Raw genomic sequence first — 111174 nt, 5'->3', positions numbered from 1 at the left:
GCCGACGACGTCACTTGGACCATGCCGGGAACCGGCACCATCTCGGGCCACATCCGAGGCAAGGATGCGGTCGTGGGCAGAGCCCGGCACATCGCGGGGCAGGGACTGCACACCGAGTTGTTGCACGTTCTCGTCGGCGCACACGGTGTCGCCCTCTCACTCCGCAACACGGCAACTGCCCCCGACGGACGCAGGCTCGACGAACACCTCGCGACCGTGCTGACCACCCAACACGGCCGCATCACGGCCATCGACAGCTACCTGTCGGACGTCGACGGCATGAGCGCCTTCTTCACCGCGCCCTGAGCTCCTCCACGCCGTCGGCCGGTGATGCCGGCTGGCCGGAAAGGCGGAACAGGATGCACGGGACTACGGCCCGAACCACATAATTCCCCGCCAGGAGCCAGCTTCCCCGACCGCATGTTCGAACGCTGCCGATGCCTCCTGCAACCGGTGATCCGCATGGTTCGCTCCGGCCGGCTCAGCTGATAAAGCTGGCTCGCGCCCCGTCTCGGCCTCAGAATTCTCCGCGTGGCAGACACGGGACCTACCGAAGATCGGCCCACGTCATCACTCTCATGACCGCCGGACACCGCGTCGCCCTGGCCGGAGGAGGAGACGGCCTGCGCGCCCTGGCCGAGGCAGCATGCGACCTGAAGGAAGGACGACCTACCCGCCACCCGGAACTCGTCCTCTTCCTCGGTTGGGGAGATCTGAAGGACTACGCCGCCAACGACCCCGCCGGACGCGACCTGCACCCCCTGGTCAACCTCGTCGACAACCACGGCACCGACGCGATCCTCGCCGCCGTCACCCGCCTCGTACCCGAAGAGAACGCACAGGTCACCATCTCCACCGCCCACAAAGCCAAAGGACCTGAATGGCCTCGCGTACTGATCGCCGACGACTTCCCCCGCCCCAAAGAACACGAACCGGAAGACAACACCAGCCCCGCGCCACCACCCGAACCAATCGACGACGCAGAAGCCCGCCTGGCCTACGTAGCAGTCACACGCACCGGCCAGCGCTTGGACCTCGGAGGCTTGTCCTGGACTCACGACAGCCCCGGCAGCGTCGGGTTCCGGCCCTGGTCGATGACGTCCTGGGCGGCGGGTGTGGTGCCGGTGCCATACGCGGCTGAAACGATGCCGATGCGACGGAAGGTGCCGCGCAGTCGCCGCACCTCCTGGACCGCTGCAATGGATAGTCCTCACGGTTGAGGGCGGCATTCGTCCAGGCTGAACCAGCAGACACTATCGCTTGGGGCTGATCATGATGCGGTGGCCAATGCTGTCGGTGTAGCAGCGAATAAGCAGGACAAAGCAGCTCACGGCCAGCCGATCTGATCAGGCACGACCGGCTGACCGAGCACCAGCTGCGTGCCGTCAGCGACCGGAGGGGGCGCGGCGCGCGTATCGAGCAGCACGTGCAGGCGTCCGTGCCCGCCGGGCTCGAACAGGGCCTGTCTGCGCTTTCCCTGGTCGAGAATACGGTCGGGTCGATCGTGTGCAACCGGCCAGGGGTACGCGATTGCCATGATGGTGGGAGGCTGGGGCGGGATGCGTTCGGGGCTTGTGGGGTTGGTCTGTGGTGGCGGGGGATAGATCTGCTCAAGCCGCGAAGTCCGCAGGTCACGCAGCCCTGTGCGTTCGGTTCACCCGAATGGTCGGCATGCCTCCTCTACAGCATCACCTCGGCGGGAGGGCCACGCAACGCGGGAGCAACGCGGCTTCACCGTGAACGGGCGCGCAGTCGCACCGCTTCCAGGAGGAATGCGAAGCCTGCGCACCCCGGGCAGTCTGGAAGTGGGGCGCGTGGCATGTCCTCAAGTCGCACGGTCGGCAGTGGCGACGTCACCGCTGACGCCCGGCACGTCGGGAAGAGGCCCCATGAACGAACATCCGCTGATCGAAGACCACGGACTCATCGGTGACCTGCACACGGCCGCGCTGGTGTCCACCGGGGGAACGATCGACTGGTTCTGCAGCCCGCGATTCGACTCGCCGAGCATCTTCGCAGCACTGCTCGACGGTGACAGCGGCGGTCACTGGACGATCACTCCCCAAGCGCCGACGTATGCGACCAGGCAGCTCTACTACCCGGACACCTGTGTGCTGCTCACCAGATTCATGACCGAGCAAGGCGTCGGCTCGGTCGTGGATTTCATGCCGCCCGCCTCGCCACGCAGTCCGACGAACAAGCACCGGCTGGTCCGCATGCTGCGCTGCACGCGTGGCGAGATCTCGTTCGACATCGAGATCGCCCCGCGGTTCGACTACGCGCGGCAACCGCATGAGGTCACGTCGTCCATGGGCGGCTGGCATTTCGCCGGCCGGGGCACGGACTTGACCATCCATGTGGTGGACACACTCGACGACGAGCGCCTGGACGACCGGAGAATCCGCGCAGGCAACGCGCTCATGTCCATCAGGCTGCGAGCCGGTATGACCCGCGGCCTCGTGCTGGAGACGTTCGCCGACGGTCCGCCCCGCATCGTTCCGCCGGAGGAATGCGAGCGCCTTCTGGAGGACACCATCGCGTTCTGGCACAACTGGCTGGCGCATTCGCGCTACACCGGACGGTGGCGGGAGACGATCAACCGCTCTGCCATGACGCTTAAACTGATGACGTACGCCCCGTCCGGGGCCATGGTCGCGGCTCCCACCACCAGTCTGCCGGAACAGGTCGGAGGCGAGCGCAACTGGGACTATCGCTACGCCTGGGTGCGTGATGCCTCCCTGTCCCTGCACGCGCTGCTCGGACTGGGATTCACCGACGAAGCCATGGCGTTCACCGAGTGGCTGGGCGACCGCGTTCAGGAAGTCGCCGGTTCGGGCGAGCACCCTCTGAAGGTCATGTACCGCGTCGACGGCTCCGCCGACCTGGCGGAGCAGACCCTCGGGCACTGGGCAGGCTACCGGTCCTCAGCTCCGGTCCGGGTCGGCAACGGTGCCGCTGACCAGTTGCAGCTCGACATCTACGGATCGGCGCTGGAGTGCCTCCATTTCGCCGACGTGCGCGGTCTGCCGACTACTTGCCGCATCTGGGAGGCGCTGATCAGCACGGTGGACTGGGTGTGCGAGAACTGGGACCGTCCCGAAGCCGGTATCTGGGAAACGCGGGGCGGCGACAAGGACTTCACCTACGGGCGGCTGATGAGCTGGATCGCGTTGGACCGGGCCGTCCGCATGGCCGCCCGAAGCGGCCGCCCCGGTGAGGTGCAGCGCTGGACCAGGCAACGCGACGCCATCTACTGGCAGATCATGCAGAGAGGTTGGAGTCCGGCGCGTGCCGCGTTCACCCAGGACCTCGGCAGCGAGGTCCTGGACTCCGCGCTGCTCCGGATGCCTGCGGTGGGGTTCATCCCCCCGCAGGACCCGCGGTGGCTCTCGACCCTGGACGCGATCAAGAAGGATCTCGTGTCCGACGGCCTCGTGTACCGGTACGACCCCGCTGCCTCTCCGGACGGGCTGCGCGGGTCCGAAGGCACCTTCTCGGCGTGCACGTTCTGGTACGTGGAGGCCCTCGCCCGCGCCGGCCATCTGCGCGAAGGGCGATTCGTCTTCGAGAAGATGCTCACCTACGCCAATCATCTCGGTCTGTACTCCGAAGAGATCGGGCTGACCGGTGAGCAACTGGGCAATTTCCCCCAGGCGTTGACCCACCTCGCTCTCGTCTCCGCCGCGCTGAGCCTGGACGCCCATCTCGACGCCGCCGTGCCAGGTTTCCCTCCCACCTCGCCGGTTCCGGTTCCCTATCTCTACGCGCAACCGATGACGGCGGAGGCCGGAGGTTCGCCGGTCACGCCGGCCAGCCCGTATCCGCCGGACCACATCGTCCGCAGGTGAGCGCACCAGCCACCAGCCTGTCCATGACGGCGTAGGCATGACGGGTATCGGTTCTCGTCTCACGCTGCCGCGTGACGGCAGGGGCGGTGGCGGGAGGCGATGGTGGCGGTCAGGGCCTCGACGGCGTCGACGGTCGCGGTGCTCAGGGCGACGGCGCGGCCGGTCGCGGCGCTTCCGGTGCCGTCGGACGTCTCGGCCAGCAGGCCGGAGCGGGCGGTGAAGGAGTCGTACACCGACCGCAACGCCCCCGGGGCCACAGTCTCGGCTCCGGCGGCGGCGCGGGCCAGGGCGGTGAGGTGTTCGTGCAGCGGGTCGGCCAGTTCGGTCAGCTCCGGCACGGTCTCCTGCGGGGTACGGGGCAAGTGTTCGCCCAGCAGGGTGGCACAACCGGCGACCGTGGAGACCTGAGTCGTGATCTGCTCCAGCTGCGTGTTCGACCAGGGCCCGCGGTGCTCGGCGGGCTCGGCGTGCGACTGCTGCACCGCGGTCTCCATGTGCTCCCGGACCTGCCGTGACCGCGCCCGCAGCGCGTCGACGGCTGCCAGGTCGGCCGCCCCGACGTCGGCGTAGCCGGTCAGCAGTTCGGGCAGCAGCCGGTCCTGCACGCGCAGCCACTCCGCGAGCAGGCCCGGCAGCCGCCGGGTGGACCAGGTCGGCCAGACCAGGAAGATGAGCATCGCGAGCGCGGCGCCGACCACCGTGTCGGCGGCGCGCGCCCACGCCGTGGGCCCGGGCAGCCCGCCGACGTGGTGGATCAGGAAGACGATCCAGGTGGTCAGCCACAGGTTGAGCATCAGCTGCCCGGTCCGCAAGGTCGAGAACGACGCCGCGGCGAGCACCACCGACGCGACCGCAAGGCCGGTGGGCGACCAGTGCGGCAGGGAGAGCATCCAGGCGAAGAGACCGCCCAGCACGGCCCCGGCCGCCCGTCCCCAGCCGCGGGCCATGGTGTGCCCGTACCCGGGGAAGAGCACCAGCATGGTGGTCAGGGCCACCCAGAAGCCGTGCGCGGAGATGCCCAGCCCGCCCCAGCCGCCGATCGACCGGCCGATGACCTCGGCGAGCACCACGCCCACGGCGAGCCGCACCGCGTGGCGGAAGATCGGCGACTGGAGATGCAACTGGGCCCGGATGCGCCGGGCGGTGCGTGCCACGGAGGGGGTGCCCGCGTACAGGCCCGGCACCTCGGTGTGGGGTTCCAGCACATCGCCGACGCGGCCCTCCGTCGAGCGCCCGGCCAGCTGCTCGGCCACGCGCAGCCGTGCAGCCAGGTCGCGCGGGCCGCGCACGGGCGAGGCCTGTGCCGCCGACTCCAGCACGGCCCAGACCTCATCGGGCGTGCGGTGCTCGCGGCCGGTGGCCACCGTACGGGAGATGTTCCCCAGCACCTGAGCGGCGCCGACCAGGGCCTTCTGGTCCACGGCCGCTGCCGCCGTGGATGCCGTGACCCGTACGGTATGCAGCGCGCGGCGGATGCGCTCAGCCTCTCCGAGCAGTCCGAACATGGCGGCCGCGGCCGGCCGGCTGAACTGCGGCAGCAGGTCCAGGGCGCGCCGGGCCGCCGTGAACGGAGCGGACGCGCTCACGGTGCCGGACCCGGCCGCGACCGAGGCCTCGGCGAGTGACTGGTACACGGCGGTAAGCGCACGCCGCTGGGAGGCGAACCGCGGACCGTACGGCGGGAGCAACTGCACCACCGCGACGAGTCCGGTCCCGGCCGCGATCCACCCGGCCATCACCAGGCCGCCGTGTACGTCGCGAGTGAGATCAGCCGTGATCATCAGCCCGATGACCGCGAGGCAGCCCCGGATGCCGGGCGCGACGCCCACCGTCCGCCACAGCCCGACGGCGAACGCCGCGACCGCGAGCAGCAGCAGGAACAACCAGGTGGTGCCGTGCACCAGGGCCCCCAGCACCGCCATGGCGCTGAAGGCCGCAGCCATCCCGACGGCGTTCACCACCGGGTGCCGCAGCGGGCTCAGCAGCGTACCGATGCCGCAGATGAACGCACCGACGCTGGCCATGGCCCCGGCCAGCGGCTCGTCCAGCAGCAGCCCGAGGACCGTGGCGAGCAGCACCCCCAGCACGGCCCGCACGATCGCCGACGGGGCCGCGAACGCACGCTCAATGCGCAGTCCGTCCCGGCCGATCGTGATCAGCGTCGCCCACCAGCGCATGTCCGGGCCTCCTCAACGGCACGGCCCCGCACCAACGCTCTCATCCTCTGCCGGTCCCCGCTTCACTGCCACTCGCTGCACCCGGACGGCGCCGCTCAGGCGGTGGGAGAGGCCACGACGCCGATGAGGCCGGCGACGAGGCGGGCGAGAACGGCGGGGGCTGGGGAGCGCATGCTGCTGATGCGATGAACACGCTGGACTTCGCAGACGGAGCGGATCTCGCGCGCCACCGAGCGAGTGCTCACCGGGTCGGTCACCCCAGCAGCTCAAGGCCCGAGGGCTGTCGGCCGGCGCCGGAACGCCCCATGTGCAGCAACGTCGGCCATGGGTGCGCGACCGTCGGTCGAGACGAGCGGGGGGACAGCGGGGAGACGAGGAGGCGCGGGCATGTCGGGACTGCTGGAGACGGACCGGTCCGGGCCGCGGCGGCTGCGGGAGCTGCTGCGCGGGCCGCGGCCGGTGGTCGCGCCGAGGGCGTACGACGCGATGAGCGCGCTCCTCGTCGAGCAGGCGGGCTTCCCGGCCGTGTACATGACCGGCTTCGGGGCCACGGCCTCCCTGGTGGGCCGCCCCGACATCGGACTGCTCACCATGAGCGAGATGACCGACGCCGCCCGCCGCATCGTCTCCGCCGTCGGCATCCCGGTAATCGCCGACGCCGACAACGGCTACGGCAACGCGGTCAACGTCATCCGCAACCGTCCACGAGTACGAGGCCGCCGGCGTCGCCGCGATCCACCTGGAGGACCAGCCCGCCCCCAAGCGCTGCGGGCACATGGAGGGCAAGGACGTCATCCCGGCGGGCACCATGGCCGGCAAGATCGAAGCCGCCGTACAGGCCCGTGACGACCCCGACTTCGTGATCGTCCCTCGCACCGACGCCCGGCGGTGGAGGGCTACGACGCCGCGCTCCGGCGAGCCCGCCGCTACCGCGAGGCAGGCGCCGACATGCTCTTCCTGGAGGGCCTACGGAGCGGCATCGAGATCGAGGCGGCCGCGGCGGCCTTCCCGGACATCCCGCTGCTGTTCAACTGGGCCGAGGGCGGCAGGACCCCGCCCACCGGCCTACCGGTGAAGGCGGTGGTGGCGGTGTCGGTGGTGTGGTCGCCGGACCCGACGGCGCTGACGTACTGCACGGCGGCGCTGGCCCAGCTGTGCTGGACGAGGTACGGACTGCTGCCGGCGAGGTGGAGGCTGATCATCATGTCCCCGGCGGGAGGCAAACACGAACCCGCCACACAGGAGAAGCCAAAGTGGCTCGATCCCATCGGCTGGAGACCCGATTGAGCCGCCCGGAGAGGGCGTTACTGACTTCGGCTCGTCAGGGTGAACTTCCTTCAAGTCCCTGATGTGCCGGATCGGGGCCTGTATCCCGGGGTGTGTGAGGTGTGGGGATGGGGGTCGGGCTGAGGCTTCCCCAGGCAACGACAACCGCGGCAGGCGGTGACCGGTGCTTGCATGCTGGGAACGGGAGTTCGCCGGTGACCTGGGAAGGGGGCGTTCGTGAGGATCGGGTCCGTGAAGCGGCCTGAACGTGTTGCTGTCATCGGAGTGGGCATCCTCGGAGCCAGCGTGGGCTGGAACCTGTCCCGACAGGGCGCCGAGGTGGTCTTCATCGACGCAGGCCAGCCGGGCGAAGGCGTCACCAACTGGTCCTTCTCGTGGGTCAATGCCAGCAACAAGACCGCGTGCAAGTCCTACTTCGACCTGAACGTCGCGGGCATGGCTGCCCATCGTGAGCTTGCCAGGGCTATCGGGCCAGACTCATGGTGGTATCCCGGCGGCCACCTGCGCTGGGCCGACGATCCCGCAGCGCAGATGAAGCTTCTGGAAACAGCCGGAGTGCTGGCAAGCTGGGACTACAGGGTCGAGGTGTGCACGGGGGCTGAGGTGCGCCGCCTCGAACCTGCTCTCACGATGCCCGGTGAGGTTCCAGTCGTGTTCTACCCCGACGAAGCCTGGGTGCACGGACGTCATCTCGTCGGCCGCCTGGTCGGCCAGGCTGTTGCATCTGGCGCCGAGCTCCGGTCCGGCACCGCGGTCTGTGAGGTTGGCACCGGTGCCGACGGGAGCATCCGGACAGTTACTCTGTCCGATGGGAGCTGTCTCGACGTCGACATCGTCGTGAATGCAGCGGGCCCCAGCGCCTCCCACGTCGCCGGGCTCATCGCACGGCACTTGCCGATGCGCAGGGAACCCGGTGTCGTCACCCGGATCGACTGTGCTCAGGTCCCGGTTCGCCGGGCCATGCACGCGCCTCACATCGAGATCCGTCCTGACGGGGACGCTTCGGTGGTTCTCCACAGCCGCGAGATCGACGCACTCATCGACACAGGCGAAGACCCAGCGGAACTCGCACGGCTGCTCCACGAATCGGCGCGGCACGTCGTTCCCGAGCTCGGCAACTCCCGCATCGCACAGACACGGGTAGCCCACCGGCCTATCCCGGCCGACGGATTCCCCTCGGTGGGAGCGGTGCCGTCTGTGCCGGGATACTACGAGGCCGTTTCCCACAGCGGCATCACACTCGGACCGGTAATCGGCCGGCTGCTTGCTTCGGAGATCCTCAGCGGGACGAGAGATGAGGTGCTGGCGGATTTCCGCCCAGAGCGGTTTCCCTCGTGACGGCTCGGGCAAGGGCCACCCGCATCGCTGCCCAGGCGGGGGGCGTCTCCGTGTGCCCGGAACAGGCTGGTGGGCCGCGCCGCCGCGTCAGGCGAGCCGGAAAGACCGGATGGTCCTCCACCTCTGCCGCTGCACGAGTTACTGACTTCGGCTCGTCAAGGCGATGTCGGACCGTCAAGGGTCAGGCCGGTGCCCGCTATGAAACCGTTGAGGGTGTCGGGCCGGTACTGGAGGCGTTTGAGTCGGTTGCGGACGAGCGTTTTCAGGCGGTCGAGGGCGACGACGGCGAGGTTGGCCAGGCTGTGTTTGATGTGCGCCCACACGCCGTCGACGGGATTGAGGTCGGGCAAGTACGCGGGCAGCAGGAACACCGTCAGCCATTCACGTTCGGCGATCAACTCACGCATGGCGTGGGAGACGTGCGTGCCCAGCCGGTCCCACACCAGCACGATCGGCGCCTTGACGAGCTGATGGACGCCGTCGACCAGCGCGACGAAGTCCCGCTCGCCCATGCTGCGGCGCTTGCCCTTTCCGGCTGGGTGGGTACGCAGACGGTGACACAGCCGGGTCCGGGAACCGGGCCGTATCGCGATCAGCCCAGCCACCGACAGGCGCCCCGAGCGTCGCCCGCTTCACGACCCGTGTGCGACCGTGCCGGCCCCAGGTGTGTCCTTTGGGCGGCCATCGGGTGAAGCCCGCCTCGTCCTCGAAGCAGATGTACCCTCCGCAGGCCGCCCGGGCTCTTTTACCTCCTCCCACGTCGCCTACTTCCGCGCGTTGACGGCCTGTTCATCGCGTTCGGCGACCCGACGAGCGGGCACCTGCGGGCTGAAGCCGAGCCGGTGCATCAGCCTCGTGGCACCCGAGACGCTGTAGCAGACGTGGAACTTCCTGCCGATCAGCGAGGCCACCCTCGACGCCGTCCACACCTGATCCTCCACCCAGCCGTGCGCGGCCGGGCCCTGCTCGAGATACTCAGCCAGCTTCTCCCAGCAGTGCGGGGACAGACAGCATCGCGATCCACTCGGGCCACGGGAGGCCAGCGCCATAGCACCGCCGTCCCGCCACAACTGGTGCCACTGGTAGGCCGACTTCCGGCTCACCCGCAGACGCCGTGCGATGTTCTGCTCGAACAGCTCAGCCGCCTGCATCCGCACCGTCTCCCGGTGCCGTCGTCCCGCAGCAGACAGCCCGCCCCCATCCCCATACCTCACTCACCACGGGATACCGCCCCCGCTCCGGGCCCATCAGGGACTTCAAGGAAGTTCACCCTGACGAGCCGAAGTCAGTAACGCCCTCTGACAACACTCCTATCCGCGCGGCATCTGAATCACCTGAGATGTCTTTCCTCCGAGCTGTGACCCGTGGATGTACTGGTCGGCCCAGGCGCTGATAATGCGGGCGGCGCGCTGCGCTTGTCCTCGTGCGGTCAGGAGATGGTCTGCTCCTTCAAGCGCGACGAAGCTTCGCGGGTGTCGTGCCTCGCGGAAGATCTCCCCGGCGTTGGCGATGTCGACGGTGTTGTCGGTAGGCGAATGCAGGACGAGTAGCGGCAGGTGCAACTTGCGTATCCGGTCGCGCAGGTGAGCATGGTGGACGTCGTCGACGAAGGCACGCTTGAGGACCAGGGTCCTCCCCCCGATGACCCACTCGTGCGACCCCTGACTGAGAACGCGATCCATGACCGCGTCGTACTGTCCCTCGACGTGGCTGGGGTCGACAGGCGCCCCGATCGTGGCGACCGCGCGGACGCCGGTTGCCTCGGCCGCTGCGGCGATGGCGGCGGCGCCTCCCCACGAGTGCCCCACCAGCAGGTCTGCTGGAGTCCCTCGCTCCGCCATCAGAGTTGCTGCACGGACGGTGTCCTGGACCTTGATGGTGAAGGAACCGTCCCCCCAGTCGCCGTCGGAGTCTCCGATCCCGAGGTTGTCGTAGCGCAGCATTCCGATCCCCTCGCGTGCCAACTGCTTGCTGACGCGCGAGGCGGCCGGCGAGTCCTTACCGAGGGTGAATCCGTGGACGAAGATTCCCCAGCCTCGGATCTCGCCGTCTGGCAGGTCGATTGCTCCGGCCAGTCCGGGGCCGACGACGCTCTTGAATCTCACTTCTTCAGACATGTTGTCATCACCTCGGCATGGACTGTTCGTGGGGTAAGGGAGGTGAAGGCGACACCGGCTGGTGCCAGGCGCGTGCTCCGAGCAGGAAAGCAGTGAGCGCGGTGCTTGTCACCGTCGGCGCGTCAGATGGCCGACTTCTGGACGGAGGCCGGCTCGCTGGCGAGCAGTGCAGTGATCTCATCGGCGAGGTGCGGCCCGAGCTCGCCCCAGCCGTCCTTGTAGCCGTAGACGCCGGCCAGGGTGCGGGCGTCGTAGTCGCCGTTCATGATCTCGATGTCTGTGGCTGTGATGAGTGCCGGGTGGGCGACGCCGACGGCCGCCGAGACCTTCATCAGCTCCTTGCGCAGGGTGCGCAGGTAGACAGCGGCCCGGGTGGCCTTCGAGGTCGGGTCGAGGCCACGGGCCAGCCACGGGTTCTGGGTGGCGACGCCGGTGGGGCACCTGTCGGTGTGGCACTTCTGCGCCTGGACGCAGCCGATCGACAGCATCGCCTCACGGGCCACGTTGATCATGTCGACACCCAGAGCGAAGGCGACCGCGGCGTTCTCGGGCAGCCCGAGCTTGCCGGAGCCGATGAAGGTCAGCTCGTCGGTCAGCCCCAGCTCGGCGAAGGTGCCGTAGACCCGGGAGAAGCCCATCCGGAACGGCAGCGACACCGAGTCGGTGAAGATCAGCGGCGCCGCCCCGGTGCCGCCCTCGCCGCCGTCGATGGTCACGAAGTCGACCCCACGGTCACCACGCGCCATCAGCGTGGCCAGCTCCTGCCAGAAGTCCATTTCTCCCACCGCGCTCTTGACCCCGACCGGCAGACCGGTCTCTGCGGCGAGCAACTCGACGAAGTCGAGCATCGAGTCGACGTCGCTGAACGCTGTGTGCCGCGACGGGGAGGCGCAGTCCTTGCCAGCTGGGATGCCGCGGATCTCGGCGATCTCCGGGGTCACCTTCGCGCCTGGCAGCATTCCGCCCAGCCCGGGCTTGGCGCCCTGGGAGAGCTTGATCTCTATCGCTTTGACCGGGGCGTCGGCGACCACATCCTTGAGCTTGTCGAGGTTGAAGCTGCCGTCCTCGTTGCGGCAGCCGAAGTACGAGGTACCGATCTGAAGGACGAGGTCGCCGCCGTTGCGGTGGTACGGCGCAAGGCCGCCCTCGCCCGTGTTCTGCATCGCGCCCGCCAACGCCGCCCCTTTGTTGAGCGCCGTGATCGCCGCGCCGGAGAGCGATCCGAAGCTCATCGCCGAGATGTTCACCACGCTCGCCGGTCGGAACGCCTTGGCGCGCCCGCGCGGCCCGCCCAACACCTTGGCCGAGGGCAGTGGGGCCTGCGGGTCCTGCGCGTCGGGCAGCGTGTCGGCGAACGTGCGGTGCTTCACATACGCGTGCCCCTGCACGTGCTCGACGTCGATGTCGGTTCCGAACCCGAAGTAGTTGTTCTCCTCCTTTGCCGACGCATAGATCCAGGTGCGCTGGTCACGACTGAACGGGCGTTCCTCCTCGTTGGAGGTCACGATGTACTGCCGCAGCTCCGGCCCGATCGTCTCCAACAGGTACCGGGCGTGCCCGATCACCGGGAAGTTCCGGAGCAGTGCGTGCTTTTTCTGGATGAGGTCGCGGGCGGCCACCAGCGCCAATACTGTTGCGGTGGCCGCGCCGATGCTCCGGGCGCGCATGAACGTTCCTCTCCTCGATGCTCGACTCCATCGCCATGCAGTGGACGTCGTCGTGTCGTGTTGGGCGTTGAGCGGCGGGCATGGCCAAGCAGGCGTCAGCGTTCTTCGAAGAATGCGAAATGATATTGGAAGCCGTATCTATGGGCTTGGCGGGCTCCGCCAAGGGCGCCGCCTCGCGTTCCACGCCGAGACCCGCGACGGCACCATCCTCCGCCAACTCATCGCCCACCCAGCATGGTTGGCCGCCAGAGCCCGCCTCCTGACGTTCCATCTGCCCGAACACTGGCCTTGGCAGGACGTCTTCGAGAGGCTGTGGACGGCCGTCGGCTGCCGTCTGAGCACCTGACGAGCCGGACCGTCCCGCCCGCCCACGATCAGGACTTCGGAGAACCCGCTACCGGTACGGCCGCCCGGCGATCGCCCATGCCCACCAGCAGAGAAACAGCTGAATCCGGCTCGGAACTCACAGAGCTGCACTCACCGAATACTGCTCCGCGGATCCAGGATCAGAGCTCTCTACATTCAAAGGAATGACCAGTCAGAGGCGACGCACCGGCGAGCGGTGAACCGTCAGGAGAGGCCGGCCTTGAGGGCAGCCGCGATCTGCACGACTCGCTCCGCCTGGTGGCGGGCTGCGTTGCGGGTCTGGTCACCGATCGGGTTGTTGCCCTGGGCGTCGACATGGGAGGTGCCGTAGGGGTTTCCGTCGACGAACTTGACCGGGTCGGTGTAGCCCGGCGAGACGATCAGGCCGCCGAAGTGGTGGATCGAGTTGTAGAGGGCCAGCAGGGTCGACTCCTGTCCGCCGTGCGTGGTGGCGGTGGTGACGAAGCCGCTGTAGACCTTGTTTGCGAGCTTGCCCTGGGCCCACAGGCCGCCGAGGGTGTCGATGAACTGCTTGAGCTGGGAGGAGATGTTGCCGAAGCGCGTGGGGGTGCCGAAGATGACCGCGTCGGCCCACTCGACGTCGGCCGCCGTAGCCTCGGCGATTCCAGCGCTGGCGGCGGCATGGGCGGCCCAGGCCTCGTTGGCATTGATGGCGGCTGCGGGGGCCAGCTCGGCCGCCTTCAGCAGGCGCACCTCGGCGCCGGCCTTCGCACCGGCTTCGGTGATTTCCTTGGCGATCTCGGCAGAGAAGCCGGTCGAGGAGTAGTAGATGACGGCGAGCTTTACGGGGGAAGCCACGACGGTTGTCTCCGTTCCTTCGGGGGTGTTGGTCTTGTTGCGGCGGAAAAAGCCCATAGTGATCAGCGCTTTACCTTGACCTGCGCTGTCCGGCGCAGTGTGGGTTCGAGCGTGGGAGGACCCCAGCCCGATAGATGAACCATAAACTAGATTGTTGAACGGTCAACCTAATCTGCCGCTCCTGTGACGACCGCAACAACCCTGGAGGGTTCCAACACAGCTCCGGATGTGTGCTGACCTGGGCGTTCGCTTCGTGACGCGAGCGTCTTCAGGCGGTGTCTTTGTACTCATGGATGAGGCCGCCGAGGATGTCGCGGCGCACGATACGCTGGGCTGGGAATGGGATCATGTCCGGGTCGTCGGCGGGAGCGCGAATTTGCAGGGCCCGGTGGGGCCGCCCGCGGTCGTAGTGCTAGGCATACTCGGCGAGGACGCGCCGCAGGTGCTGCTCGTTGTAGATCAGTAGCCGGTGGGTGCACTCGGCTCGAGCGGTGCGTATGAACCTTTCGGCGTGGGCGTTCATCTTTGGCGCCTGGGGCGCGCTCTTGGGGATCCTCGATACCGTCGGTGGTGAAGACCGCGTCGAACGCTTCGGTGCAGCGGCTGTCGCGGTCGCGTAGCAGGTGGCGGAAGCGTGAGGCCCGGTCGCCGAGGTCGACGAGAAGATTCCTGGCGAGTTGTGTGGCCAAGGCTGCGGTGGGGTGGGCGGTGACGCCGAGGATGTGCGCGGTGCGGGTGCCCATCTCCATGGCGAAGAACACGTACAGCCGCTTCAGGGTCACGGTGTCGACATGGAAGAAGTCTGCGGCGCGCGGGAACTCGCGCCATGTGGGCGCTTCGTTGGGGCTCCGGCGGGGTGCCGGGCCGAGGCCGGCGCTGCGCAGGACGGGGCGCATGGTGGATGCGCCGATACGGTGGCCGAGGCGGCGTAGCTCACCTTGAATGCGGGTGTAGCCCAGGTGGGGTTCTCCGCGGGCCAGGCGAAGGATGAGGGCGGTGAGCTCGTGGGAGAGCGGCCCGCAGTAGGTGTGGCCAGGGCGATGTCAGGCGAGCCGTTTGCCGAAGAAGACCATCACGGGGCCGGTGAACTACGCCTCCGCCGCGGTCATTCCGCTGTACTTGCAGAGTTCCGAAAAGGGTACAAGCGTGCGATGCGCCTGAAATCACAGGCTTAAGTATCTTGCTGGTTCTCGGTGGCGGGCGGAGTGACCTTGGTGAGGTAGTCGGCGAGGGATTTGAGGTTCTCGTCGGCGGTCTTGGTCCAGGTGAAGGGCCTGGGGTTCTCGTTCCACGAATCGATCCAGGCCCTGATGTCATCCTCCAGCGCCTTCACCGAGGTGTGGACGCCGCGGCGGATGGGGTTGTCTGTCAGCAGGCCGAACCACCGCTCGACCTGGTTGATCCAGGAGGAGCCGGTCGGGGTGAAGCGGACGTGGAAGCGGGGGTGCTTGCCGAGCCAGGTCTTGATCTCGGGGGTGTTGTGGGTGGCGTAGTTGTCACACACCAGGTGCACATCAAGCCCAGCAGGAACCGCCTTGTCTATCGTGACCAGAAACTTCTTGAACTCGACGGCCCGGTGGCGGCGGTGCAGTTCACCGATGACAGTGCCGTCGGCGATGTTGAACGCGGCGAACAGGCTGGTGATGCCGCGCCGCAGATAGTCGTGAGTGCGCCGCTCGGGCATGCCCGGCATCATCGGCAGCACCGGCTGCGAGCGGTCCAGCGCCTGAATCTGGGCCTTTCGTCCACGCACAACACCAGAGCTTTCTCGGGCGGGTTGTGATACAGGCCGACGACGTCGACGACCTTGGCGACGAACTGCGGGTCGGTGGAGACCTTGAAGGCATCCTGCAGGTGCGGCTTGAGGTCGAACTTCTTCCAGATCCGCCCGATGGTGGACTTCGACAGCCCTGTGCGGGCGGCCATGGAGGCTCGCGACCAGTGGGTGTCCCGGCCCGGGGTGGATTCCAGCGTCGCGACGATGACGTCCTCGACCTGGTCGAGCAGGATGGACGGCGGCCGACCGAGCCGCGGCTCGTCGATCAGACCGTCCAGCCGCCGCTTGACGAACCGGGCCCGCCAGCGGTTCACCGACTGCTCGCTCACACCAAGTTCGGCCGCCACCTGCTATTCGTCCCGCCCTCCGCGCACCACAGCACGATCCTCGCGCGCAGAGCCAAAAACTACGCAGTTTTCGCGCGCCTCATCCAACGTGCCAGCTGAGCCCGTTCGTCATCCTGAGCACCAGCTCCGACTTGCGCCGACCCGGCCGTGGCTCGTCCGCAAGCCCGGCCATCCGCCGGGCAGCAAACCGCGAGCGCCACTTCCTCACCGTGTCCGCGGTTACCTTGAACTCTGCCGCCACACGTGTATTCGGCCCCAGACTCCCATCTCTGACCCACGGTGCAAAGTAGCCGTCGGGCCTATGCCGTTCCCCGTGCACGTACGCCGTCGGACGCCTCCGCGAAGTAGCCGGTCTCTGCCCAGCCGGGCAGCACGGCGATCACCCTCTTACCCGGGTAGCACGACTGCACCATGAGGTCGCCGTGCGGGTCAGCACCGCAGGGGTCGCCAGAAGGAGCACGCCGGCCAAGTCGAGCCGCACGCCGGCCGAGCCAGTCCCGCCATGCGGTTGTCGTCGGCCCAAAGCTCTCCTGGGAGTGCGGGAGAAGCCGAAGGCCGCCTCACCTGGGGTGGATTCGCTCGGTCAGTGAACGTTCCCGCGGTCCAGGTCGGTCAGCAGCCTTTCCACGTCCGTCATGAGCGAGCCGTAGACGTGCCACGCGCCCGGCTTGGTGAGCCTGCCCTGGCCGATCATGTCGGTCATCGTGCGGTGCCATATCAGCGTACCGTCGATCGCCCGGCGCAGCCGCTCCTGGGGAGATGCGTTCGATGTGCCCTGTACCGGGCGGGCTTCGACGAATCCCTGGACAGCTGTCGCGGCCAGTTGCAGGGCGTCGGCGTACCGGTCGAGGAACTGCTGCCCCAGATGGTGATCGGCGTGGTCGTCGTGGGCGCTGTCGGCCAGGGTGCGCGCGATTCCACGAACCTGGAGCGACACGCCACGCAGGACGCTGAATGCATCGGCGTCCGTGTAGGTCGTGTCCCTGCGCCGCGTGTGCACGACGCAGCGCGTGTTCCAGCGCAGGCTCTCATCGGCCTGCTGTACCTGTTCCTCTGCATGTGTGAGGCGCTTGTCCAGGTTGCGGGCCTGGTGCAGCCAGGCATGGGCCTTCGAGGTGAGCTGTCGCCGGGCGAGGCCGGTGCCCATGTCCTGCAGCAGTGTTCCCAAGGCGTGGGCGAGGTCGCGTACGGCGGAATCGGACTCGTTCAGATACAGCGGCGGCAGGACCAGGGCGTTCACCGTGATACCCATGGCCGCGCCGGTGAGCGTCTGCAGTACGGGGGACAAGAGGTGGCCCATGGGATCGGTTGCGGTGGCGGCCAACGCGATCACCCCTGTCGAGGCGGCCTGGAGACGGTCGTCGGTGGTGCGCCGGGGACCGGCCAGGACCGCGATGACCGCAATGACCGCGACGGCGCCCGCGGTCTGGCCCAGGAGCCGCGCAGTGGCGAGGGCGAGGAACAGGCCGGCGATCCTCGCCACTACGCTTTGCGCTGCTTTCCTCACAGACTGATACACCGTGGAGGCGTTGACCATGAGTACGGCTGTGGCGACCGCCAGGTAGGGCTGCTTCTCGGGGGCCCAAGGAGCCGCGACCGCCCAGGTCAGCAGAGCGGCAATGACAGTCTTGACGCCGTGCACCACATGATCGGCTCGCTTGCCGTGGATCCGGCGGGTGAGAGTACGCATCACTTCCGTAGCCGTCACCGCCCTGCGCCCCGACGAGGTAGTTGAACTTTGCACGACGCTGATGCTTGCACGGTTTGTCCTTTTTGGCCGTGACGCCGGACACGGTCGCCCATGGTGTTCCTGGAGGTGCCGTCATTGCCGCACCTGTCGAGGTCGCCTCCACGTCCGGGCCTGCCTCCACCCGGGGCGACCGCCACGGCGGGCGAGTCCCGGGGTGCGTGCCACGCCGCGACGGAGCCTGCCGCTAGCGGCCGCAGGCTGGGCCGGACCCGCGCATGCGAAGCGCGACGCCACTCGACCCCCTATTCCTCCCGGTGTGGGTGATTTGTTTCACCCAGATAGTTCATTGTTCAACTAACTGGAGGTGTGTAGCTTCCTCAGCGCAGCAGCACCGGCGGGTTCCACCGGTTCGCACTGACCAGACCGACGGGCTGCGCAAGGAGGAAAGACCATGAAGAAGATCATCTGGCGTATTTCGCGTGCGGGTATTTCCGCGGCACTCGTGACAGGTGCGCTCCTGGCCGCCGGCGGCTCAGCAACTGCGGCCACATTCAAGGTGGATGAGCGCATCAGGGCGGTCGAAAGCGAGGGCCAAAACCTCCCCGGACACGGAAGCCGGGACGTCGGCTACAGGTACGCCGGTGAGCAGAGGTCGGCGCACGACCGCCCTGACCCGTGGATCGCAGGCCAGTTGGCGATGTTCGACCCTTGGATCACCGACCAGTTGGCGATGTTCCTGCCCGACCGCGTTCGGTGAGACGATCGCCAGAATGCGATGCCTCGACACTGCCCAACCCGGCAACTACCTTTGCGGTGCTCCTCGGCCTAAGCTTGACGTTTAACCTCGCCTGTCACCCGACCTGCTGATCTGCGGTTTTTCTCGGGACAGCGGAGGCGGCCGTTCTCCACGCTTCGAGATGTCGAGTCACGAAGCACAAGAGAACGGCCGCTGCGTATGAGTCTCCCGGTCCACGTGCCCGCGGGCGAGGCGTTCGACGTCTTGCGGCATGACCGAGCCTCGCGTCGGACGGCCGTGTGAATGGGCGTCATGGGCGTCGATATGCCCAGCAGCCCACGTCTCACGGGTCCCGCCGGTCTCTTAGGTAATCTCCTGTCAGAGCCTTGTCCCCCGGCGCCTAGAAGGGCCGGCCGTCGTGGGCGTGGGCGGCGCGCGTGAGGAAGTCGTTGAGGTTCATTCGAGTTTCTTCGTTGTCACCCGCGCAGGGCGGAGGCGAAGACGGCGGGCAGTTGGGCGGGGCTCGGCGCGGTGGTGAAGCGGGTGATGCGCTCGAGGGTGGTGCGGCCGGTGCGGTTGGTGACGAAGTACGGCGGCTTGGGGGACAGCGAGGGACAGCCGGTGAACAGGCTGCGGGGAGCGGGAGCGAAAGGGGCGCGCAGCACCGTCTTCTCGATGTCCTCGAGCATGAAGGCGTTGTTGACGAAGCCGATGCCACTGCCGATCGCCTGCCGGGTGTGGCCGGGATGCGCACCCCAGGGGGTGTATCCGAGGAGGAAGTTGACGCCGGACCAGGTGTTGACGCCGATGGTGCCGTAGCGCAGTTCGCCCAGGGCCGCTTCCACCGCACCGGGCTGGGTCCTCTCGGTCCGGGGGTGCACGATCAGGGTCGCGCCCAGGGTGCCGGGGAGGACGGTGTTGGCGAAGTCGACGGCATGGCGCAGGAAGTGCGCGGGACTCTCGCCCGGCACGCGGACGACGCCCAGCGCACTGGCGAAGACCTCGCCGGTGAGCAGCATGTCGTCGTGGTCGGTGATGTCCGCGACCAGGATCCGGGAGTCGTCGCCGTGGCACTCGGCCCGCGGGTGTGCCGCCAGTACGGCCTGAAGCCGCTGATGGGCCCCGGGGTAGTAGTCCCTGCGAGCCGGCAGGGCGCGCAGCACCCGTCTGATCTCGTCCAACAACGGTTCGGTTCCCGGCCAGGAGCGGGGCAGCACCAGCACCTGGCTGGCGATGCAGTTGTGGCCGGAGTTGTTCATCTTGCTCGTGACGATGTGCGTGGCCTGGAAGCGGAAGTCCGCCTTGCTCCAGGGCCCCGGCACCACGATGCACGGGCTGACCCCGCCCAGCTCGCTCGTGAGCGGTTTGTCGGTCAGCGGGGTGTCCTCGCGGCGACGCCGCTCGGCATGTTCGTCGGTGCCCCAGACGATGGCGTCGTGGGTGCGGTCGCTGCCGGTGACGTGGATGGAGTCCACGCCGTCGTGTGTGGTGAGGTAGGAGCCTTCGGCGGGGCCGCCGTCGACGAACCGCAGTCAGCCGCGCTCGGTGAACTCGGCGAAGATCCGCTCGAAGTGCGGGCGGAGATAGGCGTTGACCGGGTTCATCTTGGCGATGACGACCTGGCTCTCGGCGTAGAGCTTGTGCAGGATGTCGCTCGCGGTGAGCGAGGCGACATTGCCGGCTCCCAGGACCAGCGCCACGCCGGGGCGCTGCACACCACCCCGGTACCGTGCGGCCGCGCGGTGTCGTACCTGCTCGGCCGTGATCCCGGCCTGCATCCGGACCCGAGCCGAGTAGCCGCCCAGCAGCAGGCTGTCCCAGCCGGTGGCGGGAAAGACGTCCACCCAGGTGCGGGCGCCTCGCTCGCGGACCGCGCCCGCGTGCAGCGGTTCGTGGCCGGCGGCCAGGCGCCGCAGCACGTGCAGCCGCGCGGTGACCTGCTGCGCCAGCGACCACGGACCGCCGGCCCAGTCTTCCGCGGCCCACGGCGAGTGGGGGCCGTATCCCTTGGCGTGTGCGCCCGCCGCAACCATCTCGGCAGCGCCGTCGCGGATCCTGGGCATGAGCCTTTCCAGCAGGCCGATGCGTTCGGCGAGCGGCGCGCTCGCCCAGGACGGAGCGTTGTGGCGCAGCTCTCTCAGGGCGCGGTCGAGGGCGGTCGTGTCGAGGGCGGGGCTGTTCACGTCACTCCTTGGCGGGGCGAACAAGCTGGTTGGGAAGGGGGGCTCTGGCGTCGCGGCGCCTGAAGCCGGGGTCCCGGGCGATCGGGGTGACGGTGGCCGTCCCGCCGGACGGGAGCGGCACGGCCACCGTGTGCTGGCAGACGGTCGGCCCGGAGCGCAAGGGGTGCCGGGTGAGGGGCTGTGCTCAGGACAGCGGGACGCCGGCGATCGCGATGCGCTCCATCACACGGCGCTGGGGGTAGTAGTCGTTGATGGCGTAGTGCTGTACGGCGATGTTGTCCCAGATCGCGATCGAGTCGGGCTGCCAGCGGAACCGCACCTGCAGCTCGGGAATGCGCGCCTGCAGGCCGAGCTCGTGGAGCAGTTCCCGGCTCTCGTCCTCGGGAAGTCCGACGATGCGGGTGGTGAAGGGCTCGTTGATGTACAGGGTCTTGCGCCCGGTGCGCGGGTGCCGCACGACGACCGGGTGCTCCACCGGGGGCAGGAACATGCGCAGCGCCTCGATCTGCTCCGGTGTCATGAACGTACCCCAGCTGGGCTCCCAGTCGTGTATGGCCGTGAGGCCCTCGATGCGCTGCTTCATCCCGTCGCCGAGGTTGTCGTAGGCGGCGCCCATGTCGGCCCACATGGTGTCACCGCCGGCCGGCGGGACCTCGACCGAGCGGAGCACCGAGCCCAGGGCGGGCGCGGCCATGAACGAGTGGTCGCTGTGCCAGATGTTCTCCTGCCCGATGGCTATCTCGTCCTTCGCGAGCCGTGAGACGCCGACGGTGTCGCCCTTGGGGAAGAACGGGTTCGGCTCCGGCTCTCCCCACACCGCGGCCAGGGCCAGGTGGGCATCGACGTCGACGTCGTGCTGGTCGCGGAAGAAGATCACCTTCCATTCGAGCAGCGCCTGCCGCAGCTCCTCCGCGAGTTCCTCGCCGATCGGCCGGGACAGGTCCACACCGTCGATCTCCGCACCGATGTGCGGAGTCATCGGCGCGATCCGCAGCAGCCGGTACTCGGCCGGCGCCGTACCGGGCACGGTCCGCTCCAGCACACGCCGGCCGAAGTGGATCAGCGGCTTCTCCAGCAGGGGGCTCTTGTCGGTTCCGGTGGTCTCCATGCGGTCCTCCACGGTCGCATCCGAAAAATCGTTACGCGAAGTATCGATATTCAGATGGGCGGCCGCAAGGGGTTCCACCATGACCATTTCGCCACGCCACTCGCCCGGGCGGTGATCCGTATTCGCAGCGAACAGGCCTTGTCGTCACGCCCAACCGTATCGATACTTCACGTAACGATTTGCGTGTCGTTGCGATCGGTGTGTGCCGACGCGCCCCGATTCGCCGACGTTCCCTCCCCCCACGCTGCACGCCGACCACGTCTGCCCGAGAACAGCTACCTTCGCGGAGCCCCCGTGCCCAACACCGAGCTCACTCCCGTCACGCTCACCGAGCCCGTCCCGACGAGCCGCGGCCACCGACGGCAGGCCTGGACCGTCACCGGGTTGCTGGTGGTCTTCATGATGGTCAACTTCGCCGACAAGTCCGTCCTCGGACTGGCGGCCGACCCGATACGCCATGACCTGGGTCTGTCGGCGACCGGCTTCGGGCTGGCCAACAGCGCGTTCTTCCTGCTCTTCTCGATCTGCGGCGCCATGGGCGGGCTGCTGGCGGACCGGGTGCGGGCACGGTGGCTGCTGCTGGGGATGGCACTGCTGTGGTCGATCGCCCAGCTGCCGATGGCCCTCGGTGGAGGACTGGTCGCGCTGGTCGCCTCGCGGATCGTGCTGGGTTCAGCGGAGGGGCCCGCCTACCCGGTGGCCCAGCACAGCGCCCTGGCATGGTTCCCGGACCGGCGGCGCAACCTTCCCGGCGCTCTGCTCAGCGTGGGCATCGCCCTCGGTGTGGTGCTCGCCGCCCCGGGGCTGACCTGGGTGATCCAGCACCACGGCTGGCGCTCCGCCTTCGCCGTCGTCGCCGTCGCAGGCGTGGCGTGGGCGGCGGCCTGGGCCGTTTTCGGCAAGGACAGGGCATCGCAAGCCGAAGCCCACAGCGTCGGTGCCTGCTCCGGCAGCGGCGGCAAGGAGAGCTCGCCCGCCCCGTCGTACCGTCGCATCCTGGCCACCAGGACCTGGATCGGTGCCACGATCGGCTATTTCAGCACCTACTGGATGATCGCCCTGTCACTGGTGTGGGTGCCCTCCTACCTGCACGACGGCCTGGGCTACTCGACCACCGCCGCCGCCGGCCTGGTCGCCGGGATCTGGGCGGTCAACGGCATGGCGCTGCTGGTGCAGGCAGGAGTGACCGGATGGCTGCTGCGACGTGGCGTGAGCAGCCGGTGGGCCCGTGGCCGCGTCGGCGGCATCACGCTGCTCGTCTCCGCCCTCGGCTGCGGCGCCTTGTCGCTGGCGGCACGTGGGCCGGTCACCGTGCTGCTCCTGGTCGTCGGCTTCGGCCTGTGCGGGGCGATGTCGACGGTCGCGGTGACCACGGTCGCCGAAGTCGTCCCTGCCCGCCGACGTGGTGGCGCCCTCGGCCTGATGAACGCCGTGGTCACGACGGGCGGCCTGATCGCCCCCGCCCTGACGGGATACCTGGTCGACACCCAGGGCAGAGCCGGCTACCAGCACGCCGTGCTCCTCGCGGCCGTACTACTCGTGCTGGGCGGTACGGCTGCCGTGACACTGATCGACCCGGCCCGCGACGCTCGGCGCCTGGCCCCCTGACCATCGTCGTACTGCTCCGCTGCACCGTTCTGTCTGGACGACGGGCGCAACGGTCCGCACGCAGCCCGCCACCGCCGGCCTGCTGTTGTCAGGTTCCCGGGTGACCGACCGCTCGGACGACCAGATCCACCAAATCCTCCACGAAGTGTGCGTTGGGCAGTTCACGCTCCGCCAGCAGGCGGTACACCAGCGGCGCCGCCACCAGCGTGGCGGCCGACCGGATGTCGACATCGGGCCGCACCTCGCCGCGGGCGATGCCCCGCTGGAGGATGCGACGCGTCTCGGCCATCATCCGGTCCGTGTAGTCCACGTACTCTCCGCTCTCCCGGCCCGCCTCGACGGCCGCCGCCATGAGTTCCGTCAGCAGCCGCGCCGTACCCGGCAGTCTGTACGCCTCCAAGCGCGCGGTCAGCACCTCGCGCAGCTCGGCCCGGATGTCACCCAGGTCCGGCACCGACAGCGGGCCGATGCGTGACTCGGCCGCCGCGATGATCAGGGCCTGCTTGGAGGGCCAGCGACGGTAGATGGCGGGCTTGCTCACCCCGGCGCGCGCAGCCACGGCGTCCATCGTCACCGCTTTCACGCCCTGCTCGGTCACCAGCTCGATCACCGCCTCGAGGGTGTCGTCCGTGACCCTCTCCTGCCGCGGCCGCCCCGGTCCGCGTTCGGCTTTCTGTGTCTGTGCCCCGACCATGCTCCGAGAATACGAGGCGTCTGGAGCAGGTATTGCCCGGGTGGTGGTACGGCGGCACCTGGGAGCACGTCCTGGGACGGGTGCGGCCTCCCTGCCTCGAAGGGTTGCCTGAGGGGCCATCGGGTTGAACAGCACGCCGAAGTGCCAGCCGACACACGCCTGCGCCCCTGCGGCCAGGAATCCGACCAGCGCCCTCAGCCGGGGCCCCGTACAGGCGACCGTGAGCGGCGGAGCGACCACCGGCAGCGGACCAAGAACATGGTGAGGGCCACGGAGAACAGGCCGGCTCCCCAGGACACTACGGCGTGATGCGTGGGTCCATCATCGGCGGACCGTGCCGACCAACGATGTCGTCCCTCATTGCCCAAACGCTCGTGATCCCATCGGTCATGGTCCTCCGGGCTTCGCGGTCGAGGCGTAGCGGTTCGCGGTGCGGTGATTTGCCGCTGCGGGTCGTCAGGCGAGGACGTTGACGGCGCGGGCGACAACGAGTCCGAGGATGAGCAAGGAGACGACCGACTGGACAGTCATGACGATCTTGGCCCAAGGGGCCAGTGGCATGACGTCGGTGGGGCTGAGGGCGGTGGCGTTGGTGAATCCGAGGTATAGGTGGTCGATGTAACGGGGGCGCCAGTGCGTAGCGTTCAGTTCGGGGCTGAGGTGTTGGGGAAAGGCGAGAGCGGGGGTGGTCGGCATGTGGTGGGCCCGGGCGGCGGCTCCGCCGCTGTCGAGCTCGAAGTACAGCAGGGAGAACGCGAGGACGGTGGAGACCCACACGCTGCCGCCGGCCTTCAGGAGGGCATGGGCGGAGCACCACCGTGCATGAGGTCGTCGTTCAACTGGAGGGTCGACCAGATGGCGCCGCACGCCAGCACGCTGACCAGGGCGATCGATACCACACGCATGGCAGCCGAGCGGCGGCTGATTCGAACCGGATCGGCCGCGATCAGCGCCACCAGGAGCAGTCCTTCGACAAGAGGGAGCGCCCAGCGGGGTCCCGGGCGTAGGTCGTCGGGCAGCAGCAGAGTCAGCACCGCGGCGGCGATGACGGCTCCGGCCATCGGTCAGCGGGCCTCGCCGTGTGCCGCCTGCTGTGGCTCGTGCAGATTGCTCGTATCGGAGTGGCTTTCGCGCCGGCATGCGGCCATGCGCGCCGGTCTACGGTGACCAAGCGTTGAACACCTCTTGGCTGCGGTGGATGGGCGCTGTTGCTTGGTTTCCGCCATGCACCATTGCGCGGACCTCAGCCGTCGGCACCGGTGGTGAGCCCCGCCTCGGGGGTTCAGGATGGAGACTGCGGCAGATCACATGCCAAAACGTGTGGCTGGCGTGCCGGCTGCTCGGAGGCCAGGCCGTGAACGCAGCGGTGCCGGGGTGAGGAAGGCTGCGATGACTACAGAGGCTGAACTTCTCAAATCCGACGATCAGCGGCTTGAGGAGCTGTTTCGCAAGAGCCCAGCCGGTGAGATCCCCAAAGGCCCGATGGAGGGTCTGGCGGTCTTCCCGGTGGCAGGACGTGCGGGAGCGTGGCTGCTCGCCAGTGTCGTGAACCTGACCGCGTGGCGAGGCAAGGTCTTCAGCCCGGACGGTTACCTCAGCAACCGGCTCACCGCGATGGACATCCTGTCCATCGTCGCCATGGTCGGGCCCGGTCCCAGCCGTCTGGACGACCAGGAGTGCATCGTCATCGACTACTCCCACACGTCCTTGGTGTTCGGAGGCGTGCGCGACGAGCTCCGTCAGGTCGGCCCGGACCTGTACCTGGGCCTGATCTGGCTGGCCGGCCGCAAGATCGGCTGGTTCACGCTGCGCGGCCCGGACAATGCGGACGACGGTAACGCATAGGGCCGACCGGGCGGATATGCCGGTGTCCTGACCACCGCCGTTCCGAGCGCCCGCCGCGACAGGGCGGCCTCCCCCGCGAACACTCAGCGAGACCCGTCAGCGCGTCGGGTATTCGGTGCGCGGGTGAGGGTTCAGCACCATGCCGACATCACGAGAGGTCCTGACATTGCCTCCCTCTACGAGTTGCCCCCGCACAGTCGCACCCCACACGTCGCGCGGCATGGCACCGGCCAAGCTCTGCCGGCACCGGCCGGTCGCTGCCCTGGCGGCATCGGCCACCATGGCACTGGCCCTGACGGGACTGCCTGCCGCCACACCCCCCAGCACGCCGACAGTGCTGCACGGAACAGTCACCAGCGCGGGAAAACCGCTGTCTCATGCCGACGTCACTCTCCTCACCGGAGACCGGCAAGGCGTCCGGAAACTGGGGCACGCCATGACCGACGCCAAGGGAGCCTTCCAGATCAGGTCCACCCGGCCTACGGGCTCGGTGCTGTACGTCGACGCCACGCCCCACGGCAACCGGTCGCTGCGCCTGCGTTCCATCGTGGGCTTCGGCTCCGGAGGCGGCGTCGCCCGACGCTCCGAGTCCGCTGTCACGGTCAACGAACTCACTACCGTCGCCGCCTCCTACGCACTGGCCCAGTTCACCGACCCCCACGGCATCACCGGGCCGAGCCCTGGCCTGGAAAACGCCGCAGCCACGTCCTACAACCTCGCCGATCCGGCTTCCGGCAGACCCGGCAAGGTCGTCACCGACCAGAACAACGGCAGCAAGAACGACACGCTGGCCACCCTTGGCACCTTGGCCAACCTTGTTTCCCTCTGCGCGCCGGGAGCGGACACCGGGCGATGCCAGGACATGCTGCGCCTGGCAACACCGCGAAACGGGACCACTCCCGTCGACACGGTGCAAGCCGTGCTCAACCTCGCCCACAACCCGCGACTGGCCACCGGCAAGCTGTACGCCCTGACCGGCCGGGCACACACCTACACCCCCGCGCTCACCGCGGCACCGGCGGCCTGGGTCCTGGCCCTGCACTACACCGCCCCCGACGTCTACGCCCCCGGGCGGATGGCCATCGACGCCAAGGGCAACGTCTGGGCCTCCAACAACTGGCTGCCCGGAACGCGAAGCCCCAGCCCCTACGTCACCGTGCAGGATCCGGTGGGCAACCCCACGCTGAACAGCCCCATCAGCGGCGGCGGCATGAAGGCAGGCGCCTGGGGCATCGCCATCGACCACGACGGCGCCGTGTGGGTGCCCAGCTACGGCGGCGATGCCATGGCGAAGTACTCAGCGGCAGGGAAGCCGCTGTCGCCCGGCACAGGATTCAAGAATGGCGACCTGAACCATCCCCAGGGCACCGCGGTCGACCAGAAGGGCAACGTCTGGATTGCGAACTTCTACGGCCTGAAAGGCAACCGCGGCCAGGGAAGCGTGATCGTCTACCCCCACGGGGACCCCGCAAAGGCGATCACCATCAAGGGTGGCGGTCTCGACCACCCGTTCGCCATCCAGATCGACGGCTACGGCCGGGCCTGGGTCAGCAATGCCCGTCTCAACGGGGCAAAGCTCCTGGACAGCCGCGTACCCAAGGGTCACGTCGGTGGGAGCGTCACAGTGATCGGAGCCGACTTCAAGCCGACCTCGTTCTCGCCCATCAAGGACAACTCACTCGACTGGCCTCTCGGCCTGGCCGTCGACTCCAGGAACAACGTCTGGGTGCCCGGTTTCGTCAGCAACTCGGTCACCGAAATCGGGCCGAGCGGAAAGATCGCGGGCGTATACAAACTGCCGACCGCCATCGCTCCCTGGTCCGTGGCCATCGACGGAGCCGACCGCGTATGGGTCGCCGGCTTCGGTGCCCCCTCCGTCTCCGTTTTGTGCGGCGTGAACGCCGGCGCCTGCCCGCCCGGCTCCTCCACCGGCTCCCCGCTGACGCCGTCCCAGGGCTATCGCAGCAACTCCATCCAGCACCTCACCGCCATCCAACTCGACCAGTCCGGCAACGTCTGGATGGCCAACAACTGGTCCGAACTCCTGCCACCCACCGGCGGCAACGGCCTGGTTGAACTCGTCGGAGTCGCCACACCTGTCTGCACACCCCTGACCCCGGTACCCGCCCGCCCTGCAACGACCAGCTCAACCGCCTGCCCCCAGCAGACCAGCACGCAGCCCGGATGACCACGCCCAGTAATGCCGCCTGGTCCTGGTTGGGCCACAGCAGCTCACGGGCCGCGCTGATCCATCAGCACATGACCAGCGAACGGGACCGGGCCATCGCCGACCGGCCCGGCGCCGTGTTTTGGGGCTGCGGGGGGAGCGGCCTCAGCAGCGGTCGCAGTCCGGACACGGCGCGCCGGCCGCCCGGCCTCTCGCCACCACTTCGACCGTGCCGAAGACGGCGGACACCGCCTCGACGTCCACGTCGTCGATCCTGGTCGACGACCAGCGAGTCCCCAAACGATGCGTCGGCCTGTATGGCGAGTACCGTCGCCAGCCACAGCCCTCGCTGGCGGGAACAGCCGCAGACTTGTCGGAGCGTCACCTCTGCGTGCCGGACGGTGCGTACGCGGTCTCAGACGGAATGGTCGCGCCCCTTCTCCCTTGAATCGGCATCTGGGCCGATGACCGTACGCCTTGGGGCGGCGCTCGGACGCTGGCCGGTTGTCCGGCCTCAGTTCAGCGGCTCTCCGGCGCGGTGATCTGGCGCTTGAGGATCTTGCCGGTGGGGCCCTTGGGCAGAGCGTCGACGAGCCAGACCTCACGCGGGTACTTGTACGCCGCCACCCGCTCGCGGACGAACTCCCGCAGCTCGTCCGGGCTAGCCGCGCTGCCGTGGCGCAGCGCGACCACGGCAGCGACCTCCTCGCCGAGCGTGACGTGTGGTATGCCGATCACTGCAGCCTCGGCCACGGCAGGGTGCTCGTACAGCACCTCCTCGATCTCGCGCGGGTAGACGTTGTAGCCGCCGCGGATGATGAGGTCCTTCTTGCGGTCGACGATGTAGTAGTAACCGTCCTCGTCGACGCGGGCCAGGTCGCCGGTGCGCAGCCAGCCGTCGATGATGGTCTCGGCGGTCGCCTCGGGACGGTTCCAGTAACCGGCCATCACGTTGTGCCCGCGGACGCAGAGCTCGCCGACACCGTCCTGCGGGTCGAGGAGGCACATCTCGACGCCCTCGACGGGTGTGCCGACGGAGCCGGGCTTGCGGGGCCGGGCGGGGTGGTTGAAGGATGCGATCGGGGAGGTCTCGGACATGCCGAAGCCCTCCAGGACCGGACACTCGAAGGCGGCCTCGAAGGCGTGGAGGACCTCCACCGGGAGTGACGCTCCACCAGAGGCGCACAGCCGCAGCGAGCCGGTGCCGTGTTTCTCGGTGCCGCGCTCGTGTTCGGCGAGTATGGCGGCGTACATGGTCGGCACGCCCTCGAAGACGGTGACCCGCCGCTCGTCGATGGTGCGGAGGGCCTGGCCCGGGTCGAAGCGGGCGAGCAGGGTGAGCCGGGCACCCGTCGCCACGGCGGCGTTCATGGCGCAGGACTGTCCGAAGGCGTGGAAGAGCGGCAGACAGCCCATCACCACGTCGTCGGGGGTGAGCCGGAGCAGGGTGCGACCGCCGATCTCGGCGTTGCGGGCCATCCCGGCGTGGGTGAGCATGGCGCCCTTGGGTGCGCCCGTGGTTCCGGAGGTGTACAGGATGACGGCGAGGTCGTCGTCCCTGCGCGGCACGGCCGCCGCCGGGTCCGGTTGCTCGGCCAGCAGCGTCTGAAGCCCACCGGGCACGATCGGCACCATCGGGGTTCCGGTGTGGTCGACGCCGGCCCGGGCCTGGTCGGCGACGCCGTCCCAGGCCAGGAGCAGCGCCATGCCGGAGTCGCGCACTTGGTGGGCGATCTCGCGGGGCTTGAGGAGGGGGTTCATCGGCACCACGACGGCACCGGCGCCCAGCACGCCGTAGTAGAGGACGGGGAACTCGCACAGGTTGGGCAGCATCAGGCCGACCCGGTCGCCGGGGCCGACCCCATGGGCGGCGAGGAGTGCGGTGGTACGACCGGCGAAAGCGGCCAGCTCGGCGTAGCTCAGCCCCTGGTCGCCGAGCTCGACCGCACGGCGGTGGCTGTGCTCGGCGGCGGCGCGGACGAGGAGGTAGTTGAGGTTCATGAGGGGGGTCGCTTCCTGTCAGCCGCGGAGTGCGGAGGCGAAGACGGGGGGCAGTCGGGTGATGCGGGGTGCGGTGGTGAAGCCGGTGACGCGTCGCAGGGTGGTGCGCCCGGTGCGGTTGGTGACGAAGTACGGGGGGCGGGGTGAGAGCGAGGGCGAGCCGGTGAACAGGCTGCGCGGGGTGGGCGCGAAGGGCGCGCGCACCACGGTCTTCTCGACGTCCTCCAGCATGAAGGCGTTGTTGACGAAGCCGATGCCGCTGCCGATCGCCTGCCGGGTGTTGCCCGGGTAGGCGCCCCAGGGCGTGTAGCCGAGCAGGAAACCGACGGCAGACCAGCAGTTGACGCCGAGGGTGCCGTAGCGCAGGTCGGCGATGGCCGCCTCCACCACGGCCCGGTGGGCCCGCTCGGTGGCCGGGTGGACGATCAGGGTCGCGCCGAGCGTGCCGGGGAGGGTGTCGTTGGCGAAGTCGACGGCGCTGCCCAGGAATTCGGCCGGGGTCTCGCCGGGCAGGCGTACAACGCCGAGGGCGCTGGCGAACACCTCGCCGCTGAGCAGCACGTCATCGTGGTCGGCGATGTCCGGGACCAGAAGCCGGCAGCCGTCGCCGTAGCTCTCGGCCTCCGGATGTGCCTCGCGGACCGCGGCCAGCCTCCGGTCGGCGCCGGGGTAGTAGTCGCTGCGGGCGGGCAGTTCGCACAGCACCTTGCGGATCTCGTCGAGCAGCCGCTCGGTGCCGGCCCAGGAGCGGGGCAGCACCAGCACCTGGCTGGCGATGCAGTTGTGGCCGGAGTTGTTCATCTTGCTGGTGACGATGTGCTCGGCCTGGAAGCGGAAGTCCGCCGTGCTCCACTTTCCCGGCACCACAATGCACGGGCTGACCCCGCCCAGCTCGCTGGTGAACGGCTTGTCGACCAGCGGCTGGTCGTCGCGGCGGCGCTGTTCGGCCCGGTCGTCGGTGCCCCACGTGATGGCGTCGTGGGTGCGGTCGCTGCCGGTCACATGGATGGAGTCCACATCGTCGTGGGTGGTGAGGTACGCGCCCTCGGCCGGGCCGCCGTCGACGAACCGCAGCCAGCCGCGCTCGGTGAACTCGGCGAAGATCCGCTCGAAGTGGGGCCGCAGATAGGCGTTGACCGGGTTCATCTTGGCGACGACGACCTGACTCTCGGCGTACAGCTTGTGCAGAATGTCGACGGCGGTCAGGGCGGCGACGTTGCCCGCGCCCAGCACCAGCGCCACCCCGGCCGGCTCCGGACGGCCGCGGTACTGTCCGGCCGCCCGCTCGCGCACCTGCTCGGCGGTGGTGCCCGGCGGCATCCGGACCTGGGCCGAGTAGCCACTGAGCAGCAGCCGGTCCCAGCCCGTGGCGGGGAAGACGTCCACCCGGGTACGGCCGCCGTGTTCGTGGACCGCCCGCGTGGGCAGCGGGTCCTGGCCGGCGGCGATCCGGCGCAGGACGTGCAGGCGGGCGCTGACGTTCTGGGCCAGCGCCCATGGGCCGCCCGCCCAGTCCTCCGTGGCCCAGGGGGAGTCGGGGCTGTACCCCTTGGCGTGGGCGCCGGCCGCGGCCAGCTCGGCGGCTCCGTCGCGGATGCGCGGCATCAGCCGCTCCAGCAGGCCGATCCGCTCGGCGAGCGGTGCCGCGGCCCAGGACGCGGCGTTCTCCCGCAGTTCGAGCAGGGCGCGGTCGAGGGCGGCGGTGTCGAGGGGGGTGTTGTTCACGTCACTCCTTGGCGGTGCGAACAAGTGGGGCAGGAACTGGGGCGGCTCGCTCGCCCGGAAGGCGCCCGTCACGGGCGGGGTCGATCGGGACGACGGTGGCGGTGCCGCCAGGCAGCAACAGAACTGCGGTGAGTCGCACGGCGTTCGGGTAGCCGGCGGTGCCGTGAGTGTCGGCCAGCGAGCCGGTCGGCGCCGGGGCGATCGGTCCGGCGGTGGTCATCAGGGCCCAGCGCCCACCGCGGCGCCGACCGGGGGCGAGTTCGGCGACGGTCGTCAAGGCGTGCCGGTCATCACGCCGGCCAGACCGAACCCCGGCCGCAGGAGCACGGTGAGGAGACCGTGCGGAAGTCCCGGCAGGGCCAGGCAGGACGGAACGCAGATGATCAGCGTGATGCCGCCCAGGCGGGCACGGGCCCAACGACTGCGCACACCACGGCGCAGCCGCTGGCCGGACACTTGTCGCTGGCCTACTGGAACGTGAGCTCGTTGGCGACGCTCTCGCGCCCTGCGAGCCACATGCTCAACGCTTCGGTGGTGCCGCTCACCAGCCGGCCGCGGCCGCGCGGCCTTCCGCCCGGTGTTGTGGGGACGACGCGGTAGCGGGTGAGCTTGCGGCCGAACGGCCAGCTCCAGATGACTCCTTCACGGAACAGGGCGCGGGCCACCGTCTCGGGGATCTCGCGGTGGCGGCCCAGGCCACGCAGAACATCCTGGTGATGCATCGCCATGTCTCCGGTGAGCAGCCATGCCATGGCCTGTGCCTGACCGGAGGGCTCCTCGGCGGCCTTCCACCCGAGGTCGGTCAGCTCCGCACGGCTCAGCGTCCTGCCGTGCGCAACCATCCGTGCGTTTCCCCGGTTCACCGTCAGTGTCGACGGCCGGAAATAATGGGATGCCATTCGGTCCAGGCCGACCACATGTGCGAGGACGTCCCGTGGGGCCCAATCCGCACACAGGGTTTTCGCGTTGTTGAACTCATCGTCGGTCAGCTCGCTCATGGTCTCCATGAACCGAGTGCGTTCCCGACGCAGTTCCAAGTGCCATGCGGTGGACACAGCCTGCGGTTCCTTTCCTGGATGAATCCGCTCCACAACCACGGGCTGGACCCGCGCGGTTCGAAGAGGTGACTTGTGCAGGGCACCGACGACAGTGCCGCTCGCCTGTCCCGCAGGTTGTGTGGCAGCGCCGGAACGCCCAAGTGGCGGAACGTCCGCGTGCAACACGCTGCCACGTGAGGACACTGCTCCTGAGGCGTCCGGCCTTGTCATGCACGGCGCCGTGGCGGGACCGGCTCCTTCCCGGCGGCGATCCGGTGCAGGGTCAGCACCAGGGCGCTAGGGTTCTGCGCCGTCGCCCAGGGACCGTCGGTCCGCTCCTCGGCAGCGAGGGGCAGGCCCGGATCGTAAGCCTTCGCGGCCGCGGTCGGCGTGTCCTTGGCCGGCCGCGTGATCCGCAGCGTCAGCCGTTCCACAGCGCGATCCGTTCAGGCGGGTCGACCGTGGCCACGCCGAGCACCTGGTCGATCGGGGCGGTGCCGAAGTCCGGTGGTGTGCTCACTGCCGCGGCTCCTGTTCGGCTTCCGGCATCTCTGCTCGCATGGCCGAGGCGGTGTGGGCGGCGCCGCGGGCCGCGGCCCGGGCCGCGCGCCGGGCTGCGAGCTCCTCGGCTTCGCGCCGCTCCAGCCGCGGTACGTAGGTCCACACGTACACCGCCACCAGCCCGGCACAGGCCAGCAGCAGCACCAGCGGGGCCACGGTGAACTGCGGGCCGACGCTGACCGAGGCAAGCAACCCCATCAGGGCGAAGACCACCGTGAGCGCGGCTGCCACAGGCACGCCGCCGCGCAGCCGGTAGGGGCGGTGCGTGCCGGGCTCGCGGCGCCGCAGCTTCCACACGCAGTACCCGGCGGCGCTGTACACCCCCATCTCCAAAGCCGCGCACAAAGAGACGATGACGGCGAAGGAACCGGTGGCGGCCACGACCGCAGCCAGGACCAGGGAAGCACCGCCCAGGATCCACACCGGGAGCACCGGCACCGCCTGCTCGTTGAGCCGGGTCAGCGGGCGGGGCAGCTTGCCTTCGCGGGCGACCGCGTACATGAACCGGGAGAGGGTGACGAACCCGCCGTTGAAGGTGTTGACCGCGGTCAGTGCCGTGACGGCGAGCATCACCAGCATCCCGGCCCGGCCCAGCGCCTGCTGGGCGACCAGCAGTTGCGGGTAGGCGGTGCCGAGCGAGGCGCCGTCGAGCGTGGCGCCCATCGCCACCGCGAACACCGCCTGGGAGGCGGCCAGGACCAGCACGGCGACCAGCATCGCCCGCGGGATGATCCGCGGCTCGGTGACCTCCTCGGCGTTGGTGGTCACCCACTCGAAGCCGGTGTAGACGAAGATGCCGAGGATCAGCGCCTGGATCGGCGAGCTCGACGAGCCCGCGCCGAGCGCGGCGTGGTGGCCCGGGTGCGCGATCGCCGCGATGCCGATCGCGACGGTGGCCAGCACCACGACCGTGGTGACGATCCGCTCGGCCGCTCCGGCGAGCTTGATCCCGCGCAGGTTCAGCCAGGTCGCCAGGAGGAGCAGCACACCGACGTAGCCGATCGCGATCAGCCGGCCGTTGCCGAAGGCGTAGGCAAGCGCTTCGCCGATGATGTAGGCGTCGGCGGCGATCACCAGCACGATCGCCACCATGTAGGTCAACGTGATGGTCAGGGCCGCCTTGTCCGGCATGGCGCGGGCAAGCCACAGCCGGATGCCGGCCGCTGTCGGGTGCATGCCGTTCAGCTCGGCGAACACCGACCGCACCGCCAGCATGACCAGACCGCCAAAGGCGATGGCCAGCCAGGACGTCGGCCCGCTGACATAGGTCAGCAGCTGCGCGAGACCCAGGAAATTGATCGCGGCGAACGCCAGTCCGGTGGAGATCGCGGAGGCGCCGCCGAACGACAGCGCCCGCCGCAGCACCGGCTGCGGCGAAGGTTCGGCCATGGTGTTCCTATCTGATGCTCGGATACAAGATCACGGATGTCGCAAGGTGTCGTGGCGCGGCCTTCCCGGCCGGCCGCGCCGGAAGGGACTTGCCCCCGGCCGACCCGCTGACGGGCGGCGGGAAGGCGGGCAAGCAAGCCGGGGCGTGGGGCCCACGCCCCGGCCCGAGCCCGTGCCGCGCGGTGTCGGCTACTGGCCCAGGAAGACGAACATCGCCATCGCGTCCAGGCGCATGACGTCCTCGGCCCGGCCCTGGGTGCGGATCGCTCCTTGCATGTAGTTGGACACCGGGTTCGCGTCGCCCCAGAAGATCTCGGCCAGGTCGAAGCTGTGGCCGCGCACCACCAGATCGGCCGCGCCGGACAGGCCGGCCGTCGGCGCTGCGGGTTTTCCGCCGGAGATCACCAGGGTGAAGGCCGCGTCGTGGTCGGTGGCCAGGATGTGGATGCGGCAGTTCCAGCCGCCGAGCGTCTTGCCGACCCGGGGACTGGCCCCGGCCTTGGTCGCGTACTCGCTCAGCGCGTCCAGCAGCTCGTCCGCCCCGACGCTCTCACGGATCGCCTCGCTCATCGGGCGGCCTCCACCGACTCGCTCAGCCCGGCGCCCATGTCCAGCTCGGACGCCACCGCGGCGGCAGCCTCCTCGCCCGAGCGCACCGCGCCGTCCATGTAGCCGCTCCACACGGTGGCGTACTCGGTGCCGGCCCAGTGGATCCGGCCGACCGGCTCGCGCAGCGCCGGGCCCAGCGTGGACCAGGTGCCCGGGCTCAGGATCCCGGTGTAGCAGCCGCGCGACCACTCCTCCTCGAGCCACACCTTCTCGTAGGTCGCGATCGGCTGCGCCGCCTTGGGGCCGAAGACCGAGACCAGTTCGGCCACGACCTGCTGCTGCCGTTCTTCGGGGCTCATCCGCAGCGCGCGCCGGGCGGCATCGCAGTCCGTGAAACTGACCAGCACGCCCTCCGCACGGTCCGGGTGGCTCTGGTCGAAGGTCAACGTGTTGTGTCCTGTGCTGTGCCCGGACAGGCCGTCGGCGCGCCAGAACGGCTCGGGGTAGACCACGGTGGTCTTGATGGCCGAGCCCATGAACACCCGCTGGGTCAGCTGATCGCGCAGGCCCGGCAGCGCCGGACTGTAGCGCAGCCGGCCGGCCAGCGGCGGCGGGACGGCGACGACGGCGTAGCGGGCACGCACCCGGCCCTGCTCGTGGTGCACGACGACACCACTTTCGTCCTGGTCGATCCGGTGAACCGGGCAGGACAGGCGGACCCGGTCGCCAAGCACCCCGGCCAGGCCGAGGGAGACGCCCATCGCTCCGGCGCTGAGACGGGTCTCCTGCGCGCTGTTGATGACCCCGATCATCCGCTCCACGCCGCCGCCGGAGGCGATGTAGAACAGCGCGTGCAGCAGCGACACCTCCCCCGGCTCGGCGGGGAACAGGGCGCGGGTGAACGCGCGCAGCCACTCCTTGGCGCCCTCGCAGTACGGCTGCGCGCCGATCCAGCTCTCGACGGTGGTGGCGTCCAGCACAGCGGCCTGCGGGTGGGTCCACGGGGCCTCGGCGCCGACCTCGGCGGCCAGTGCGGTCAGCTCGACCATGGCCTCCATGAGGTCCGCGGCCACCACCGGGTCCCCGGTGGGGATTGCCCCGTGGTAACGCAGCAGTCTGCCGTCCTCGGTGCGTTGCAGGTTGTCCCCGTCGCTGTACTGCGTGAACGTCGTCAGACCGAACTCCTCGACGAGCGCGTTGATCCGGTCCTGGGTCGGGCCGATCCACTGCCCGCCGTACTCCACCAGCCGCCCGTCGTCCTCGACCACGGAGCAGGTGCGCCCACCTACCCGGTCACGCGCCTCCAGAACAAGTACGTCCACGCCTTGAGCGTGCAGGGTGCGGCCGGCGGTCAGCCCGGCCAGTCCGGCTCCGACGATGACGACGTCGGTGTCGTAATTCTCGGGCACGAGGCCACCTTCCAGATTTTGGTCATATGAACAGGTCAGCTGAATTGGTCGGCTGACCAAGTCGGGTGGCCAGAGTGAAGTATGCTTCGGTGAAGGTGTCAAGAGGTGACCGGAAGACCCGGTCGCGGACCTGGGGAAGAAGGTGGCCACCCTGCCTCGGATGAAGGTCGAAGAGCGCCGCGAGCAGTTCGTGAAGGCCGCCATCGAGGTCATGGCCCGCGAAGGTCTGGACCGTGCCACGACGCGCCGCATCGCCGAACATGCCGGAACAGCGCAGGCCGCGATCCACTACGCGTTCCGAGGCAAGGACGAACTACTGACCGCCGTCATCGGCACGGTGACCGAGCAGGTCGAGCAGATCCTGCGCGACGCGGTGACGCCCGAAAAGGGACTGGCCACGGCGATCGGCGACGCAGCACGCGCCTTCTGGGCCTTCGTGGTGGGCGACGACGGGCTCCAGCTGATGCAATACGAGCTAATGATCTACTGCCGCCGCAACCCCGGCTTCGAGTGGCTCGCCGCCTGGCAGTACACCCGCTACTGCGCCTGCGTCGAAGACGTCTTCCGCTCCGCGCTCGCCCACGAGACCTCACCACCGCCGATGGACCTGGCGGCGCTGACGCGGTTCCTCGTCGCGGCGATCGACGGGCTGATCATCCAGTACGAGGTACACCACGAGGCCGAACAGTCCCGCCGCGACATCGAAAACGTGATCACCTGCGCCCTCTCGCTGGCCGGCCTCGCCCCCGTGCTTCCGTCCCTGGAACCTGAAAGCCCCGCGTAGTCGCGACCGGTGGCCACGCAACCACAGACTGGACCCCAGCACGGCGCATCGATCAGGTCTCACGGTCCACCGCGGCCGCCGTCTTCGCAGCCCAGGCACGATTGGCGGCCGTCCACTCGAGCGGCTTCAGTCATACCTCCTGAACCAGACGTGGGAGAGGTCTTCCCACTTCCTCCGGGCAGGGGGGACGGCGCGGTCAGCCGGTGCGGAACTTGGCGAGGATCCGCCATGCCCTGAGGTTGCGGCATCCAGCGGGAGGCGGCGGCGAGCAGTCACCCACGCCGGGTAGCTACCCGACAGGATGGGGCCAGCCACCGCTTCCACCGTGCGCCCGAACGCACTGAACTGTGCTGAGGGCGCTTCGGTTCGACAGCCGGCTCAAACAGGCGGGCTCGATCAGCACCCGGGGCGCGTCGACCCTAGAACGGCGGCCCGAAAGAGGTGGCGGGGAGATCCGAAGCCAGTCCCAGAGCCTTCCGGACGTCCCGCTGATACTTGGAGGAAGGTTGGTTCCAGGCGTCGTCGGAACGGGCCCAGTGACTGTTGTCAGAACGTGCCGCCACGGCCTCGCGCCACAGCTCGGCGCTCCTTCGAAGCTCCCCGACGTAAGCGGTGACCTTGGGCCTCGCACCGGCCGACCAGTGGGCGGCTTCGAGGCCATCTGCTTCATGGTCCAGCGCGGCCGCCATTTTTGCAGCCCAGGCACGATTGGCGGCCGTGCTGCCCAGGTGCGGACAGGTCTTGAAGACGCGCGCGGAGGCCAACTCCAGCCTGAGGAAGGCAAGCTGGTCTGCTGCCAGGCTGGTCTCCTGCACGCGTACGCTGCCAGTGGTCCGGCCGTTCGTGTCGGCCGTAAAGCTACGGGACGACCGGCAGCGCCCAGCTCGGGGTCACCGGCAAGGACACCGTCGTGTTCGCCGTCGACATCCTGAACGTCATCGGCGCCCGCGCCCTCGTCTCCGGCGAGCAGCACTCGGTCTCCAATGCGCTGCCCGAGGGAGGCATGAAAAAGGGCGAGGGCACCGCAACCCTGACCGTCCCCGACCAGGCGGCCCCCAAGGGGCTCGTCGTCAAGCGCCTGGTGGACGGCACCGGCCCGGTGGTGAAGGCCGGGCAGACCCTGGTCCTCCAGCATTCCTCGGCCGCAGGGGAGCCCGCCCGCGGCAAGGACCAGGCCGACCTCTTCCTCAGCTCCCACGCGGACGGCGGCCCGCTGACGGTCGTGACCGGCCGGGGCAACGTCATCCCAGGGTGGGACCGCGCCCTGGTCGGCCAGCGGGTCGGCAGCCGGATCCTCGCCGTCATCCCCGCGAAACTGGCGTACGGTCTGCATCCCCCGAAGGGTCTGGAGCCCGGCGCCACGGTGATCTCGGTCCTCGACCTCCTCGCCGCCACCTGAGGCGATGCCGGGATCGGTCACTCATCCAGTGGTGTCACCGACCCCGCTCGCGGAGAACCACCGATTGCTCACTACCCACCGACACGGCCGCTGCTCACCGTGCGCGGATTCCGGCGTTCCCGCAGGACCCACCGTCAACGAAGCCAACGGGCGGCCGTACGACCGCAAGGCGTACAACTCGGCGAAGAAGAAGCTCGAGCAGGCCGAGAATTACGCGGGCAGCCACAACCGGCGGAAGAACCGCTCGCAGTAGGACAGCCTGCGGGTGGCGCTGAAGGCGCTGGGACTGTTTGCCTTCATCATCGCCCTCGTCGTCACCCTGGTCATCTTTTGGGAGGTGGATATCGTGGCCGCCGTGCTCTGGGCACTCTCCTGATCCCTGGTGGGGGGCGATCCGACCGGCTCGCCACCGTGGGTGATCGGGTCGACGATGTCGCGGGTGCGGGCTGTGTCCGCGGATCCTGCGGGGCCGCCCGCCCGGCTGCAGCGTTCTCCCAGCGGTGCAGCCGCCCCGTGCCCGTGCGCTGCGTGCACACAGGTGCCGGCCGTGGGAGGAGTTGCGAGCGCGTCAGGGTGCGGGAGGGACGGCGCGGGCCAGGGGTTCCAGGTTGCCATAGAGGGCGGCGTGGAGTGCGGCCGCGAGTTCACGGGCGCGTTCTTCGCTGCGCACGCCGTGCATCAAGAAGTAGACCGGCCCCGCGTAGGCGTCCAGGTCGACCTCATGGCTGTGGACCAGGCGGCTGATCGCGTCCCGGATGGCCTCGTTGACGGTATCGGCGACTGCGTGGCCAGAGCCGGCGGTGAGGGTGTCCGCTTTCACGGTCCACCGCTGGCGTTTTTCGGATTCGATGGCGACGAATACGGCGTTGTGCGCCATGGCGTTGCGGTAGACGTCGTGGAAGGCGTCGGTGCCGGTGGCATCCGGGATGAGGTGCGCGGGGCAGGGAACCGGCAGAGGCTGCACCAGGGCATTCTGCCCACAGGTGAGATCCCTGCGCACACGCCACGCGATGGCGGGTCAGGTTGAGTGATCAGCAGATGGCTGGGGCGCTGCGGCGCGTGGTGGTGACGGCGAGCGGGCGCCGCCTTTTAGGTCACCATTGTGGATAAATGACAAGCTAAGTACCTGTGCTCGGTCTCCGGGCCGATCCGGGACAGCAACCGGCCCGGCATGTTCGTGCGCCGGCACCTGCTGGCGTGCGTGCTGACCTACCTGGCCGGGGAACTACGCACTGGGGACGTCGCGGTGACCGGGGCGCAGCCGTACGCGAACTGGGCCGACCAGCTGCTCACCCCGGACGAGGTGGCGGAGATGCGGCCGGCTTCTGCGCCGAGGTCGGCATCCCGGCGACCGCGGCCGGGTTCCGCGCTGACCTGCACGAGCGCCTCGATGCGCAGTGCCGGGCGACCGATGGGGCGTATCCGGGCCTGGTCGACTTCACCATCGATGACGCCGGGCGGCCGTGGCTCAAGCAGTTCCGGGCGGCGCCGCCCACGCCGTCGGCGCAGGCCCTGGGCCTGGTCCTGGCGGTGCGGGTCGGCCTCGCCACCGCCGGCGGCCGTCTCGCGTGACCTGCTGTGCGTCAGTCCGGCAGCCAGTGCAGCTCGTGTGCCAGGGTTTTGGCGACGGTACGGATGCGGCGGTGTAGTGGTGACGGCACGCGCGGGAGGACCAGGTGGATCGTCAAGGTGGGTGCGCCCTGCAGCGGTCGCCACGTGAGACCGGCCGGTGATGCCGTGACCGCGGCTTCACCGGCCGGGGCGAGGGTGAGCCCGTCGCGTAGGTCGCGCTGAGACATGTCGAAAGAGACTGCGGACGTGTGGAATCGGGGGTGTGGTCGGGTGTCGCGGAACAGTGCGGACAGCTGATCGTGGATCACGGGGTTGGCCGTACGGTCGGGGAGTCGCAGCGGATACGCGGCCGCATCGGCGATCTCGATCTCCGGGTGTTCGGCCAGCGGATGATGCTCTGCCAATTGGACCCCGACGCGCTCACGCCGCAGCAGGAACCGGCGCACGCCACGACCCGGCTGTTCACCGCGGGTGATCCCCGCATCGATGCGGCCGTCGGCGACCGCGGGGGAGATCTCCGGTGTCGCCATCGGGACCGCGCCGACCTCGAGTCCCGGGCTGCTGCGAATGAGCCTGTCCACCAGGGCCGGTGCCGTCTCGGCCCCCGCGCTGAGGCTGTATCCGATGCGCAGCGTGCCCAGTTCACCGGCCCCCGCATTCCGGGCGGTGTCCCATGCCTGGTCCAGCGCCGCCAGCGCGGGCGGCGCGGCCTCCGCCAAAGCCGCACCGGCCGAGGTCAATACGACGCTACGCGTGTTGCGAACCAGCAGGCTCGTACCGAGTTCCGCCTCCAATCGGCGCATCCGGGCACTGAGTGCGGGCTGCGCGATACCGATCCGTGCGGCCGCGCGGGTGAAGTTCAACTCCTGTGCCAGCACCAGGAAGTACCGCAGGCTCACCGTATCCGGCGCCAAATGCCCTCCCTGCCGATTGATAACGATCCGTTCTGAGTCTATCCCGTCCCGGTCTTTCCCTCGACCACACATCAAGCCCTAACCTGCGCATATGACGATTCAACTGACCGCGGTGAGCGATGCAGGAGGCAGCCATGTATAAGTTGGTGGTCCTGTATTCCCAGCCCGCCGACCCTGACCACTTCCGCGACTACTACGTGACCAACCACCTTCCACTGATCATGAATTGGCCCGGCCTGCTTGCGTGGCGCTACAGCTTCGACGTGGCGGCGACCAAGGGAGAAGCGCCGTATTTCGCGGTCTTCGAAGGCGACTTCGCTGACGCCGCCGCCATGGCCGCGGCGCGGGCGTCGCCGCACGGCCGGCGGGTGGCCGCCGATGTCGCCAACTACGCCACCGGCGGTGCGGTCGTCATCCACTATCCGGCGCAGGACGGCACCGGCTGAGGCAGGACGGTACGCTCCGGGACGCGTTCCGGTCGGCCGTTGCGGCCGGGTCCGGCTATCGGCGGAACGCCGTTCGCGGTTGCCGGTTCGTTGAGCGTCAAAGGTGGGCCGATGTCCTGGCCGGATGTCACGGTGGTTGATGCGTGCGTGCGGCGCGACGGCTGGGGCGGCAGCCCCACGGCCGTCACCGACGACGACCCGGCGGCGACGGACGCGGACCGGCGTGCGGTCGCTGCTGCGGCCGGCACCTCGCACGCGGCGTTCCTCGGCCCGGGGCGGACGCCGGACGGTGGCTGGCCGGTCCGGTTCTTCACCGCCACCGCCGAACTGTCCGGCTGCGGCCACGGCACCGTTGCCGCGCAGGCCGTCCGGTTGACCCGCACCGCGCTGGGCGAGCTGAACGACCGCCAGCACACCGGCGGGCGCACGTTCGACACCGTCGCGATCCGCCGCCCCGCCGGCATCGAGGTGTGGTTCGACCAGGGCCTCGTCGCGCTGCGTCACCCGGCACCGGACGAGCACGCCGCGATCGTCGCCGCGCTCGGGCTCACCGCGGACGACCCGCATCCGACCGACGCGCCACGGATCGCCGCGCCCGGCGCACCACGCATGCTGATACCGGTCCACGACCGGTCGGCGCTGCTCCGAGTCCACCCACACCTCGGCAGGCTGACAGCGGCGTGCCGGCGGTACGGGCTCCTCGGCTGTTTCGTGTACGTACCGCCGGTGGGCGACCGACCGGGTGCGGCGCGGATGTTCGCACCGGCGATCGGTGTCGACGAGGACGTCGCCAACGCCAACAGCACCGGCTGCCTGGCCGCCCACCTGCTCGACACGACAGGGGCACAGACGGTCGCGATCGAGGTGGAGCAGGGTGACACCCTCGGTCGACCGGCCAGCGTGCTCGCTTCGGCCCGACGCGGGCCGGCGGGCATCACGACCTGGGTCGGCGGGTTAGCGGTGGTCCGCGACGGACACCGAGGCGACAACTAGACCCTCCTCTTCCGCGTGTCGGATCAGCCGTTCGTAGTCCCGCGCGTGGCGGCGGGCGTGCATGAGCCACGTGAGCGACCTCTCAACGACCCAGCGACGTGAGAGGACGACGAACCCGACCGCGTCCTTGGGCCGATTGACGGTCTTCAGGGTCAGACCGAGCCACTTCTTGGACCAGGTGACGAGCTGGCCGCCGTAGGCGGAGTCCGCCCAGCAAATGGTGATCTCGGGGTGCATCAGCCGCAGCCGGAAAAGCACCTCCTTCGCCGCGTCGCGGTCCGAGAGGTCAGCGGGGGTGACCATGACGAACAGCAGCAGCCCGTGCGTGTCCAGGCGAGCCCCAATCGGGCCGCCGGCGGCCGTCTCGCCTAGCTCGCGCATCACCAGATTGCTCGCATACTCACTCGCCCAGACCGTGCTCCGCCAGGACAAAGGTCCACGCATCTCGTTCAGGGGAGGGTCGAGTCCCCCGTGGCAGGACGCATATGCCTGGCTCGCGACACATGAGTCACACCGCTGAAGGCCGCGCGAACTGGCAGGTGACGCGCCCAGGCAGAGTGAAGGTGGGCTCGGCGTCCGCAGGAGCGCGACGTTGTCCCCCGGCTGTCGCAGCCGTTCGTCCTCCCGTATCGACCCGCCCCGCGTCGCCGCCCGAACCGCCACCCCGCGCGTCATCGACGGCTGGGGCACCCTGAACGCAGGCACCTGGCGTGACGCCGGATGGACCGTCCGCGCACTCGAACGCCCCTGAGCCGCGGTTTCGTCGCCCGGCCCATGACGCCTCCGCAATCGGCGCACGCGGCCCGGGGCCACGCCAGAGCCGCCAACAGCGTCCTGGCGATCACGGAAGCGATGGCACACTGATGGGTCCAACTTGCCCATTGCGCCCGGGAGATCACCTTATGAACGCCACCGCCGCCGCCGACGCCCAGGGAGCCGAAGCAGCCCGGGAACGCACCGGCGGCTGCCTATGCGGCCGCATCCGCTTCACCACCCGAGGTCCGGCCGTCTTCCCCCACACCTGTGTCTGCCGCCACTGTCAAAAGCTCGGCGGCACACCAGTGATGTGGTGGGTGGGATTCGAGGCCGTCACCTGGACCGGTGAGGGCGGCGAGCCAACCTGGTACGAGACCTTCGAAGGCCAGGCGAAACGCGGCTTCTGCCCGACCTGCGGCAGCCGCCTCGCGGCGATCGACAGCGACATCCCAGAGATTGGCATCAACGTCACCGCCCTCGACGACACCAGCGGCCCAGACCTCGTGCCGATCCACGCGTCCTTCCGCGACAACGCCGTGCACTGGCTGCCGTCGCTGCCGGAGACCGAGCACAGCACGGCCAGTTGACCGCCCGTCCGCTGGTCGGCACCGTCACCTGCTCCCTCGATGGCCCCGGTCGGCGTCCCGTTCTCGCCCGCGAGCAGGACGCGAACTCCCGGGCCGGGGCCCGCCGCGGTCGTGCTCAGTGCTCAGCGCGGATGACGGAGAACCCTGCGAGTGCCGCGCGGCAGGCCAAGGACAGTCCAGGGAATGCTCAACCGGAGCGAGTCCAGAAAGGTGCTGGGCTACTTCCTAGACGAATTCTGGCCATCGACGCCTGCCGAGGCGAAAGCGTGAGACCGTCCCTGTCGGGATGATGCCTGACGCTGTCTCAGTCGATCTTGTCCTTCTCCACCGTTTCGTGGGCCTACCGGAGCCTCTTCAATTCACGGCGGGATCGTGATCACCAGGGGACGACGCCGTCGTCCTCGAAGAACGAACCGGTCCGGCCGCCGTCGGGGAGGGTGGCGAGCCGGATCGCTATGGCCGCCCCCTGTTCAGGAGTGCGGGGCCCTTGGAAGCCTGTGAAGTCGGTCGCGACCAGGCCCGGGCAGGCGGCGAAGTGAAGGCCAAGTTCATCCAGCCCGGCGAGATCATCCCCGAAGGCGACGACTGATGGCCGGACCCACCGGTCGCGGCGGCTCCCTGGGCGCCGCCCTCAACGACCTCCTGCGCTCCCAGGTCACCCCCCGCCACCGGCTGTCCTCGTACACCGCCAAACACTGGCAAGCCCAGCTCTCCCAGCTGACCGGAACCCGCCGCGGCTACCAGGCCCTAGAGGACGCCGGCCTCGGCGTGACGACCCACACCCTGATCAACTGGCTGTCCGATCCCGAGTACAACGTCCGCAGCAGCTACCGCGACATCATCCACACCGCCTATGAGAACGCCGCCATCGTCCCCGCTGAGCCGATTCCCGACCACGTCAAGGACGGCCAGTTCGAGATCAGCGGCCTCGTCAAGACGGGCGACGACGAACGCGAGCGCGGCAACCGGCGGGCCGCCTCGCTGCGCATCGACGGCAGCCGCGGTGACTGGGCCGCAATCGGTGAACTCTGGTTGGCCGGCGAACTCGCCGACGACGACTTCGAGGACCACTTCATCGACGACGTCATCGTGGCGGACATCGGCGAAGGTACCGACGGATGGGAGTTCCCCGGCGCCTCGTACTCAGTCGAACTCAGGTGACAGCCGCTGAGCAGTTGATTTTAAGACGGTCGGCCGCTACCGCGACGGCAACCTGGACCATCTCCTCGCCAGCGCCCGGGACCGCCGCCCGGAGAAGTTGGACTCCCTCAAGCCCTAGCTGCAACAGCAGTACGCCGCCGGCGTCACCAGCGGCCAGACACTGTTCCAGCAGATCTGCGAGTGCGGCTTCCGCGGCGGCTACTCCACCTCACCCCGCATCGATCATGCGGCACCGCGAGCGCCTTAGCGCCGGGGAGACCGGGCATCTCGACCAGGCCCGCCATGCCTGCCCGGACATCGCGCGGATCTGCGACTTAGCCCGAGTCTTCACGGACATGGTCCGCAACCGACGAGGCGAGCTGCTGCCCGCCTGGATCCGCCAGGCCGAACAGTCTGGCCTCGCCCCGGTAGCCAGTTCGCGGCTTTCCTGCGCCAGGACCTCGACGCGGTTCCCGCCGGCCTTACCCACGAGTGGAGTTCCGGCGTCGTCGAGGGCCACGTCAACCGCGTGGAAACGATCAAGAGAGCCATGTACGGACGCGCCTCCTTCCAGCTCCTGCGGATACGCGTCCTCACCCGCTCGTAAGGCCCTCGGCCCACGTGATCGCGAAACGCTCTGGCTGGGTCATAGTCTTCAGCCGATGACTGAGAGGTTGGCCGCCCTGCACGGCCCTTCCTGACTGACCTCATCCGCTGGGGTCGACCGTCGAGCTGGCCTTTCCTGGCCGTCCGGGCTCGGCTTCAACCGTGCGGCACCTGCTGAGGTTCTCCTCATGCTCCTGGATGTCGGCGAGACCGCCTTTCTGCACCGCGAGGATCTGTCCGACGAAGTCGTAGATGCCGCAGTCGTCCACCCGAATCGCCAGGTTCGCGCCGGCGCAGCAGAGATCTGTCGTCTGTCGCCCAGCCAGTGGGAACGGCTCATCGCAGCCACCCCTGAGCCGGATCCGCGCGAGCAGCTCGTGGAACTCGCCGAGGAACGCCTGGAGGCACGGCGACTGTCACGCGGCGCCCGAGGCATCGGACGCGCGCCTCGCCCCGATGCCGGACAGCCCACTACCCCCGATGAGATCGCGGCGATGGCTGCTCAGGTTTCCGACATCGACCCTCAGGAATCGACGATGGCCCTGTGGTGGATCGGTAACCGGGCCTCGCAGGCCCGGTTCCAATGCAGGTCGTGCGGCGTCGTTGCGATTGGTTCACTGCAGCCTCCGTTGTGGTGCATGAGTTGATGTGCCGTGCAACAGCGCAAGGGAACTCCATGGGCTTCAGTGGCCGACGTGCCAAGGCCGTTCCTCCGGCGTCCCGGACCGAGGTGCGCCTCAAGGAAAGATCCATCCGCGATGGTGTGGGCGGACCTTCCATGGCCGGGTCGGCGCCTGCTGCGGGTCTCCCGTATTCGTACCGGGTGCCGCGGCAGCGACCAGCCCGCTCTCCCGCCAGCCGCGCTTGAGCGGTTCCCGACCAGCTGGCCGTTCTCTGATGTGAGCATATACTCGTAATGAGGGGTTGGCTGATCCGGTCCGGTGTGTCGCCTCGGCAACCAAGGTGTACGGACCGGTCGGTACATCCTGAAACATCCACAAGGCAAGGAGAAGTCCGCCATGAGTGATCTCGTCACCCGCGTCATCGAGGCGCACGGCGGCCTGGACCGCTACAACCGGTTCAGCTCGGCGACCGTGCATCACCGGGTCGGAGGTTCGCTGTGGAGGCTGAAGGGGCAGGAGGGGATATTGAGCCACGTGGCTGTACGGCTCGACCTCCACCAGCAGCACGCCAGCCACTACCCTTTCACCGCGCCCAACCTGCGGACGTCCTTCACCGCGCAGCGGGTGGCCGTGGAGACCGTCGTCGGAGAGGTGACGGCCGAGCGCACCGACCCTCGCGCATCTTTCCCGAGCGACGTGCACGATCCCTGGGACGTGCTCCACGTGGCCTACTTCGCCGGGGAGGCCATGTGGACCTATCTGACGTCGCCGTTCACCTTCGCCTCTCCCGGTTTCGAGGCCGTGGAAATCTCCCCGGTCACGGAGGAGGGGGAGACCTGGAGGCGCCTGAAGGTCACTTTCCCTGACCACATCGCGACGCATTGCCCCGAGCAGGTCTTCTACTTCGACTCCGACGGGCTGCTGCGCAGGCACGACTACACGCCCGAGGTCATCGGCGCCGGGCCCGCCGCGCACTACGCCTCCGACTACAAGGAGTTCGACGGGATCATGGTCCCGACCCGGCGGCGCGTCCACCGGCGGCGGGAGGACGGCACGGTGGACCGGGACGTGGAACTCGTCACGATCGATGTCGAGAGTGTCCTGTTCATCTGACGGGTAGTCGAACCCCGGCGACCTCCGTGCTCGTTCGTGGGGAAACCCGGTAACCGGGCCCGGACAGCGAGGACGACGCCCCCAGGCCAACGGCCACCTCATCGCCTTCGCCCTGACGGCGGGCGCGGGCCACTCGAGGCCGCCGCCCTGTTGCGCCGCTGGTCGGCCGCCGTCGAACGGCTGATGGCCGGCAGGGCCACCCCGCACGACGACACCGACGTCCCCCGGGACGTTGGCCCCTCCTCGCTGACCCTGACCCTCGGCTTCGAGAACAGTTGCTTCTCCCGTACGGGGCCGGAGAAGCAGCGCCCCTCCACAGGTGATGGCGATTCTTGAAATCGACCAGCGTAGATCTTGTTCCTCAGTTGATTCGGACATCAAGGATCTGAGGGCGTGGCGGATCGCTCGGGTTGCAGATCTTGATCGTCTTGGGCTTGCGACCGGCTCGTCGGCGCGGTCAGGATCGGCGACATGATCAAGGGTGTGATGTTCGACTTCTCCGGGACCCTCTTCCGGATCGAATCGGCCGCGCAGTGGCTGCGCGCGGTGGCAACGAATGCCGGTCTGGCCGTGCCCGAGGGTGAACTCGACGCGTGCGCCAGCCGGCTGGAGGAGTTCGGGGCTCAGCCCGGAGGGGTTCCTCCGCGCAAAGTGCCGCCCCATCTGGAGGGACTGTGGCGGGAGCGCGATCTGACCGCCGAACGACACCGGGCTGCCTTCACAGCCCTCACCAGGGAGGCGAAGCTGCCGTCGGCTGACCTGGCCGAGGCCCTGTATGAACGTTCCCAAGTGTCCGGGGCATGGCAGCCGTATCCCGACACCGAGGAAACCCTCCGCTCCCTGCACGGGCGAGGCATCCCGGTCGCTGTCGTCAGCAACATCGGCTGGGACATGCGCCCCGTCTTCCGCGACCACGGCGTCGATGACCTCGTGGACGCCTACTTCCTCTCCTTCGAGTGCGGGGTGAAGAAGCCCGATCCCCGGATCTTCCAGATGGCGTGCGACAAGCTCGGAGTGGCGCCAGCAGATGCACTCATGGTGGGAGACGAGCCCGTTGCGGACGTCGGCGCTGCCGCGCTGGGGTGCCAGGTTCACCTGGTCGATCCCTTGCCCGTTGACCAGCGTCCCGGCGCACTGACCGAGGTGCTCCAACTCCTTTGACGTGGCCGGACGGGTCCGACTTTCGGCGCGATGCTGAGGACCCGGGCGACCGAAGGCCGTCGGGCCCTGGTGATCGGTGAAGGTCAGTCGTGGTCGGCCGCGTAGTAGGTGCGGAGGACCGGGTTGATCCCGGGGACGAGGTCGCTGATGGCGATGTTGTCGATCCAGCGGTGCGGGATCTGGCCGTCGCGGCAGATGCCGTCGGGTTGGCCGGTGCTGATCGCGAAGACGAAGGTGCGGGTGGCCAAGTCGTCGGTGTCGATGGCGCCGAGGAAACGGGTGATCTCGGCGTCCGAGTAGCCGAAGCCCTTCGCGAGGATGCGGTGCAGGCCGTCGACGGCGGTCTCCCCGGGCAGGACCGGGCCGGTCGGAAGCCTCCAGGCTCGCGTCATGTTCGGCTCCGGGGAGCCGACTTGGGCGAGTAGGAACCTGCCGTGCTGCTCGATCAGTGCCGCGGCGGTGAGGTCGGTGATGCCGTCGCTGTGGCTGCGGGTGACCAGTTCCTCGACTTGGTGGAGCACGAACGGGTCAGTCACGGGGTTCTCCGCAGCGGGATGATGTCGGTGCCGTGGTGGGGCGTGGTCGGCCGGGCGGCCTCTGGGGTCGCCAGCAGCGCCACGATTGTGATCGGCTGCTGGCAGTGCGGGCAGTTCCGGGCCGCGGTCGGCTCCAGGGGGTCGCGGACCTGGGCGGGCTGCCGCGAGGTGGGGCGGGCCGGTGGCGGCGGGAGCTCGATCCGGGCCGGCAGCGCGGGTGGCGGCGCCTGGCCGACACGGCGGGCCCGTTCCTCGTCCAGGGCCTGGTCGCGGCGGTGCTCAGCCGCGCGTCGGCAGACCATCGAGCAGTAGACGGTGCGGACCGTCTTCCCGACCGGGAAGTGGTTGTCGCAGATGGGGCAGGTGCGGGTCTCGGTCTTGGCGGCGCGGGAGGCGGTGCGGCACTCGGCCGAGCAGTAGATTCGCTTGCGACTGTGGTCAGTGGTGAATGTCTCGCCGCAGTGTAGGCAGATCCGCTGCTTGGGCAGGTGGGCGGAGCCTCGTCTTCCGCAAAGGCGAGACCGCGTGGAATGCGGGGCGTGAGTCACGCGTCCCGGTCGCCTCACCGTAGGCGGCTCGGATGCGGGAGGTCACGCGGCAGCCAGCCGCGCCCTACCTGCAAGCCCGGTCCTTCAGGACCGGGTCAAGTTGACAATAGTCGCGCAGCCCCGCACCTGGGACGACGTACGCACGGCCGACCCGGCACCGTAGGAACGGAGATGCGGTCGGCAACCAGGTCGGCAGGCGACTTCGGCCAGGAGCTGCTTTGGCGAGAGATCACGGCCTCCGACGCCGACCCTCGGATCGAACGTGCGCTGTGCCGGCGGACTCGGTGTGTGAGAGTGCGGCGAGGAGCCGCAGTTTCTCGTCGCTGTCGCTGTCCTTGTCAGGGTAGTAGACGACGAGGATGACGTCGTCGATGGGGAGTTTGTCGCGGTGCAGGCGTAGTTCACCGACGACGGGGTGCTGGAGCGTGGCGGTGCCTCCGTCGAGACTGCGGACGTCGTGGCGGGCCCACAGGGTACGGAACCGCTGGCTGGACAGTGCGAGTTCTCCGACGAGTTCGACGAACCGGGGGTTGTCGGCGTCGTCCCCGATGGTGGTGCGAAGGGCGGCGATGAAATCGGCTGTGGCCTTCGTCCAGTCCTGGTGGAAGGCTTGTTCCTCGGGATCGAGGAGGAGAGAACGAAGCCGGTTCTGGCCGGGCCGCAGGCGGGGGGAGAGCGCGACCGCCATGGGGTTGGAGGCCAGGACATCGAACGCGCGCCCTTCGACGAACGCGGGGATCTGAAGGTGGGCGAGCAGCTCATGCACCCGCGCCGGTACGTGCTCGGGCCGCTTGCGGCGCGGCGCCGTGGGGCGTGCCGCCGCGAGGCCGAGCAGATACGTCCGCTCGATGTCGTCGAGCTGCAGGACGCGCGCGAGTGATTCCAGTACCTGCGGTGAGGGGTTCTTGTCACGGCCCCGTTCCAGGCGCAGGTAGTAGTCGGGACTGATCCCGGCGAGCAGGGCGACTTCCTCACGGCGCAGGCCGGGCACGCGGCGGTTGCCGCCGGGCGGGAGTCCTGCTTGCGCCGGGGAGACCAGCTCACGCCGGGCACGTAGGTAGCTGCCGAGCCGGTTGCCGGATTCCTCATCCTTCATACCGACACCGTAATGCGGTGCGCGTGTCCCAGAGGGGGCCCTGGCAGGACCAGGGAAGACGGGGGCCCTGCCACACCCAGCGAATGCCGTCAAGACTTCGGTAGCACTGTTTTGAAAGTGACAGAGAACATCACTGTCTGCGCCGCAGGCCTGAACGCCGTCGGCGCCCTGGACTGAAGGGAAGATCTCGTGGATCTCTCCAACCGCACCGTTCTCATCGTCGGCGGAACCTCGGGTATCGGGCGAGAGCTGGCCCGCCGGTTCGCCGCAGCGGGCAGCACCGTGGCCGTTGGCGGCCGCAGCCCAGAGGCACTCTCGGAACTCGCCGAAGAAGGCTTCGACCCGATCAGCATCGACGTCACCGACAGTGTCTCCGTCGCAGCTGCCCGTGACGTTGTGCTCGCCCGGTACCCGGAGCTGGACACCGTGGTGACCATGTCGGGCGTCATGCTCCTGGAGGACTTGCGCGACCCCGCGCACTTTGAGGCGGCAGCAACGACGATCGACACCAACCTGCTCGGCACCATCCGGGTCATCGACGCCTTCACCCCCCACCTGGTCCGGCGGGGAGCGGGCACCTTCATCACCGTCACCTCCGGAATCGCCTTTCTGCCCTTCCCGCCCATGCCCAGCTACGCCGCCTCGAAGGCCGCGGTGCACGCCTACTCCGAGGCACTGCGCGCGCAGCTCGACGGCACCGGTGTCGGCGTCGTCGAGCTCGTCCCCCCGGCCGTCGCCACAGCAGGCCAGGAAAAGGTGAACCCGCACGCGCTACCGCTCGACGACTTCGCCACCGAGGTCATGCAACTGCTCTCAGAGGACCCCACGCCTCACGAGGTCCTCGTGAAAGGCGTCCTCGTGCACCGCTGGGCCGAGCGCGACGGCACCTACGACGACCTCGTCGCCCAGCGCTCCCAGGCCCTGGCCATGCTCCCCAGCCGCGAAGGCTGACGCCCTTCCCGCAGGCGGCCTCGCTCATCGCCCCCGGGTGGCCAACGAGCAGCCACGCATCCTGGCCACGAACCCCGCCCACGCACGGCCCCGCCCTGCCAGGCGGCGAGGTGTCATCGACGCTACGTCCATCGCCTCCACCTCGAATAGCGGGCTGACCCGCGATTGATCTCGGGGCGTGTCGGCCTGCGGGTTCGGCTGAGTCGTGGTTCAGCAGGCCTTGATGCGAACATGCCCCAGCTCGGTGCTGCGTTTGTGCCGGGTGGGCCGCTCTGCGGCGCCGTCGGAGACCAAAGCGGCGATGGCGAGGCGAGTCTCTCCATAGGCCTCGCGGCCGCCTGTGCACCGCAGGAGCAGGCGCCACTGCCGGACTTCGGCGTTGGCGTGCTCGACACAGATCCGGGGGGAAAGCCGGCGGCGTTTCATCTCGCGCCAGCCGCCCGCTCGGTGCGGGCCCGTCCCTCGGGGCCTTTCCTACCGACGGTCGCCCTCGCGTCGCCCATGACGCCCGGACGGGCTCACAGCCCGCCAATCAGCGCGGCGCGAGTTCAGCGATCAACTCGCCCAGATGTTGGCGCGACAGTCCGCGGAAAGCAGGATGAGACATGGCCCCGCAACCACCGACCAATATCAATCGTTGGTCGGCCCATTAGGGTCATGGGCATGACGACACCCCTTGCCGCAGTGCCTTCGACTCGCTCCGCCTCGACGCCGTGCCCGACGAGCAGGCGTTGCGCCGGGTCTACGATCTCCCCAGCGACGCGGCCGTGCGCAAGCAGATGACCGAACTCACCGAGCAGACACGGCGGTTGATCGGCTGCTCATCGCTGGTCCTGGTCGCCGGCGCGGATGCCGAGGGCAACGGTGACGTCTCCCCGCGCGGCGGCCCCGCCGGGTTCGTCACCGTCCTGGACGCACGGACGGTGGCGATACCGGACGCGACCGGCAACAAGCGTCTGGACACCCTGCAGAACGTCGTCGCCACCGGACGGGCCGGGCTGCTGTTCGTCATTCCCGGGCGCACCACGACGCTCAGGGTGAACGATCGGGCCTGCGTCTCCACCCGTCCGGAACTGCTGTCGCAGCTGACCGCCGTGGGCAAGCCGCCGGCCAGTGCGCTGGTGCTGGGGATCGAGGAGGTCTACCCGCACTGCCCCAAGTCGCTCCTGCGCAGCGGGGCCTGGAAGCCGGAGCAGTGGCTGCCGGCGGACGCCCAGCCGACCTCGGCCGAGGTGACGCTGGCCCAGCTGCGGATGCCAGAGCTGACGATCGCCGACATCGAGCAGGCGGAGGCGGATTCACTCAAGTACCGGTACGAGTAGCGGGCAGACCCTGCGACCGCCGAACCACCAGCATGGATCCCCAGATCAGCGGGCCTCGAGATCAATGACTGGTGTCCGGGCCCGCGCCCATCTCCGGCAGGAGCGCGGCGAGTGCGGCGTGCAGCACCATGACCGGCGCGGCTGGCCGAGTCGGGGGTGCATTCCGGTGGGGCACCGATGAGGGGGGTCCGCCAGAAATCCGAGGAGCCGCGCGTACGTGCATCCGGGGCGCCCGGAGCGGGGCGGTGCGCCGGGCCGGCGCGGAGGTACTGTCCTCGTGCGAGCAGGGCACGTGCGGTACCTGCCTCACCCCGGTGCTGGAGGGACAGCCCGACCATCGGGACTCGGTGCTGGCGGACCACGAACGGGCGGCGAACGACTGCATGTTCGTGTGCGTGTCGCGATCCCGCGGCGACCGCCTAGTCCTCGACCTCTGACACCTCATCACTTTCTTGAAGGAGCCCGCGATGACCGAGGCACTGGAGCGTGCCGTCATGCCTCCCGTCAGTGACGTCGGCCCGTTCGCCCACGAGGTCCTGCTGGACCCCGAGCCCCTGCACCAAGCCTTGCGCGAGGCCGGCCCGGTCGTGTACCTGCCGCGCTACGGCGTCCATGCGCTGGCCCGCTACGAGCAGGTGCACGCCGCGCTCGTCGACTGGCAGCACTTCGAGTCGGGTTCCGGGGTGGGCCTGGCCAACTTCCGCCACGAGAAGCCGTGGCGCCCGCCGAGCCTGCTGCTGGAGGCCGACCCGCCCCTGCACGACGCCCCGCGCCGCGTGCTGCGGGACATCCTCGCTCCGCCCGCCCTGCGCCGCCTGCGCACGGCTTGGCGAGCGACGGCCGAGGAACTCGTCAACCAAGTGCTCGATGAAAGTGCCGAGTTCGACGGCTACTCCTCCCTCGCGGAGGCGTTCCCGCTGCGCGCGTTCCCGGATGCCGTCGGCCTCGGCCCGGACGGCCGGGAACACCTGCTGTCGTACGGCAACATGGCGTTCAATGCCTTCGGCCCCCGCAACGACCTCGTCACAGCGGACGCCGACCGGATGGCCGGGCTCTCCGCATGGGTCAACGCCCAGTGCCAACGGGACGCACTGAGCGATGACGGCTTCGGAGCCGCCATCTGGGCCGCCGCAGACCGTGGGGATCTGTCCCACGAACAGGCGCCGTTGGTGGTGCGTTCCCTGCTCACCGCGGGCATCGACACCACGGTGCACGGCCTGGCGGCCTGCCTGTACGCCTTCGCCACCCACCCGGAGGAGTGGCGACGGCTCAGGGAGCGGCCAGAGCTGGCCCGGGTCGCCTTCGACGAGGCGGTCCGCTGGCAGTCGCCGGTGCAGACGTTCTTCCGTACCGCCACCGCCGACGTCACCATCGCCGGCACGGTCATCCCCAAGGACACGAAGATCCTCATGTTCCTGGGCGCGGCCAACCGCGACCCGGACCGCTAGGACGTCCCGGACCGCTTCGACCTCAGCCGTGACCCCTCCGGCCATGTCGGCTTCGGCATGGGCATCCACCAGTGCATCGGCCAGCACGTCGCCCGCCTGGAGGCGGAGGCCCTGCTGACCGCCCTGGCCCGCCGCGTCGAGCGGATCGACCTCGGCGGCACACCGCGCCGCCACCCCAACAACACCCTGCGCTCATGGGCGTCCCTGCCCCTGCGCGTCCATCCGGCCGCCTGATCGGTCGGCTCCTAGGAAAGTGAGGGAACTCCGTCATGCCCCAGCAGGTACGAGGCGTCGTCGCGCGGGCGAAGGGCGAGCCGGTCGTGCACCAGGGCAAGGTCCACTACATCGGCTCCTCGTCCTACTTCGGCTCCCAGATAGGCCCAATGGACCTCCCGAGAGCGGCGTCTGGAGCGGTTCGTGACCGAGCAGCCGCCGTACTCGATCCTGGTCCGCGGTATCGAGGAGGACGTCCTTCCCACCGTGCGCCGCCACGGCATGGGCACCCTGACCTACAGCCCCCTGGCCGGCGGGTGGCTCTCGGGCCGTTACCGCAAGAACAACACCTCCGGCCCCGCCTCCGCGGCCCGCCCCGCAGCCGGTCGACATGACCAGCCCCGCCAACCAGCGCAAGCTCGACGCCGTCGAACAGCTGGCGTTTTTAGCGGAGAAGGCCGGCCTCACCCTGATCGAGCTGGCCGTCGCCTTCGTCATCGATCACCCGGGTGTCACCTCGGCGATTACCGGACCACGCACCATGGAGCAGCTGGAGGCGTTCCTGCCCGCCGCCGAGGTTGGCAGTGAAGTCCCGCTGGAACAGGTCCGGAAACTGTGAGGCTGTCAGGTCCGGGACGGTGGTGCGGACGCGTCTGCGCAGGCGGATGCCGGTGATGGAGAACGTCCGCATCACCCGGGCAATCCGCTTCTCGTTGACCCGCAGTCCCTTCTCCCGGAGCTCGGCGGTTACCCGTGGGGAGCCGTAGGCGCCGCCGGACTCGCCGTGGACCTCGCGGATCCTCGCCGCCAGGAGCCGGTCCTCGCGTAGTCGTGCCGCCCTGGCCTGTCTTCCGGCGCGCCACTTGTAGTAGCTGGACCGGTTCAAGTCCAGGACCGCGCAGAGCCGCTTCACCTCGTAGGTGTCCCGGTGGTCGTCAACGAACTGGAAGCGGCTCATCACCAGTTCGTCTCCCCGGCGAAATACTTGGCCGCCTTGCGGAGTATGTCCCGCTCGGTAGCCAGCTTCCGCTCACTCGCCTCGAGCTCTGCCACCCGGGCTTCCAGCTGCCGGATTCGCTCGTCCGGGTCGGTGGCCGGCGCCGCCTGGCCGGTCCGGGCCGGAGCCTTGCCGCCCGCCGGCGGGGCGGCCGGGGCGACGCCGCGGCGGTCGCGGTCCCGCAGCACCCACTCACGCAGGGTGGCCCGGTTGATGCCCAGGTCGGCGGCGATGCTCTTGTAGGTCGCCCCGGGTGTGGACTCGAACAGGGCCACGGCATCGGCCTTGAACTCGTCCGAGTAGTCCTTCATCGCCATCGGCGGTGTTCTCGCTTCCTCCGGATCAAGCAGATCCAGTATCAGCGTGTCCACCACTCAGGGGGAGGCCCCAGGCACCTACTAGGCACACGGCGCCATTTGCCCAGATCAAATGCCCTCTCAGGCCGCGCCGTAAGGGCACCCCTGCGGCACCTCTGCGGTCCGGTGCACGAAGGCCGGCCGCAGGTCGGGATCCTCGGGGTCGTAGTAGCGGTGGAACACCGCGGTCGCCCCTCCGGACAGGGGCGGGACGATCCAGCTCCAGTCGGTCGGCACCAGGCGCCCGTGCCGCCTCTCGCGGTCCACGTGCGCGAGGAACCGCCGCGACTCCGTGTGGTGGTCGGCCATGCTCACCCCCGCCTGCTCGTAGGAATGCAGGACCGCCAGGTTGAGCTCGACCAGGGCGCGGTCGCGCCACAGGGTGCGCTCGTTGCGGGTGTCGAGGCCGAACAGCTTGGCGATGGCGGGCAGCAGGTTGTAGCGGTCGGTGTCGGCGAGGTTGCGCGAGCCGATCTCGGTGCCCATGCACCAGGTGCGGTGACGCTCGATCATGCCCGCGCTGGTCAACTGGGCCAGCCGGTCGGAGAGGACCTTGTCCGAGAGGGTGGGCAGGGCGGCGGGCAGTTCCGAGTACCTGGCCTGGCCGCGGCGCAGGAATTCGCGGAGCACCAGGGGCGTCCATCGGCTGGCCAGCGTGGCGAGGGTGATGTCCACGGGGCAGTGCGGCTGGTGGCCTGCTGTCACCTCTCTGCCAGCGAGTCGACGAGCGCCAAGGCGTCGTCGACGGAACCCGCCGGGTCATTGATCGGGTACAGCACACCGCGCACCGTGCGGGAGGAGTCGAGGACAAGGGTGAGCCGCTTGAGCCGGTCCACGCCTGCTGCGCGGAAGGTGGGCAGCCGCAGCGCCGCGGCCATCTGCAGGTCGGCGTCGGACAGGAGCGGGAACGCGATCCGCGCGTGCTCTGCGAAGGCGGCGAGCTGGTCGGAACGCTGCGTGCTGACTCCGTGCACCCTCACGTCCCGCTCCGCGAAGGCCGCCATCCGGTCGCGATAGACGTCGCCGCGATGTCCGGAGTCAAGAACCGGACGTCCGCCGAGGACAGCGGGCAGCCCCATCACCACTGCAGCGCACGGAATGATTCCGCCACAGCGGCAATCTCCCTAAAGGTAGCCTGCTGCCGACTGGTGTCCTGCTTCGCGCCCTGTCGCATGCCACTGCTGGTGGACGCTGCTCTGCGGCAGATACTGTCGTTGAAGGACGACGAGGTCATATCGCTCGACGATGGGTAGGGAGCGGCAAATGGACGCCTCGGACCAACTGGTGGCTACACCGTCGGCTCTTTTGACTCTGGACGGTGTCATCCGCTCCCTCAACACCGCGATGGCTACTCAACTGGGCAGGCCGTGGGAACAGTGCGGCGGCGGGCGGTGGACGAGGCCGTCCCGCTGATCGACGCGATGTCCAGGTAGAAGATTCTGCTCAAGGGGGCGTGCCGGCGACGTTGAGGTATCCACCACGAGCGTGTCGTACTCGCGGGGCGGCTCGGTGGTGAGCTTGTGTATCGCGTCCCGGCGCAGGTTCGCCGTGCGGTAACGGAGCCGGTTGCGGGTCTCGTCGGATCGCCTTCTGGCGGTCGATGCGTCCGCATGTCGTGGGCGAGATCGTCCCGTGACCAGGGCTGATTAGTCTGCGGACATGCTCAACACGCACCGCCTGCACGTTCTGGCCGAGATCGATCGGTCGGGGAGTATTGCGGGGGCCGCGCGCCAGCTCCGGCTGTCGCCCTCCGCCGTGTCCCACCAGCTGGCTCAGCTGGAGAAGGACGTGGGCGTGAGCCTTGTCGAACGCGGTGCGCAGAGCCTCCGCCTTACGCCGGCCGGCCGGCGGTTGTCGCTGCGTGGTCAGGAGGTGCTCGCGCTGCTCGACGCCGCCGAGAAGGATCTCCTGGCCCAGGCCCGGGCCGACTCGGGTCATCTACGGATCGGGTTCTTCGCCTCCGCCGGCCACCGGTTGCTGCCAGCGGCGCTGTCGCGGTTCTCCGGACGCTACCCGACCGTCGAGATCGACCTCGTCGAGGGGCAGCCGCACGAGCTGGCCGATAGTGTGCAGCAGGGCGCCATCGACGCGCTGCTCGCCTTCGACTACCCACTCGATCCATGGGCGCCGCCGGACGGGGTCCAGCTCCGGGAACTGCTCCACGAGCCGCTGTACCTGGTGGTGCCGGCCGGGCATCCGGCGGGGCGGCGCGCCCAGGTCCGGCTTCAGGAGCTGGCCGGGGAGCAGTGGATCACCTCGTTCGGGACCGGGGCGCCCGTGCTCTCGGTGCTTGAGCGCGCCTGCGCGCTGGAGGGATTCGTTCCGAACATCCGCTGCCGCAGCGACCATTACGAGGTGATCCTCGGCCTGGTCCGGGCCGGCATGGGGATCGCATTGGTGCCCAGTCTGGGCATCAATGACACTCCGGGGTTGCAGACGACACGGCTGTCGGGGCAGCGGATGTACCGGAAGGTCTCCGTCGCCTTCCGGCCTGGCAACCCGAATCCGCTGCTGAACACCTTCCTCGCCTACCTGGCCAGTGCCGCGTCCAACCTGCTGACTGTGGCCAAGCGCTAGCGGTGCGAGGCGCGCCTTCGCGCGGAAGGGGCCACGTCAGCCCGCCAGCGTCGCGATGCGCGCGCCGACCGCGCGCATCGCCTGCACCATCGTGAACTCGTGTCGTGGAGGGCAGGAGGTGAGTACCGCGTAGCAGATCTGGCGGCTGCCGCGGACCACGCCCACATCGCAGCGGGTGCCGGTGTCGGTGCCGGTCTTGTTCGCCACCCACGGGCAATCGCCCCCCACGCGCCGGATCGTGTGGTCCTCCGGATCATGTGGGATCAGCGCCGTCACCATGCTGCGGTCGCTGCAGGCGGCCATCCAGCCGAGCATCGTCACCGCCCACGGCTCGTCGCCGGCGATGCGTTCCGCCAGGCCGGCCAGTTCGTGGGCGGTGCCGACGGCGAAGGTCGGGGCGTGGGATGCCAGCCGGGGTTCGCGGATCCGGTCCAGGATCCGCGTCCGCTCAAGGCCGAGCAGGCCGGCGCGCTCGTTCACGCGGCGAAGGCCGATGACGCGGATCAAGGCGTTGGTGGCGGTGTTGTCGCTGACGGCGGCAGTCAGGCGGGCCAGGTCGGCCACGGTCCAGCGGTGTGCGGAGAGCTTGGCCAGCAGGCCCGATCCTCCGCAGTGGTCCTCTTCGCGAAGGTCCACCGGTTCGTCACCGGCCAGGGCGCCGGTGCTCAGGGCATGTGCGACCTCGGCCAGCAGCAGCAGCTTCCCGACGCTGGCGAGCGGAAGCACCTTGTGACTGTGGAGCTCCAGCTCCGGGTGGCCGGCTACCGCGACGGTGAGCGTGCCGGGCAGCGCGGCCGGCTGGGCAGGGGTCAGCATGCCAGCACCTTGCCGGGTCGGGCTCCGGTCACGGCGCCGTCCTCCACCACCACGGTCCCGTCGACGACCACCAGCGGGATGCCCGCGGGGGGCAGCAGAGGTTCGGTGAAGGTGGCGCGGTCGGCGACGGTGGCCGGGTCGAAGACCACGAGATCGGCGGGGGCGCCGCCGCGCAGGACGCCGCGCCCGGTCAGGCCGAACCGTGCCGCGGTGGCCCCGGTCATCTTCAACGAGTTCTCCAAGGCCCTCGACCAGGCGGGCGGCTCCTTCCTGTCCGCCGACGGCACCAAGGCGACCTTCGATGGCCCCCAAGGCATCGCCGCCGCGAAATGGCTGATCAGCAAGAACAAGACGACCATGCCCGATGTGGCGAAGAGCGCGAACACCCCCGACTACGACACCAACCTGTTCAAGGCCGGCAAGCTCGCCATGTGGCACAACGGCAACTGGCAGTTCAGCGCCCTGCAGAACGTGCCCTTCGACTGGGACGTGGCCGTCGAACCCGGTGACACCCACAAGGCCAGCGCGGTCTTCCAGAACTCCGTCGGCATCTCCAAGACCACCGATCACGCCGACGCCGCCTTCAAGTGGCTGGCCTACCTGACCGCCTCCGACACCACCGCCAAAACCCGCGTCGACTCCTCCTGGGAGCTCCCGCCGCTGGCCGACACAGCCAAGGTCGCCGGCTACCTCCACGCAGGCAAGCCCGCCAACCGCCAGGCCGTCTTCGACTCCCTCAAGCAGCAGGCCACGGCGCCGGTCATCGCCAAGCAGCAACAGATGCAGGACATCGTCAACAACGCCCTCGCCGATGCCGCCGCCGGCCGCACCGATGTCGCCAAGGCGTTGTCCCAGGCAGCCCGGCAGGTCACCGCACTGCTGAAGTGAGGCCTCGGGCGCCCGCGGGAGACCTGACCGCCCCGCGGGCGCCCGAACCCCCGGCCACACCGGGTACCGCTGCTCCTTCCCACCCCGCACCACCCACACAGGAGACACGCCTTGTCCACCCCCACGACGCAGTCGCCCGGCCACGCGCGCCTGGCCCGCCGCAGCCTGGAGGTGATCACCGCCAACCAGGCGCCCTCCGGGGCCTACCCGGCCTGCCCGAGCTACCCGGTCTACCGCTACTCCTGGTTCCGCGACGGTTCGTTCATCGCCGAGGCCGCCACCCGCGCAGGCGCCGCCGACTCCGCCGACGCCTTCCACCACTGGTGCGCCAAGGTGGTCACCGATCGCGCCGACCGCATCGAGCGGATCGTCGCGGCGAAGGCCGCAGGCCGACAGCCCGCCGAGGCCGACCTACTGCCCACCCGCTACACCCTGGACGGCCAGGACACCGGCGACGTCGGCTGGTGGGACTTCCAGACCGACGGCTACGGCACCTGGCTGTGGGCGCTGAGCGAGCATCTGCGCCGGCACGGCGGCGATGCGGCCCCCTACCACGAGGCGATCCGCCTCACCGTCGGCTATCTCGCCGCGACCTGGGACCTGCCCTGCTACGACTGGTGGGAGGAGTCCAAGGAACACCGGCACGGAGCCACCCTCGGCGCCCTGCGCGGCGGCCTTAAGGCCATCGAGGCGGCGGGCCTCGACGACACCGGGCTCTGCGCACCCACGGTCGCGCAGATCGATGCCCTCGTACGCGAACGCGGCCTGCACGAGGGCCACCTCGCGAAATGGCTGGGCAGCTCGGCGGTGGACGCGAGCCTGCTGGCTTGCCTGACACCGTTCGCCTCCGTGGACCCGGCCGGGCCCATCGCCCAGGCAACCCTCGCCGCGATCGAGCACGACCTGCTCGAGCCGGAAGGCGGCGTCCACCGCTACCTGGGGGACGTCTTCTACGGCGGCGGGCAGTGGCCTGTCCTGGCCGGCCTCCTCGGCTGGCACTACGCCCGCATCGGCCGCACCGACGACGCCCGACGCGAGCTGGAGTGGATCGCCTCCCACGCCACCGCCGACGACCTACTGCCCGAACAGGCTCCCGGCGCAACCCTCCTGGCACCCCAACACCTGCCCAGGTGGCAGGAACGCTGGGGACCGAATGCCACCCCGCTGCTGTGGTCCCACGCCATGTACCTGATCCTCGCCCACGAACTGGAAGTGTCCGCATGATCCGCCACCGCCCCCACGGCTCGGGCCATGCCTACCAGCCCACCGACGACCAGCGTGTGCCCGTGACCCCCCTGGCCGGTGAGCCCTTCGAGATCCGCGCCTCCACCGGCTACGCCATCCAGACCGTGGTGTGCGAGTGGGACAGCGGCGACGGCATCACCGAACTGACCGCCGCCATCGAAGACGTCACCGAAGCCACCGGCGACAGCGGCGGCAACACCGACAGCCACCTCGCCGCCGCAGCCGCGGGCGGCCGCGACCGGCGCCACCGCTGGGTGGTACGCCCCGCCCCGCTCGCCGAAGGCACAAGCGCCCGCTACCGCTTTGTCGCCCGCCACCAAGACGGCCGCATCCGCCGCACCTCCTGGCACACCGTCGCCCCGGCCGCATGGCACAAGGGGGCCGCACGACTGCAGGCCACCCAGCACGCCGGCCGCCTGGTCGAGGACTCCCTCTCCAGCCTGGTGGCCGCCGACGGCACGGTGCTGCGCATCCGCTTCGCACTACGGCTGGCACCCGGCGAGCACGTGGTCGGCTTCGGCGAACGCTACAACGCCGTCGACCAGCGCGGACGCACCCTGGACGCCCAAGTCTTCGAGCAGTACAAGGGACAGGGCTTCACCCCCCGCACCTACCTGCCGATGCCCTTCGCGATGGTGCTGGGCGGTGACAGCTGGGCCTTTCACCTGCGTACCTCCCGCCGCACCTGGTACGACATCGGCGCAAGCGATCCGAACCTGCTGTGGATCGAGGCACAGACCCCGCCGGACGGCTCACTCGAGACGGTCTGCTTCCACGGCGCCCCCCACGAACTGCTGTCCGCCTTCCTCGACGAAGCCGGCCGCCCCGAAGAACTGCCCGATTGGGTCTTCCGCCTGTGGGCCAGCGGCAACGAATGGAACACACAGCAGCGCGTGCTGGCCGAGATGGACCGCCACCGCGACGAGGACATCCCCGTCGGCGTGCTGGTCATCGAAGCATGGAGCGACGAGGCGACCTTCACCGTCTTCCGCGACGCCCAGTACACCGTCAACGAGGACGGCGCCCCCCACCGCCTGGCCGACTTCACCTTCCCCCCCGACGGTGCCTGGCCCGACCCCAAGGGCCTGGTCGACGAACTGCACCAGCGCGACATCAAGGTGCTGCTCTGGCAGATCCCGCTGATGAAGATGCGTCCCGCTCCCCGCGGGCAGGCCGCCGCTGACGCCCGCGCGATGATCGACCACGGGTACACCGTCATGGAGGAGGGCGGCAAGCGCCCCTACCGCAACCGCGGCTGGTGGTTCCCCCAAGCACTCATGCCGGACCTCACCAACCCCCAAGCACGCCAGTGGTGGACCTCCAAGCGCCGTTACCTGGTCGACGAGGTCGGCATTGATGGCTTCAAGACGGACGGCGGCGAACACGCCTGGGGCGAGGACCTGCGTTACGCCGACGGCACCACCGGCGCACAGACCAACAACCTGTTCACCGTCGAATACCCCTCCGCCTACCGTGAATTGCTCCGAGAGGGCGGCAAGGCCCCGGTCACCTTCAGCCGCGCCGGGTTTACCGGCTCGCAGAACGCAGGCGCCTTCTGGGCCGGCGACGAGGACTCCACCTGGGACGCCTACCGGCACTCCCTCACCGCCGGCATCACCGCCTCGGCCTGCGGCATCATCTATTGGGGCTGGGACATCGCGGGCTTCTCCGGCGACGTCCCGGACGCCGAACTGTATCTGCGCGCCATGGCGGCATCCTGCTTCATGCCGATCATGCAATACCACTCGGAGTACAACCACCACCGGCTGCCGCTGCGCGACCGCACCCCGTGGAACATCGCCGACCGCTCCGGCGACCCCCGCGTCCTGGAGATCTCCCGCAGATATGCCCACCTGCGCGAGCGCCTGGTCCCCTACCTGGCACAGGAGACCCGCACCGGCCTGGCGCAAGGCAAGCCGCTCATGCGCGCACTGTTCTTCGACGACGCCCAGGACGAACGCATCTGGGACTTCCCCGACCAGTTCCGGCTCGGCTCGGCACTGCTGGTCGCCCCTGTCACCCAACCGGGCGCCGCCGGCCGCACGGTGTATCTGCCCCGCGGCGAGTGGGTCGACGTCTGGAGCGGTCAAAAGCACACCGGCGCAAAGGTCGTTCAGCGCGCCACCCCCCTGGACATCATCCCCGTCTTCGCGACCGCCGACCGGTGGGCCGACCTCGAACCCCTCTTCTCCACCGGCACCTGACCCTCCGAGCAAAGAGCCGAGCCGCCTCACGCGGGTCGTCTTCTTCTGGAACAGGACGCACCCATACGGCCCACCAGGCACGCGGATCAAGTACGGCGGCCGTACGGTCGCAAGTGGCAAGCCCCGCTTCAGACAGGACAAGTGCGGGCTGACGGCCCCGTGCTCCCATCGCACGCTGCACGGGGCTGTTCCACTCCCTCCGAGCGCGGCGGCAACCCTCACGGACGGGCGCGTGCTGATCGCGGGCAACCGGGACCTCTGGCTCTCTCGAAGCCCGCGGGCGGGGCGCGGTCACGAGTCTTGATCTCTTCCCGCGCCGGGTGGGCCGTCACAGGATCCACGAGATCGGCGTATGTGTGACCTGCAGATTTCCAGTAGCGATGGAGATAGGCGATGGGTACGGATCGGCTACAGGAACGGTGACGGCGTCGTAAGTGACTCGCCTGGCTTCCTACCGGGTCCACATGCCCCCGCGGATCCCCTCCACATGCGTCAGATGGACAGCGGACACCAGCACAGGGTATGCACGCGTATCGCACTGTTCATCATCCCGGAACTCGAGGACAAGCCGATGCGTGCAACGCAGCTCATACCCGGAGTGACCGTCGTGCTACTCGCAGCCGCTCTCACGACCGGCTGCTTTGATGGACACAGCACTAAGGCCGGGCCCCGGCCCGTGGATTCCTCCGTCACGGCGACGCCGACGCCCGGGATCACTGCGGCAAAACGGGTGGGGAGTTCGCCAACACCGAGCGCCGCCACATCGACTGGCTACCCGACTACCCTGGCCGCTCCGGGCGCGGCCGTGCCGCAGGTACGAGATGCCTTCGCAGTACTGCAAGCAACGTACAACGACAGCTGCGGGACGCCCGGAAACTGCCAGTACTTCCTCAACCGTCTCTTGACCAACCTCGACGACCTTGGCAACTCGATGAAGGCCAGCCCGAAGGGCACTGCCCACTTCAGGCAGCCGCTCGCCTGGATCGGGCAGATGCAGAACGCGCTGGGCGGCGACTTCACGTTCGATAACCTCCACAAGCACCAGAGCCTGCTGGTCACGACCCGCGACAAGATCAACACTTGGATGCAGTCGTACCCGGACGACTACCGCTAAGCGGTTGCGGCGAAGTCGAGTACTGATCACTGAGTTGGCCAGTTCCACGACCAGCGGGCCGGCTCCTGTGCCTGGCGCTGACCGGCTGCCGCTGTCTCCGACGGCGGGCGGTTGCACGTACATGTCAGTGGGTTCCTCTACGGTGCCCGGTATGACGCATTGGATACACCGCCCGCTCCCGCACCACGAGGAGACCAACGTCGTCTTTTTCCGGGGGATGTCTTTGGATGCGCTCACGCGAGGACTCCTCAGCCTGCGGCGAATGCCACTCGCGTACGGCAAGGGAACCGACTGGGGAGTGGTGATGCACAACATGCTCAGCTGGGACGCCGACGACTATGGCACTACCGAATACGGGAGGCTTTGCCCAGACGGCGGCGAGCTCGTCGTCTTCGAGACGGAGCCGTGCAGCGTGAAGGCCCACCGCCCCTGGTTCAGCTACTACCGAGACGGGGGCCTGATAACCCACTTCATCTTCGAGAGTCCGTACGACCGCGGAGGTGAGGAGCCCGACCTGCTGTTGCCCGTTCTCACGGCGGCGAACATGGTCGGGCCGCAGGCGGATCTTGACGGGGGTGACATCGAGGAGCGGATCGTTGAGGCGATCACCGATTTCTTCTCTTTGCCCGAACTCGAAATGCCATGACCGAGAGCACTGAACGGGCTCGGTGATGTGGGCCCGTGGTTCGGGTACGAGGCAGGGCGGGAGGGGCTGCCCATGCCGAAGATCCTGCGTGTGGAGTTGACGGCGGACCAGGAACGCGAGGTGCGTGAGCGGCTGCGGGCACGTGATCTCGCGCCGGGCACCAGGCTGTGTCTGGAGTGCATACGGCTGATGGGGCGGGGTCTGACCGTGCCTGGGGTGGCTGACCTGCTCGAATGCACCGCGGTCACCGTGCGGGGCGCGGTCCGCCGTTTCGTGACCGGTGGATTCGACGCGCTCGTGTACCCCCCCGCGCTGGGGCCGCCCGGCCTCGGTCACACTCGAGGACCGTGAGGCCCTGGCCTTCCCGGCGGCGGGGCCGCACTGCGTTCGGCCGCTCGGCGGTGAACCGACGGTTGACCAGGTCCGGCGGACGCGGGGCGGCTGGCTCGGGGATCGTGGTGCGGCGGCGCTGTCCGCGGATGACGCCCTCGATGCCGATCTGGCGCATCAGCCGCTCGGCGGTGCACCGCGCGACATGATGGCCGGCACGGGCCAGTGCGCGGGTGACGCGGCGGGCGCCGTAGGTGCGACCCGAGTCCTCCCACACGGCTGTGACCAGCGGGATCAGCTCCTCGTCGTGGAGTCGGCGGGCCGACTTCGGCCGCTGCTTGCGCGCGAAGTACGTTGATGGGGACATCTGAAGCACCCGGCAGACGGGATCGACCCCGAAGCCGTTCGCGCAGGTGGTCGATCACCTGCTCGGCCTCGTCCGGGGACGGTCGATCTCCTGGGCAAAAACACACTGGCTGCTTTGAGGACCTCGTTGGCTCGCCTCAACTTGGCGTTCTCCTTGCGGAGTTGCTTCAGCTCCTCCAGCTCGGAGCTGGTCAGCCGGTCGTCGCGCTCGCCCGCGTCGGCCTCGGCCTGGCGGACCCAGGACCGCAGGGCCTCCTTATGGATGCCGAGGTCGCGGGCCACGTGCGCGATCGGGCGGCCGCTTGAGCGGACCTCGCGGACGGCACGTTCGCGGAGTTCATCGGGGTACTTACGGGGTGCTGGCACTGCTGGTGGTTCTCCTTACGCCTGGATCGTAACCCAGGCTTTAGGGGTATGCCCCGGGTTCAATGGGGCCGGGCTGCTGGGGAATTGACTACCCGTCGGCCGTCGGAGGCTCGTTATGCCCCTCAGCTATCCGCCCGAGTTCCGCCGCCGTGTCCTCGATCTGGTCGCCTCCGGCCGGAAGATCGCCGAGGTGGCCACACTCCTCGGGATCAGCGAGCAGACCATCTATGTCTGGCGCCGCCAGAATCTGATCGACACCGGGCAGATGCCCGGTGTCCCAAGCCATGAGCAGTCCGAACTGACAGCAGCACGCAAGCGGATCGCAGAGCTCGAGGCCGAGCTGGCCGTCCACCGACGGGCATCGGAACTACTTGGGGAGACCACCTCCCCAAAGGGCGGTTCGAGGCCATACGAGTGATGGCCGGCGAGGGGCATTCGGTGCAGAGGGCCTGCCGAGCGCTGCACGTGGCGGAGTCGGGCTACTACGCCTGGCGCGACCGGCCACCCTCGGCCCGCACGGTGCGGCACGCATGGCTGACCGATGCCATCGTCGGTATCCACACCGCCTCCCGCGGCACCTACGGCTTCCGCCGCATCCATGCCGAACTCGATCTCGGATTAGGCATCCGCGTCAGCCACGGCACCGTAGAACTGCTGATGCAGCGGGCCGGCCTGCAGGGCCTGCCCGGCGGCCGTCGCCCCCGCCGCATACGGCAAACGCCCTCGGCCGCCGACCTAGTGGAACGCAACTTCACCCGGCACGCCCGCGACCAGCTGTGGGTCACCGACATCACTGAACACCCCACGATGGAAGGCAAGGTGTACTGCGCGGTGGTCCTCGACACCTTCTCCCGTAGGGTGGTCGGCTGGTCCATCGACGCCTCGCCCACCGCGGCCCTGACCACCAACGCGCTGAGCATGGCCATCGGCAACCGTCGTCCACAGCCGGGCGGCACGATCGTCCACTCCGACCACGGGGTCCAGTTCAGCTCCTGGGCCTTCACTGAACGCGCCCGGGCCACCGGCCTGCTGCCCTCGATGGGATCGATCGGCGACTGCGTGGACAACGCGATGATGGAGTCCTTCTGGGCACGGGCCCAGGTCGAACTGCTCGACCGGAAGCGGTGGCGCACCCGGCTGGAGCTGTCCACCGCGCTCTTCGAGTACCTGGAGATCTTCCACAACCGACAACGCAGGCACTCCGCTCTGGGCGTGCTCAGCCCAGTGGAGTACGAACTGCGTGCAGAACCTGCAGCGTGAAATCAGGTATCCCGACTCCGTGCAACTCGGGGCAGGCCGGGGACTCCACGAAAGCAAGAGCAGCTCATTCTCCGTGGCGTCCTCGCCGGGCGTCCAGAGCTGTTCGACAGGGTGCATCGTGGCGTCGCCCCCCTCGCTGGTTACGAGGTTGTACGGGCCGGTGGTGGTCATGCGCTCGCTCCGGTGCTGGTGTCGACCGCCGTGAGGACGCGCGGGAGATGGACGTGGAGGTGTTCGACGTCGACCTGGCGGCCGCGGGCGCGCAGTCCGCGGGCAAGGAGTTCGGCAAGTCCGGATGCCCTTGTCCGGACTAAGAAGGCGATCACTGGAGACCCGCCGCGATGTCGTTGCCGAAGCGGTCGGTGAGCAGGGCCGTTCGCGGGTGGGGCTGAGCTGGGGCTTTGACAGAAATCAAACCGCCGTTCCCAATCGCCGGAGATCATTACCCAACTGCGTGCATAGTGCAATCATGTAGACCTCCGGCCCTCCGAAAGAGTGCCGCTCCGCCGACCTGATCGGCTGCAACGTCAGGGGTTTTCTCGTTACTCCACAGCACCGCCGATGAGTTTGTGGCTCCCGGCCAGTCCAAGCTCGTGACACCTTAGGAAAGGACACCGCCATGTCGGAGCTTCTCGTCGACTTCATCACCTCCCTCGACGGCCACGCATCGGGAGAGGGATGGCCCGGGTTCTGGGGCCTCGAGGGCCCGGAGTACCTCGCATGGCTCGGCGAGCAGCCCGAGGCCACCTACCTGATGGGAGCGAACACCTACCGCCTGATGTCGGGCTTCGCCGCGGGCGAGGTCCCGAATGGCCAAGACGAGTTCAGGCCCGAAGAAGAGGCGTCCGTCGACGAGCTCACGCAAGCGTCCAAGGTGGTGTTCTCCTCCTCACTCGAGGAGCCACTGACGTGGGCCAACTCCACGCTCGTCCGCGACGACGCCGTCGAGGCGGTCCGCGCCATGAAGTTGAGTGGCTCGGGGCTCCTCAGCACGATCGGCAGCCTCAGCCTGTGCCGGTCCCTGCTACGAGCCGGACTCGTCGACCGCTTCCGGGTCGTGATGTTCCCGGTGATCACCGGGGCCACGGGTGAAGAACGCATCTATGACGGCTATCCGGACGTTGCCCTCGAGATGATCGAGCACCGCACCTTCGACGGCCGCATCCAGCTGGTTGAGTACAAGCCACGCGTGCTCGAGCACCCGCCGCTCGGCGTCCCTGCGTGACGTCGCCCCGTCCGCCAGTCTGGACGGCCGCCAGGCCGGCGCCGGCGAGCGCGGAGCAAGACCTACTGAGCTCTTCGGGTTGGTGTCGGGGCGGTGACGATTGGTGGTCCCTGCAGTAGGCCGGTGGTATGCGGTATGCGCAGGGTGGTGGGCTGACCGCGGAGCGGCGACGGTTTCGCGAGCGGATCCGGTACGAGGCGGGCGAGCGCTTCGTTCGTGGCGAGAGAACAGCAGTGATCGCACATCACCGGCTGATGCCGTAGTCCCTGGTGCGGCTGCGGGGGTGTGTGACGATACGGTGAGGCCGCGGGTGAGATCCGGGGGATGCGGCTGCCGCCATCCACACATTCGGCAGGAGAGCGCGGTATTTGCCATATCGCCGCCTTGCACCAGCGATACTGATGGATGCGACGACCACCGCCCTGCGCGCCGAGGTGCTGCGGGAGCGTTACCGCAGTCGGATGCCCGAGTGCCTGCAGGAGCTGGCCGGCCCCGTCGAGGGCACAGTCGACCTGCCGCTCCACATCGTCTGGTCCGGACGGACGAGCTACAGCCTGGACCGCCCGAAGTCCCGCATGACGCTCTACCGGACCGTCCTCGCCGAGGGCCAGCGCGAGGACCTGGCGGCCTTCCTTCACCACCGGCTGCTGGCCGAGCAGTGGCCCGTTCTGCGCCGCTTGGTCAGCCCCTACATCCGCGAGGTCCGGGAAGACGCCTTCCCCGAGCTGCCCCACACAGCTCCGCCCGACGCGACCGTCGCGTGAAGCTACCCCCCTCCACGAGCGTCTCCTCGCCGACATCCTCGACCTCGGCTCCCCCTATCCTCTGGTCCTCACCGGCGGATATGCCGTGCAGGCTCACGGCCTGGTGGAACGCTTAGCCGGGACCTCGACGTCGCCACCGAGAACCCCGCTCCGATGGACGAGATCGTCGCCGCCCTCACCGCGCGCGGCTGGCGGACCATACATGTCCAGACCGACCCACTCAGCGGCCGGTTCCTCGTCACCGACCCGGACACCGGCGAGGAGTGCGAGGTCGACGTCCTCAAAGAGGCATTCTGGGCCCCGCCCGCCCAGACCCCCCACGGCCCAGTCCTCTCCCTCGACGACGTGATCGGCACCAAGGTCCGTGCCCTCGCCGACCGCGGCACCGTCCGCGACCTCATCGACGTCCGGGCCGCCTCCCGCCACCGCTCCACCACCGACCTCGAATCCCTCGGCCGCCGCCGCGCCCCCGACGAGTTCAGCCTCGAAGACCTGCGTGATCGGCTCATCGGTGCGGACTGGTACGAGGACGAGGACTACGCCGCGTACGGGCTCACCTCCCGGCAGATCGAAGAGCTCAAGACATGGGCGCTGGCCTGGGCGGAGGACCTGGGGCGCGGCTCCACAACGAGAACACCTGACCAAGAGGCGGCGCTCTCAGCGGGGGCGGCGGCGAGCGCCAGCCCTCGCCGGTCTCCCGCGCCGCCATACCTGACCGGCACGTGCGCGCGATATCGGCACGCATTGAACCGGGCGCCGCACTCCCCGCTGAGCCGGATGTCCCGAGGGCGGTACTGCGATGCTTCGGCCCGGCCACGAGGGGCTCTGGAACCGCGCCATGGTCCCGCTCGGCGTCTGCCGCACCAGGCCGACGGTCCCGGCCTGCGCCTGGCCGTACCAGGGGCCCGTCAGGGGACCGACCCCAGGCCCCCACTACTGTTCGGCGATTGTGTCGATGCGCGCGCGGAGGAGGTCGGCGTGGCCGTTGTGCCGCGCGTACTCCTCGATCATGTGGGTGAGGATGTAGCGGAGAGAGAAGACGTCGTCTCGGTACCGCCCGGTGACGTCGGGGGACTGGGCGGCATCCACGATGTTGCGGGATCGGGCGCACTCCTCATGCCAGATCGCGAACGCCTCTAACGGGTCTGCGGTGTCGACGGCGAAAGCGCCGCCGTCGCTTCGGGGCCAGTGCACATCGCTGTGCTCGCCGTTGAACACGTTCCGGAACCAGGTCCGTTCGACGTCAGCCATGTGCCGGACGAGGCCGAGCAGCGACAAGCCCGAGGGCCGCACGGTCCTTTCCCTGAGCTGCTCGGCTGTGAGCCCCGCACATGCCATGGCCAGCGTGTCACGCTGGCGCTGCAGGAAGCCGGTCAGCGTGGCTAGCTCATCGGCCACCCGCGGAGGTTCGGTCCTCTCCCGGTTGTCCACCGGACCATCATGACAGCGAGGGGCGCACGGCAGTCGGATCTCTGCGGCTGACCTGCGCCGCCGATGACCGGCTGCCGCTCAGCGGGTCGGCTGGAGCCTTCGGAGTGTGGGGGTCTGCCTTGGCATGCGTCCGGTGGTGGCGCCGTGACCGGCCCCTATTCCCCGCAGCTTCCCCTCGGATCGGGCGCGGCTGGGGCGCCGCCGGTCCTGCGGCACCTTCACCTGTGGCGACCGGCACCCCTCCGAGTGTCGGCAGTGCTTCCCGGTGCCGGTCGATCGGTTTCGCCCCGGGCAACGCAGGCCATGACGTAGATGGTCCTGATGGCGTGTCCCGTCATGGCGATACCGAAGACCAGGAACGACCGACCGCGCGATGCGCCGAGGTAGGTGAACACGCTGGCGGCTGCCACACCAAGCAGAAGGTTCGCGATCAGCAAGGGCCAGCCGGAGTCGGTCTTCGCCATGTTGAACCGCTCCCACGCGGAGCGGGGCGTCGATATCGGATAGGGGCTGATCCGCTGCTCGAAGGTGCCCCTGTCGGACCGCGTTGGCATGCCGCCCATCCAACAGGCTGGATGATCCCTTTACAAGATTTTCCAGCCGACCGCTCACCGGCCCATCGAGGGCATGCGCGCCGAGCTCGAGCGCCTCGTCGGGCGCGCCATCTTGTTCGGCTCCTGTCCGCCCGATCACGCCGCGCAGCTTCAGGTGTCCTTGGCTGGCGAGGCGGTGTTCGGCTGGCTCACCGGCGCATGGCGCGCCGGGACCGACCTTGCCGACGACCGGGAGACGGATGCCCTGGCCCGCCTGTATGCCCTGGCCGCCACGCTCACTCGCCCTGCCGAGGGAACCGAGGACGGCACGGTGCCCGGCGGCGACCGCGCCGGCGCCCGTCGGGGAGGGGATAGTACGGACGCTGGTGGGCTCGGATAAGCAAGTGCGGGCGCTGGGATGCCTGTTGGAGTACGCCGCCCACCGGGCCCGCGTCATTGGCGAGATGCCGAGGAGGTCCTGGACGTGGTCGCCGGCGTCCTGGACGCGCGCCGGCGAGGAGGCGGTGGCCACCGCCGTCGGGGTGCGTCTGCCGGCCCTGCACCGGTATGCTCCCGCCTTCACCGCGGTCCACCACACCGCGTTGTACGGGATCGTGCCCGGCCGGGTATCGCCGGCTGCCACCTGGCGTCACTGGGGGGTGTACGACCGCCTGCTGCTCGCCGCCCTGGGCCGCGCCGAGCTCCTCGCGGCGCTGCGCGCCGGCGTGCCCGGCGTCGACGGGCACCTCGCGTACGCCCTCCTGGACGACCCCGCCCTCCTGGGCGAACCGGCCGCTTGGTGGACGGAGTTGGCGGCCGGCCCGACGGTGTTGCCGCGGTCGCTCGGCTGCTCGGGGGCAGGCTGGGGTGGACCTGTGGCGGGCCGCGCTCACAGCCCCCGGTCTGCCGCCGGGCGCGCTGGCTGGCGTGGGCGCCTTCGCGGACGCAGCCGCCGAGGAGGCGCTGTGGCTCCAGTTGATGCGGGAGAGCGCCGAACACTCCCCGGCCCTGACCGACGCCGACCTGGTCGCCGAGCGCGCCGGGACGTGGCGGGACGCGGCCGTACGTCAGCACACTCGCACCCTGCTGGAGGCAGCCCGCCGCATGGGTGGCGCGGCCGGCGATGCGGTGACGGCTGGCGCCGGGGTTGTTCTGGGGGGTTCTTGCCGTCGAACCCGCCGGCGCCCCCGTTGAGGTCGGGGGCACGCTCCCGCAAAGGTGCAGGACTGAGGTCGCTGACGGCGACGTTCAGCGCATCGGCGGTGGCCACGAGTTCGAGGGTGTATCGGTCGCCGCCGCGGCGCAGGGCGTTGGTGGTGAGCTCGGAGGCCACGAGGGCAAGGGTCTGGGCCGTCCCCGCGGCCGGAGCCGGTTCGAGACCCTCGGCGAAGGCGCTGGCGACGTCACGAGCATGAGCGATTCCGGCGGGGCCGTCACCCTCACCAACCACAGGCGCCCTGGTGGCGTGCGTGCGCGCCGTCTGCGTGTCGGTCACGCGCTGCTACCGCGTCCTGGATCGGTTGTGTCGCCGGGTACAGCGTGTGCCCGCCGAGCAGGGATTCACCCCGGTACATCACTCTTTCAGGTGTATCTACGGCAGAATTGCATGCATTTACTCTGAGTAAAATCTATTGCGGTCACGGTAGACATTGCCCCGTCGCAGGGTTACCGTTTCTGTTGTACTCAAGAGGTCGATGAGGCACGGCAGACATGAACTGCCGTGCAGGCAGGTCAAGCAGGACGCGACCCGAAGGGGTCGCGAGCAGTACCCGCGTTATCCAGCAGTACAACCGAGTAACCGAAGGTAAGGAGCAGGACGCCATCAGGATCGCCCGGGCGAGGAAGCAGTCCGCCCGGGTACCGCAAGGCCCCGGATTGGAAGGTGGTCCCCGGTCACGCATACGCGATCCCCGCAGCGCTGCCCTCCCAGGCGGAAGCTGCGGACAAAGAGGGCCGGCACGGTGTGCCGGTAGATGGTGTTGAAAGCTCGGGGCCCGGGTGCCGGTACGGCACCCGGGCCCCCCGACGCGTCCCCTGGAAGAAGAGGTCTATGCCCCCTGCCAGTCCCCGTCCCGTCGACAATCTCGACGACGACGACTATCCCGCCTACACCATGGGCCGGGCCGCCGAGATGCTCGGCACCACCCCCGCCTTCCTGCGCGCCCTCGGCGAACACCGCTTGATCACCCCCCTGCGCTCCGAAGGCGGCCACCGCCGCTACTCCCGCTATCAGCTGCGCATCGCCGCCCGTGCCCGCGAACTCGTCGACCAGGGCACCCCCATCGAGTCCGCCTGCCGCATCGTCATCCTCGAAGACCAACTGGAAGAAGCCAAGCGCATCAACGAGCAACTGCGCGCCCAGGGCAGCGAGTCACAGGCGAAGACCTCAGCCTGAATCAGGCCGCCTGCTCAAGTCGCTGCCGGACATCGGCAAGGTCCGCGCCGGCCAGCTGCTCAGCCCGAGGCTGGACCGTCACACCTCCCTGAGACGGTCCGGCCCGAAGCCAGCCTCGCCCGGCGCCTTCCAGCGACGCCCAAGCAGCGAGCACCAAGAAGCCCGCCACCAAGCGCCACGGCCGGGGCGTGACCGTAGGCTGCGGCCATGACCGAGATCAAGACCCCTGCTGGCGTGCGTCGGTACACCGGACCCGTCTATTTCATGATGCACGGCGTGCGCAGTGAAGAACGAGCCCGCGAACTCGCCGCCGCACTCCACGCTGCACCCTGACAGTCACGCAGCGACCCAAGACCGGCCTCTCCGGAAGAACTCGGTCGGGCCGTGCGCACGATCTTCGAGTGCGGCTATCTCGCCAGCCCCGACCTGCGCGCCGGGAGGCCCACGGCGGGCTCCAGGTCGTGGAGAACTGCAGCAGTGCGAACACCGTCCTGCACTCTGGCAAGGACGGCGCCCTCACGAAGCCCTCGCAGATCCTTCAACTCCCGCAGGGCCGACGGCCATCCCACCCTCGCCCGAGCGAGTTTCCTGGGACGCCTCGCACCCGCCTTCACGTCGGGCCGCCCGCCCCCCCCATGTCGCTACTCATCGCACGATCGTCCCCAGCCGCGTGCCTCGCCATGCCGTGAACAGCCATAACTCGCCCACGGCTTGACGATTCGTCGCAACTTGGGGTCGCGCTCTGGTAAGGGCCCGCCCAGCGTGGACACAGCCAGCCGGCTGCCCACACAATCGCTCCTGCCCTGGAGACCTCATGTCCCGTGACCGTCTGACCCGCCGTGAGCGACGCGCCCTGGCCGGCGCCGCCCTGCGAGGTGCCGCCTCCGGCATCCTCCGAGCCGTCACCACCTGGCTCCTGGACCACCTCACCTCGTGACACTCGGGGTCGGAACCGGGCTGGCACGGCACAGCCCGATACGACTATGCGAGGCTCACCTTGCTAGCGACACCGCGGGTCGAACACCCGCTACTTCGTCGTCGCTCCCGGACAGAACACCGTTTTGGGAACAAGGCGGCACCACCGACCTGACCACACCGCAGACCGCTGGGCTGCCGTGAACGGGAGATGACTTATCCCTGCGCCCGCAAAGGCGACTGAGCCGGTGCGAACAAGCACGGGCAGCAGACCACTACGTCTCAGTGATTTGATGGATCAGCGGCCTCCTGCAGGGTATTCGGCCCGAGGCGCCCGGTCCCTGTTCGGAACTCGGCCACGTGTAGCTGATCGTCCTGCCTTTCCGTTTCGCCAGGTCGGCGATGCCCATCCGGTTGCCGTCTTGGGCCGTCCAAGCGGCCGGAGCGTCACAGTCTTCGGCAGATTGGTCCAGAACTCCGTCACCGAGTTCCAGCCGTTGCGAGGTGTCGTTTCACGCCCAGCCCAACGCGGCGCGCCGTGTGTCGGGGCGCCGCACGCTGGGTGATCACCCGGTGAGCGAACGGACGGCCGAGCCACGCCGGAAGACTGTGTCCCGCCCCATAGCTCCCGCTGCCCGGCAGCCGGCCGTCATCACACGAGCGGACTGGTGGAAGCGCATCCAGGAGGCCGCAGGCACTCTGGCCGCCTTGGGCACCCTCGGCGTCCTCGTCTTCACCTGGCTGTCGGTCCAGCAGGTTGACGACGAACACGCTCTCACCCGGGAGAAACAGGTCACCGACCGCTACAACGCCGCCGTCACCAACATCGGTGGGGACTCCTTGGAGGTGCGACTGGGCCGTGTGTCGAAAGTGGATCTTGAGGCATGAATGATCTTGGTTCGTGGCGCGGGGAGATCTCACGGACGATCAGTGGGCGGCGCTGGAGCCGTTGTTGCCAAAGGGCGTGAAGGCAGGTCGGCCGCCTGTCTGGTCTCGGCAGCGGCTCATCGACGGCGTACGATTCCGGGTCCGGACCGGTGTTCCGTGGCGGGACGTACCCGTCGAGTACGGGCCGTGGGGCCGGATCTACGACCTGTTCCGTCGGTGGCAACGGGATGGCACCTGGCACCGGGTCCTCACCCAGCTCCAGTCCCTGGCCGACGCGAAGGGCGCGATCACATGGGATCTGAGCGTCGACTCCACGGTATGCCGTGCCCATCAGCATGCGGCCGGGGCCCGGAAGCGGGGTGACCTGCAGAAGGAGTCACCGGGTGGTGTCTTCACCGAGCCTGGTGATCACGGGCTAGGGCGTTCGCCCGGTGGGTTCACCACCAAGCTGCACCTGGCCGTCGAGCAGGGGCAGAAGCCCATGTCGATCGTGGTGACGGCCGGGCAGCGTGGAGACTCGCTGCAGTTCGAACCGGTGCTGGAGAAGGTTCGCGTGCCCCGCATCGGGCCGGGCCGGCCACGCGTCCGCCCCGATCGCGTGTGGGCCGACAAGGCGTACGTCTCCCGCACGAACCGCGCCTACCTGCGCCGACGCGGGATTCGCTGCACCATCCCGGACAAGGCCGACCAGGCCCGCAACCGCAAGCGACTCGGCGCTCGCGGCGGCCGGCCGCCCAAGTTCGACGCCGAGGACTACACGGCTCGGCACGCGGTCGAATGTGGCATCAATCGTCTCAAAGGGATCGCGCCGTGGCCACGAGATACGACAAGCTCGCGGTCCGCTATGAGGCGACCGTCCTCGTCGCGGCCATCAATGAGTGGCTGTGACCACACACGCGCACCGCCTTTTCGATAACCCGTTGCCCAGGAGCCAATCGGCCAGCTAGGTTCACCCAGCCGCGTGCATTGGTGCAGGTCGGCGCTGTCGACGAGGAGGTGTGGAGCACATGCGCAGGAGTGCCCAGGAGTTGAGCTCGCGTACTGACCTTTGCCACCTCCTCACGACGGAGACACCTTGTCCCTTCGCATCACCCCACTGACCGACCCCGCTCACGGGCCGCACGGCCGACGTCTTGCCTGGTTGGCGTCGGACGCGGATTCCATCCCTGCCGGGACGGCCTTTCTGCGCCTGTTCGATGGCGGACAAGAGCACCTGGCCGAGCTCGACCTCCGTGTTCATCCCGCAGAGCGCCGCAAGGGCGTCGGCTCCCGGCTCCTCAACACCGCCGTGGCCACCGCCCGGCACAACGCCCGGCGCTGCGTTGTCGCGCAGGCAGAAGCCGGATCGCCGGGCGACCACTTCCTGGCGGCGCGCGGTTTCCGGAAGGTCCTCACCTTGAGGTTCACCCGCTTGCCACTGGCTGACGTGGATACCGCCGTCCTTGCCGAGATCATCGAGCGTCCGCATCCCGGCTACCGGCTGATGTCATGGCAGGGAACCGTTCCCGACGACCTCGCCCAGACGTTCGCCGCCTCACGCCGCGCCATGGACGACATGCCCATGGACGACACCGACTACGGCACCGTGACCTGGGACGTGGACCGCGTGCGGGCCGCGGCGAAGGCTGTCGAACAGCGCGGCGACCACCTGCACACCGTCGTCGCCATCGACGCCTCCAACGGCTCGATCGCCGGGTTCACCGAACTCGTCATCCCCGGCAACGGCGCAGGTGACGGCCAGCACTACGGCACCGGTGTGCTGCCCGAGCACCGTGGACACGGCCTCGGCCGATGGATGAAGGCCGAGTCGATCCGACAAGCCCATAGGGACTATCCGGACCTCGGTGGCCTCCTGACCGACACTGCCGACAGCAACACGCACATGAGACAGATCAACGACGGTCTCGGCTACACACCCACGCACACGACACACCAGCATCAGCTCGACCTTTAGCAGAGAGCGGACGGGCCGGAACGGGGCATCACCCCGCCCGATCCGTCCGCGCTTTCGGTACACGCGCTTGGCGGCATCTACGCTCTGCAGCGCATCATGGAGGACTCCCACCGCGACCAGCCCTCCATCGTCAACGTCCTGTCCACCTACATCCGTGATTACGCCAAGAAGCCGAAACAAGTCATAGACACCTCTAACAGGAAGCCGGTCAGTGATGTCCAGGCCGCCCTCACCGCACTCGGCAACAGGGACCCGGCCCACGACGGCACCGCTCGCGTGGACCTGTCCGGCGCGTATCTGTCCGGTGCGTACCTGCGCGGCGCCTACCTGTGCGGCGCGTACCTGACCGGTGCGGACCTGTCGGGCGCGACCCTATTCGAAGCGCACCTGCGCGGCGCGTATCTGTCCAGCGCGGACCTGCAAGGGGCGGACCTGCAAGGGGCGGACCTGCAAGGGGCGGACCTGCGCAGCGCGGACCTGCAAGAGGCGGACCTGCAAGGGGCGGACCTGCGCAGCGCGGACATGCGCGTCGTTCCTGCGCGGCGTTGATCTGTCCGGCGCGATCCTGTCCGGCGCGGACCTGCGCGGCGCCACGGGGCCGTGATTCGCGCCGGACAAGGCTTGGTGGGTGCGTCATCCAGGGAACGAACGAGCCAGGAAGCTTTTCGACCGTAACGCTTCCTGGCTCCTGCCTAACATGACTGACAGGCGAACCACTGCTCCGACCTGTGCGATTCGCTCGTACCCCTATATAACCGACTTCGCCGGGATCGGTTCGGTCGCCGTCCTCCTGCTTCGATGACCAGACCTGGCTCCCGCCGGGCAGTGCTACTGCGGGCAGCGTCTTCCTGATGCGCGGGCTGCCCTCCGACCGGGTGTGGTGCCGGGCGGCGCGGTGATGCCGCGTCAAGCAGCGTGCCACAGCTGAACCTCAGCGTCCGGCGAGGGTGTCGAACCAGGTGCGGATGAGGGGGTAGGAGGCCAGCGCCGAGCCGTTGTGGTCGGCGGCGCCCGCGTCCACCACCGGCGCGTCGACCCCGGCACCTGCCAACTGCGCCTTGCAGCTGCGGGTGTTAGTGGGTGCCACGTCCCGGTCGCCGTCCGCGTCGTAGAGCTGGACCGGCACCTGCGGAGCCCACTGGCAGACGCTGTCCGCCACCCGGAACATCTGCGCGAACTTGCCGGTCGGGTGTTGGAGTTGCTGCAGGAAGGCGGGGGTAAAGAGCTGCTGCAGGCTGTCCGGGAGGGCGGCGGCCACCTGCATGTCGGTGTGCTCCCCGTCGAACAGGAACGTCTTGGTCGACTTCCTCCTACCAGGAGATCCCACTCTTCAACACCATAACCACCACCGCAGACCCGCCCTTGACTCAACGCTCGCGGCGTTAACTTCGTGGCATTGCTTCAACCGCATGATCGGGCAGCTCTATCACTGCCTCCAGCACCACAAGCTGTTCAACGAGAACACAGCGTTCTCCACCGAACTCGCCGCCGCAGCTTGACGCGTTGGCATCGTGAGGTGTCTGCGGACCACGAACCCCATCGAGTCGACGTTCTCAACGGTCAAGCTGCGGACCAAGGTCACCCGCGGTGCGGGCAGCCCAGCCGCCGCCCCGGCGATGGTGTTCAAGCTGGTCGAGTCCGCCCAGGACCGCTGGCGGGCGATCACCGGAGCCCACCTGGTTCCTCTCGTCCGTGCTGGAGCCCGGTTCGAAAACGGCCACCTCGTCGAACGACCAGAGACCATGGTGGCGTGAACTCTGGGCTGAGCCGATGAGCTCAGTCACGGACGGCCATCTCTTCCTAGACCGGCCGGAACCGGTCCGTGGCCGCGACGATGGCGTCGATCGTGGCGTCCCCCGACAGCCCGTGCCCCTCGTCGCCGATCAGCACAAGCTCCGCGTCCGGCCACACCTGGGCCAGGTGCCATGCGATGTCCGGGGGGCCGCTGATATCCATCCGCCCGTGAACCATCACGCCGGGGATGCCGGTGAGCTTGCCGGCATCGCGCAGCAACGCCCCGTCCTCCAGAAAACCGGCGTGCCGCCAGTAGTGCGTGACGAGGCGGGCGAAGCGCATCCGGAAGTGCGGGTCCTCGTAACGGGGATCGGGCCGGTGTCCCCGGTGGGTGGACACGTGCACGTCCTCCCACCGGCACCATTCCCGAGCCGCGCGCTCCCGTACGGCGGGATCGGGATCGGCGAGCATCCGGGCGTATGCCTCCACCAGGCTGCCGTCTCGCTCCGGTTCCGGTACGGCATCGCGGAACCTCTCCCATTCCTCGGGGAAGATCCGCCCCATGTCCCGGGTAACCCACTCCACCTCACGGCGGGTGGTGTTGGTGATGCTGAACAGCACCAGCTCCGATACGCGTCCGGGGTGTTGCTCGGCGTAGGCCAGCGCCAGGGTCACGCCCCAGGAGCCGCCAATGACCAGCCAGGCGTCGATGCCGAGGCGCCGGCGCAGAAGTTCGATGTCGGCTATCAGGTGCGGGGTGGTATTGGCGGCGAGCGAGGTCTGCGGATCGGCCGCGTCCGGGGTGCTGCGACCGCACCCGCGCTGGTCGAACAGCACGATGCGGTACGCCGACGCGTCGAACAACTGGCGCCAGAACGGCCCCGCGCCGGACCCCGGCCCGCCGTGCAGGACGAGGGCGGGCTTGCCCCCCGGATTTCCGCAGGTCTCCCAGTACACGCGGTTGCCGTCGCCGACGTCCAGCATGCCGTGCTCGTATGGCTCGACGGAAGGATAGAGCCCGGTCATGTGAGACGCTCTCCCTGAGATGTGACAGTGCTGTTAGATTAGCAGGGGTGAGGAATCATCCGAATCCGGCCGCAGTCGGCACGCTGCTCCGCCACGTGCTGGAACTGCTCGACGCGGACGTGGCCAAGGTCTACCAGGAGCAGGGCCTGTTCGAGTACCGACCCCGCTTCTCCCCGGTCGTACGCGCGCTGCTGGCCGAAGGCCCGCTGTCGGTCCGCGACCTAGCAGCGGCAGTCGGCGTCACGCACTCGGCCGCAAGTCAGACGGCGGCCCAGATGGCCCGCGCGGACCTGGTCACCCATGCCTCCGACCCGCAAGACGCCCGCCGCCGTCTGATCGAGCTCACCCCCAAGGCCCACGCCCTGCTGCCGCAGATCCAGGCGGAGTGGGACGCGACGGTGGCTGCGATGGCGGAACTGGACGCGGAACTTTCCATGCCGCTGGCGGACCTGCTGACCGAAGTGGCGCAGGCGGTACGCCGCCGCCCGTTCCGGGAACGGATCGCGGCGGCCTATCAGCGCTAGGCGTCCGCCAGAGCCCTCCCACCTGCGAGCCATACGCGCGGCAACAGCCGTGCCGATGGCTCGGACGCTACTGACTCCCTCGTGGTCCCCGCCGAACAGCAGCACGCCAAAACATCCGAGTCAACCCATCCACAAGTCTTGACTATTACTCGCCGGCAGTTGCTGCAGGCCAAACGTGGCGAGGCGCCGGCCACCGCTGAACGATCGGCCTAGTAGTGCTTCGTTAGGTTCTGCTTGCGGTGAGGGGTCGGCCGCAGGTGGTGCAGGTGCCGGTCCAGCACCTCAACAGGTCTTGGAAGACGTCGAGGACCTGGTAGAGAGTGAGGCCGGCGTGTGTGCTTTTGGGTCGAGCCGCCGAAGGGTGAGGAAGGCCTGGGCGGCGGTGACGAGGGTGACGTGGTGGTGCCAGCCGCGCCAGGTGCGGCCCTCGAAGTGGTCCAGGCCCAGACCGTGTTTGAGTTCGCGGTAGTCGTGCTCGATCCGCCAGCGCATCTTCGCCCACCGCACCAGGTCGGCGATCGGCGTGGTGGCGGCCAGGTTCGATATCCAGTATCCGGTCGGAGCGTCCTGCCCGGCGGGCCATTCCACCAGCACTGTGTAAGCGGGCAGGACACCGTCCCACCGGTAGTGCCCACCGCTTGCCTCCTGGGCGGCGGCCAGGGCCTGCTTGCCGGCCGGACGCACGGTGAGCACGGCGAACCGTGAGGTCATCCGCCCTTTGCTGCCCTGCCGCCAGGTCACGTCGACGAGCATGTCCGCAGTGATCTGGGCTGCGTGCTGAGACAGGGCTCGTGGCGGGGTTCGATAACGCGGCAGGGTCGGCGGTCCCAGGCCGCCGTAGTCGGGCTGGTGCGGCTCGGCCTGATCGGGGTGAGCGACTTCCTTCCCGGTCAGTGCCAGGACATACGCCAGGCCCCGTTCCTCCAGTGCGAGACGGAACGGGGTACTGACGCCGTAGCCGGCATCCGCGACGACGACCGGGACCGTCAACCCCCACTCGGCGAGCACGTCGAGCAGGCCAAGTGCCAGACGCCACTTCTCCCGATGGCCCGTGCCCTGCGGGATTCCGGCTTTGCGGCAGCGGTCCGGCTCGTCCGTCCACTCCCGGGGCAGATACAACTGCCAGCCCAGCGGACACGATGCCGTGTCCGTGGCGCCATGAACGCTGACCGCGACCTGGCAGTTCGCCCGCTTGCCCAAGGCCCCGCAGTACTGGCGGGCGACCCCGACCGAGGCGGTCCCGCACTTGGGGAACGACACGTCGTCGATCACCCACACCTCAGGGCTGATCGCCTCGCACAGCCGTTGTGCGATCCGCCGCCGCACTGGCTGCCAATCCCACGGCGACTGGTTCACGAACTGCTGCAACGCCTGCATGTTCCCGTCGGGCACACTCCCGACGACCCGGAGCTCCGAGCCCTCGCTGCGGGGTATGCCGGCCGCGTCGACACCCTGACGGCCAGCTGCCCGTACCGCCCGGACCTGGCGGCGGTCCTCGTCCGTCCGGACGGCTTCACGGCCTGGGCAGCCGACGCGGGGGCGCAGGCGCCGACGTCGACGGCCGGGCTGGCGGAAGCGCTGGAGGAGTGGTTCGGAGTGCCAGAGGGTGCGGTGCGGTGACGCCGGGCTGATCCGCCGCTCTGCTGACTGGCTCGAACCACGAGCCACTCCACCCACGGCCGCCGCAGCCACCCGGTGTGGCGGCCGCCCGCACCCCAGTCCCGGCCCAGCAGCAGCCCGGAGCTCTCACCAGCCGCCTACCGGCCCCGCCGCCATGCATAGCCGCCACGCCCTCCGCCCGTATTACGGCTCCCGGCACCCTACGAGCCGGTGACCAGTGCAAACGTCACCGCCGGGACAGCCCCGGCGGTGACGGTCACCCGCACCGGGGTCACCCCTCTTCGGTCGAGTCCGGGTCGCGCAGCGGGCGCAGGCCGCCCGGCAGTTCGGGGAGCTGGAACGAGTACCGGCCGAGCATGTTGACGTGGTGCCGTACGAACGGGGAGAGGCGGGCCACGTCCTCGTCGCGGACGTCGAAGCCCTCCGCGCGCAGCTGGTTCACCGCGGCGTCCATATACCGCGTGTTGAACAGCACGAGCGCGTTGAGGACCAGGCCCAGGGCGCCGATCTGGTCTTCCATGCCGTCCTGGTAGCGCTGGTAGAGCTGTCCGTGCCTGCCGTGGAAGATCTTCCGGGCGAGGGAGTGGCGGCCCTCCTGGAGGTTGGCCTGGCTCTTGATCTGCCGCCGGTAGCCGGGCTCGTCGGCCAACCGCAGGATGTGCAGGGTCTTGGCGATCCGCCCGTAGTGCGCGATCGCGTCGCCGAGCGGAGTGGGTCGGCCGTCGCGGGACAGCATCCGGATCACGTCGTACGCGCGCACGGCACCGGTGTGGATCGAGCCGATGATCCGAAGGATGTCCTCCCAGTGGCGTTCGATCCTGGCGAGGTCGACCCGGCCGCGGGCAGCGTCCTGGAAGGCGCCATAGTCGGCGGCGCGGTCGATGCGCCACATCTTCTGATCCGGCAGGTCAGCGAGCTGCGGCGCATACGTGAACCCCGCCAAAGTGAGCAGCCCGAAGACAATGTCGCTGTAGCTCGCGGTGTCCGTGACGATCATCTCTGGGCGCTTGCCGCCGTCGCGGTCGTAGAGGACGTCCAGCACGTACAGCGAGTCGCGCGGAGTGCCGGCCACCACCTTCCCGCCCAGCCCCGCTGCCTGGTCGTTGATCATGTTCAGCCAGGTCGCCCCGCCCCGGCGACCGAAGTACTTCGGGTTCGGCCGCGCGTACACCGACGGAACGGGCACGACGAACCGCATGCCGTCCGCCGAGGCGACCAGGCCGCCGCCCCACGCCTGCGCGAGCGGAATCGACGCCTGGCAGTCGATCAGCGTGGCGTTCGCCGCTTGATACGTCGCCAGCCGCAGGTACGTCTGGTCGACATGGGACAGCCGCCCGTACTTCAGCGCGTCTGCGGTTCCGATAACCGGGGTGTAGCCGACGTTGCAGCTGTGCGCGACCAGGAGCGCGGCGATCGTCACGTGCAGGTCCTTCAGCCGGGCCTCGCCGCCGGTGACCGAGGTGAACGCTTGGTCGGCGCCGGTCCACGAGAACACCTCCAGCAGCACCTCCGGCAGGTCGACCCGGGGCAGCATCGCCTCCACCGCCTCCCGCAGCTGGCGCAGGGAGCCAGGTTCCGGCTCCGGCTCCAGGGCGGCGAAGTGCAGGCGGCCGCCGTCGTTGAACCCGTGGGTGTCCTGCCACCAGCTGTGCAGGTCACGCCAACGCAGACCTTCGACAGGGATGTCCCGGTCATAGACAAGGGTGTCGCCCGGTCGCCCGTCGACGATCTCGATGTCGTTGTCCACCGAGGATCGAAAGCGAATGTCCGGTTTGCTCAGGGATGCAAAAATGATGTTCTTCGGCTTCCGGTTGCTGTGCAGCCGGGTCGATACCAGGGTGAACAGCGGATAGCCGCCATCGCTGCCGGTTTGCCGCAACTCGATCCCATGGGCGCGGAGGTGATCGTTGATCGTGGTGGCTGTCTTCTCTTGCAGGTGCTCGTCCAAGAGAACCTCCGCCGAGACCAGCCCTTCCAGGAAGCGGGCGAACCTGGCGTCCCCTGACTCGAACGCACCGAGGCTCTCGAAAAGCCGCTCGGTCGACCAGTCCTCCGGGTTGCGGAAGACGTGCCTCTCGATGAGGTCCTTCAGCGTCACCGGCCGCGTCCCGTTCAGCAGCAGCGCGCTGTCGGCGATTCCTGAAAACTGACCCCCGAGCAGTCCTTGGGTTCAGAGGGTCAGGATTCGAGCGACGCCGAGAACGGGCAGGGCTCCAGCGCGTCGATTCGTCTGCCGCCTACGCGAAGAGCACCCGGACGTGCCGCCCCGATCTCTTCGCCCGGGCATCGCGCAGCTTTCCATCTCCCCGACGGTGCTGGAGCTTCTGGCCGGCCTGTCACCGATGGTTCGGGTCGAGCGATGCTGCGAGAGCTATCCCCACCCGATCAGGGGGTACTCGTGAAGCCGGAGGTTCATCGTGTTCGAGGCAGGCGACATCCGTGAGTGGCGTGGTCATGACGTGCTCGATCCAGGGGGCCGCAAGATCGGTGTCCTGGAGGCGGTATACGTGGACACGGCGACGGACAAGCCGATCTGTGCCACGGTCATGACAGGTCTGCCCACTCGCCGGCGCCTGGTGTTCGTGCCGCTCGTGGACGCGACCGTCGGTCCTGGGTACGTGAAGGTCGCCTACGACAAGACCCTGGTCAAGAAGGCCCCCGCGATAGACCCCGACGGCGAGCTTCCCGCCTCGGACGAGCCGGCCGTCTTCGCGCACTATGCCCTCGACTACGCCCCGGGTGCGGGCGGCGAACGCCGCCTGGCCCGCCGCTGAACCACCGAGGCCACCGGGAGAGTCGATGATTGTGTTTCTGCTCCTGATCCTCGTAGCCCTCATCCTGGGCATCGTCGGATTCGCCACGCATGGCCTGTTCTATCTGCTGATCATTGGCGCCGTTGTGCTGCTCGCGGACCTCGTCTTCGCTGCGATCCGCTTTCGGCATCGCGGGCACCGGATCGCACGCTGAATGTGACGGGTCGCAGTGAGTTGACGGATAGAGGCGGGCACGGATACGCCGTAGTCCCTGACTGATCGTTTCGGTCGAGGCCAGCACCTGCCGCGGACGACTGGCGCACTCGGCAGGACGCAGGCAGCGGATCCAGCAGCCCATCCGCCCGGCGCCCGTATCGCTGCCGCGCGGCACTCCGGACCGCACGATCACCATCAGTGCTGCCGTCAGCCGTCACCTCGGCGCGGGCTGTGTCGGGCGCTGAGTGCGGTCACCACGTCGAGCGTGACCAGGCGGGTGTCCTGTACCTCCGCGCTGATCAGCATTCGCAGCCGTGCACAACTCCGGCGCTGGTGGTTCACTCCTGGCTCTGATCCCACAACGCCCATCAGCAGGTGATCATGCCAGCCGTACACGACGGCGATCCGTGGAGCGGCGGGAGGACGGACGCCCCTTGATCGCCTAGATCCCCTCCGGCCACAAGGCCTTCGGCGGCGCACTTCGCGTACGCATCGACAGCAGTGCCAACCGCAGCCCCACGCTGAACGCGAAAGCGGAAATCCCTGGGCAGCTCTACGACTGGGGTAAAACTCCAAGACACCGGGAACCGGCATCACGGCCCCGCCTGCAGCTCTGCGCCGAGGCCTCCTTGGAGGGGCTCCGCCGGCGCCTGCTGCTCCTGGGACGACTGCTCACGGCCGTCGGGTGATCGACTGCTGAGTCAGGGACCGCGTGCGGATTCCGGTTGCCCTTGTCGGCCGTCCCACCGTGTTTGATGCCGTCGACCTCATGCGTGCGTGGCCTGCGATGTCGCATGGTCGGCGATCCAGCGGTCGACGCGGGCCCATTGGGCGAGCAGCCACCGGCTGCGAGCATCGTCGCCCGGAGGGACGCGGCGTGCGGGTATGCGCCACCAGTGCGCCCGTACGCCCTCCCGAAGCGGCAGCCGGCTCCAGAGGGTGCGCGCGGAGTGGACGACGTCGAGGCCCGTGTGGGCGACGAAGACCACGTCGGCCGCGGGCGCGGCGGCGAGCGCGGCGAGGGCACCGGCGTCCTGCGGCGGCAGGACATGGTGCATCCGTTCCGCGCGGGAGGCGCGGCGAGGCAATCCACGGCGGCGTAGGGAGGCGATCGCGTGTCGGCGGCGGCGGGGTGTGAAGTTGCCGCCCTCCGGAAAAATCACGAGGGCATCGCCCGGGCCCAGCCGGGCCGCCAGGTTCCCGATCGCGTCCTCTGCCTGGCCCTTGCAATGCGGAAGGAAGCAGTGGGGGACCCGCCCGATGAGGACGTCGAGAGCGGGGTCGGCGCGTAGTGTCCCCTTCAGGACGGGGTGGGGGCGCAGTCCGGCCTGGCTGAGGAGTATCTGGAGCAGCAGGAAGGAGTCGCCGACCCCGGCGTGCCGTGCGAAGACCAGGACCGGCGCCGTTGCGTGTCCCCTCTGGCCTGGGAGCGGTGGAGTCACCTCCACCTGGAGCCTGAAGACCCGCTCGGCCGCACGGCGTAGCAGCCAGAGCAGCCTCTCCAGCACGGCGAACACATCCGCGGCGCGCCGCTCCTTGCCCGCCCGTCCCTCGGGCAGTCGTCGCACCCACATACCGGCGGCGGCCACGAGCCCGGCCAAGTCCACCAGGAGGTACAGAAGGACGTAGCCGGTGATCCGTACCGGCCTCCACGGGCCGCGCGTGGCCAGTGACACCGGCGCACTGAGCACGCCCGCGGCGACGAGCAGCGCGGCAACCGTGGGGACGAGGGAGAGCAGCAGCGCGGTGCTGGTCGTACGGCGCAGCCCGGTGACCACCTTGCTGGTCAGCCGCGCCGGGCGTCTTCGGGCCACACCCGCATCGGTCATGGCGTGCCGCCGGGTGTGCTGAGTGCGGTCTCGAGATACCGGGAGGAGGCAGCGTAGGCGCGCTCGATGCGCTCGGCGGTCCGGCCGAAGCTGCGGTATCGCAACTGCCGCAGAGTGGCTGTGCCCTCCTCGCGGCCCGAGCCCGAGGGCAGGACGCGGACCGTGACGCCGGGTGGCAGGTCCGCCATGTCGCGGGCGAACCGGTGCCGACGAGCGATCTCGAACGCCACCAGGGCCACCTGCCAGGGAGCGCGCGGTGGGGAGAGGGCTTGCTCGACGCGGCCGACCTGCAGGACGTAGACCTCGGTCGCGCCCAGGGCCACTGCGCGGTCGACGGGGATGCTGTTGACCAGGCCGCCGTCGACGAAGTGCTCACCATCGAGCCGCACGGGCGGCAGCAGCCCGGGCACTGCGCACGAGGCGAGCACGGCGTCCACCAGCGGTCCGGCGGCGAACCAGTGCTCGGCGGCCCGTTCGATGTTCGCCGCGACGCACTGGAACGGCAGAGTCAGATCCTCGATATCAGTCACCGGAATGTGGGAGGAGAGCAGTTCGCGCAGCGGCGTGGGGTGATACAGGTGAGTGCCGCTGCGTACGACGGTGCCCAGCCGCCCGAGCACCGATCCGGAGAACACGCCGGCACGTCCAAGGCCGGTCCACAGGTCGGCGAGCCGGGCCACCGACGCCCGTGACGGGTCGGCCGCGACGGCGGCGCCGTTGATCGCGCCCACGGAGGTGCCGACGACGAGGTCCGGGTGCACGGCGGCGGCGAAGAGAGCCTTGAGCATGCCCACCTCGTACGCGCCGAGCGCACCGCCGCCGCCCAACACGAAGGCACGGGTCGGGGGACGGGTGGGACGGCTGTCCTCCATGGCCGAAGAGTGCCCCGACACAGCGTCGGCAACCACCGAGGGACCCCTCGCCGCAGCGGGCGGAATGTGCCGGGGACAGCTCCTCCGCTGTGTGAACCCCCCGCCCGCGACGACGCAGGCGGCTGCCGTCGGCTCCGGGGACGGTGGAGTGCAGGGTGACCTGCGACTTCGTAGCCCGGATTCCGACCAGCTGGCGTGGGCGGACCTTCCGGGCGCAGGCGATGGTGGCCATGCGTTTCCGGTTGGATTCTCGCTGGGCGCGCGGCGGCCGGCGGGGGCGCCCTTGACGGCTTCCCGGCGGGTCGCTTCGCGCAGGGCCTCGGGCCTCATGACGATGCCCTTGCTGTCGGCCTGGATCACCAGCGGCATGTCGCGGGTGCGGGGGACGGCGATCCTGGCCTGGTAGAACGCGTCGATGCCACCTGCCGCGGACACCAGGAGTCGGGGGTTGTCGTCTGCCCGGCACATGGCCGCAGCGGCGGCGGATCGCTTCGAGGGCCTGGTCGTAGGAGCTGCGGACGGCCTCGGTGACCGCCGGGCGCCGTAGGCCCAGCGAGTCACGCCCGGCCGGCAGTGACAGAGGCACGTCCGCGGGATGTACTTTGCGGACTCCCAGTCCCGGTGAGCGATGCGGCGCACCCTCATGTGTCCGAACAGCCAGGCCAGCCATCGTTCACGACCTGGCTCGCGCTCCGGACGCTCCCTTCCTGCCGGCCTCACCTGGCGTGGAGCGGCACGTCACGGGCTCGCTGTGCGTCCCTTCGCCCGCGATCCCCGACGGTGGCAGGCGGAACAGGCGCGTGCGCTGCGGACCGGCCACGTCTGCCGCGACACCGCATGCACCGGCACATGCGAGCCCGCGCTCGTGTACGAGCGCACCGGATGGGGCTGGCTGGCCTGGACCGTACCCGGGGACGGCACTGTGCCCGAACGCCCTCAGCAGATCGGGGTGCTCACCCCGGGCGCGACGAGAACACAGCGGCTGGCCGTGCGCTGGCTGGCCAGGCGCCCCGCCCTCCGCATTGCCCTGACCCGTACGAGCCCCGTGTCCGTGCGGTCCTCCGCGGCCGCCGTGGGGGTCATCAGCCTCTTCGCGGCCCTGTTCGCCCTGAACCGCGGCGTCCTCGCCGACATCGTGCTGCCGGCGATGCTGCTCGCACCCCTGCTTGCCGATCACCTGCCCGACCGGATCGACGAACGGGCCGGCGAACACGTCCGACGCGTCGAAGACGCCGCTGCCTGCCAGTACCTGCAGCGCCTGGCCGCTGTGCACACCTACCTCGTCCAGGCTTTGTTCACGAGAACCGACAGCACCTGTACACCAGGGGCGATGCGTTCTCAAGCTGTGAGTCCGAGCGTGGCGGTTGCGTGCTGGGGGCGTGACCGGTAGTGATCGACTGCGGCGGCGATGTTGGTCCAGCCTGCTTGGCGCATGAGTCCGATAGTCAGGTTCCGCAGCGTGGCCATGGCGCGGGGTGCGGTGCCGGTGCGCACTCGCGAGGCGTCCTCGCTATAGGTGACGTCTCTGACGTGGTGCAGGGCCTCAACCGACCAGTGGTTCTGCACGAGTTGGGCGAGTCGCGCCGGGCGGGCATGCTCGGGCGACAGGCTGGTGACCGCGTAGACGGTCTTCGTCTGGACCTTGCCGGTCCTGCGGTGGGTGCGGCGGCGCTTGATCTCCATGGCCTGGACGGCGTGCGGGAAGAGCAGGCCGGGCTGGACGGTGCAGACCTTCAGGCGGCGGACCTCGCGGCGGCCGTGCCCGGCCCCGGTGGTGCGGGCCTGCAGCGGGATCTCCCGCCAGGGCAGGCGCCGCAACTGCTTGCGCAGCTTCTTCTGGTTTCCCTTGACGACCAGGAGGTAGTGGCCGCTGGCGGTGATGACGTGCTCGGCGTGGGTGCGCTGGGTGTGCATCGCATCGGCGGTGACGACGACGCCGCGCAGGTCGAGCCGGTCCAGCAGCGGGGCGAAGGCGGGGATCTCGTTGCTCTTCGCGGCGACTTGACGCTGGGCGATCACGGTCTGGCAGCCGTGCAGCGCGGCGGCGAGCAGGTGGACGGCCATGCCGTCGGTGCGGGATCCACGCACAGTCTTGCCGTCGACGGCCAGGCCGATCAGTGTCTCGCCGGGTTCGTCCACCGGGTCGGCGGCGTACCGGGCGAGCCAGGCGCCCACGGCGTCGTCCAAGGCGTCGCCGTCCAGACGAGCGAGGAGTCGTCCCAGTGTGGAGGCATTCGGTGTGCTGGAGGCGAGCCCGAGCTGTTCGCGCAGGCTGGAGTCGGTATCGGCGGCGAAGCGGGCGATGGTGGCCAGGGACCTGGCTCCGCCGAGCACGGCGACCAGGCACAGCGCGAGCAGGGAGCCCAGGTGGTAGCGACGGCCGCGGACCCGGCGGGGATCGGGTATCCGGCTCAACGTCTCCGCCAGGGAGGTGAACTGTTGCGGTTCCGGATCCGGGCAGGCGGAGTCGATGCCCTGGCAGTGGCGCTGCAGGACACCGATCAGGGAGGATGGCACGCGAACGCGACCCCTGTTCTGATCAAAGGCTTCGAGAACCTTGATCATCAGGGGTCGCGTCTCTCATTGTGAACCGCGCCGTGCCGCGCCGTGCAAGACCTCCGCGATCTCGCCACGGCCTGTGGTGGCACACCCGGGCCCGCGGCGCACTCCGCGTGCCTGCGCCGGGATTCGCCACCGCACTGAGACTTGACCCGGACACAGCGACGCCACTGGCCACCGTGGGGCTCCTGCGTGGCCGATCGGCACGGCCTACCAGTCGAGTCGGTCGAGTGCCTCGAACAGTCCCGGCTGGTTGCCCATGGCGTAGACGACCACACGATCAACAGGATCCGTGCTCTTATGTCAAATCTCTGCGTACATGGGTTCGAGACGCGACACCGCAGGTGGGCGACAGCCTCATCCCACCATGCGAGAACGCACGAGCCATGGGCGTGGCCCCCGACACGGACTTTTCTAGCGGGCTCACGGTTGTCCGGTATCGGCGCGTGGGCACCAGACGACAATCGCCGGACAACGGGCAACGCGGTGGCACGACGGAGCCCTGCGCGTCGGCGCAGGTCACCGCCGTGCAGGGCTCCGTGATGCGTATTTCCGTCACTCCCAGAGGGACGACTCCTCCAACCCGCCAAAGTTGACGCCGGTTACATCAGCCATCTGTCTTGCCCCTCCGAACATTGAGAAGCGCCTATGACTCTCAGACAGAAATTTGATATGCCAGCTATCCGACCGGTCTCAGCGCCCGCGCGAGCGCGTCGACGGTCACCCCGACGATCGCCCGGAGTTGCTCCGGGCTCGACCCGGCCCTACCCATCACCGCGAGAGACTGGTTCACGGCCGCTACGTGTACGGCGAAGTCCTCGGCGTTCTCGTCGGACATTCCGCCGGCCTTCAGCGCGGTGCGCAGGCGCGGGCGCTGGAGGCCGAACAACTCTTTGACATGCTCTGCGACGCTCGGGCTCAGCGCCGGACTCGCCATGACCGACTGGGCCATCAGGCATCCGTCGGGCACGGCGGGGTCGGCGATGCGCCCCAGGGTGACGTCGAAGAACGCACGGACGGCGGCGACGGGGTCCTCGGCCGCGCACGAGAGGGCGGCGTCGAACTTGTCGCCGTAGCGCGTGGCGTAGCGATCCAGGCAGCGAAGGAAGAGCGCGTCCTTGTCGCCGAGCGAGGAGTAGATCGAGCTGCGGTTCAGGCCGGTCGCCCGGGACAGGTCGTCGAGCGAGGTGTCGGCGTAGCCGGAGCGCCAGAACTGGATCATCGCGGCGTCGAGCACCGTGTCCATGTCGAACTGCTTCTTGCCTGCCATGCGGCCCATCCTCCCATCTTGGACTGATCAGTTCAAGACGTGCTAGCGTCGAATCACGGTCCACCCGCCTCGATGGAGGATTCCCATGACCAACCCCGTCCCCGCCCTGCCCCTGCATGACCTGGCCGGATTCACGCACCGCTGGGTCGACGCCGACGGCGTCCGCCTGCACGCCGTCGAAGGCGGTCGGCCGGACGGACCGGCCGTCGTCCTGCTCACCGGGTTCCCGCAAACGTGGTGGGCCTGGCGAAAGGTCATGCCTGCTCTCGCCGATCGGTTCCGGGTCATAGCGATCGACCGGCCGGGCCAAGGCAGTTCCGAGCATCCGGAGCTCAGCTACGACACGCACACGGTCGCCGCGCACATCCAGGCCGCCGTGAACGCTCTCGGCGTGCGGGACTACTGGCTCGCCGGGCACGACATCGGCGCCTGGGTCGCCTTCTCCCTCGCCCTGAACTACGAGAGCCGACTGCACGGGGTCGCGCTGCTCGACGCCGGAATTCCCGGTATCACCATGCCGGAAGCGATCCCCCTCGAGCCGACTCTGGCGTTCAAGACCTGGCACTTCGCGTTCCACGTGGTGCCCGATCTTCCCGAGACGCTGATAGCCGGCCGCGAGCGGGAGTACATCAGCTGGTTCCTGAAGACCAAGTCCCTCGCGCCCGACGCGTTCGAGGAAGCAGAGCTCGACCACTACGGCGCGGCCCTCGCCGTCGATGGCGGCCTGCGCGCCGGCCTCGCCTGCTACCGCGACGCCGCCGAGTCCGCGCGCAAGAACCGTGCGGCACTCGAGCAACGGCGGCTGACCGCGCCCGTCCTCGGAATCTCCAGCAGCCACGGCTCGATCCCGGATATGGCGGCCTCCATCAGCCCGTGGGCCGAGAACGTGACCGGCGTCATCGTGCCCGACGCCGGTCACTACATCCCCGAGGAGCAGCCCGAGGCCGTCGCCGCCGCCCTCACCGACTTCTTCAGCGGCCGTTAGTGCTCTAGTAGTAGGGCGATCCCCATTGCCGTCGGGGGCCCGTCAGTTACGGGCCCGCCCCGCGCGCCTGCGGACGTGCCGTGAACCGCCCGTCGCCCCGCTTGTGCAGCCAGCCCCGGGCGGCGAGCTTGGTCATCTTCGCCCGCAAAGGTTCCAGCTTGCCGTGTACCGAGGCGTCCAGCCCCAGCCGCTCGCCGACCGCCCTGACCCGCACCGGGCCGTCCGCCTCCCGCACGATCGCCAGGATCTTGCGGTAGTCGCCGGGCAGCCCGCCCTCGTCGGCCGCGTCGCCGCGGTGCGGGATGAGCAGGATCGCCCGCCCGGCCACCTTCGCCGATGCCGGAGCGACAGCCCGGCGTCGGCCCGGGCCTGCTCGGCCAGGCGGTTCAACACTTCGCTCCGCGACCGCCAGTTCGTGCCGCTCGGCCTGCCTCCTGGAGTTGCTTGCCCAACTTTTCGGCGAGAGCGTCCAGTTCGCTCCGGCGGGCGGTGATCCGCTGCCGCTCCTGCATCCCCCGCGCCCTCCCGCGTTCTCACGGCGTGCCGACCTGCTGGCGGATCGTAGGCGGAGGCCGGTCGTGGGCGCAGCCAAACCCGGCATCCCGCCAGAGCCGGACCTGCCCGATGATCTACACCATGGTCATCGGCCGCCGACCGCCACGAGTACCCAACTCGCCATTCACACCAGACCCGTGACCTGCGACTTCACGATGGACACCGCTCAATGGCGAACCGGGCAAACCGTCCGCAGCGACGCGTACACACGCGATCAGTTCATCTCGCTGGCTGAGAACGCATCAGCCCTGACCTGTACACGAGTTTGGGAGGCCCTCGAAGGCTCTGCAGAAATCGAACAGTTCATGACTTGCGGCAGCGTGGGCCCCTGCCGAGAGTTTAGCAGGGGCCCACGGCGTAAACGGTTAGGAAGGGCCGGGACCTGTCCTCGATGAGCAGTATGCCGCCGGCATCAGCTACCTTCTGCTGCCGGTCTCACGGCCCGGCCTCATTTCAGGTGCCGTGTGAAGAACTGGGCAGCGGCTTCTCCCGCGAACTGCGGGACGCCGGTGTGACCGCCCATATTGGCGTGCAGGGACTTCTCCTTGGAGCCGAAGGCGTCAAACAGGTCCAGGGACGCCTGCCGGTCGTTACCTTCGTCGTCCCACTGCAGCAGGACATGCAGCGGAATAGTGACCTGCCGGGCTTCCTCGAACATGACGCGAGGTACAAGACTTCCCGCGAACAGACCGGCGGCCACGATGCGCGGCTCGACCACCGCTAGCCGGATGCCGATAGAGATCACTCCCCCCGAGTACCCGACCGGACCGCCGATCTCGGGTAGCGACAGGAAGACGTCCAGCGCGGCCTGCCATTCCGGGACCGCCTTGTCGACCAGCGGGAGGATGAGGGCGTCGACAATCCCGTCGCTGACTGGCTCGCCGGCCTGCATCGCCCGGCGCAGGTCGGCGCGGGCCTGGTCGAGGGCGGGCCAACTGGGCCGGTCGCCGCTTCCGGGGAGCTCGATGGTGGCCGTGGCGAAGCCCTCCGCCGCAGAGTGCCGGGCCCGGGCCACCAGTCGGGGGTACATTTTGCGCAACCCGAGCGTGGGGTGGCCGAGCAGGATCAAAGGCACCGGTGCGGAAGTGGATGCGGCTTCGGGCGTCCACAGGATGCCGGGGATCTCACCGAAGGTGAATTCGCGTTCGAGAACGCCGTCGTCGAGGCGTTGCTCGGAAGTGAAATGCATGGTCGTGCCTTTCGGGAGTGCACTACAACGGCGCTCCCGGACGACCTGTCTATCGCCCGACCGTGACCCCGGAGGGGAGCACCCATGTCAATACTGCGTTCACGGGTACCACCTCCTCGCTCTCTCGCACGGCCTCCGGAAATGTAGCAGTGGTCGGCCCTCGTCCGTCAAACGGTTTTTGCGGAGTCTTCGTGGCCGGGCGCCACGGAGACGTTGCGCAGAGCTGCTGGGGGGCCTCGTCGCGGGTTTCCCGAATGGTGGCTCTGCGACGGCGAGGTGCATTCGTGCTGTCGTTCCTCACGAACATCGAACACGTCGCACCCCCGACGCCTCCCAAACTCGTGTACAGGTGCTGTTCGTTCTCGTGAACAAAGCCACTCGTCCAGGCCGCCGCCGACAACGACCGCTACGAGCTGCGCCGTTCGGCCGAGATCGGCCACAACCTGCTGTGGGACGCCGCCGGCCTGCTTCAGGACCAGGACACCCGTACGGTCTCGGCCCAACTCATCGACCGCGAACGGCTGATGGTCCAGCTCGCCAGCCAAGTCACCCAGACCCTGGACCGCATCCGCACCGAGGCCCGCTTTGGCGAGGAGAACCAGCCCGGCGGGCACGAGGCGCGGCTGGGCCCGTACCCGCCCAGCCTTACGCGCACGACCTCGCCAACACCCCGCCGCACGCCCGGAACGCCAGCACTGAAGGCAGAGCGCCCCATGACCCAGGCCCAGCCCGACAACGCGACGCGCACCACGGACGTCTACCTCCTCTTCGCACACGAGCCGTACTACCCCGGCGACGGCGTGCAGGAGATCAACACCACCGTGGTATCCGCCGCCTCCCTGCTGCACCCGCAGGTGCGCCAGCCCGACGGCGTCCGCATCCACGACCTCCTCACCCGCGGTCGTCGAACGGGCGAGATCATCCCGCTGGCCGCCCTCACCCACGAATTGGGCGGCGGGGCCGACTGGCCCAAGGTCGGCGACTGGGAGGGCGTCACCACCGACCTGGTCCAGCTCGTCCACGCCGGCCGGTGCGACGCCCTCAGCCTCGGCCTGCCCGAGATCGCGCGGGCCCTGCTGTGCACCGGGCCGCACAACCACGTCCGCGCCTACGACGCCGCAGCCGACGACTTCCTCGTCTACGGGGCCACGGAGCGCGATGCGGTCCTTGCAGAAGCCGGCAGGTACTTCACCCAGCTCGTGGCCGAGCAAGCCCTCTGGCCCGGCGACGGTCTGCTGCCTCCGCTCATCGACCAGGTATGAGACCGCTGAGAGTGGAACCCCAGGTCCCCGGCCAAACCTCGACCACGAGACCCCGACCATGGTCACGAGCGGGAAGCAGCCCCATGGCCGGGGCCGTGGTCGGTGCTCGGCTAGCTGACAGGCCACACGCTTGGGCTGCCCGCTCGTACGTAGTCGGCGTATTCGTCCATGCCGAGGCCGCGGTTCATCCATCTGCTCCGGACTGCCCCGGTCAGCGACTCTGCCAGCTCGAGCGCCCCCAGCGGCTCGGATGCGATCCCGAGTTCACAGAAGGGCATATCCTCGTCGTCCTCTTGCGGGTAGAGGAACGGTGGAAGCGCGTAGAGATTCCGCTGTCCCCGGTAGCCCTCGGCCCGATCCACGCCGCCGTACAGCGTGATCACGTAGCCATGCTCCCGCGGCCAGATCTCCACCCATGCGACGCCCCGCTCGCCGTTGTGCTCCTTCGGCCCGAGGAACTGCTCGATCTCTGCTCCACGACGCAGTGCCCCGACGGCGAACGCTTCAACCAGATAACGCATGCCACCACCGTAAACGGGAGGTCTGACAGCAGAAGCCGGCGATGCCGGCGTCGATCAGACCGCCCCGTGATCATCATGGTGTGGCTTAAGTTGAATACGGGGCGGCCTGTGCCGCCGGTGTAGACGTGGGCGCGTTCGAGGCGCACATCGCGGAGCTTGCCGGGCTCATAGCACCGCTCTTCTCGCGGCGTGACCTGCGGGCGAACGCGGCGCCGTGGGTCGACGCTTCTGTGGGAGTGGTGGTCTGTCGTGTCGCCGTTGCTGTGGTTGCTTGGCGGGCGTGCTGGCGGACAGAGCTGGGCCAGCTTACGAGGTTCTCAGGCGGGCGGGCTGCCTCCTCAGCTCTCCGCAACCGGTCGGCCAGGACGGGCCCCGGGACCGCGCCATGGCCCCGCTCCGTGCCCGCCCTCGCCCCACCCGACCCCGGGGCCGGCAGGCCCCCGGTCTGGCACCCGACCGTCCCGGGCCTGTCAGGGGGCCGGGCCCCAGCCGTTCGCTACTGTTCGGCGATTTTGTTGATGCGTTGGCGCAGGAGGTCGGCGTGGCCGTTGGGCCGGGCGTATTCCTCGATCATGTGGGTGAGGATGTAGCGGAGGGAGTAGACGTCGTTGCGGTATCGCCCGGTGACGTCGGGGGATTGGGCGGCGTCCACGATGTCGCGGGATCGGGCGCATTCCTCGTGCCAGATCGCGAACGCCTCTAACGGGTCTGCGGTGTCGACGGCGAAAGCGCCGCCGTCGCTTCGGGGCCAGTGCACCTCGCTGTGCTCGCCGTTGAACACGTTCCGGAACCAGGTCCGCTCGACGTCAGCCATGTGCCGGACGAGGCCGAGCAGCGACAAGCCCGAGGGCCGCACGGCCTTTTTTCTGAGCTGCTCGGCTGTGAGCCCTGCACATGTCATGGCCAGCGTGTCACGCTGGCGCTGCAGGAAGCCGGTCAGCGTGGCGTGCTCATCGGCCACCCGCAAAGGTTCGGTCCTGTCCCGGTTGTCCATCGGATCATCATGACAGCGAGGGGCGTACGGCAGTCGGATCTGTGCGGCTGACCTGCGCCGCCGATGACCGGCTGGCGTTCGGCGGTTCGGCTCGAGCCTTCGGCGTGTGGGGGCCGGCCTTGGCGTGCGTTCGGTGGTGGCTCCGCCCCCTCGCCCCGCCGTCGGCCGACGCCGTGGTGCACGGCCTTGGGGCGGGCGGCTCTTCTTTGCGTCCGGGAGGCGCAAACGGGCCTTGGTGCGCGGTGCCTTAACCGCCCCACAGGGGCCGACGGCCCCGGGCCTGCCCTGCGCCCGATCGTCGCGGGTTACGTCAGGGGTCCGGCCCCAGCCCTCGTTGAGCCCCCGTCAGGGGGCGTGCCCCTACCGGTCGACGGCCGGTTTCGCGTGTGTGGGGGAGTCGGTGTCGTAGGGCACCTGCGGGCGGTGGCGCTGGCGGGCCATGGTGCCCTGGGAGACGCCCAGCAGCTTGGCGATGGAGGTGATCGAGCGGCCCGGGTCGGGCAGCAGGTCCGCGGGCGGCGCGGATGGCTTGTTCCTCGATGACCGTCCAGCCCGCCCGGCCGTCCGTCGTGTCCTGGTCGACCGTAACGTCGACCAGGGCACGGTCAGCACACGTATTCTGACGGCGAGTACAGGTTGTAGCTCGCCCCAGCGAAGGTAATGCTCGCCTGAGCCTGGACGTAGCAACTGGATCGCCAGTTGGTGGACCCACCCCAGATGTTGCCGACGCTGTACTGTCCACCGGGGATGAAGGTCCAGTCGCCGTGCTGTCCGTTCGAGTTGATCCACTGGGATCCCGCATACACGAACGCGGAATTGCTCAAGTACGTGTAGGGCTGCCAGTACCCGTTGCCGCCGAGGTGGATGCATTCCTCTACCCACGTCCCGTTGGGGAGAGTGGGACCGCCGTCGCAGTAGTAGCTGTCGGCGGCGTGAGCAGTAGTAGCGCCGAGCCCGACCAGTCCGAACGTGGACAAGGCCACAGTAGCGGCGCCGGCCGCGAGTCGGTTCCTGAGCTTCATGGGTCCCCCCTGTGTGCGATCACGGCCAGGCATGGCCGCTCGACGTCCCTGCTGTTGCCGCTTGACCCCGCCCTTGTCCGGAACGGCTCGGCCAGGTTTGCGGCCGTGCAAAGTGTTGTTTCCTGCACGATTCCGTACACCTGGGACGCCGGCACGGAATCAGAGCGTGAGTCGGTCCGGGCCGGCCCCGCCTTGGAGAGGCCGGACCGACTCACTGTTCAGGCCACTCGCTGGCGGGCTCAGCCTGCTCCTCGCCAGCCGGCGCGTCCTCGGCGGTCGTGTCCGCCTCGGCGGCCGCGGTGGTCTCCTCGGTTTCGGTCGTGTTCGTGTTGGCGTCGCCCGTGTTGGCGCTCCCACCCGTCCAGCTGGGCATGGGCTATCCACCTCCCGTTTGGCTATCCGGAGTGCGCGCCGATGTTGAAGCGCGGGGTCTGGACGTCGCCGAGGTAGTGACCATTCAGCCAGAACCCGGCGGAGATCACGTACGTGCCCGCAGGCGCATCCCAGGTCTGCCAGCCCCAGTCCCGGTACGGCTGCGCCGTTCCCGGGTAGGCCATCCCCTTCTGGGCGGCAGTGGTGCTGTCGCAACCGAAGTCGTGGGGCCAGGGGCCGCTGGGGTTGTACACGTCGATCGCGTGCGCGCAATACGTCACCGCGCTGCCGGAGTTGTTTTGGTACGGAACCCAGGGCCAGACGTGGTAGCCGTCGTCCTTAACGTAGTAGCAGGAGCCAATGGAGATGGTGTTGGTGACAGCGACCGTGGGGCCGTTGATTCCCGCTCGGCAGGCGGTTGCGACGTCCGCGTGGGCGCTGCCGGTCCCCGTGACCACGCCCGCGATGGCGATGCTGCCTGCGACGGCTGCCTTGGTGATGCGTCCGGTCCAGCCGGGCATGATTCCCCCTCGTGTAGCCCCGGAGTCGTAGCCGAGACGCCGGGAAGTTGCGGATGGCGGCACTTCAAGGGCCGTGGACAGCCAGGCGCGCGGAGTGGGCGGTCTCTCCTCAGCGGTTGGTCCAGTGTTTCTGGGTGCCGGGAAGGCCCAGTCGTTCGGTCAGGAACGCGAGGATCTCGGCTCGGGCCGCTGCGGTGGGGTGCCTCTCCGGTGCCGTGCAGATCAGAATCTATGACGGCTGCGGGCGACGCGAAGGACCTGTTTGCACTGTGAAGCGGTCGCTCCGGTGCCGGTCTGCACAGCGAGCCTTGTTGTGCCCCTGCCAGCACCTGCTTACTCTGCGACCGAACCGACTTGTGAGTCTCTCGGGGGGCGACATGCACGGTGATCTGCGTGCGGACACAGCGACCGCCGGACGGATTCGACGGGCCGACGATGTGCTGGATATGCAGCGTGCTGCCCGCAAGGGCGGCACCGGGCCGGTGCTTCGCTGGCTGGCGGGCCGCACCGGCGCCACCGTCTTGCTGATGAACTCTGCGGGTACTCCGGCCCACCCGCCCCGCGCTCCCCTCGGCGACGCCGAGCGCGTTCTCGCGCTGCGCGGTGCGCGAGAGTTAGCTGAGCGGCGCCTGGGATCCGTTGCCATCGACCAGGACGGACTCACCTGCATCGTCCTTCCCCTCGACGGATCGCGGGGTGCCGCCGCACCTCTTCTCGCTGCCGTTGTGCCCCAGCCGGCACCACCTGAACTGCCGCTTCTGCTTGCGGACGCCACATCCGTGCTGAGTCTGAGCTGGCTGGCGGAACACACCCGGCGCAAGCAGCGCCGGCTGAGGATCGCCGAAGCCGGGACGCGCGAAGCAGTCCTGCATCTGCTGCTGAACGGCCATACGTCCGCCGCGCGACAGATCGCGGGGGCGCTGCGCCCGGCTCTGCCCGCGATGGTGCGGGTGTACGTCATCGAGGGTCCGCCGAGAGTTCGCGGCCAACTGGTCAGGGAACTGACCGATGCGGCCGACGGCGCGTGGATCGTGCCGTGCCCGGTGTACGCCGACCACCTCTTCATGCTTACGCCCGGTGACGGCGCCCCGGCACCGGTCTGGCCCCCCGACCTGGCGGCCGCCTGCTGGATCGGAGAGAGCAGTACCGTGCCCCTGCGGGAAACCGCCACCGGCTACGCTCAGGCCTTCCATGCTCTCGCCGCCGCACGCGGCCGCCCCGAACGGCAGGCCTCGTTCGCGGCCAACCCCGACCTGGCAGCGACCATCGGGCCCGCTGCAGCGACCTGGGCCAAGGCCCTCCTCTCACCGATCCATACCCACCGTGCCAGGCGGGCCCAGGACCCCGACAGCGCGGAACTGCTGGCCACCGCCGCGTCATGGCTCAGCTTCCACACCCGTGCAACGGCCCACCTGGATATTCACCGCAACACCCTGAGTGCGCGCCTGACATGCATCCAAGAACTGCTCGGCTTGGACCTGCATCGGCTCGCCGACCAAGCCGCACTGGCACTCGCTCTGCGCACCGTCGCCGCACAGATCCCGCCCCCGCCAGAGGGCGATGCCGCACGGGCGGGGGAAATGTTGCCCACCTTGGACGAACTCCTGGCGCTGCCCCGCGTCGGGGTGTGGGCCCAACAACAGTTCCGTCCTGTCACCGCGCCCGACGTCCCGGCATGCATCGCGCAGACCCTCACCACCTGGCTGCGCCTCGACGCACGCATCGGCCCCACCGCGGCTGCACTGTCCATCTCGACATCCGCCGTACGCAAGCGCCTGACACGTAGCGAAGCACTGCTCAAACGCTCGCTTCTACGGTCCCCCAGCAGCATCCATGACCTGTGGCTAGCACTCCGCGCCCTCAAGCTGGCCGAGCCAAGCGAAGGCGCCCGGGGCGGGCTGGGCGTGGGCGAGCCGGGTGGTGGTGATGGCCCGGGAACGGATCATGTGGGGCCGGAGGGCGGACAGGCAGCGGTGGGCGTGGTACTCGGCGGTCGAGTAGTCGCCGAGCGCCAAGTGTGCGGAGAGGGCCGGGGAGTCCAGCTCGGCCTGGTCATAGAAGGCGAGCATCCACACCGGCTGGTAGTCGGCGGGTCGGCGCGCAGCATGGCGTCCTGGGCCTGCTCGAAGGCCCGGCGGGTGCCGGTGCGCTGGCCCATGTGGCGGTACATGGTGCCCGCGTGACTCCGGATGCGGACCTTGATCGCCTGACCGCCGGACATCTCAGCCAGGGCCTGGGCCTCACGCATGTGCGCCTTGGCGGCGTCGTAGCGCCGGCCGTCGATGGCGGCCCACATCGCGGAAGAGCGGAAAGCGGCTGCTGAGGCATAGAGGTTGCTGCGTACCCGCTGGGTGGCGCTGCCGGCGTTCTGGAGGTTGAGTGCCTCGTCGGCGAGGGCGGCGATCCGATCCCGGAGGAACGCAACCCCTGCGGTTCTGACGGTGTCTATCGGCGCTGTCGGTGCTGCTGTTTGGTAGGCGATGGAGGCACCGAGGGGAGCCGACCGTTTCCGGTCTGCTGAGTGGGGATCGAGCCTGCCATGGTCGACTGCAGGCGGGCAGCTTGGGCTCGGCGGTTGGATGCTCGGTTGCAGCCGGTGTGCTGAATGCGGGTGATGAGCACGGGGGCGGGCTGTCGTGCGGTGCTCAGCTCGCGCTCGGCAGCGGCTTCCTTGAGCAGCTGGTGGGGTTGATAGCCGCGGGTTCCGCGTCGGCGAGGACGGTGGCGAGCGCGGGCCAGGCCGGGTCGGTGAGGATTCGCTCGGCGTGGTCGGGGACGGCTGCTCGTACGTCACTGGCCAGAACGCGGCGGGCTTCCTGCGAGGTCGGGCCCGGGCGTGGGCAGGCGCACCCTCGGGCGTGGGGAGCTACTCGGCCTCGCCGGTGGTGGCCTGGCGGCGGTGCTTGGCCATCGCTCGGGCGCCCAGCCGCGACGAGACGATCACGCTCCAGCCGCACGAGCAGCGCCACGGCGGAGCCGTCGTACACCTGACCGCTTTTGCGCTCACGGCTTTCTCCGATCAGGCCCCGGCCGGACGGCCGGTACCAGCCGGACGGCTCCCCGGTGCTGATCAGGTGCCGGGCCTCGGGGGCGCACAGCAGACGCAGGCCTGCGTCTGCCACGGCGGCTACCCGCCAGTGATCCCACTCGGAGCCCTCCAGTCGGTCGGCGAGTTCCGCGCCGGTGGTGCTGCGCAGCTCGATGCGGCCGTCCGGCCAGACGCCTGCAGATGCGCCGGGCATGCTCCAGCCGAGCGAGCCGCCGGACTGCCGGGGGATGCCGTTGCGGTGATCCGGCGTCATCCGCGCGAGCAGCCGGACACGGGACATGGCGGCGGACGGGTGCCGGTGGTCGGCCGTCTCCGGCGCGGCCTCGGCGATGGCGACCAGCCAGGCCGGGCCGACCGGGTAAGTAAGACCGACCGGCAAATGGAGGGCGGCGTCGTGTGGCGGCGGCGAACAAAGGGGGACGGTTGTTCGCCGGCCCACCGGTTGCGGTCATGCTCTAATCGCCGGATGACGAAGATCGAATCAGGGCTCATACGACGTTGGCTGGACGGCTGGACCATCGCCCGCTCCCTGCCCGAGGCCGAGCCGGTCGAGCCCGCCGGGGACGGCCTGCGGTCCAAGTGCGACCAACCCGGCCGCGAGGTAGAGGTGTTCGCGCTGCGTGCGGACGAGGAGCCCGAGTCCGTAGCACGGCTGGCGGCAGCCGTCGCCGCCGCACGGCAGATCACCTGGCTCACTGTGCCTACGCTGCGCCCAGGCACAGTCGAAGCCATCGTCGGCGCCGCCGGACTGGAGTTGCTCAAGCGGTCAGAGTGGTTCATGACGACCGATCTGACCGGGCACCCGCAGCATGCGCCTGCCGCGCCGTACGAGCGCGAGGTGCGCACGGAGGGACCAGTCACGATCGTCTCCCTCTACGCCCCCTCCGGAGAGGTGGCAGCGTGCGGCTCCATTGCCGTGGTCGGCGGTGATGCGATCGCCGATCGCATCGAGACGGACGCAGCGCACCGCCGACGCGGCCTGGGCCGCGCGATGATGAGCGCTCTGGCGGAGGCGGCCGTGTCCCAGGGTGCCCGTACTGGTCTTCTCATTGCCAGCGAGGAAGGACAGCGTCTCTACTCCTCCCTCGGCTGGCACCACAAAGCCGACGTCCTGATCGCCCGGGGGCCGGTGGTTCCCTCCACCTGGTAGAACGTGTCTCGTTGTGCGGAGGCCCATGTATGACCGGCCGGAATTGGATCACTTGAGGCGTCGGGTGGTGGGGCGGCCGTCCCAGCGGTAGCGGCTCGTTGCCCGGCGGATCAGCATGCGGAGCGTGACGAGAGCGGCGGCGAGGTAGAGGTAGAAGTCCACGACGCTGCCGCTCTTCTCTGTGCAGCGCCGGAGCTTGACGTAGCCGTTCATCCACGAGTGCGTGCGCTCGACGACCCAGCGCTTGCCGGCCTGAATCGGGGCTGGCACTCCCTTACGCGCGATCTCGGCCGTGAATCCCAACTCGGCTATCAGCGCACGGGTCTTAGTCAGTGGCCGCTGCTACATCAATCCCCACAGCGCAGGCCGCAGCGGGTGGCCCGCCGTGTTGCTGCAAGGAGTTGGCGGTGGCGAAGGTGCCTGAGGGATACCACGTGGTGCGTCGGCACATCCGGCGCAATCCGCGCCCCAGCGGGAAGAAGCTCAGCGGCTGGACGGTCGCCGGACTGATTGCGGGAGTGTGGTTATGGAGCCAGCTGTTCGGGTTGGGTGAAGCGTCCACTCCCCGCACGCCTCCCGCTCCCAGCCCGTCGGTGTCGGCTTCTGCGGGCCGTTGATGGGCCGCCCGCGGCTGAAACTGCGTGCCCCGCGGGGGCGTGGCGAACAGCTGGCGGCGGCCGCGGTGGTGGCCGCCGCGGGATGGATGCTGCTGAGGACGGCCGCCGTGCTGGGGCACGCGGCCCTGCACGCCTGGCCACTGACGGCCACCGTCGTGGCCACTGCCTTGGCCTGCGGGGTGTGGCGGATGGCGCGCTCTGCCGCGGGGCGGCGGACGCGGGCGGTGCTGCTGGCCCGGCTGCACATCATGCTGGAGGAGTTCGGTGCCATGGACGACCGGCAGTTCGAGTACGCGCTGCGGGACCTGCTGATCAGAGACGGCTTCCACGCGCGACAGGTCGGCCGCGCCGGCGACCAGGGCGCCGACGTCATCGCCGAGCACCCTCGCCTGGGCCGCCTGGTGGTCCAGGCCAAACACACCACGGTCGCCGCCCGCGTCGGCTCCCACGTGATGTACCAGGTGAAAGGAACCGCCGGACCCGTCCACCGCGCCGACATCGCCGTCGTCGTCACCAACGGCCACATCACCCGCGATGCCAAAACCTGGGGCCAGCGTCACCGCATCCACTGGGTCGACCGGGACCGGCTCGGCCAGTGGGCCCAAGACGGCATCCCGCTGCACCAACTGCTGCGACTGCCGCCCAGAGGGCGACGCAGGACATCCACCCGCCTGGCCCGAGGCGCATCGTCCTCCACGTCCGCGACGAGCTGAGCCCATGGGGCAGCCGGGGCAGCCTTTTAAAGCCCGGCGAATTGCGCGAGCATCCCGGCTGACCCGGCACCTGTGCTCTGCTCCGGCCCGCCTGCAGATCCGGGTTGCTCCGATGCCCGGTACAGCGGGTGTCGAACCCGCTGCCGCACCGGTTGCGTGTGTGTACGGTCGTCGGTGCAACTCCCGATCCAGGCACGGACCGCACCCGCCCCCCGGGGCGGCGGCTCGCGACAACGCACCCCACACAGCAAGGACAGGCAGGAAGAAGCAGTAGTGGAACACGGCGATTCCCCCACGGTGCTGCCCCGCATCGCCCGGCTGGTGGCACGCAGCGCGGACCTCAAGAGCGAACTGGTGGCCTTCGCGCACAGTCCCCGCTTCGCCCGGCGGTTGGATGCCCGGCTCGAGGAGGCAGCGGACCGGCTCGGCTTCCTGGACGAGGCGATGGTCATCGAGACCATCGACCACTTCGTGCTGCAGCACCGGCTGGCGGACGGCTCGAGCGTTCTGGAGCGGTTTGTGACCCAGCGGCGGCCGCCGCTGAGCGAGGACGAGCGGGCGATGCTGCTCGGCTGGCGCGACGTGGTGGAGGCAGTCTTCGAAGTACAGGGCTCTCAAGGGGATGCCGTCGTCCTGCACAACCTGCTCGATGACCTCCTCTACCGGGTCCACTCCAACCTGGGCCGGCGCGCCCTTGGCCAACTGCGCACAGGGATGTTCGTCGCCGACCGTATCGTGCCCGTCCACCCCGACACGGACGCCTGGCTGGTCAGCGGCAACCTCACCACCTACCCACCCGGCGACGGACCGCAGCTGGCCCAGATTGCCGTCCAGACGCTCACCGTCCATCCGCAGCTGCTGCGCCGCAATCCCGACATGCTGCGCAAGGCGTGGGAGATGCAGGCCGAAGCCCGCGCCGACTTCATCGAGGTGTTCGGTACCGACATGCTCGTCCTGGATGCCGGCGAGGCGCCCGTACGGATGCGGGAGTACCACCGTCACCGGCAGGACAAGGCCCTGGCCGAACTCGACGACGAAACCGCCACGCAGGCGATCAACGGCAGGCCTTCCCTTGACGAGCTCAGCAGTCTGCCCGAAGAACTCCGCCACGCGGACACCGTCGCCGTGATCTTCGACGAGACCGAAGGCCTGTGCTACTACGCCGACTTCGGCCACCTCGACGTGCTGTTCGCCGATCCCGCCCTGGCCCGTGACCGCACCTACCTGAGCCGGCTCAGGCACTACCTGAACGACGACTCCGTCGCTCCCATGGCCATCCGCCGACTCGTCCAGCGGCATCCCACGAACGCCGACGCCGTCTTCCGCGCACTCCTGCGCAAGCCCACCTTCGCCTGGGCGCGGGACGGGGAGGAGCTGCTGCGCCGCCGCAAGGCAGATCACTTCGCGCACGAGCCCTTGCCCAGCATCACCCCGGTCGGCGCCCGCCTCGCACAACTCCTGCGCACGCAAGGGAAGAAGAGGCGATGAGGCTGTCCACCGCCGCACTCGACGCCCTGGTCGCCGAGGCGATCGTCGATGCCTACGACGAGCACGAACAGCTCGCCGCCTTCCAGGCGGTCATCGAGGACCGCCTGGCCCTGCCGTTCACCACCGTCGTGCTCGGCATCCCCGTGACCGTCACCGCCCTCCAGGACCGGCCCGGCAGCCCCATCGCCGCCTGGTGCAGACACGGCCGGCACGCTCAGGCGATCGGCATCCTCGACCTACCGCTGCCCGACCCCGCGCCTGAGGGATGGGCCTGGGTGGAGGCCTACCGGCACTGGACATCATGAGCCGCCTACGCGCTGGACCCTTCCTCGTGGCTACCCCCCTGTGAGGAAGGCGGCGGCAAGGGCCTGATCACCGAGTCGGCTCCCGCCGCGAACTGGCGCATCCGAAGAGTCTGCAGGCGGTTCGTCGCGGCCATCACCCGCCCCGGCAGTGTCGAGCGTCAGAGCAGTCCACGGCGCTGCGGATCACGAGCAGAGGGGTGGCATGCTGTGGGAACTGCATCTCGTCCTCAGCGGGGCCTGGCGGGACGAGCTTCCGCTGACCGTCAGCTGGTCCGGCGGATGGAGGCGCCGAGGAGGATGCCATCGGTGACGGTGTAGTCGCCGGCATACGTTTTGAGCGTGCCGTCGGTCTGGGTGGCATACAGGACGGCGCGGACGCGGGAGGTCCCGAATTCGCTGATGGTGCCCAGGGCGATGCTCTGGGTGGTGCCGAACCCGGCCACCCACCGGTCGTAGGTCGTCCCGGCGATGTTCGAGCCGCCGAGCGCCCAAGCGGCCGCGTAGTCGTGGTCGGTGATGTCCTGGTAGTACTGCGAGACCACCGCCGAGGCGTTGGTCAGATGCGGCCGAGGAGCCGCCGGGGGCGCCGTCTTTCGCAGGACGGCCGTCGTGGCCGGCGCCGCGGACGTCGGCGCAGGGCTGGCGGTCGAGGTCGTCGCGGTGGGCGGCACCGGGGCCGGCACGGTGCGCGTCACGGTAACGGCCGGAGCTGCCCCGGAAGCGGTTCTTGCGGAGCAGGCGGCGAGAGGCAGGACAGCGAGCAGAACGGCAGCCGAGACGATACGGCGCACGGGCCCCCCTTTGGCGGTGCGGAAGTTGCTGCGGACACCGTGGCATCTGCGCACGGAGCGGGTGCCGTTGTTGGCCAGAACGTTGTCATCGGACGGGCCCTGCCGAACCGCCTGCCTTCTGCAGCGCCTTGAGGACTTCCCCGGGGCTGGCGGGAGAGCTTCTGGAAGCACCGGAGGAGCATCGCAGCCGTTGCGGCGCGGAGAAGCGCGCAGACGGCTTGGAGCAGGAGGCGGTGGCGCACGCGGATTCTCCAGTTGGGGCAGCAGGACGCCAGGACGTGCGCGGGGATGGTGGAGGCGATGTATGCGGGCAGACGGCATGAGTGCACGCGATGCGTGCTGGCAGCGGGTCGGTGCTGCGGGCCGCGCACCTGCGGTGCTGAGCCCCCTGCGGGCCGCAGGGCAGGTTCCCGGCGGGCGGGCGTCCGGTCCCGGCGGCAGGCGGGGACGTCCAGGTGCCGCGCCGGCCGGGGTTGCGCCGGCCGGCAGCCGCCCGCGCCGCCGTGTAGCGGCTGGGAGCCGTGCAGCCAGGCGGGGCCTGCTCGGCGGGCCGCCGCAGGTGCACCCGGCCGGTGGTCCGCGAAGCGGCTCGGGGTCCATATGCGCGGCGCCGTTGCCTGCCTTCTGAGCCTGTCGCGCCTGCTCGCCGGGCTGGGCGGCTCGGCTGCGAGCTGAAGAAGCGGCTCAGGGGTGATCGTGTCGGTGACCGGTATTTCTCTCTCCGTCCGGATTGAAAGTTGAATGGCGAACGGTTTTGGTCTGTGGTCGTCCGTGGGACTGTCGTGGCGCCTTGAGGTGCGGGTGCCGGGCGTGGTCTCAGAGCGTCTTGGTCTGGCCGCCGTCGATGAGGGTCTCCGTTCCGGTGATGTTCGCGGCGAGGGGTGAGGCGAGGAACAGGGTGAGGTCGGCGACTTCGTGCGCCTCGCTGATTCGTCCGGACGTGATGCCCATGCTCTGCGGGACCACGACGTCCAGCGCTTCCTGTGCGGTGGTCCCGGCGGCCGCGGCGGTGGCGTCGGCGAAGCCACCCGGCGCGGTCCAGAACGGCGTGCGGACCGGGCCCGGGGCGATGGCGTTGACGCGCACGCCCTGAGGTGCGAACTCCTCGGACAGGGACTTGTTGAGGTTGGCCAGCGCGGCCTTGGCCGCCGAGTAGTCGACCACCATGGGGAAGGGCAGCCGGGCGTTGATCGAGCCGATGTTCACGATGGCGGCGTCACCTGCTGCGATCAGATGCGGGAGGGCGGCGCGGCTGGCGCGGACGGCGCTGAAGAAGGTCAGGTCGAAGATCCGCTGCCAGTCGGCGTCGTCGACCTTGAGGAACGACTCGCGGGGTTCGGCGGCGCCGACGTTGTTGACCAGGATGTCCAGGCGCTGGTGGCGCTCGACGGCCTGCTGGATCAGGGTCTCCGCCCCCTCTCTGGTGGACAGGTCGACCGGCACGATCGTGACGTCGTGATCGGCCGCCAGGGCGTCCAGCTCGGGAGTGGAGGAGCGGCTGCCGGCCACGACCTTGACGCCCTCGTGGGCCAGCTTCTCGACCACGGCCAGGCCGATGCCCTTGCTGGCTCCGGTGACGACGGCGACCTTGTCCTTGAGGTGCAGTTCCATGACGGTCTCTTTCTGGATTGATCAATACATAATTGAGGTACGGTGAACCGCGGATGCGGGCGCTGTGGAGGTTTTCCGGGGTGTCTCAGCCCAGTGCGCGCATCGCCGTGGACAGGGCGTCCTCCATGAACTCCCTCCCCATGCGTGCTCCGCCGATGACGCGGATCCCCTGGATCAGCGTGGTCAGGAACCTGGCCAATTCCTTCGGGTTCTTCTCGGGAGGGATCTCCCCTCGCACTTGTGCCCGCTCCAGGGCGCCGGTGAGGAGGGACTCGACCTGCCGGATCGCGGTGTTGACGCGGTCCGCCGCCAGAGGCTGGTCGCCGCACTGTGTGGCGGTGTTGACCACGAGGCACCCGCGCGTGGGGTCGGTCAGGTCCGCCTCGATCAGGGAGGCGAGCACCCTGCGGATCGCGGGCAGGATCTCGGGCGCCCCGTCGAGGGCCGTCTCCAGGCTGCGGCCCTGGACGGAGACGTAGCGGTCCAGGGCGTGGATATAGAGCTGCTCCTTCGAGCCGAAGGCTGCGTAGAAGCTGCCGCTGCCTATCGACAGTTCCTTCAGCAGGTCCTGCAGGGAGGTCTCGGCATAGCCCTGACGCCAGAACAGATCCATGGCGCGGTCTACCGCCTGGTCGATGTCGAACTCCCTGATTCGTGCCATGGGGACAGCGTAGCGCGCTTTGTGGATTAGTCAATCCATAATCGGGGGCTTGGCTCGTTCGAAGGTATCCGTGCAGGTGAGGGCGTGTGTGCCGGGAGCTTCAGGTCCGGCACGGGGATGTCGACGCGGCCGTCACCGTCGGTTCGGCGGCCTGTGGGGTGACCTTGCTGGAGGCTCGGCGGTACGGCGAGCGGCGGAGCATCTGCCGCTCGCCGCGGCACGGTCACCGGAGCACCCGGGCGGGTACGGGCGGTCTCCGCCGGCAGGTTCTGTACGACCTCACGGGCCACCGCCTTCTCACCGATCACGCCGAGGACGCCGCCCAGGCGGCTGAGGTCGACGAACACGGGCCGGCCGTCGGCGTTCGCGCCGGCCCGGACCGGGCAGACCCGCTGGCACACGCTGTCGGGTACGCGGGGGCCGGCAACCGCCGACGGCCTCGCGACTGAAGCAGTCCGGCACGGCCGCCGGACGGAGGGGGCAGACGGTGAAGACGCCGCTGGGACATCGGTCTCGGTCGGGCGTCCTGGTGACGGCCGCGCGGACGGCCTCGGCAGTCGCCACTGTCCGCCGGCACAGTCCGCGTGCCGCTCTCCTCGGTGAGCGCCTGTGCCCGGTCCCGGTGCTCTCGTGGCCGGGGTTCCGGAGCAGCCCACCGCCGGCCGGTGTCTCGGTGCAGGTCAATGGCGGGACGAGCCGCGAGTACCTGCACCGAGTCACGGACCGGGCATTCGGTGCGTGGCCGAGCCGATCGCCTGGTGCCGCGGCAGGCAATGTCTGCCCGTCAGGGAGCGGGGTCCGGTGCGTGCTCTGGGGGTCCCCCCCGGCCGGAGGCTGGGGGAGTGCCGGACGGAAGGCCTCGTAACTGGACGTACTCGGGCTTTCGGCCGGTGCGGCGAGAGTGCGTGCCGGGCGTCGCAACGGGGCCAACGTTGCCTGCTGCGGCACTAGTAGGACTCCGTTACGTCTGTCTTGATCTTGGTGTGGTCCTGCTGGGCAGTGGTCGGTGGCAGGTGGTGCAGATGCCGGTCCAGCAGTTCAG

At 69.1% G+C, this 111174-nt stretch carries 106 protein-coding genes and 22 pseudogenes (1 of these 128 only partly in view); 63 read left to right on the top strand and 65 right to left on the bottom strand.

Annotation, left to right across the window (positions count from 1 at the left end):
- Together ACWCQS_RS40420 and ACWCQS_RS40415 are read left to right on the top strand one after the other, a co-directional pair.
- Positions 1–306, top strand: partial view of a nuclear transport factor 2 family protein gene (locus tag ACWCQS_RS40420; RefSeq protein WP_451009117.1) — the 3' portion only. Its footprint begins 90 nt before the window's first position; 306 of the gene's 396 nt are visible here — the last part of the coding sequence; its start codon lies beyond the left edge, outside the window; it ends in the stop codon at positions 304–306.
- A 254-nt stretch (positions 307–560) separates the two neighbouring features.
- Positions 561–1220 (top strand): annotated as a pseudogene (locus ACWCQS_RS40415) (3'-5' exonuclease); the annotation flags it as partial.
- Positions 1221–1327: 107 nt separating this feature from the next.
- Here the strand turns inward: ACWCQS_RS40415 and ACWCQS_RS40410 are convergent.
- Positions 1328–1537 (bottom strand): hypothetical protein, encoded by a 210-nt coding sequence (locus ACWCQS_RS40410; protein ID WP_451009116.1) that lies wholly within the window; start codon positions 1535–1537, stop codon positions 1328–1330.
- Between the two features lie 352 nt (positions 1538–1889).
- Between ACWCQS_RS40410 and ACWCQS_RS40405 the strand changes: the two genes are divergently transcribed.
- Entirely contained in the window at positions 1890–3848 is a 1959-nt protein-coding gene (locus ACWCQS_RS40405) for a glycoside hydrolase family 15 protein (RefSeq protein WP_451009115.1), read from the top strand.
- Between the two features lie 59 nt (positions 3849–3907).
- On the opposite strand, the gene ACWCQS_RS40400 is transcribed toward ACWCQS_RS40405, so the two are convergent.
- Entirely contained in the window at positions 3908–6025 is a 2118-nt protein-coding gene (locus ACWCQS_RS40400) for an FUSC family protein (protein ID WP_451009114.1), read from the bottom strand.
- Between the two features lie 95 nt (positions 6026–6120).
- Complete coding sequence (locus ACWCQS_RS40395) at positions 6121–6270, bottom strand: hypothetical protein (RefSeq protein ID WP_451009113.1); 150 nt, start codon at positions 6268–6270, stop codon at positions 6121–6123.
- Positions 6271–6349: 79 nt separating this feature from the next.
- On the opposite strand from ACWCQS_RS40395, the pseudogene ACWCQS_RS40390 reads away from it, so the two are divergent.
- Together ACWCQS_RS40390 and ACWCQS_RS40385 are read left to right on the top strand one after the other, a co-directional pair.
- Positions 6350–7312 (top strand): annotated as a pseudogene (locus ACWCQS_RS40390) (isocitrate lyase/PEP mutase family protein).
- A 231-nt stretch (positions 7313–7543) separates the two neighbouring features.
- Positions 7544–8650: an NAD(P)/FAD-dependent oxidoreductase gene (locus ACWCQS_RS40385; protein WP_451009112.1), complete on the top strand. Its 1107-nt coding sequence runs from the start codon at positions 7544–7546 to the stop codon at positions 8648–8650.
- 155 nt (positions 8651–8805) lie between these two features.
- Here ACWCQS_RS40385 and ACWCQS_RS40380 read toward each other — a convergent pair.
- The 4 genes and pseudogenes from ACWCQS_RS40380 to wrbA all read right to left on the bottom strand — a co-directional run bounded on the left by ACWCQS_RS40380 (position 8806) and on the right by wrbA (position 13619).
- Positions 8806–9864, bottom strand: a pseudogene (locus tag ACWCQS_RS40380) (IS630 family transposase).
- 96 nt (positions 9865–9960) lie between these two features.
- Positions 9961–10767, bottom strand: a complete 807-nt coding sequence (locus ACWCQS_RS40375; RefSeq protein WP_451009111.1) for an alpha/beta hydrolase family protein — start codon at positions 10765–10767, stop codon at positions 9961–9963.
- Between the two features lie 122 nt (positions 10768–10889).
- Positions 10890–12434, bottom strand: coding sequence for an FMN-binding glutamate synthase family protein (locus ACWCQS_RS40370; RefSeq protein ID WP_451009110.1), 1545 nt, complete (start codon positions 12432–12434; stop codon positions 10890–10892).
- A gap of 570 nt (positions 12435–13004) precedes the next feature.
- Positions 13005–13619: an NAD(P)H:quinone oxidoreductase gene (gene wrbA, locus ACWCQS_RS40365; protein WP_451009109.1), complete on the bottom strand. Its 615-nt coding sequence runs from the start codon at positions 13617–13619 to the stop codon at positions 13005–13007.
- A gap of 289 nt (positions 13620–13908) precedes the next feature.
- Between wrbA and ACWCQS_RS40360 the strand changes: the two genes are divergently transcribed.
- Positions 13909–14085, top strand: coding sequence for a hypothetical protein (locus tag ACWCQS_RS40360; protein ID WP_451009108.1), 177 nt, complete (start codon positions 13909–13911; stop codon positions 14083–14085).
- A 705-nt stretch (positions 14086–14790) separates the two neighbouring features.
- Here the strand turns inward: ACWCQS_RS40360 and ACWCQS_RS40355 are convergent.
- Together ACWCQS_RS40355 and ACWCQS_RS40350 are read right to left on the bottom strand one after the other, a co-directional pair.
- Positions 14791–15838 (bottom strand): annotated as a pseudogene (locus tag ACWCQS_RS40355) (IS630 family transposase).
- A gap of 488 nt (positions 15839–16326) precedes the next feature.
- Positions 16327–17433: an FUSC family protein gene (locus tag ACWCQS_RS40350; protein WP_451009107.1), complete on the bottom strand. Its 1107-nt coding sequence runs from the start codon at positions 17431–17433 to the stop codon at positions 16327–16329.
- Between the two features lie 451 nt (positions 17434–17884).
- On the opposite strand from ACWCQS_RS40350, the gene ACWCQS_RS40345 reads away from it, so the two are divergent.
- Positions 17885–18190, top strand: a complete 306-nt coding sequence (locus tag ACWCQS_RS40345) for a hypothetical protein (RefSeq protein ID WP_451009106.1) — start codon at positions 17885–17887, stop codon at positions 18188–18190.
- Positions 18191–18645: 455 nt separating this feature from the next.
- On the opposite strand, the gene ACWCQS_RS40340 is transcribed toward ACWCQS_RS40345, so the two are convergent.
- From ACWCQS_RS40340 to ACWCQS_RS40330, 3 genes are all read right to left on the bottom strand, one after another.
- Positions 18646–19701: an aldehyde dehydrogenase family protein gene (locus tag ACWCQS_RS40340; RefSeq protein ID WP_451009134.1), complete on the bottom strand. Its 1056-nt coding sequence runs from the start codon at positions 19699–19701 to the stop codon at positions 18646–18648.
- Positions 19702–20352, bottom strand: coding sequence for a hypothetical protein (locus ACWCQS_RS40335; protein ID WP_451009105.1), 651 nt, complete (start codon positions 20350–20352; stop codon positions 19702–19704). It abuts the gene before it with no gap.
- Between the two features lie 184 nt (positions 20353–20536).
- Positions 20537–21460, bottom strand: coding sequence for a TauD/TfdA dioxygenase family protein (locus tag ACWCQS_RS40330; protein WP_451009104.1), 924 nt, complete (start codon positions 21458–21460; stop codon positions 20537–20539).
- 294 nt (positions 21461–21754) lie between these two features.
- Here ACWCQS_RS40330 and ACWCQS_RS40325 point away from each other — a divergent pair, with 294 nt between their 5' ends.
- Positions 21755–23068 carry an MFS transporter gene (locus ACWCQS_RS40325; RefSeq protein WP_451009103.1) on the top strand — a complete coding sequence of 438 codons (1314 nt, stop codon included), beginning with the start codon at positions 21755–21757 and terminating at the stop codon, positions 23066–23068.
- Positions 23069–23156: 88 nt separating this feature from the next.
- On the opposite strand, the gene ACWCQS_RS40320 is transcribed toward ACWCQS_RS40325, so the two are convergent.
- The 3 genes from ACWCQS_RS40320 to ACWCQS_RS40310 form a co-directional block, all read right to left on the bottom strand.
- On the bottom strand, positions 23157–23762 hold the full coding sequence (locus ACWCQS_RS40320; protein WP_451009102.1) for a TetR/AcrR family transcriptional regulator: 606 nt from the start codon (positions 23760–23762) through the stop codon (positions 23157–23159).
- A 456-nt stretch (positions 23763–24218) separates the two neighbouring features.
- Positions 24219–24539: a hypothetical protein gene (locus ACWCQS_RS40315; RefSeq protein WP_451009101.1), complete on the bottom strand. Its 321-nt coding sequence runs from the start codon at positions 24537–24539 to the stop codon at positions 24219–24221.
- A 14-nt stretch (positions 24540–24553) separates the two neighbouring features.
- Positions 24554–24823, bottom strand: coding sequence for a hypothetical protein (locus tag ACWCQS_RS40310; protein ID WP_451009100.1), 270 nt, complete (start codon positions 24821–24823; stop codon positions 24554–24556).
- Between the two features lie 328 nt (positions 24824–25151).
- Here ACWCQS_RS40310 and ACWCQS_RS40305 point away from each other — a divergent pair, with 328 nt between their 5' ends.
- On the top strand, positions 25152–25607 hold the full coding sequence (locus tag ACWCQS_RS40305) for a hypothetical protein (RefSeq protein ID WP_451009099.1): 456 nt from the start codon (positions 25152–25154) through the stop codon (positions 25605–25607).
- A gap of 220 nt (positions 25608–25827) precedes the next feature.
- Positions 25828–27795: an NHL repeat-containing protein gene (locus ACWCQS_RS40300; protein ID WP_451009098.1), complete on the top strand. Its 1968-nt coding sequence runs from the start codon at positions 25828–25830 to the stop codon at positions 27793–27795.
- 498 nt (positions 27796–28293) lie between these two features.
- Here ACWCQS_RS40300 and ACWCQS_RS40295 read toward each other — a convergent pair whose 3' ends face one another.
- The 9 genes from ACWCQS_RS40295 to ACWCQS_RS40255 form a co-directional block, all read right to left on the bottom strand.
- A complete protein-coding gene (locus tag ACWCQS_RS40295) occupies positions 28294–29775 on the bottom strand; it encodes a long-chain-fatty-acid--CoA ligase (protein WP_451009097.1) in 1482 nt (493 codons plus the stop codon).
- An 18-nt stretch (positions 29776–29793) separates the two neighbouring features.
- The gene (locus ACWCQS_RS40290) at positions 29794–31500 is read right to left on the bottom strand and encodes an aldehyde dehydrogenase family protein (protein ID WP_451009096.1); all 1707 of its coding nucleotides are present in this window, start codon (positions 31498–31500) and stop codon (positions 29794–29796) included.
- Between the two features lies 1 nt (position 31501).
- Positions 31502–31777 (bottom strand): hypothetical protein, encoded by a 276-nt coding sequence (locus ACWCQS_RS40285; protein ID WP_451009095.1) that lies wholly within the window; start codon positions 31775–31777, stop codon positions 31502–31504.
- A complete protein-coding gene (locus ACWCQS_RS40280) occupies positions 31774–31956 on the bottom strand; it encodes a hypothetical protein (protein WP_451009094.1) in 183 nt (60 codons plus the stop codon). The genes ACWCQS_RS40285 and ACWCQS_RS40280 overlap by 4 nt, the downstream gene beginning before the upstream one ends.
- A gap of 11 nt (positions 31957–31967) precedes the next feature.
- Entirely contained in the window at positions 31968–32768 is an 801-nt protein-coding gene (locus ACWCQS_RS40275) for a maleylpyruvate isomerase family mycothiol-dependent enzyme (protein WP_451009093.1), read from the bottom strand.
- On the bottom strand, positions 32765–32971 hold the full coding sequence (locus ACWCQS_RS40270) for a hypothetical protein (protein ID WP_451009092.1): 207 nt from the start codon (positions 32969–32971) through the stop codon (positions 32765–32767). The genes ACWCQS_RS40275 and ACWCQS_RS40270 overlap by 4 nt, the downstream gene beginning before the upstream one ends.
- A gap of 82 nt (positions 32972–33053) precedes the next feature.
- Entirely contained in the window at positions 33054–34487 is a 1434-nt protein-coding gene (locus tag ACWCQS_RS40265; RefSeq protein WP_451009091.1) for an APC family permease, read from the bottom strand.
- Between the two features lie 189 nt (positions 34488–34676).
- On the bottom strand, positions 34677–35057 hold the full coding sequence (locus tag ACWCQS_RS40260) for an SCP2 sterol-binding domain-containing protein (RefSeq protein ID WP_451009090.1): 381 nt from the start codon (positions 35055–35057) through the stop codon (positions 34677–34679).
- Positions 35054–36445 (bottom strand): flavin monoamine oxidase family protein, encoded by a 1392-nt coding sequence (locus tag ACWCQS_RS40255; RefSeq protein ID WP_451009089.1) that lies wholly within the window; start codon positions 36443–36445, stop codon positions 35054–35056. The genes ACWCQS_RS40260 and ACWCQS_RS40255 overlap by 4 nt, the downstream gene beginning before the upstream one ends.
- Positions 36446–36605: 160 nt before the next feature.
- Between ACWCQS_RS40255 and ACWCQS_RS40250 the strand changes: the two genes are divergently transcribed.
- Positions 36606–37229 (top strand): TetR/AcrR family transcriptional regulator, encoded by a 624-nt coding sequence (locus ACWCQS_RS40250; protein WP_451009088.1) that lies wholly within the window; start codon positions 36606–36608, stop codon positions 37227–37229.
- Between the two features lie 419 nt (positions 37230–37648).
- Here the strand turns inward: ACWCQS_RS40250 and ACWCQS_RS40245 are convergent, their stop codons facing one another.
- A complete protein-coding gene (locus tag ACWCQS_RS40245; protein WP_451009087.1) occupies positions 37649–38044 on the bottom strand; it encodes a hypothetical protein in 396 nt (131 codons plus the stop codon).
- A 95-nt stretch (positions 38045–38139) separates the two neighbouring features.
- On the opposite strand from ACWCQS_RS40245, the gene ACWCQS_RS40240 reads away from it, so the two are divergent.
- The gene (locus ACWCQS_RS40240; RefSeq protein WP_451009086.1) at positions 38140–38628 is read left to right on the top strand and encodes an FKBP-type peptidyl-prolyl cis-trans isomerase; all 489 of its coding nucleotides are present in this window, start codon (positions 38140–38142) and stop codon (positions 38626–38628) included.
- A 568-nt stretch (positions 38629–39196) separates the two neighbouring features.
- Here ACWCQS_RS40240 and ACWCQS_RS40235 read toward each other — a convergent pair.
- Positions 39197–39592: a hypothetical protein gene (locus tag ACWCQS_RS40235; RefSeq protein WP_451009085.1), complete on the bottom strand. Its 396-nt coding sequence runs from the start codon at positions 39590–39592 to the stop codon at positions 39197–39199.
- 233 nt (positions 39593–39825) lie between these two features.
- Here ACWCQS_RS40235 and ACWCQS_RS40230 point away from each other — a divergent pair, with 233 nt between their 5' ends.
- Positions 39826–40200: a hypothetical protein gene (locus tag ACWCQS_RS40230; protein ID WP_451009084.1), complete on the top strand. Its 375-nt coding sequence runs from the start codon at positions 39826–39828 to the stop codon at positions 40198–40200.
- Between the two features lie 11 nt (positions 40201–40211).
- Here the strand turns inward: ACWCQS_RS40230 and ACWCQS_RS40225 are convergent, their stop codons facing one another.
- Positions 40212–41114: a LysR substrate-binding domain-containing protein gene (locus ACWCQS_RS40225; protein ID WP_451009083.1), complete on the bottom strand. Its 903-nt coding sequence runs from the start codon at positions 41112–41114 to the stop codon at positions 40212–40214.
- A 119-nt stretch (positions 41115–41233) separates the two neighbouring features.
- Here ACWCQS_RS40225 and ACWCQS_RS40220 point away from each other — a divergent pair, with 119 nt between their 5' ends.
- Together ACWCQS_RS40220 and ACWCQS_RS40215 are read left to right on the top strand one after the other, a co-directional pair.
- Positions 41234–41560: an EthD family reductase gene (locus ACWCQS_RS40220; RefSeq protein WP_451009082.1), complete on the top strand. Its 327-nt coding sequence runs from the start codon at positions 41234–41236 to the stop codon at positions 41558–41560.
- A 111-nt stretch (positions 41561–41671) separates the two neighbouring features.
- Entirely contained in the window at positions 41672–42553 is an 882-nt protein-coding gene (locus ACWCQS_RS40215; RefSeq protein ID WP_451009081.1) for a PhzF family phenazine biosynthesis protein, read from the top strand.
- Between the two features lie 9 nt (positions 42554–42562).
- Here ACWCQS_RS40215 and ACWCQS_RS40210 read toward each other — a convergent pair.
- Positions 42563–42886 (bottom strand): annotated as a pseudogene (locus ACWCQS_RS40210) (transposase); the annotation flags it as partial.
- Positions 42887–43145: 259 nt separating this feature from the next.
- Between ACWCQS_RS40210 and ACWCQS_RS40205 the strand changes: the two are divergent.
- Both ACWCQS_RS40205 and ACWCQS_RS40200 read left to right on the top strand, forming a co-directional pair.
- A complete protein-coding gene (locus ACWCQS_RS40205) occupies positions 43146–43304 on the top strand; it encodes a hypothetical protein (RefSeq protein ID WP_451009080.1) in 159 nt (52 codons plus the stop codon).
- A gap of 151 nt (positions 43305–43455) precedes the next feature.
- Positions 43456–43896, top strand: a complete 441-nt coding sequence (locus ACWCQS_RS40200; RefSeq protein ID WP_451009079.1) for a GFA family protein — start codon at positions 43456–43458, stop codon at positions 43894–43896.
- 376 nt (positions 43897–44272) lie between these two features.
- On the opposite strand, the pseudogene ACWCQS_RS40195 reads toward ACWCQS_RS40200, so the two are convergent.
- A pseudogene (locus ACWCQS_RS40195) lies at positions 44273–44428 on the bottom strand (dehydrogenase); the annotation flags it as partial.
- Between the two features lie 56 nt (positions 44429–44484).
- Between ACWCQS_RS40195 and ACWCQS_RS40190 the strand changes: the two are divergent.
- The 5 genes and pseudogenes from ACWCQS_RS40190 to ACWCQS_RS40170 all read left to right on the top strand — a co-directional run bounded on the left by ACWCQS_RS40190 (position 44485) and on the right by ACWCQS_RS40170 (position 48539).
- A complete protein-coding gene (locus tag ACWCQS_RS40190) occupies positions 44485–45057 on the top strand; it encodes a hypothetical protein (RefSeq protein WP_451009078.1) in 573 nt (190 codons plus the stop codon).
- Between the two features lie 773 nt (positions 45058–45830).
- Positions 45831–46289, top strand: a complete 459-nt coding sequence (locus ACWCQS_RS40185; RefSeq protein ID WP_451009077.1) for a hypothetical protein — start codon at positions 45831–45833, stop codon at positions 46287–46289.
- A 372-nt stretch (positions 46290–46661) separates the two neighbouring features.
- Complete coding sequence (locus ACWCQS_RS40180) at positions 46662–47378, top strand: hypothetical protein (RefSeq protein WP_451009076.1); 717 nt, start codon at positions 46662–46664, stop codon at positions 47376–47378.
- An 82-nt stretch (positions 47379–47460) separates the two neighbouring features.
- Positions 47461–47702 (top strand): annotated as a pseudogene (locus tag ACWCQS_RS40175) (Dyp-type peroxidase domain-containing protein); the annotation flags it as partial.
- Between the two features lie 147 nt (positions 47703–47849).
- A complete protein-coding gene (locus ACWCQS_RS40170; RefSeq protein WP_451009075.1) occupies positions 47850–48539 on the top strand; it encodes an HAD family hydrolase in 690 nt (229 codons plus the stop codon).
- Between the two features lie 83 nt (positions 48540–48622).
- Here ACWCQS_RS40170 and ACWCQS_RS40165 read toward each other — a convergent pair whose 3' ends face one another.
- From ACWCQS_RS40165 to ACWCQS_RS40155, 3 genes are all read right to left on the bottom strand, one after another.
- Positions 48623–49075 (bottom strand): NUDIX hydrolase, encoded by a 453-nt coding sequence (locus ACWCQS_RS40165; RefSeq protein WP_451009074.1) that lies wholly within the window; start codon positions 49073–49075, stop codon positions 48623–48625.
- A complete protein-coding gene (locus ACWCQS_RS40160; RefSeq protein WP_451009073.1) occupies positions 49072–49377 on the bottom strand; it encodes a hypothetical protein in 306 nt (101 codons plus the stop codon). The genes ACWCQS_RS40165 and ACWCQS_RS40160 overlap by 4 nt, the downstream gene beginning before the upstream one ends.
- Before the next feature lie 475 nt (positions 49378–49852).
- Entirely contained in the window at positions 49853–50719 is an 867-nt protein-coding gene (locus ACWCQS_RS40155; RefSeq protein ID WP_451009072.1) for a helix-turn-helix domain-containing protein, read from the bottom strand.
- A 189-nt stretch (positions 50720–50908) separates the two neighbouring features.
- Between ACWCQS_RS40155 and ACWCQS_RS40150 the strand changes: the two genes are divergently transcribed.
- The 6 genes and pseudogenes from ACWCQS_RS40150 to ACWCQS_RS40125 all read left to right on the top strand — a co-directional run bounded on the left by ACWCQS_RS40150 (position 50909) and on the right by ACWCQS_RS40125 (position 55272).
- A complete protein-coding gene (locus ACWCQS_RS40150) occupies positions 50909–51670 on the top strand; it encodes an SDR family oxidoreductase (protein WP_451009071.1) in 762 nt (253 codons plus the stop codon).
- Between the two features lie 731 nt (positions 51671–52401).
- On the top strand, positions 52402–52992 hold the full coding sequence (locus ACWCQS_RS40145; RefSeq protein WP_451009133.1) for an MSMEG_1061 family FMN-dependent PPOX-type flavoprotein: 591 nt from the start codon (positions 52402–52404) through the stop codon (positions 52990–52992).
- A gap of 128 nt (positions 52993–53120) precedes the next feature.
- Complete coding sequence (locus ACWCQS_RS40140) at positions 53121–53429, top strand: 2Fe-2S iron-sulfur cluster-binding protein (protein ID WP_451009070.1); 309 nt, start codon at positions 53121–53123, stop codon at positions 53427–53429.
- A 30-nt stretch (positions 53430–53459) separates the two neighbouring features.
- Positions 53460–54674, top strand: a pseudogene (locus ACWCQS_RS40135) (cytochrome P450).
- Positions 54675–54857: 183 nt separating this feature from the next.
- Positions 54858–54968 (top strand): annotated as a pseudogene (locus tag ACWCQS_RS40130) (aldo/keto reductase); the annotation flags it as partial.
- 76 nt (positions 54969–55044) lie between these two features.
- Complete coding sequence (locus tag ACWCQS_RS40125) at positions 55045–55272, top strand: aldo/keto reductase (RefSeq protein WP_451009069.1); 228 nt, start codon at positions 55045–55047, stop codon at positions 55270–55272.
- Here ACWCQS_RS40125 and ACWCQS_RS40120 read toward each other — a convergent pair.
- From ACWCQS_RS40120 to ACWCQS_RS40105, 4 genes and pseudogenes are all read right to left on the bottom strand, one after another.
- Positions 55231–55718 (bottom strand): annotated as a pseudogene (locus ACWCQS_RS40120) (IS3 family transposase); the annotation flags it as partial. The gene ACWCQS_RS40125 and the pseudogene ACWCQS_RS40120 overlap by 42 nt on opposite strands.
- Before the next feature lie 42 nt (positions 55719–55760).
- Positions 55761–55961: pseudogene (locus ACWCQS_RS40115) on the bottom strand (transposase); the annotation flags it as partial.
- 126 nt (positions 55962–56087) lie between these two features.
- Complete coding sequence (locus ACWCQS_RS40110; protein ID WP_451009132.1) at positions 56088–56681, bottom strand: nitric oxide synthase oxygenase; 594 nt, start codon at positions 56679–56681, stop codon at positions 56088–56090.
- A 26-nt stretch (positions 56682–56707) separates the two neighbouring features.
- Positions 56708–57022, bottom strand: a pseudogene (locus ACWCQS_RS40105) (redoxin domain-containing protein); the annotation flags it as partial.
- Positions 57023–57665: 643 nt separating this feature from the next.
- On the opposite strand from ACWCQS_RS40105, the gene ACWCQS_RS40100 reads away from it, so the two are divergent.
- A complete protein-coding gene (locus ACWCQS_RS40100; RefSeq protein WP_451009068.1) occupies positions 57666–58583 on the top strand; it encodes a LysR family transcriptional regulator in 918 nt (305 codons plus the stop codon).
- A gap of 36 nt (positions 58584–58619) precedes the next feature.
- Here ACWCQS_RS40100 and ACWCQS_RS40095 read toward each other — a convergent pair whose 3' ends face one another.
- The gene (locus ACWCQS_RS40095) at positions 58620–59399 is read right to left on the bottom strand and encodes a serine hydrolase (RefSeq protein WP_451009067.1); all 780 of its coding nucleotides are present in this window, start codon (positions 59397–59399) and stop codon (positions 58620–58622) included.
- Positions 59393–59623 (bottom strand): amidohydrolase family protein, encoded by a 231-nt coding sequence (locus tag ACWCQS_RS40090; protein ID WP_451009066.1) that lies wholly within the window; start codon positions 59621–59623, stop codon positions 59393–59395. The genes ACWCQS_RS40095 and ACWCQS_RS40090 overlap by 7 nt, the downstream gene beginning before the upstream one ends.
- Between ACWCQS_RS40090 and ACWCQS_RS40085 the strand changes: the two genes are divergently transcribed.
- The 6 genes from ACWCQS_RS40085 (at position 59610) to ACWCQS_RS40060 (ending at position 65847) form a co-directional block, all read left to right on the top strand.
- A complete protein-coding gene (locus ACWCQS_RS40085; protein ID WP_451009065.1) occupies positions 59610–60287 on the top strand; it encodes an extracellular solute-binding protein in 678 nt (225 codons plus the stop codon). The genes ACWCQS_RS40090 and ACWCQS_RS40085 overlap by 14 nt on opposite strands.
- Positions 60288–60398: 111 nt before the next feature.
- Positions 60399–61511 carry a glycoside hydrolase family 15 protein gene (locus ACWCQS_RS40080; RefSeq protein WP_451009064.1) on the top strand — a complete coding sequence of 371 codons (1113 nt, stop codon included), beginning with the start codon at positions 60399–60401 and terminating at the stop codon, positions 61509–61511.
- Positions 61508–63736 (top strand): glycoside hydrolase family 31 protein, encoded by a 2229-nt coding sequence (locus ACWCQS_RS40075; RefSeq protein ID WP_451009063.1) that lies wholly within the window; start codon positions 61508–61510, stop codon positions 63734–63736. Before ACWCQS_RS40080 ends, ACWCQS_RS40075 begins: the two co-directional genes overlap by 4 nt.
- 487 nt (positions 63737–64223) lie before the next feature.
- Positions 64224–64850, top strand: coding sequence for a hypothetical protein (locus ACWCQS_RS40070; RefSeq protein WP_451009062.1), 627 nt, complete (start codon positions 64224–64226; stop codon positions 64848–64850).
- Positions 64851–65001: 151 nt separating this feature from the next.
- Positions 65002–65496: a DUF6461 domain-containing protein gene (locus tag ACWCQS_RS40065; protein ID WP_451009061.1), complete on the top strand. Its 495-nt coding sequence runs from the start codon at positions 65002–65004 to the stop codon at positions 65494–65496.
- Between the two features lie 72 nt (positions 65497–65568).
- Positions 65569–65847 (top strand): helix-turn-helix domain-containing protein, encoded by a 279-nt coding sequence (locus ACWCQS_RS40060; RefSeq protein ID WP_451009060.1) that lies wholly within the window; start codon positions 65569–65571, stop codon positions 65845–65847.
- On the opposite strand, the gene ACWCQS_RS40055 is transcribed toward ACWCQS_RS40060, so the two are convergent.
- Positions 65741–66193, bottom strand: coding sequence for an IS3 family transposase (locus ACWCQS_RS40055; RefSeq protein ID WP_451009059.1), 453 nt, complete (start codon positions 66191–66193; stop codon positions 65741–65743). The genes ACWCQS_RS40060 and ACWCQS_RS40055 overlap by 107 nt on opposite strands.
- Positions 66121–66558 carry a transposase gene (locus ACWCQS_RS40050; protein ID WP_451009058.1) on the bottom strand — a complete coding sequence of 146 codons (438 nt, stop codon included), beginning with the start codon at positions 66556–66558 and terminating at the stop codon, positions 66121–66123. Before ACWCQS_RS40050 ends, ACWCQS_RS40055 begins: the two co-directional genes overlap by 73 nt.
- A gap of 115 nt (positions 66559–66673) precedes the next feature.
- On the opposite strand from ACWCQS_RS40050, the pseudogene ACWCQS_RS40045 reads away from it, so the two are divergent.
- From ACWCQS_RS40045 to ACWCQS_RS40025, 5 genes and pseudogenes are all read left to right on the top strand, one after another.
- A pseudogene (locus ACWCQS_RS40045) lies at positions 66674–67818 on the top strand (IS3 family transposase).
- Positions 67819–68437: 619 nt separating this feature from the next.
- Positions 68438–69043, top strand: coding sequence for a dihydrofolate reductase family protein (locus ACWCQS_RS40040; protein ID WP_451009057.1), 606 nt, complete (start codon positions 68438–68440; stop codon positions 69041–69043).
- 128 nt (positions 69044–69171) lie between these two features.
- Positions 69172–69285, top strand: a pseudogene (locus tag ACWCQS_RS40035) (IS630 family transposase); the annotation flags it as partial.
- A 159-nt stretch (positions 69286–69444) separates the two neighbouring features.
- Positions 69445–69807 carry a hypothetical protein gene (locus tag ACWCQS_RS40030; RefSeq protein ID WP_451009056.1) on the top strand — a complete coding sequence of 121 codons (363 nt, stop codon included), beginning with the start codon at positions 69445–69447 and terminating at the stop codon, positions 69805–69807.
- Between the two features lie 34 nt (positions 69808–69841).
- Positions 69842–70419 (top strand): annotated as a pseudogene (locus tag ACWCQS_RS40025) (nucleotidyl transferase AbiEii/AbiGii toxin family protein); the annotation flags it as partial.
- Positions 70420–70740: 321 nt separating this feature from the next.
- On the opposite strand, the gene ACWCQS_RS40020 reads toward ACWCQS_RS40025, so the two are convergent.
- Both ACWCQS_RS40020 and ACWCQS_RS40015 read right to left on the bottom strand, forming a co-directional pair.
- Positions 70741–71145 (bottom strand): DinB family protein, encoded by a 405-nt coding sequence (locus tag ACWCQS_RS40020; protein WP_451009131.1) that lies wholly within the window; start codon positions 71143–71145, stop codon positions 70741–70743.
- Between the two features lie 311 nt (positions 71146–71456).
- On the bottom strand, positions 71457–71702 hold the full coding sequence (locus ACWCQS_RS40015) for a hypothetical protein (protein ID WP_451009055.1): 246 nt from the start codon (positions 71700–71702) through the stop codon (positions 71457–71459).
- 163 nt (positions 71703–71865) lie between these two features.
- Between ACWCQS_RS40015 and ACWCQS_RS40010 the strand changes: the two genes are divergently transcribed.
- The 10 genes from ACWCQS_RS40010 (at position 71866) to ACWCQS_RS39965 (ending at position 78527) form a co-directional block, all read left to right on the top strand.
- Positions 71866–72171 carry a hypothetical protein gene (locus tag ACWCQS_RS40010; protein ID WP_451009054.1) on the top strand — a complete coding sequence of 102 codons (306 nt, stop codon included), beginning with the start codon at positions 71866–71868 and terminating at the stop codon, positions 72169–72171.
- Between the two features lie 467 nt (positions 72172–72638).
- Entirely contained in the window at positions 72639–72965 is a 327-nt protein-coding gene (locus ACWCQS_RS40005; RefSeq protein ID WP_451009053.1) for a hypothetical protein, read from the top strand.
- 856 nt (positions 72966–73821) lie between these two features.
- Positions 73822–74166 carry a MerR family transcriptional regulator gene (locus ACWCQS_RS40000; RefSeq protein ID WP_451009052.1) on the top strand — a complete coding sequence of 115 codons (345 nt, stop codon included), beginning with the start codon at positions 73822–73824 and terminating at the stop codon, positions 74164–74166.
- 207 nt (positions 74167–74373) lie between these two features.
- A complete protein-coding gene (locus ACWCQS_RS39995; protein ID WP_451009051.1) occupies positions 74374–74499 on the top strand; it encodes a hypothetical protein in 126 nt (41 codons plus the stop codon).
- Positions 74500–74980: 481 nt separating this feature from the next.
- Positions 74981–75103 (top strand): hypothetical protein, encoded by a 123-nt coding sequence (locus ACWCQS_RS39990; protein WP_451009050.1) that lies wholly within the window; start codon positions 74981–74983, stop codon positions 75101–75103.
- Between the two features lie 587 nt (positions 75104–75690).
- Positions 75691–75969 (top strand): hypothetical protein, encoded by a 279-nt coding sequence (locus tag ACWCQS_RS39985; RefSeq protein WP_451009049.1) that lies wholly within the window; start codon positions 75691–75693, stop codon positions 75967–75969.
- 13 nt (positions 75970–75982) lie between these two features.
- A protein-coding gene (locus ACWCQS_RS39980) for an IS5 family transposase (protein WP_451009048.1) occupies positions 75983–76857 on the top strand; the annotation gives its coding sequence in 2 pieces (ribosomal slippage) (positions 75983–76772 and positions 76772–76857; 876 coding nt in all).
- A 187-nt stretch (positions 76858–77044) separates the two neighbouring features.
- The gene (locus ACWCQS_RS39975; protein WP_451009047.1) at positions 77045–77923 is read left to right on the top strand and encodes a GNAT family N-acetyltransferase; all 879 of its coding nucleotides are present in this window, start codon (positions 77045–77047) and stop codon (positions 77921–77923) included.
- A 96-nt stretch (positions 77924–78019) separates the two neighbouring features.
- A complete protein-coding gene (locus ACWCQS_RS39970) occupies positions 78020–78472 on the top strand; it encodes a pentapeptide repeat-containing protein (RefSeq protein WP_451009046.1) in 453 nt (150 codons plus the stop codon).
- Positions 78459–78527 (top strand): pentapeptide repeat-containing protein, encoded by a 69-nt coding sequence (locus tag ACWCQS_RS39965; RefSeq protein ID WP_451009130.1) that lies wholly within the window; start codon positions 78459–78461, stop codon positions 78525–78527. Before ACWCQS_RS39970 ends, ACWCQS_RS39965 begins: the two co-directional genes overlap by 14 nt.
- A 327-nt stretch (positions 78528–78854) precedes the next feature.
- Here the strand turns inward: ACWCQS_RS39965 and ACWCQS_RS39960 are convergent, their stop codons facing one another.
- Positions 78855–79250 carry a hypothetical protein gene (locus ACWCQS_RS39960; RefSeq protein ID WP_451009045.1) on the bottom strand — a complete coding sequence of 132 codons (396 nt, stop codon included), beginning with the start codon at positions 79248–79250 and terminating at the stop codon, positions 78855–78857.
- 193 nt (positions 79251–79443) lie between these two features.
- Between ACWCQS_RS39960 and ACWCQS_RS39955 the strand changes: the two are divergent.
- Positions 79444–79677, top strand: a pseudogene (locus tag ACWCQS_RS39955) (IS256 family transposase); the annotation flags it as partial.
- Positions 79678–79723: 46 nt separating this feature from the next.
- On the opposite strand, the gene pip reads toward ACWCQS_RS39955, so the two are convergent.
- Positions 79724–80683: a prolyl aminopeptidase gene (gene pip, locus ACWCQS_RS39950; protein WP_451009044.1), complete on the bottom strand. Its 960-nt coding sequence runs from the start codon at positions 80681–80683 to the stop codon at positions 79724–79726.
- A 47-nt stretch (positions 80684–80730) separates the two neighbouring features.
- On the opposite strand from pip, the gene ACWCQS_RS39945 reads away from it, so the two are divergent.
- Entirely contained in the window at positions 80731–81207 is a 477-nt protein-coding gene (locus ACWCQS_RS39945; protein ID WP_451009043.1) for a MarR family winged helix-turn-helix transcriptional regulator, read from the top strand.
- Positions 81208–81489: 282 nt separating this feature from the next.
- Here the strand turns inward: ACWCQS_RS39945 and ACWCQS_RS39940 are convergent, their stop codons facing one another.
- Complete coding sequence (locus ACWCQS_RS39940; RefSeq protein ID WP_451009129.1) at positions 81490–82641, bottom strand: IS701 family transposase; 1152 nt, start codon at positions 82639–82641, stop codon at positions 81490–81492.
- Between ACWCQS_RS39940 and ACWCQS_RS39935 the strand changes: the two genes are divergently transcribed.
- Entirely contained in the window at positions 82537–82827 is a 291-nt protein-coding gene (locus tag ACWCQS_RS39935; protein WP_451009128.1) for an aromatic-ring hydroxylase C-terminal domain-containing protein, read from the top strand. The genes ACWCQS_RS39940 and ACWCQS_RS39935 overlap by 105 nt on opposite strands.
- 271 nt (positions 82828–83098) lie before the next feature.
- Here the strand turns inward: ACWCQS_RS39935 and ACWCQS_RS39930 are convergent.
- Together ACWCQS_RS39930 and ACWCQS_RS39925 are read right to left on the bottom strand one after the other, a co-directional pair.
- Positions 83099–84451 (bottom strand): annotated as a pseudogene (locus tag ACWCQS_RS39930) (transposase); the annotation flags it as partial.
- A 132-nt stretch (positions 84452–84583) separates the two neighbouring features.
- Positions 84584–84925: pseudogene (locus tag ACWCQS_RS39925) on the bottom strand (AbiJ-related protein); the annotation flags it as partial.
- 319 nt (positions 84926–85244) lie between these two features.
- Between ACWCQS_RS39925 and ACWCQS_RS39920 the strand changes: the two are divergent.
- Both ACWCQS_RS39920 and ACWCQS_RS39915 read left to right on the top strand, forming a co-directional pair.
- Positions 85245–85601 carry a PRC-barrel domain-containing protein gene (locus ACWCQS_RS39920; RefSeq protein ID WP_451009042.1) on the top strand — a complete coding sequence of 119 codons (357 nt, stop codon included), beginning with the start codon at positions 85245–85247 and terminating at the stop codon, positions 85599–85601.
- A 25-nt stretch (positions 85602–85626) separates the two neighbouring features.
- The gene (locus ACWCQS_RS39915) at positions 85627–85794 is read left to right on the top strand and encodes a hypothetical protein (protein WP_351218053.1); all 168 of its coding nucleotides are present in this window, start codon (positions 85627–85629) and stop codon (positions 85792–85794) included.
- 769 nt (positions 85795–86563) lie between these two features.
- On the opposite strand, the gene ACWCQS_RS39910 is transcribed toward ACWCQS_RS39915, so the two are convergent.
- Both ACWCQS_RS39910 and ACWCQS_RS39905 read right to left on the bottom strand, forming a co-directional pair.
- The gene (locus ACWCQS_RS39910) at positions 86564–87625 is read right to left on the bottom strand and encodes a 1-acyl-sn-glycerol-3-phosphate acyltransferase (protein ID WP_451009041.1); all 1062 of its coding nucleotides are present in this window, start codon (positions 87623–87625) and stop codon (positions 86564–86566) included.
- Entirely contained in the window at positions 87622–88497 is an 876-nt protein-coding gene (locus tag ACWCQS_RS39905; protein ID WP_451009040.1) for a patatin-like phospholipase family protein, read from the bottom strand. Before ACWCQS_RS39905 ends, ACWCQS_RS39910 begins: the two co-directional genes overlap by 4 nt.
- An 865-nt stretch (positions 88498–89362) precedes the next feature.
- On the opposite strand from ACWCQS_RS39905, the gene ACWCQS_RS39900 reads away from it, so the two are divergent.
- Positions 89363–89887: a hypothetical protein gene (locus ACWCQS_RS39900; RefSeq protein ID WP_451009039.1), complete on the top strand. Its 525-nt coding sequence runs from the start codon at positions 89363–89365 to the stop codon at positions 89885–89887.
- On the opposite strand, the gene ACWCQS_RS39895 is transcribed toward ACWCQS_RS39900, so the two are convergent.
- Both ACWCQS_RS39895 and ACWCQS_RS39890 read right to left on the bottom strand, forming a co-directional pair.
- Complete coding sequence (locus tag ACWCQS_RS39895) at positions 89836–91014, bottom strand: ISAs1 family transposase (protein ID WP_451009038.1); 1179 nt, start codon at positions 91012–91014, stop codon at positions 89836–89838. The two genes, ACWCQS_RS39900 and ACWCQS_RS39895, sit on opposite strands and share 52 nt — an antisense overlap.
- Positions 91015–91735: 721 nt before the next feature.
- Entirely contained in the window at positions 91736–92326 is a 591-nt protein-coding gene (locus ACWCQS_RS39890; RefSeq protein ID WP_123971155.1) for a TetR/AcrR family transcriptional regulator, read from the bottom strand.
- An 85-nt stretch (positions 92327–92411) separates the two neighbouring features.
- On the opposite strand from ACWCQS_RS39890, the gene ACWCQS_RS39885 reads away from it, so the two are divergent.
- Positions 92412–93311 carry an alpha/beta fold hydrolase gene (locus tag ACWCQS_RS39885; protein ID WP_451009037.1) on the top strand — a complete coding sequence of 300 codons (900 nt, stop codon included), beginning with the start codon at positions 92412–92414 and terminating at the stop codon, positions 93309–93311.
- Between the two features lie 46 nt (positions 93312–93357).
- Here ACWCQS_RS39885 and ACWCQS_RS39880 read toward each other — a convergent pair whose 3' ends face one another.
- Complete coding sequence (locus tag ACWCQS_RS39880) at positions 93358–93639, bottom strand: hypothetical protein (protein ID WP_451009036.1); 282 nt, start codon at positions 93637–93639, stop codon at positions 93358–93360.
- Positions 93640–94314: 675 nt separating this feature from the next.
- Positions 94315–95055: an alpha/beta hydrolase gene (locus ACWCQS_RS39875; RefSeq protein WP_451009035.1), complete on the bottom strand. Its 741-nt coding sequence runs from the start codon at positions 95053–95055 to the stop codon at positions 94315–94317.
- A 524-nt stretch (positions 95056–95579) separates the two neighbouring features.
- On the opposite strand from ACWCQS_RS39875, the gene ACWCQS_RS39870 reads away from it, so the two are divergent.
- The gene (locus ACWCQS_RS39870) at positions 95580–96317 is read left to right on the top strand and encodes a hypothetical protein (protein WP_451009034.1); all 738 of its coding nucleotides are present in this window, start codon (positions 95580–95582) and stop codon (positions 96315–96317) included.
- Positions 96318–96427: 110 nt separating this feature from the next.
- Here ACWCQS_RS39870 and ACWCQS_RS39865 read toward each other — a convergent pair whose 3' ends face one another.
- The 6 genes from ACWCQS_RS39865 to ACWCQS_RS39840 all read right to left on the bottom strand — a co-directional run bounded on the left by ACWCQS_RS39865 (position 96428) and on the right by ACWCQS_RS39840 (position 99747).
- Entirely contained in the window at positions 96428–96838 is a 411-nt protein-coding gene (locus tag ACWCQS_RS39865) for a hypothetical protein (RefSeq protein ID WP_451009033.1), read from the bottom strand.
- A gap of 496 nt (positions 96839–97334) precedes the next feature.
- The gene (locus ACWCQS_RS39860) at positions 97335–97832 is read right to left on the bottom strand and encodes a DinB family protein (RefSeq protein ID WP_451009032.1); all 498 of its coding nucleotides are present in this window, start codon (positions 97830–97832) and stop codon (positions 97335–97337) included.
- A gap of 360 nt (positions 97833–98192) precedes the next feature.
- Positions 98193–98444: a hypothetical protein gene (locus tag ACWCQS_RS39855; RefSeq protein ID WP_451009031.1), complete on the bottom strand. Its 252-nt coding sequence runs from the start codon at positions 98442–98444 to the stop codon at positions 98193–98195.
- Positions 98438–98854: a hypothetical protein gene (locus ACWCQS_RS39850; RefSeq protein WP_451009030.1), complete on the bottom strand. Its 417-nt coding sequence runs from the start codon at positions 98852–98854 to the stop codon at positions 98438–98440. The genes ACWCQS_RS39855 and ACWCQS_RS39850 overlap by 7 nt, the downstream gene beginning before the upstream one ends.
- Positions 98855–99065: 211 nt before the next feature.
- A complete protein-coding gene (locus ACWCQS_RS39845; RefSeq protein ID WP_451009029.1) occupies positions 99066–99227 on the bottom strand; it encodes a hypothetical protein in 162 nt (53 codons plus the stop codon).
- 22 nt (positions 99228–99249) lie between these two features.
- A complete protein-coding gene (locus tag ACWCQS_RS39840) occupies positions 99250–99747 on the bottom strand; it encodes a hypothetical protein (RefSeq protein ID WP_451009028.1) in 498 nt (165 codons plus the stop codon).
- Positions 99748–99800: 53 nt separating this feature from the next.
- Here ACWCQS_RS39840 and ACWCQS_RS39835 point away from each other — a divergent pair.
- Positions 99801–101594 (top strand): annotated as a pseudogene (locus ACWCQS_RS39835) (helix-turn-helix domain-containing protein); the annotation flags it as partial.
- Between the two features lie 36 nt (positions 101595–101630).
- Here ACWCQS_RS39835 and ACWCQS_RS39830 read toward each other — a convergent pair.
- Both ACWCQS_RS39830 and ACWCQS_RS39825 read right to left on the bottom strand, forming a co-directional pair.
- A pseudogene (locus ACWCQS_RS39830) lies at positions 101631–102229 on the bottom strand (XRE family transcriptional regulator); the annotation flags it as partial.
- A pseudogene (locus tag ACWCQS_RS39825) lies at positions 102193–102566 on the bottom strand (mobilization protein); the annotation flags it as partial. The pseudogenes ACWCQS_RS39830 and ACWCQS_RS39825, both read right to left, overlap by 37 nt.
- A gap of 696 nt (positions 102567–103262) precedes the next feature.
- On the opposite strand from ACWCQS_RS39825, the gene ACWCQS_RS39820 reads away from it, so the two are divergent.
- The gene (locus ACWCQS_RS39820) at positions 103263–103946 is read left to right on the top strand and encodes a GNAT family N-acetyltransferase (RefSeq protein WP_451009027.1); all 684 of its coding nucleotides are present in this window, start codon (positions 103263–103265) and stop codon (positions 103944–103946) included.
- 48 nt (positions 103947–103994) lie between these two features.
- On the opposite strand, the pseudogene ACWCQS_RS39815 reads toward ACWCQS_RS39820, so the two are convergent.
- A pseudogene (locus ACWCQS_RS39815) lies at positions 103995–104273 on the bottom strand (IS5/IS1182 family transposase); the annotation flags it as partial.
- Between the two features lie 289 nt (positions 104274–104562).
- Here ACWCQS_RS39815 and ACWCQS_RS39810 point away from each other — a divergent pair.
- From ACWCQS_RS39810 to ACWCQS_RS39800, 3 genes are all read left to right on the top strand, one after another.
- Entirely contained in the window at positions 104563–105276 is a 714-nt protein-coding gene (locus ACWCQS_RS39810) for a restriction endonuclease (protein WP_451009026.1), read from the top strand.
- Between the two features lie 273 nt (positions 105277–105549).
- Entirely contained in the window at positions 105550–106764 is a 1215-nt protein-coding gene (locus ACWCQS_RS39805; protein WP_451009025.1) for a hypothetical protein, read from the top strand.
- Complete coding sequence (locus ACWCQS_RS39800; protein WP_451009024.1) at positions 106761–107069, top strand: hypothetical protein; 309 nt, start codon at positions 106761–106763, stop codon at positions 107067–107069. Before ACWCQS_RS39805 ends, ACWCQS_RS39800 begins: the two co-directional genes overlap by 4 nt.
- Before the next feature lie 263 nt (positions 107070–107332).
- Here ACWCQS_RS39800 and ACWCQS_RS39795 read toward each other — a convergent pair whose 3' ends face one another.
- The 3 genes from ACWCQS_RS39795 to ACWCQS_RS39785 all read right to left on the bottom strand — a co-directional run bounded on the left by ACWCQS_RS39795 (position 107333) and on the right by ACWCQS_RS39785 (position 110132).
- Positions 107333–107764 carry a hypothetical protein gene (locus ACWCQS_RS39795; protein WP_451009023.1) on the bottom strand — a complete coding sequence of 144 codons (432 nt, stop codon included), beginning with the start codon at positions 107762–107764 and terminating at the stop codon, positions 107333–107335.
- Between the two features lie 912 nt (positions 107765–108676).
- Complete coding sequence (locus ACWCQS_RS39790; protein WP_451009022.1) at positions 108677–109471, bottom strand: SDR family NAD(P)-dependent oxidoreductase; 795 nt, start codon at positions 109469–109471, stop codon at positions 108677–108679.
- A gap of 85 nt (positions 109472–109556) precedes the next feature.
- Positions 109557–110132 carry a TetR/AcrR family transcriptional regulator gene (locus ACWCQS_RS39785; protein WP_451009021.1) on the bottom strand — a complete coding sequence of 192 codons (576 nt, stop codon included), beginning with the start codon at positions 110130–110132 and terminating at the stop codon, positions 109557–109559.
- Positions 110133–111174: the final 1042 nt, after the last annotated feature.

The organism is Streptomyces sp. NPDC002076, assembly GCF_053593835.1.
The sequence above is the reverse complement of the archived record's forward strand: the minus strand, read 5'-3'. Positions and strand labels throughout refer to the sequence as shown.

Bases quoted from the DNA above. Each gene is read 5' to 3' on its own strand.
- ACWCQS_RS39970 (WP_451009046.1), top strand. From the start codon at position 78,020: ATGGAGGACTCCCACCGCGACCAGCCCTCCATCGTCAACGTCCTGTCC.
- ACWCQS_RS40125 (WP_451009069.1), top strand. From the start codon at position 55,045: ATGACCAGCCCCGCCAACCAGCGCAAGCTCGACGCCGTCGAACAGCTG.
- ACWCQS_RS39840 (WP_451009028.1), bottom strand. From the start codon at position 99,747: ATGCCCGGCTGGACCGGACGCATCACCAAGGCAGCCGTCGCAGGCAGC.
- ACWCQS_RS39875 (WP_451009035.1), bottom strand. From the start codon at position 95,055: ATGCATTTCACTTCCGAGCAACGCCTCGACGACGGCGTTCTCGAACGC.
- ACWCQS_RS40400 (WP_451009114.1), bottom strand. From the start codon at position 6,025: ATGCGCTGGTGGGCGACGCTGATCACGATCGGCCGGGACGGACTGCGC.
- ACWCQS_RS40265 (WP_451009091.1), bottom strand. From the start codon at position 34,487: ATGGCCGAACCTTCGCCGCAGCCGGTGCTGCGGCGGGCGCTGTCGTTC.
- ACWCQS_RS39800 (WP_451009024.1), top strand. From the start codon at position 106,761: ATGAGGCTGTCCACCGCCGCACTCGACGCCCTGGTCGCCGAGGCGATC.
- ACWCQS_RS40095 (WP_451009067.1), bottom strand. From the start codon at position 59,399: ATGCTGACCCCTGCCCAGCCGGCCGCGCTGCCCGGCACGCTCACCGTC.
- ACWCQS_RS39915 (WP_351218053.1), top strand. From the start codon at position 85,627: ATGATTGTGTTTCTGCTCCTGATCCTCGTAGCCCTCATCCTGGGCATC.
- ACWCQS_RS39885 (WP_451009037.1), top strand. From the start codon at position 92,412: ATGACCAACCCCGTCCCCGCCCTGCCCCTGCATGACCTGGCCGGATTC.
- ACWCQS_RS40345 (WP_451009106.1), top strand. From the start codon at position 17,885: ATGAAGAAGATCATCTGGCGTATTTCGCGTGCGGGTATTTCCGCGGCA.
- ACWCQS_RS39910 (WP_451009041.1), bottom strand. From the start codon at position 87,625: ATGACCGATGCGGGTGTGGCCCGAAGACGCCCGGCGCGGCTGACCAGC.
- ACWCQS_RS40030 (WP_451009056.1), top strand. From the start codon at position 69,445: ATGGATGCGACGACCACCGCCCTGCGCGCCGAGGTGCTGCGGGAGCGT.
- ACWCQS_RS40000 (WP_451009052.1), top strand. From the start codon at position 73,822: ATGCCCCCTGCCAGTCCCCGTCCCGTCGACAATCTCGACGACGACGAC.
- ACWCQS_RS39820 (WP_451009027.1), top strand. From the start codon at position 103,263: ATGACGAAGATCGAATCAGGGCTCATACGACGTTGGCTGGACGGCTGG.
- ACWCQS_RS39995 (WP_451009051.1), top strand. From the start codon at position 74,374: ATGACCGAGATCAAGACCCCTGCTGGCGTGCGTCGGTACACCGGACCC.
- ACWCQS_RS40275 (WP_451009093.1), bottom strand. From the start codon at position 32,768: ATGACAAGGCCGGACGCCTCAGGAGCAGTGTCCTCACGTGGCAGCGTG.
- ACWCQS_RS40155 (WP_451009072.1), bottom strand. From the start codon at position 50,719: ATGAAGGATGAGGAATCCGGCAACCGGCTCGGCAGCTACCTACGTGCC.
- ACWCQS_RS40070 (WP_451009062.1), top strand. From the start codon at position 64,224: ATGCGTCAGATGGACAGCGGACACCAGCACAGGGTATGCACGCGTATC.
- ACWCQS_RS40185 (WP_451009077.1), top strand. From the start codon at position 45,831: ATGCTCCTGGATGTCGGCGAGACCGCCTTTCTGCACCGCGAGGATCTG.
- ACWCQS_RS40160 (WP_451009073.1), bottom strand. From the start codon at position 49,377: ATGGTCTGCCGACGCGCGGCTGAGCACCGCCGCGACCAGGCCCTGGAC.
- ACWCQS_RS39870 (WP_451009034.1), top strand. From the start codon at position 95,580: ATGGTCCAGCTCGCCAGCCAAGTCACCCAGACCCTGGACCGCATCCGC.
- ACWCQS_RS40330 (WP_451009104.1), bottom strand. From the start codon at position 21,460: ATGGAGACCACCGGAACCGACAAGAGCCCCCTGCTGGAGAAGCCGCTG.
- ACWCQS_RS39865 (WP_451009033.1), bottom strand. From the start codon at position 96,838: ATGCGTTATCTGGTTGAAGCGTTCGCCGTCGGGGCACTGCGTCGTGGA.
- ACWCQS_RS39785 (WP_451009021.1), bottom strand. From the start codon at position 110,132: ATGGCACGAATCAGGGAGTTCGACATCGACCAGGCGGTAGACCGCGCC.
- ACWCQS_RS40060 (WP_451009060.1), top strand. From the start codon at position 65,569: ATGCCGAAGATCCTGCGTGTGGAGTTGACGGCGGACCAGGAACGCGAG.
- ACWCQS_RS40055 (WP_451009059.1), bottom strand. From the start codon at position 66,193: ATGTCCCCATCAACGTACTTCGCGCGCAAGCAGCGGCCGAAGTCGGCC.
- ACWCQS_RS40075 (WP_451009063.1), top strand. From the start codon at position 61,508: ATGATCCGCCACCGCCCCCACGGCTCGGGCCATGCCTACCAGCCCACC.
- ACWCQS_RS40350 (WP_451009107.1), bottom strand. From the start codon at position 17,433: ATGCGTACTCTCACCCGCCGGATCCACGGCAAGCGAGCCGATCATGTG.
- ACWCQS_RS40295 (WP_451009097.1), bottom strand. From the start codon at position 29,775: ATGAACCTCAACTACCTCCTCGTCCGCGCCGCCGCCGAGCACAGCCAC.
- ACWCQS_RS40405 (WP_451009115.1), top strand. From the start codon at position 1,890: ATGAACGAACATCCGCTGATCGAAGACCACGGACTCATCGGTGACCTG.
- ACWCQS_RS40215 (WP_451009081.1), top strand. From the start codon at position 41,672: ATGTCCTGGCCGGATGTCACGGTGGTTGATGCGTGCGTGCGGCGCGAC.
- ACWCQS_RS40040 (WP_451009057.1), top strand. From the start codon at position 68,438: ATGTCGGAGCTTCTCGTCGACTTCATCACCTCCCTCGACGGCCACGCA.
- ACWCQS_RS40410 (WP_451009116.1), bottom strand. From the start codon at position 1,537: ATGGCAATCGCGTACCCCTGGCCGGTTGCACACGATCGACCCGACCGT.
- ACWCQS_RS39905 (WP_451009040.1), bottom strand. From the start codon at position 88,497: ATGGAGGACAGCCGTCCCACCCGTCCCCCGACCCGTGCCTTCGTGTTG.
- ACWCQS_RS40320 (WP_451009102.1), bottom strand. From the start codon at position 23,762: ATGGTCGGGGCACAGACACAGAAAGCCGAACGCGGACCGGGGCGGCCG.
- ACWCQS_RS39850 (WP_451009030.1), bottom strand. From the start codon at position 98,854: ATGAAGCTCAGGAACCGACTCGCGGCCGGCGCCGCTACTGTGGCCTTG.
- ACWCQS_RS40010 (WP_451009054.1), top strand. From the start codon at position 71,866: ATGCGCGCCGAGCTCGAGCGCCTCGTCGGGCGCGCCATCTTGTTCGGC.
- ACWCQS_RS40140 (WP_451009070.1), top strand. From the start codon at position 53,121: ATGACCGGCGCGGCTGGCCGAGTCGGGGGTGCATTCCGGTGGGGCACC.
- ACWCQS_RS39860 (WP_451009032.1), bottom strand. From the start codon at position 97,832: ATGGACAACCGGGACAGGACCGAACCTTTGCGGGTGGCCGATGAGCAC.
- ACWCQS_RS40310 (WP_451009100.1), bottom strand. From the start codon at position 24,823: ATGGCCGGAGCCGTCATCGCCGCCGCGGTGCTGACTCTGCTGCTGCCC.
- ACWCQS_RS40300 (WP_451009098.1), top strand. From the start codon at position 25,828: ATGGCACCGGCCAAGCTCTGCCGGCACCGGCCGGTCGCTGCCCTGGCG.
- ACWCQS_RS40180 (WP_451009076.1), top strand. From the start codon at position 46,662: ATGAGTGATCTCGTCACCCGCGTCATCGAGGCGCACGGCGGCCTGGAC.
- ACWCQS_RS40370 (WP_451009110.1), bottom strand. From the start codon at position 12,434: ATGCGCGCCCGGAGCATCGGCGCGGCCACCGCAACAGTATTGGCGCTG.
- ACWCQS_RS40065 (WP_451009061.1), top strand. From the start codon at position 65,002: ATGACGCATTGGATACACCGCCCGCTCCCGCACCACGAGGAGACCAAC.
- ACWCQS_RS40250 (WP_451009088.1), top strand. From the start codon at position 36,606: ATGAAGGTCGAAGAGCGCCGCGAGCAGTTCGTGAAGGCCGCCATCGAG.
- ACWCQS_RS39990 (WP_451009050.1), top strand. From the start codon at position 74,981: ATGTCCCGTGACCGTCTGACCCGCCGTGAGCGACGCGCCCTGGCCGGC.
- ACWCQS_RS40360 (WP_451009108.1), top strand. From the start codon at position 13,909: ATGGATGAGGCCGCCGAGGATGTCGCGGCGCACGATACGCTGGGCTGG.
- ACWCQS_RS40020 (WP_451009131.1), bottom strand. From the start codon at position 71,145: ATGGCATGTGCGGGGCTCACAGCCGAGCAGCTCAGGGAAAGGACCGTG.
- ACWCQS_RS39845 (WP_451009029.1), bottom strand. From the start codon at position 99,227: ATGCCCAGCTGGACGGGTGGGAGCGCCAACACGGGCGACGCCAACACG.
- ACWCQS_RS39810 (WP_451009026.1), top strand. From the start codon at position 104,563: ATGGGCCGCCCGCGGCTGAAACTGCGTGCCCCGCGGGGGCGTGGCGAA.
- ACWCQS_RS40090 (WP_451009066.1), bottom strand. From the start codon at position 59,623: ATGACCGGGGCCACCGCGGCACGGTTCGGCCTGACCGGGCGCGGCGTC.
- ACWCQS_RS40305 (WP_451009099.1), top strand. From the start codon at position 25,152: ATGACTACAGAGGCTGAACTTCTCAAATCCGACGATCAGCGGCTTGAG.
- ACWCQS_RS40190 (WP_451009078.1), top strand. From the start codon at position 44,485: ATGGCCGGACCCACCGGTCGCGGCGGCTCCCTGGGCGCCGCCCTCAAC.
- ACWCQS_RS40100 (WP_451009068.1), top strand. From the start codon at position 57,666: ATGCTCAACACGCACCGCCTGCACGTTCTGGCCGAGATCGATCGGTCG.
- ACWCQS_RS40220 (WP_451009082.1), top strand. From the start codon at position 41,234: ATGCAGGAGGCAGCCATGTATAAGTTGGTGGTCCTGTATTCCCAGCCC.
- ACWCQS_RS40260 (WP_451009090.1), bottom strand. From the start codon at position 35,057: ATGAGCGAGGCGATCCGTGAGAGCGTCGGGGCGGACGAGCTGCTGGAC.
- ACWCQS_RS40200 (WP_451009079.1), top strand. From the start codon at position 43,456: ATGAACGCCACCGCCGCCGCCGACGCCCAGGGAGCCGAAGCAGCCCGG.
- pip (WP_451009044.1), bottom strand. From the start codon at position 80,683: ATGACCGGGCTCTATCCTTCCGTCGAGCCATACGAGCACGGCATGCTG.
- ACWCQS_RS39890 (WP_123971155.1), bottom strand. From the start codon at position 92,326: ATGGCAGGCAAGAAGCAGTTCGACATGGACACGGTGCTCGACGCCGCG.
- ACWCQS_RS40170 (WP_451009075.1), top strand. From the start codon at position 47,850: ATGATCAAGGGTGTGATGTTCGACTTCTCCGGGACCCTCTTCCGGATC.
- ACWCQS_RS40015 (WP_451009055.1), bottom strand. From the start codon at position 71,702: ATGGCGAAGACCGACTCCGGCTGGCCCTTGCTGATCGCGAACCTTCTG.
- ACWCQS_RS39790 (WP_451009022.1), bottom strand. From the start codon at position 109,471: ATGGAACTGCACCTCAAGGACAAGGTCGCCGTCGTCACCGGAGCCAGC.
- ACWCQS_RS40375 (WP_451009111.1), bottom strand. From the start codon at position 10,767: ATGTCTGAAGAAGTGAGATTCAAGAGCGTCGTCGGCCCCGGACTGGCC.